The following is a 111359-nucleotide window of genomic DNA, read 5'->3' as shown; positions in this document are numbered from 1 at the left end:
TCCACCCGGCACGCAGAGGGAATCAACAAGGTCTCGACCCTGTTCTGCCGCCTCGGTACCGATATTGCCGATCCGGTCGAGCGGCTGGAGGCGCTGGCCGTCGCCAACCGCGACGCCAAGGCCGAACATGATCTGATCGGCGCCGACTTCCTCCAGGATTGGTCGAAGTATGCCCCGCCCAACACCTTTCGTCTCGCCTCCCGCGTCTATTCGTCGCTGAAGCTGGCCGAACGGCACCCGGTGGTGCACAACCTGGTGGTCTCGAATGTGCCCGGTCCGCCGATGCCGCTGTACTTCCTCGGTGTCCGGGTGGACGGCATGTACCCGTTCGGTCCGGTCTTCCATGGCGCCGGGCTCACCGTCACCGTGCTGTCGAACTGCGGTGACCTGGATTTCGGGTTCATCGCCTGCCGTGACCTGGTTCCCGATGTCGACGCGCTGGCCGATGCGGTGCCCGCCGTGATCGACGAACTGCTGACCGCGGCACGCGCTCGGGGCTGATCGCCCACTTTCGAAAGTCCGCCCTGTTCGCCATCGGCGTCGAACAGGGTCGTCGACTACAGCCGCGCGGCCACCGCCCGGCACGCGTCGGCCAGCGCCGGCACGAACCGGTCCGGCGCGACAGCACACGCCGCATGACCCGCCGCGACCGGATGAACGCTCGACCCGGGAACCGCGGCCGCGAGTTCGATCTGCCGGTACACCGGGATCGCCCGGTCCTTGGTCGTGATGACCACCGCGGTCGGCACCCGCAGCTCCGGCAGCCACGCGGTAGCGTCGAACGTCCCGATCTCGGCCAGCACGGGCGCCAGCGCCCATCCGCTCGTACTGCGGAATTCGCCTACCGCCCACCGCCGTAGCTGACCCGGCACCAGGGCGGGCGGCAGTTCCGGCAGGCCGCGCGTCAGCCGCCTGGCCCGCCGATACGGATAGTCGCCCATCGCCTCGGCGACGGTGGCGAAACCGCGATGGAACGCCCGCTCACGCCGCTTCTCCTGGAAGCGATACGGAGTCGCGCACAGCACCAGCCCGGCGACCCGGTCCGGATGCCGGTGGGCGGTGAGCAAAGAGACGATGCCGCCGAGGGAATAGCCAACGCAGACAAAGCGATCCAGGCCGAGCGCGTCGGCGACCGCGACCACATCGTCGGCACAGTCGTCGAGCCGGAACCGCGCCGATTGGATCCCGCGCCCGTGCCAGCGCTGATCGAACAGCACCACGCGATACCGCGCGCTGAGGGTCTCCAGTGCCGGAAACCAGTTCAGGGCCGCCGTGCAGGCGGTGCCGTGCAGCAGTATCAGCACGGGTGCGCCGACTGGTCCCGGGATGTCCACGACATAGGTCTGGCCACGCCCCGGAAGCTCGAGCATCCGTCCACCGGGAATCTCGTCGACGGCGGGCACGACGAAAGGCCCCGTCCGCACTGGTCGCGCAGCTCCCACGAAGACCTCCTCGGACATTTCTAGAACTCGTTCTATTTGATGATGCCATATCGGCGCGTGCGCTCCGGATACCTCACCTGGCCGATCGCCCGGCCACCTGCTCGATTGCGTGGAGCCACCCCGCGTTGTCCTCGACGACATCGGCGAATGTCCGACGGCCGAGATTCACGTCGTGGATGCGCCACCCGCCGCGCGGCGGAACCGCGTCGCGAGGCGATCGAAGGCCACCGCGAGCTCGTCTCCGTCGATCACCTCGATGTCGACGTCGAGCTGTGTCAGCCACAGCGCGAGCCGGTCCGGATCGTTGGAACCCAGCTCGACATGGCACGTGGACTCGTCGACCACCTCGATATCGACCGGGATCCGGATCTTCGCGGCGACCTCGGCGGCGGGAGCATGCACGAGTACCCGCGCGCGGTAGGTCCAGGCTGCCTTGCTGACGCGTCCGACGACATACTCGACGACATCGTCCGCAGGGATCACACGCGGCTGGAACCGCGCACCCGTCGGTGCTTGCGCAACCATGCGGTCGACACGAAAGACCCGCCAGGCGTCACGGTCGAGATCCCACGCGAGCAGGTACCAGAGCGGCCCCCAGCTAACCAGCCGTTGCGGTTCGGTGTGGCGGGCTCCTGCACTGCCCCCGGGCTTCGTGTATCCGAACCGGAGCCGTTCGTGGCCGCGGATCGCGGCAGCGACCGCGCCGAGAACCGAGAGGTCAAGCGGCGGCTCCGCCCCTGGAACGACGCTCGTCGCCTCGCGTACCGCCTCGACGCGCCGACGCAGGCGCGAGGGCAGCACTTGCTCCAGCTTCGCGAGCGCGGTCAGCGATGTCTCTTCGACTCCGAGCCTTTGGGTCGCGACCACACCCAGTCCGACCGCGACGGCGACGGCCTCGTCGTCGTCGAGCAGCAGTGGCGGCATCGCCGTCCCCGCGACCAGTCGGTACCCGCCAGCGACGCCGGGCCGCGCGTCCACGGGATAGCCGAGCGACCGCAGCTTGCCGATATCGGCGCGCACCGTCCGCGTGCTCACATCGAGCCGGCCGGCGAGCTCGGAGCTCGTCCAGTCCCGCTTGAGCTGGAGCAACGACAGCAGCTCGAGCAGGCGGGCCGAGGTCTCCAACATGTTCTCGATCATTTCAGCAATTGCGGAAGCTATCCTGCCGCATTACCCGGGAATGTGGGTGTCATGAACAACAACAACGCACTCACACCCTTCCGCATCGACATCCCGCAGGCCGACGTCGACGACCTTCGCCACCGGCTGACACACACGCGCTGGCCGATGCCAGTGCCGGGCCGAGACGATCGCACCGACTTCAGCCGGGGCATCCCGCTCGCATACCTGAAGGAGCTCGCCGAGTACTGGCGCGACGGGTTCGACTGGCGTGCGCAGGAGGCGAAACTCAACGAGTACGAACAGCTCACGACGGTCGTCGACGGCCAGACGTTCCACATCGTTCACGCGCGATCGGCGAACCCGGAGGCCACCCCGCTGATCCTCAACCACGGCTGGCCGGGCTCGTTCGTCGAGTACCAGCGTCTCATCCCGCTGCTGACCGACGAGTTCCACGTGGTCATCCCGTCGCTGCCCGGCTTCGGGTTCTCGACCCCGTTGTCGGGGACCGGCTGGGAGCTGGCACGGACGACGGAGTCCTACGCCGAGATCATGACGCGGCTGGGCTACGAGAGGTTCGCGGCCCACGGCTCCGACATCGGCTCGGGCATCACCGGGCTCCTCGCGGCGCGTTACCCGGAGCGCGTCATCGGCACGCACACCGGCGCCGACCCCAAGTGGCTCGGGTTGGTCGGCGACAAGTTCCCTTACCCTGACGGTCTGTCCGATGACGAGATCGCCCAGATCGAGGCAGTGCGCACCGAGGACGCGGCCGAGCGCGGGTATCTCGAGATGCAGAACCACCGTCCCGACACGATCGGCGCTGCGCTCACCGACTCGCCGGTCGGTCAGCTCGCGTGGATCGCCGAGAAGTTCAAGACCAGGGCGGGCGGCGACTACCGGACGCCGGACGAGTCGGTCGACCGCGACCAGCTCCTCACCAACATCAGCCTGTACTGGTTCACTCGCAGCGGCGCATCCAGCGCGCAGTTCTACTACGAGGGCGAGCACTCCGGATTCGACTGGGACATGGCCTCCAGCGTGCCGTCCGGATGGGCCGTGTTCGACACCCACCCGCTCATGCGCCGCGCGCTGGACCCGTGGAAGGCGATCGGCCACTGGAGCGAGTTCACCGAGGGCGGCCACTTCCCGGCAATGGAGGTGACGGAGCTGCTCGCGGACGACATCCGCACCTTCTTCCGCGGCATTTCCTGACCCCGCGTCAGGACCGGCCGGCCACGAAGACCCCATTCGAGGCCGGCCGGTCCGGCGCGTCCAGGATCTCGTCGAACCGCAGGGTCGAGACCGAGGTGACTGCCTCGCCGCCGGGCCGGAGCGCTCCCTTGGCCGCCGCGAGCGTCTCTGCCCGTTCGGCGTCGGTGCGGAGCACCTGCGCGACGTCGCCACCGACGTCTGAACTGGATCACACAGCGCTGACCGAAACATGTCGGCGAACCCGGCTGGACCGCAGCGCCCCGGCTCGGCCTTCAAGACAGGCGGGGACCACACCCGCACGTGAATCTTCAGCCCAGATATGGCGTGCGTCGCCCCTCCATGTAGTGAGTCAGCCTGAGTCGCTGCGTGTGGTGCATGTCGAGGCTGTCCAGTTCGGCAGGGGGCACGAACCGTAGTTCGGTGGACTCGTCGGAGATGGCGAGGTCGCCGCCGGTGACACGGGCTAGGAAGCATACGTTGAACTGGCGTCGGACCTCGCCATCGCTGTAGGCGATCACGTGGCGTGGATCGGTGTAAGTACCGACGAGCCCGGTGATCTCGATGTCGAGGCCAGTTTCTTCTTTGACCTCGCGCACCGCGCAGCCTGGGAGGCTGTCGGTCATCTCCATGCCGCCCCCGGGTAGTGCCCACAGGCCGCTGTCGGCGCGCCGCTGAAGCAGGATGCGGCCGTTGTCGTCGCACACGACGGCAGACGCCGCGACGACAAGACTGTTCGGCTCTGGTGCGGCGGGGTCGTCGTAGAACTCGGTGCGCGCCATCGGCTCAGCCTTTCACCGGTCGGCCAGTTTGCCAGACCGCGTCGAAACTGTCGGTGTAGGTGTCGAACAGGCCACCGTCGAGGGTACGGCGCAGGTGCCAGACGGGCGCACCGTAGGCGTTCACGCCCCACACGTGGGCATTGACATACATTTCGTCGTCGGCGCGGAAGATGCTGTTGTAGAGCGTCGTTTCGTGGGTCCGCAGCTCGATGCCCGGCGTTGCTTGTAATGCCCGGTAATGCATCAGGGCCAGACGGCAGCGGGATTCGATACCGTGCCCGAATTTCTCTTCCCTGCCCCGTTGTTGGACGTTGGCGCTGTCAGCGTCACCCACGGTGATCCATGAGGCTGGATCGTCGTGTCGGGTACTGAGCACGAGCCGGGCACCGTCCCGGCGGCACGGTTGGCAGTCGTCGACGCGATGCGCGATGTCGTCCGGGCCGACCGACCCCGGGTCGTCGGCTGGCTCAACAGCTGGCACCCCGTCGACGAGACCGGACACCTCGGATCCGCATTCGCTGTCGGGCCGCACCCCGGCCACGACCTGTACTCCGACATAGCGGGCGCGCTGGCCGCGGTCGCAGTACTGACGGCGCCTGGCCCGTTAGCGCTCGACGTGGTCGGAGTCGACGCGCTCTTCACGCCCGCGCTGCAGCGCCTCCTCGGGGTTGCCGAGCGCTTCGCCCGCGACAGCGGTGCGACGGCTGTCGACGTCGCTCACATCGAGATCGCGCTCGACCAGCGTCGAACGGAAGGGGACTCCTGATGGGCACCATGACCCTGACCACCGCGCTACAGATCGCCGCCGGGGAAAGTGTCCCATTCACCGCTCAGCTTGGCTTCCCTGGAGGTCGGGGTGTGTGCGAGCATTCCGCGATGGCTGGTGGAACTGATAATTGGCCGGTCGTCGACCTGGCCGACCTTCTGGAAGTGCTTGATCTCGCCGAGGTCGCGCCCGGACGATTTCGGGCGAGGAACGTGACTTCGACGTTGCCGACTACGTTGGGCAGTCAGACGCTGGCGCAGGCGGTCGTGGCGGCCGAGCGCATGGTGCCACACATGACGGTGCAGTCGCTGCACGGTGTGTTCCCGCGCGGTGGGGACGCCGATCGTGAGGTCGAGGTGGACGTCGAGGTCGTCCAGTCGGGGCGGGCGCTGGCCACCGTGCAGGTGTCGTTCCGGCAGGACGGGCGCGAGCACGCGCGGGTGCTGGCGATGCTTAGTGTCGACGAACCGGACTTCCTCGCACACCATGCCGCACTGCCGCCCGAGGTGCCGGGTCCGGAGGACTGCGCCGACCTGCCGTGTGCCCTGTTGCCGTGGGAGGTCCGGACGCCCGGTGGGGCGGACGCGCTGGCGCTCGACCTCGCGGGCCCACCATCGCTGGATGTGTGGATGCGCTGCGACAAGGCTCCCGATCTGCCTGTGGTCTCGCGGGCGCTGTTAGCCCATGGCAGTGAAGGCTTTCTGGGCCCGGTCGCCCTGCGCCCGTACCCGCAGTCCGAGATCGTGCAGCGCGGTGGTCGGGGGAAGTCGGCCATGCTCACCCAGACCGTCACCTTCCATCGGCCGTTCACCGTGCACGACTGGCTGCTGTTGCGCTGCGAGAGTCCTTTCGCGGGCGCGGGCCGCATGTATTCTCGGATTCAGATATTCACGCGCGCAGGAGAATTGGTGGCTTCGGCGGATGCGCAGGGCCTTATGCGCGCGCACGGATATCCAAGCAACGCCTTGCACTCCACGGGAGGGGCGACACACGGCTCTATTCACCCGCGCCACGGTTTCATGAACTCCTGATCACTCACCCGGACCGGTGCCAAGTTGACGGTGATGACTGCTGGGAACGTTCACGTCTGGTCCGCCGTGCGCGGCCAGTCTGATCGGATCACCCAAACACGAGTAGCCGCCTACTCGACACTGTGACTTCCGATTGAGGGACAGTCGAGAGGAGATCGGACAGCAGCAACGAGAAGTATCGCCTCCGGAACAACTGGAGCCTGCCATTTGCGGCTGGTCACGGCGGAAAGGTCGTCGCGGACATGACTGAAGACGAGCGCCATCGGTGGGCCATGGACAGGCTTCCATTCCCCTACGCCGAGGCATTGCGGCTATACGAGGCGGGAATCACCGACGAGGTCATCGCTGAGGTGCTGGGAGTCGACATCAATGCGGTGGACTCGGTGCTCGATATGGCCGCGCGGAAGCTGGCTGTGATCCGTGATCGAGATGGTGGGTGAGGTTTTGCCGGGGCCCGAACAGTTTCCGAAGCCTGCCGGGACTGACTACCCTGAAATGATGGTGGCGGGGTGGTCACTGACCGGGCGAGCCGAGGAAATCGCCAAGCTGTGGGAAGCCACCGCTCCGAACACACCCGGCTGTGTCGTGGCGGGTTCTGCCGGTGTCGGGAAGACCAGACTGGCCACCGAGATCGCGTCGCGGTGGCGTTCCGAAGGCCGACCGTGCAGGTTCTTTGTTGCTACCCGGTCAGCCCAGTCGGTGCCGCTTGGCGCGTTTGCCGAGGTCAGCGAAAACTTCGGCACCGATCCGTTGCGCCGGGTCCAGGCAATGGTCGAGGCCCTGACCACGATGACAGCGGTAGGACCCGGTCTGCTGGTCATCGATGATGCCAACCTGCTCGACGAGCAATCGGCATTGGTGGTGCACCAGATCGTTCGATCAGCAAAGGCGTCGGTGCTGCTGACGCTTCGCCATGGTGAACTCGCCCCGGACGCGTTGTCGGGGCTGTGGAAGGACCAGTTGCTGCTACGTCTGGACCTTCAGCCGCTCTCGCAGCTCGAGACCACCGATCTGCTGACCCAAGCCTTGGGCGGTCGGGTCGAGTCCTCGACTGCTGCCAGAATGTGGCGGTTTACCCGCGGAAACGTGCTCCACCTTCGGTATCTCGTCGAAGGCGAGCTGGCGAGCGGCCTGCTTACCTGCCGTCACGGGGTCTGGGTGTGGGACGGAAGGCCGTCCGTTTCGCCGCCCTTGGCCGAACTCGTCGCTGCCAGTATCGCGCGCCAACCACAGATGGTTTTGGGCGTGCTGGACGTGTTGTCCGTCGTCGATCCGATCGAGATCGACGTGCTGACCGCGGTGTGTGATCCACAGGCGGTCGAAACCGCGATCGCGGCCGGGTTGATCACCATCGACCGCGGCAGCAGCGCGGCATCGGTCAGACTGGTCCATCCGTTGCTGGGTGAAGTGCGGCGAGCAGCGAGCTTGCCGGCACGGCTGCGGGCGCTGCGGGGCAGTGTTGTGCAGGAGCTGCAAATCCGGAACGACGACTGTGGGCCAGTCGAAAAGGTCCGACGCGCGGTGCTGATGTGCGAGTCCGACCTCACTGCCGATCCAGCCGTGCTTATCGAGGCCGCCCACGCCGCGTTGCGATTGTCCGACCCGGTCACTGCCGAGCGGCTTGCCCGCCACGCCGTCGCCGCCGGTGGTGGTTTCCGCGCGGACCTTGTCCACGTCAGCGGACTGATCGAGACGCAGCAGTTCCAGGAAGCGGTCGAGGTCGCCACTGCGCTCGAACGCAGGCCGCTGCCGCCACGTGTACACGTGCCCCTTGCGCTGGCCCGCATGGTTGCCGAAGCCACCTTGGCAGGCCGACGTGAGAGCGGACAGTTCTCCGCCATCGAGCACGATGCAACCGCTGCGGGATTGACCTGCCTGTACGACGCTTCGGTTGCTTTCACCGCGGCGTTCCACACAGACCCGGTCGCGGCGCTCGAATCAGGTCGCAAAGCACTGGGCACAACAGCGCCGATGGACAAAGGATTCGAGGTCCTGGCCGCGGTCGCCGTCACCGGTGGGACTGCGATGCTGGGTGCCTACACCGAGATGACGAGGGCAGCCGAACATGCGTACGAGCTGTGCCGTACTTCGGATAAGACTGCAACCTTGCATTTCCTGAACGGCTGCTTCCACCTGATGGGACTCTGCACCGCCGGCTATCTCGCCCAGGCCGACGAGCTCGTCGCGCGACTGACGCGCGAGCCGCTGGATTTCCCGCTGGCCTATTCCTATTGGTCACTCCTGGAGTCGATGGTCGCAACCGCCCGGGGCGACCTGGCGGCCGCGGTCCGCAAAGGACAGGAAGCACTCGCGGTGAGGTTGCCTTCCGAATCCACCTGGATACCCACTGCTGCGCTACTCCAGCAGATCATCGCCGTCTCCATGCAGGGAGACGCCACCTCGGCATCGTCTCTGCTCAGTGAATATCGACCTCCGGGGCCCGCTGCCGAGGCCTTGCGCCCACGTAACCATCACCTGTTGGCACGGGCGTGGGTGGCCGCCGCAACCGGTGTCACCAGCCGTGCCATCGCACTCGCTGTCGATGCCGCGGACATGGCACGGCGGCAACAATTCCTCGCTCACGAGGTCGTCTGTCGCCAAACCGCGGTCCAGTTCGGCGACAGACACCAGACCTCACGGCTCACCGAACTCCGTGCACTCGTCGAAGGACCGCGAGTGACGGTAGCTGCCGATCACGCCGAGGCCCTCGAGCGGGGCGACTCTCAGGGCTTGAAGGAAGCTGCCCGTCGCTATGACGAGTTCGGCGATCGTATTGCTGCTGCGGATGCTGCCGCGCAGGCCTCGCAACTGTTCCGGGCGCAAGCGTTTCGAGGTGCAGCCCTGACCACTGCAGCCGCTGCTCGACGATCAGCCTCGGTGACCAGTGCGGCCACGCCCGCCCTCCGCGCGTTGCACGGTCCGGCTCCCCTCACGGCCCGGCAGCGCGAAATCATCGCTCTGGTCGCCGTCGGCATGTCCAATCAGCAAATAGCCCGAGAGCTGGTCATGTCGGTCCGCACCGTGGAGGGCCACCTCTTGCGAGCGTGTCAACGGGCCGGAGTCAACAGTCGCAACGAACTCGCCCAGTTGCTCGAGCGCCCCCGATGACGAGCGGGTAGAGAGGCGTTCATCAACTTCTTTCGGGTTGTACGCGCCTGCTTCCATGGGTAGGTACTGGTGCTGATCGAGAGAGAACCGCGACAGCGTTGGGGACAGGCAACTTGCTGGTTCGGCTGCGGTCTGAATCGCTACTCACCGGTATGTCTGGCCGATTCTGGTGGTCCCGCGGGTGTGGCAGTGTCGTCGCGATGCGTTGATGCCAATAGCTGGGTTCAGATGCGCGCCAGCGGAATTCGCTGGGGCACAAGAATCTACCGTCCATTCGGGAAGGAACACTGTCTGTGGAGGACGCCCATGTCTCCCGTCGGCCCGCGCCGCAGTCGCCGTCGTACTCCGACCGGGGTGCCGGTTGCCCGGTGCAGGGGCTCGTCTTTGCGCCCGAGTTCGCTGCCGATCCGCACGGCAACTACCGCGCCATGCGCGAAAGGTACGGGGAGATAGCGCCGATCGAGTTGTCGCCGGGCGTCCCGGCCAGCCTGGTGCTGGGGTATCGGACCGCGGTACGAATCCTGCACGACCCCGACCACTTTCCCGCGGATCCGCGGGTGTGGCAGGACAGCATCCCGGAGGACTGCCCGGTGCGGCCGATGATGCAGTGGTATCCGAACGCGCTGCGCAACTCCGGACCGGTCCACGCTCGCTATCGGCAGGCCTACGTCGCCGCGATCGGCAGCATCGACCACCATGCCCTGCATGCGACCGTGGAACAGGTCGCTGTTCCGCTGATCAATTCGTTCTGTGGCACCGGCTCCGCGGACGTGTTGACGCAGTACGCTTTTCCGCTGGTCTTCGAGACGCTCAACCGGGTGGTCGGCTGCACTCCGGAGCTGGGACGGCGGGTCGCCACCGGGATGGCGGCGCTGTTCGACACCGTCAACGCGGCCTGGGGTATGGAGTACTTGTCCGCGGCGCTGATCGAGCTGATCACCCTGCGCCGCGACGCGCCGGGCGACGATCTGACCTCGCGGCTGGCTCACCATGCCGCGGGTCTCGACGACGAAGAGATGCTGTACAACCTGATCAGTTTCTACGGCGCGGGTATCGAGCCGATGCAGAACCTCATCAGCAATGCGCTGCTGCTCATTTTGACCGATTCCCGATTCGGTGGCGGGGTGATCGCGGGCAGCCTGTCCACGCGCGACGCGCTGGACGAGGTGTTGTTCCTCGACCCGCCGATGGCGAACTTCTGTATCACCTATCCGCGGCAGCCGGTCATGATCGACGATGTGTGGCTGCCCGCCAACCAGCCGGTGGTGATCAGTCTGTCCGCGTGCAACAACGACCCGGCGATCGCCCAGGGTGACCGCAACGGCAACCGATCCCACCTCGCCTGGGGTGCCGGTCCGCACGCCTGCCCGGCTCGATCGGTGGCCTATCAGATCGCGCAGGACGCGCTCGATCAATTGCTCGACGCGCTGCCGGACCTGACCCTGGCCGTACCGGCGGAAGAGATCGGCTGGCGGCCGGGACCGTTCCACCGGGCGATGACGACGCTACCGATCAGCTTCCCGCCGTCCGCGCCCCTGTTTGTCCCCTGAGTGGTCCGGCCGCGGGGTAAGTTGCCCACCATGCGGCCGAAACCGGCTGCGGCACTATCGATCACGGGCCGCGGTCCCTGATATGGAGGAGAATGTCATGGAACCGATCGTGCTGGATTCGACCGGCGCCGACATCCAAGGTGAGTCGGCACGCATTCAGCAGCGTGGTCCGGTGGCGTTGGTCGAGCTGCCCGGCGGCGTGCCCGCCTGGTCGGTGACCGATCAGGCGGTGCTCCGGAGCCTGCTCGCCGACCCCCGGGTGTCGAAAGATCCCAGACAGCACTGGATGTCGTTCATCAACGGCGAGATCACCGAGGCGTGGCCGCTGCTGCCGTGGGTGGCGGTGGACAACATGTTCACCGCCTACGGCGCCGATCACCGTCGGCTGCGCCGACTGGTCTCCCCGGCATTCAGCCATCGTCGCAGCATGGCGCTGCGTCCGCGGATCGCCGAGATCACCGAGAGCCTGCTCGACGCGCTGGCCGCCGTCCCGGCCGGTGAGCCGGTCGATCTGCGCACCGGCTTCGCCTACCCGGTTCCGATCCGGGTCATCACCGAGCTGCTCGGTGTGCCCGACGAGCTGGGGCCTGCGTTGCACAAGTGCGTCGACGGCTTCTTCGACGGCTCGTTCACCGCCGAACAGGCACAGGCCAACTACCTCGAAATGTACCGATTGGTCAGCGAACTCGTCGACTTCCGTCGCCGGAATCCCGGCGATGACGTCACCAGCGTGCTGATCGCCACCCGCGACGAGGACCACGACTCACCGCTGTCCGAGAAGGAGCTCGTCGACACGTTGATGCTGGTCATCAACGCCGGTCACGAGACAACGGTCAATTTGCTCGACCAGGCGATCGTCGCCCTGCTCACCCATCCCGAGCAGCGTGCCGCGGTGGCCGCGGGTGATGTGGCGTGGGCGGACGTGGTGGAGGAGACGCTGCGCTTCCAGGCGCCGGTGGCGCACCTGCCCCTGCGGTACGCGGTCGAGGACATCGATATCGCCGGCGGGTATCGGATCGGCAAGGGCGAGGCCATCCTGGCCTCCTACGCCGGTGCCAGCCGTGACCCGAAAGTGCACGGCGCCGGCACCGCCGAGTTCGACCCCACCCGTGCCACCCGCGAGCAGCACCTCGCCTTCGGCCACGGTGCGCACCACTGCATCGGCGCATCGCTGGCCCGCCTCGAGGCCGCCGTTGCGCTGCCTGCGCTGTTCGACCGGTTCCCGGAATTGAGACTTGCCACGAGCCCGGACGAGTTGGCGCCGGTGCAGAGTTTCATCTCCAACGGGCACACCAGTATTCCGGTGTATCTGCACGCAAACTAGGTCGAACTCGCCGCCTCCGCGCATTCCTGCCGGAGGCGGCACCTTCGCTGTGAATACCAAACGAGTCATGGGGTAGTCGACTACGCGTGACGAACCCGCGTTCGAAGGCGCAGGCTGACGAGAGCACAACACCATCTGGAGGTGCACTCATGACATCGACCACGACGCCGGCTCCCCGCACGGAACCTCCCACGTCGCAGATCCGCTACTCACCGGGTTTCCCCGCCGAGCACCGCCGTTACGTGGAGAAATCGATCGAAAGCATGATCGAACGTTCCTCCGCGGAGACCGCGCGCATGCGCGCCGACGCCGCCGAACGGACCGCGATCTCGCAGGCGCTCTACGCCCCCCTGATACGACTGGCGCAACAGGATCCGGATACAGCGGGCATACTGCGAAAAGCGGACGAAACGCCGGTACCGTTCGACGAGGATCTGGTACACCCGCAGCGTAGCGACTCGCACGGGAACCACCCGGGAACAACGGCAACGCTCGATATCCGGGCAGGCACCGAGATCTTCGGGATCCCGTATCACTTCGACTGGGCGTGGCACGACCCGGCTGGCGGCAGACCGTTCAAACTCGTTGTCGATCGCCCCAACGGGGTCGTCGCCATCGACGGCCGCGCCGGTCCGAAGATCGACGGCGCCGAGAATTTCGTGTACACGCGTGCCGGATTCGGGGTCACGCTGCTGACCGACCGCGTGGTCTCCGTGATGGGTCGCGCGTACCGGACGACCGACGACCACTACACGGTCGGCGCCGGGTTCGGCGGCGACGCCACCGCCGAGGGTGGTACCGATCTCTCGGTCTTCGAGAACGGCAACTTCGTCACCTCCGCCACCGACAAACGCTGGCGTAAGCGGGTCAGCCAGAACGAGGTCGACGTGTACAGCAGCGGCGGATTCGGTCCCGGGGCGACCATCGACGTGTTCTGGACGATGCGCCCGGGCAACACCTATACGTTCAACGTCGGAGCGTGGGTCTACGCCCACCGGAACGACGGCCTCGGCAACACCTGGAGCCAGTCCTCCATTATCGCGAACCTCATCTTCATGAGCGTCTTTCGATAGCGGCGCGTCGCCAGGGTCGCAATGGCGAAGAGGCGGTCGAACGTCGGCCGAACGCCCTCCTCGGATCTAGAACGCGTTCTACACTCCGGCCATGGACCTTGTCGCGATCGAGGAGATCAAGCGTCTCAAGCACCGCTACTTCCGCACCCTCGACCTGAAGCGGTGGGACGAGTTCGCGGACTGCCTCGCCGAGGACGTGTCCGCGCGCTATGGCACTCAGGCCATGGCCGCGCCGCTGCATTTCGACAACCGAGCCGGCGTTGTGGCGTTCATGGAGAAGAACCTCGGACCTGGGATCGTCACGATCCACATCGCCAACCATCCTGAGATCGATGTCGATGGCGATACCGCGAAGGGTTCCTGGGCGTTCGAGGACACTGTTCTCGTGCCGGGCGCGAAAGTGCAGATCCGTGGTGGCGGATACTATTCCGACACCTATCGTCGCGACCCGGACGGGTTGTGGCGGATCTCCTCGACACGGTACGAGCGCATCTATGAGGCGTTGACCTCGCTGGAGGACCTCCCGAGCTTCACACTGCTCGCCAACCGCTGGGATCCATCGCTCGAGCACTGACCACCGGCACGCCGTGGTGGGCTCATCGACCCTTCACCGAGCGGTCGAGCTAGCGCTGTTCCGTGAACGCCCGACGTGACTCCTCGTGCAGGATCGCGAGGAGCTCCTTTTCGAGCGCGACGAATTCGGGAGTGGTGATCGTGGACAACCCGCGCGGTCGCGGCAGGTCGATGCGCAGTTCGTAGCGCACGGTGGCCGGGCGCGCCGACAGTACGAGCACGCGATCCGACAGGTACACCGCCTCACGGACATCATGGGTGATCATCAGGACCATCCAGCGGTAGCGCTGCCAGACCTCCTGTAACCACGACTGCATCTCGGTGCGGGTCAGTGAGTCGAGTGCGCCGAAGGGTTCGTCGAGCAGCAGCAGTTCGCGCTCCTGGACCACGGTCCGCAGAAGGGCGGCCCGCTGTCGCATCCCGCCCGACAGCTGGGACGGGCGAGTGTCCTCGAAACCGGACAGGCCGAATATCGGGAACAGTTCGCGGGCGCGGCGCCGGGCCTCCGATTTCGGGACACCCTGGACGCGCAAGCCGAGGATGGTGTTGTCGAGGACGGTTCGCCAGGGGAACAGCAGGTCCTTCTGCGGCATGTAGGCGCAGTGCGATGCGGTGTCCTCGCCGTCGGCCGCGCGGAAGCCGACGCTGCCGGAATCGGGGGATTCGAGTCCGGCCAGCATGTTGAACACGGTGCTCTTGCCGCAACCACTCGGCCCGATGACGGTGACGAACTCGCCCGATCGGACCGTGAACGACACCCCGCCCAGCACCTCGAGGTCCGGGCTGCGCCGACCGGGCTGCGGAAACGACTTGGTCAGATGGTCGACGACGATTCGGTCGCCCCCGGTGTCAGTCATGTCGGCTCCTGTTCTGCGCGCGCGACCACGGCGCGACGAGGCGTTCGATCGCGAACGTCGACAGGTACAGCGTGATACTCAGCAGTGCCGTGACCAGCACCGCCGCCAATACCAGGTCGGTGCGGAACGAATTCTTCTGCAGGCTCATATAGATGCCGAGTCCGGCGCTCGCGCCGACATATTCGGCGAACACCGCACCGACGACCGCGTAGGTGATCGCGATCCGTAGCGCCGTGAAGAACCGCGGCAGCGCGGACGGCAGGCGCACGTAGCGGAACTCCTGCAGCCGCGAGGCGCCCATGCTCCGCAGCAGCGCGCCCGCGTCACGGTCGGCCGCGGCGAATCCCTCGATCAGGCCGATAGCCATGGGGAAGAAGGTGACCAGCGCGACCACCAGGATCTTCGGCAGCAGACCGAACCCGAACCAGATGATCATCAACGGTGCGATCGCGACGATCGGCACGGTCTGCGACGCGACGAACAGCGGCACCAGCGCACGCCGCAGCCAGGGCGAGAAGTCCACGATCACCGCCAGCACCCACGCCAGCGTCAGCGACACCGCGAACCCGACCACCGTCACCTGCAAGGTGGCGGCCGCGTGCGAACCGATCTCGTCGCGGTGTGCCCACCCCTGCTGGACGACCCGCAGTGGCGACGGCAGCACCTGCGGACGGACGCCACTGCTCGTGACGTAGACCTGCCAGATCGCGACGAGGACCACCACCGTGACCAACGACGGCACCGCCCACCGGATCCCGGCCCAGCGAGCCGCCCCGCCGTCACCGTCGGCGGGGACCGGCGGTGACGCGGCTACGGACCGCTCACGGGGTGGCGAGGTACTCATTGGTGAAATAAGTCGACCAGTCGGGTTCGGTGGTCAGCGGCTTCCCGTCGGGGCCGGTCAGCAGGCCACCCCGGTACAGGAAGCCGGAATTCGCCGACCACTGCTCCACCGTCTGGAGGCCCACCTTGCCCGCGGCGTTCTTCATGAACTGCTCGGCCAGCATGCGCTGGCTCTCGAAGACCAGTTTTTCGTCGGTGAACGCGCCCGGATTGGCGTCGATGAGATCCTGGGCCGCCGCGTCCGGATTGTCCGCGGCGAACTGGTAGCCGCGTTGCAGCGCCTGCACGAATTTCGCGGCGCGGTCCGGGTTCTGGGCCAGCCAGCCCTCGTTGCCGTCGACCACGATCGCGTAGGCGTCCGGGAAACCGAAGTCCGTGTACCGGAAGTAGCGCATCGGGGTGCCGTGGTGTTCGGCCTCGATCCCTTCCCACGCCAGATACGAGACGGTGAAGTCGGCCTTGCCGGAGTAGACCGCTTCGTAGGCCGACGAACCCAGCATCACCGAGGTGAAATCGCCGGTGCCACCGTCGTTGCGGATGACCTGCTGGAGGGCTTCCTTCTCGCCCGGGTCGCCGAAACCGGCGTAGGTCTTGCCGTCGAGGTTCTTCGGGCTCGCGAGGTCGGCGCGATCGGCGCGCACGCCGATCCCCGTCGCCCAGTGCTGCAGCGGGGCGAGCACCGACTTGACCCGCGCACCCGACGCGCGGGCGAAGGTCGACGAGTTGTGGGTGCTGATCCCGAACTCCGCGTTGCCGGCATCGATCACCGTGTCGACGGAGGTGTTGTTGTACGGCAGGACCTGCACGTCCAGACCCGCGTCGGTGAAATAGCCGCGCTGCAACGCGACGTAGAGCCCGACGTGGTTGGTGTTCGGTGTCCAGTCCAGCGCGAACCGGATGGTGTTGTCGGAGCCGCCGCCCGAACCGCAGGCGGTGAGCAGCGACACGGCCGCGACGGTGGTGGCCAGGACCGCGATCGCGCGGCGCAGACGCCCGGTCATGCGGCGGGCCAGGGCTGCGGATGCAGGGCAGTGTCCCAGAACATCAACTCGTAGCGCACGGCGGCGACGAACGCCTTCTCCATCGCCGCGCGCTCCTGCTCGCCCGCCGCCTCGGCGGCGGCATCGACCAGCGTTCGAGCCGTGGCCGCGGACTGCTGGAACTCCGCCGCGCCGTAGGTGGTGACCCACTGGGCGTACGGGTGTGTGGGGTCGGCGGCGATCACCTTCGCGGCGCTCTCGGCCAGGTCGCGTCCCACTTCGGCATAGATCCAGAAGCAGGGCAGCGCGGCTGCCGCGGCGACGGCGTAGGACTCGGTCGCGGCGGCCGCGATCAGGTAGGAGACGTAGGCCAGGCAGGTCTGCGAATGCTCCGGCTCACCCTGCCGCGGGGGCAGCACGCCACCGGTGAGCAGCTGCTCGTGCATGGCCGACTCGACAGCGGCGGCGTTCGCGGACGAGGTCGCCCAGAAGGCCGCGGTCTGCGGGTCCGGCGACTTGGCGGCGAGAATCGCCAGTGCCTTCGAGTACCCGGTGAGATACAGCGAATCCTGCTCGATGTAGGTGCGGAACACCTCGAGCGGCAACGTGCCCTCGCCGAGGTGCCGCAGGAATTCCAGGTCGTCGATCGCACTCCGCAGGACTTTGGTCCGGTCCCAGAGGTGATCGGTGAACAGGTCGGTATTTGTGGTGTGGGCGCGCAACACCGTGACATCCCTTCGTCAGCATTACCTGAACAGGTTCAGCGGGTCTGTTCTCAGCCTCGCGGTCGCGAGGCACCCCGTGTCAGAACTCGACCGACACTAGCAGCGACCGCCGACACGCGGACTACGCCCGGTTCCGTCCAGACCCCCGGTGACGGTGGTAAGTGTTCGGCCGCGGATCGGTGCCAAGTAACTTGGCTGCCAAGGAAGCCGTCTTCCGCACCCGTCGGACCCGCCGAACAAAGAGAGCTGATCAATGTCGACCTCTACCGCGCGTGCACACATCGGTGTCACCGGCCTGGCCGTGATGGGCAGCAACATCGCCCGCAACTTCGCCAAGCACGGCTATACCGTCGCGCTGCACAACCGTTCCGTGGCCAAGACCGACGCGCTGCTCGCCGAGCACGGCGGTGACGGCGATTTCGTCCGCACCGAGACCGTCGAGGAGTTCGTCGCCGCGCTGGAGAAGCCGCGGCGGGTGCTGATCATGGTCAAGGCGGGCGAGGCAACCGACACCGTCATCGAGGAGCTGGCTGCCGTGATGGAGCCGGGCGACATCATCATCGACGGTGGCAACGCCCTCTACACCGACACCATCCGTCGCGAGGCCGCCCTGCGCGAGCGCGGCCTGAACTTCGTCGGGGCGGGCATCTCGGGCGGCGAGGAGGGCGCGCTCAACGGTCCGGCGATCATGCCGGGCGGACCGAAGGAGTCCTACGAGTCGCTGGGCCCGTTGCTGGAGTCCATCGCGGCGCAGGTCGACGGCACGCCGTGCTGCACCCACATCGGCCCCGACGGTTCCGGGCACTTCGTCAAGATGGTGCACAACGGCATCGAATACGCCGATATGCAGCTGATCGGCGAGGCCTACCACCTGTTCCGGGACGCGCTCGGTCTCGACGCCGGGCAGATCGCGGACGTGTTCACACAGTGGAACTCCGGGGACCTGGAGAGCTACCTGGTCGAGATCACCGCCGAGGTGCTCGCGCAGGTCGACGCGAAGACCGGCGAGCCGCTGGTCGACGTCATCGTCGACGCGGCCGAGCAGAAGGGCACCGGCCGCTGGACGGTCAAGTCCGCGCTCGATCTTGGTGTGCCGGTGACCGGCATCGCGGAGGCGGTCTTCGCGAGGGCGCTGTCCGGTTCCCGTGCCCAGCGCAAAGCCGCGGTGGGTCTCGCGTCGGGCACACTCGCCGACAAGCCCACCGATGTCGAGCAGTTCACCGAGGACATCCGGCAGGCGCTGTACGCGTCCAAGGTGGTCGCCTACGCACAGGGCTTCGATCAGATCGCCGCGGGCAGCGCCGAGTACGGCTGGGATCTGCGCCCGGGTGATATGGCGACGATCTGGCGCGGCGGCTGCATCATCCGCGCCCGGTTCCTGAACCGGATCAAGGAAGCCTACGAGCAGGACCCCGCCTTGCCGAGCTTGATCCTCGCGCCGTACTTCCGACAGGCGATCGAGACCGCGATCGACAGCTGGCGGCGCGTGGTGTCCACCGCCACCCTGCTCGGGATCCCGGTCCCGGCGTTCGCGTCCTCGCTGTCCTACTACGACGCGCTGCGCGCCGAACGCCTGCCCGCCGCCCTGACCCAGGGCCAGCGCGACTTCTTCGGCGCGCACACCTACGAGCGCGTCGACGCCGACGGCAAGTTCCACACCCTGTGGAGCGGTGACCGCAGCGAAGTGACCGCGGACTGATCTCCGGATACGAGTCTGGCGGGGGATAGGATCGCAAACCCCTTCGGTATCCCCAGCCGGGCACACCCCCTCTGACATGTTCGGAGGGGGTTTCTCGTATCCGGAGGTGCTCAGCGCGGCCGGGGTGGACTCGCCGCGATCCCGCCCGATCGGGGAGTGAGCTTGCCGCCGTGACTATTCCACTGCGGAGCCCTGGTCAGTGGCGCTCTTCGAGGCCGACCGATTCTCGGAGTCGGGCGGCGGCCGCGTGGAGTTCGGGGTCGGTGGAGGCTGAGGAGGTCATGAGGGTGGCCAGGGCCTCGGCGATGACATTGAGTTTCTCCTGGGCGGTCTCGCTGGCGCGGCGGCCCGCGTTTTCGAGGAGGACCACCAGCAGCAGGGTGAAGACGCTCGCGACGGTGTGGATGGCGACCTGCCAGGTTTTGAGATCCGTCCACCACGGCAAGCTGATCAGCCACGCGGCGACGATGGCGACGCAGAGGAAGAAGAACGGAGCCTGGCTCACCCGCAGCTCGGCCTGCTCGACGAACCGGTCGAAGGGCGATCGGTGATCACGTACACGACGGCTGCGCGCGGCTTCGGTGCGGCGCTCCATCACCGGATTCTAGTCTCCTCGAACTCGGGTCGCATCACTGCCGACGCCCCGGACATTCCTTTATCTGTTCACTTGGACAGATAAAGGGCGTAGTGTTCTGAGAGGTGAACGGCAGCATCGTGGCAATGCACATGAGCGACGGGATCGTCGATGCGCCGACGTCGCTGATCTTCGCGGGGATCGCGGCCGTGGGGCTCGGGTTCGCGGGCTGGCGAGCGCGGGCCGAACTCGATGAGCGCGCGGCGCCGATGGCGGGGCTGGTGGCCGCGTTCATCTTCGCGGTGCAGATGGTGAACTTCCCGATCCTGCCCGGCGTGAGCGGGCACCTGCTGGGCGGGGCGCTGGCCGCCATTCTGGTCGGGCCCTACCTCGGGGCGTTGTGCGTGGCGATCGTGCTGGTCGTCCAGGCGCTGCTGTTCGCCGACGGCGGGCTGACCGCACTCGGCACCAACATCACCAACATGGCCCTCCTCGGTGTCGGGGCGGGATATCTGGTCGCCCGCGGCGGGGTCGCGCTGCTTCGCCGGCGGACCGATACCGGCATGGGCATCGTTGCCTTCGTCGCCGCGCTCATCGGAACCCTGTGCGCCGCGATGGGTTTCGTCGTCGAGTACGCGATCGGCGGCGCCGCGGGATCCACGGTCGGTGCCGTCGCGGGGTACATGTTCGTCACCCACGCGCTGATCGGGATCGGTGAAGGCATCATCACCGCGATCACCGTGGTGGCCGTGGTGAACGCACGACCGGACCTGGTCTATGTCCTGCGTGCGGCGGAATCAAGCTCCGCCGCAGCATCTCCCGCTCGCGCACGGCTGTCGTTCACCGGTTTCCTGTGGGCGTTCGCCGCGGCCGCGGTGCTCGTCGCGGGCGTGCTGTCCTATGCCGCGAGTTCACAGCCCGACGGGCTCGACGCCACCACCCAGCGCGGGTGCATCACGGTCGAGGTGAACGGCGCCGAGGAACTGCATGGTGAGTGCATCGCCCAGAGCGCCGAGGAACACCGGTTCGCCGGTTCACCGCTGGCGGACTACACGATCGGCGGTGACAGCGATCTGGCCGGTCTGGCGGGCATCGTCGGTGTCGCGGCCGCCTTCGCCGTGCTGTTCGCGGTGGTCCGCACGATCCGGATCGGGCGAAGCGCAACGCGCCCGGCGGTCCGTGCTGGTGATGTCGCGGCGCGGTCGAACGCGGAGCCGTAGTAGGTGAGCGGCCCGGTCCACCGGCTGTATCTGGTGGGGAATTCGCCGGCGCATCGGGCGCAGGCCGAGGTGAAGATCGTCTGCGCGGTGGTCGCGGTGTTCGCGGTCGTGGCGACACCGCGGGAGTTGTTGTGGCCGTTCGGCTGCTATGCCCTTGGCTTGGTCGCGCTGTGGCGATGGTGGGGAATCCCGGTGCGCTGGATCGCGCCACGGCTGCTCATCGAGTTGCCGTTCGTCGTGCTGGCGATCCTGCTGCCCTTCGCCGCCGGGGAACCCCGCACCGAGGTCCTCGGGCTGTCGCTGTCGGTGACCGGTCTCTACGCCGCGTGGGGGATCATCGCGAAAGGCACTATCGGCGTGGGTATCTCACTGACATTGGCCGCGACGACGAGCGTGCGCGCCTTGCCCGAAGGGCTGACGCGGCTACGCGTGCCTGGCACGATCGTCATGATCGTGGTGCTGATGCTGCGCTACGTCGACGTGCTGGTGGCCGAGGCGGCGCGGATGCGGCTGGCGCGGATCTCGCGCGGCGACGACCCGCGCACACTGCGCCAAGCCGGTGCGACCGCACGCGGCGCGGGCACCCTGTTCCTGCGATCCTACGAACGGGGCGAGCGGGTCCATTTGGCGATGCTGTCGCGCGGATTCGACGGCGCCGTACCCGATGTCGGCACCCGGCCCGCCACCGGCAGGCAATGGCTGCTCGGCTGTCTGCCCGCGGCCGCCGCGATCGCTGTCTGCGCCGGTGCTTGGATGGTGCGGTGACCGAACCGACGACACCCGCGGTGCGTGTGGTCGATCTGACCTTCGCCTATCCCGACGGGACCGGCGCGCTGAACGGGGTGAACCTGCAGATCGCGCCGGGGGAGCGGGTGGCGGTCCTCGGGCCCAACGGGGCAGGCAAGTCCACGCTGATGCTGCACCTGAACGGGGCGCTCACCGCCGCCTCGGGGCAGATCCACATCGGCGATGTGCGGCTGGACCGCGACAGTGTCCGCGCCATCCGGCAACGGGTCGGGGTGGTGTTCCAGGACCCCGACGACCAGCTGTTCATGCCGACCGTGGAACAGGACGTCGCATTCGGGCCCGCCAATTTCGGCGTCCGCGGCGAGGCTCTCGCCGAACGCGTGCGCGAGGCTCTCGACGCGGTGGGGATGACGGATCGGGCCGGGCGCTCACCGGCGCACCTGTCGCTCGGGGAACGCCGGCGCGCCGCGCTGGCGACGGTGCTGTCGTGCAGGCCCGAGGTCCTCGTGCTCGACGAACCGGCCGCCAACCTCGATCCGGTGGCACGCCGCGAGCTGGCCGAGATCCTGCTGTCGCTGCCCACCACCATGCTCGTGGTGACCCATGATCTGCCCTACGCGCAACGGATCTGCGATCGGGTCGTCATCCTCGACGCGGGCGAGGTCGTCGCCAACGGACCCACCGCCGACATCCTCGGCGATGCGGACCTGCTCGCCGCACACCGTCTCAGCTGAGCGTTCGGCCATCGCGTCGGCGGGTTGCCGAGGAGTAGCCTCAGCAATGGGTTCATCCCTCGACGAGCCGAGGCTGCGATGCACGAAATGGCGATCACCCAGAGTGTCATCGACGCCGTCTGCGAACACGCGGCGGGCGCGCGGGTGCACAGCGTGCTCCTGGAAGTGGGCGTGCTGTGCGCGGTCGTTCCGGAGGCGATGCAGTTCTGCTTCGAACTCGCCGCCGAGGGAACGCTCGCCGAGGGCGCGCGCCTCGAGATCGACGCGGTACCCGGCCGTGCGGCCTGCCGAAGCTGTGGCGCCGAGTTCACCGTGCTCGAACCGATCGCCCTGTGCGAGTGCGGCAGCGCCGATGTCGAGATCAGAGCCGGGCACGAACTCCGAATCCGGTCGATGGAAGTGAGCCGAGAATGTGCGCAACCTGTGGATGTGGCGACGACAACGCCGCGGTGATCACCCTCCCGCACGAGCACGAGCACGAGCACGAGCACGAGCACGAGCACGAGCACGAGCACGAGCACGAGCCGCACCGGCACAGCCATGGTCACGACGGCGATCACGTGCACCTGCCGGTGACCGAGACCGTCACCCTCGAACAGAAAGTCCTGGCCAAGAACGACCTGTTGGCTCAGCGCAACCGTGACTGGCTCGCGGCCCGCGACATCCTGGCGCTGAACATGACCAGCTCACCCGGTGCGGGCAAGACCACCCTGCTCGAACGCACGATCCGCGAGTTCACCGAGGTGCCGATCGCGGTGATCGAGGGTGATCAGGCGACCCTGCTCGACGCCGTGCGGATCGGGGCGACGGGCTGTCGGGTCGTGCAGATCAATACCGGCGCGGGCTGTCATCTCGACGCCGAGATGACCTACCGCGCGCTCGAGTCCCTCGACCCCGCGCCCGGCACGCTGCTGTTCGTCGAGAACGTCGGCAACCTGGTGTGCCCGGCGTTGTTCGACCTCGGCGAGCGGGGCAAAGTCGTGGTTATCTCGGTGACCGAGGGTACCGACAAGCCGCTGAAGTATCCGCACATGTTCGCCGCGGCGTCCCTGGTCCTCGTCAACAAGATCGACCTGCTGCCCTATGTCGACTTCGACCTGGACAAATGCCGGGAGTACGCGACGGCGATCAACCCGCACGCGCAGATCCTGCCACTGTCGGTGACCAGCGGTTCCGGTCTGGCGCAGTGGTACGACTGGCTCCGGCTGCAGCGCTCGGCAACTATTGAGGATCACTCACCAGCGACATAGACTGACGTGATCAGGATCACGTCGCAGGCTCCCGGGCCTGCGATGCCCCGCTTCAGAAAGTGGCACAGCCCATGCCCACCCAGGAAGCAATCAAAGCAGAACAGGCCCTGATCCACGTGCTGTGGATCAACGCAGGCCTCGGTTGTGACGGTGATTCGGTCGCGCTGACAGCAGCGACACAGCCCAGTATCGAGGAGATCGCGCTCGGCGCTCTTCCTGGGCTCCCGCAGATCGCGGTGCACTGGCCGTTGATCGATTTCGAATGCGGTCCCACCGGCGGCGCCGACGATTTCCTCGAATGGTTCTTCAAAGCCGACCGCGGTGAACTCGAACCGTTCGTACTCGTCGTTGAAGGCTCCATCCCGAACGAACAGCTCCACGAGGAGGGCTACTGGTGCGGCTTCGGCAACGATCCCGCCACCGGTCAGCCGATGACGACCAGTGCGTGGCTCGATCGGCTGACCCCGAAGGCCACCGCGGTGGTCGCGGTCGGTACCTGTGCCACCTACGGCGGCATCCACGCCATGGCGGGTAACCCCACCGGCGCGATGGGCGTGCCGGACTATCTCGGCTGGGACTGGAAATCCAAGGCCGGAATCCCGATCGTGTGCGTGCCCGGTTGCCCTGCCCACCCGGACAACATGTCCGAAACACTGACCTACCTGCTCTACATGGCGACCGGACAGGCGCCCATGATCCCCCTCGACGAGGCGCTGCGCCCGAAATGGTTGTTCGGCGCCACCGTCCACGAAGGCTGTGATCGAGCCGGCTACTACGAGGAAGGCGACTTCGCCGACGAGTACGGCTCCCCGAAATGCATTGTGAAACTGGGATGTTGGGGCCCGGTCGTCAAATGCAACGTCCCCAAGCGGGGCTGGATCAACGGCGTCGGTGGCTGCCCGAATGTGGGCGGCATCTGCATCGGCTGCACCATGCCGGGATTCCCGGACAAATTCATGCCGTTCATGGACGAGCCGCCGGGCGGGAAGATCTCCTCGACGGCATCAGGGCTGTACGGGTCGGTGATCCGCAGCCTGCGCCACATCACCGGACGCACGGTGGACAAGGAGCCGCGTTGGCGGCACAAGGGCGAGAAGCTGGAATCCGGCGCCACCCGCACCTGGTAGGAGGCGATTGGAATGACTGCCATCATCCCCGAGCCGTCACACAAGAGGATCGATCCCGACAGCCTCGTCGAAATGGCCTGGGACCCGATCACCCGCATCGTCGGCAGCCTGGGAATCTATACCAAGATCGATTTCGACAACCGTGAAGTGGTCGAGTGTCACAGCACCTCGTCCATCTTCCGCGGCTACTCGATCTTCATGCGGGGCAAAGATCCCCGCGACGCGCACTTCATCACCAGCCGCATCTGCGGTATCTGCGGCGACAATCACGCCACCTGTTCGTGCTACACCCAGAACATGGCCTACGGGGTGAAACCGCCGCACCTGGGCGAGTGGATCGTCAATCTCGGTGAGGCCGCGGAATACATGTTCGACCACAACATCTTCCAGGAGAATCTGGTCGGCGTGGATTTCTGCGAGAAGATGGTCGCCGAGACCAACCCCGGTGTCCTCGCCCAGGCGGAGAAGACCCCGGCCCCGCATTCGGCCGAGCACGGCTACCGCACCGTCGCCGACATCATGCGCGCGCTCAATCCGTTCACCGGCGAGTTCTACCGGGAGGCATTGCAGGTCAGCCGCTACACCCGCGAGATGTTCTGCCTCATGGAGGGCAGGCACGTGCACCCGTCGACGCTGTATCCCGGCGGCGTGGGAACCGTCGCGACGATCCAGCTGATGACCGACTACATGACGCGCCTGATGCGCTACATCGAGTTCATGAAGAAGGTCGTGCCGATGCACGACGACCTCTTCGACTTCTTCTACGAGGCGCTCCCCGGGTACGAACAGGTCGGATTGCGGCGCACCCTGCTGGGTTGCTGGGGCTCGTTCCAGGACCCGGAGGTGTGCAATTTCGAGTACAAGGACATGGAGGAGTGGGGCAGGCGGATGTTCGTCACCCCCGGCATCGTCATCGACGGGAAACTGCTGACCACGTCCCTGGTCGACATCAATCTCGGCATCCGAATCCTGTTGGGCAGTTCGTATTACGACGACTGGACCGACCAGGAGATGTTCGTGAAGACCGACCCGCTCGGCAATCCGGTCGACCGGCGCCACCCCTGGAATCAGCACACCAACCCCAAGCCGCAGAAGCGCGACATGGACGACAAGTACAGCTGGGTGATGTCGCCGCGCTGGTTCGACGGCACCGACCATCTGGCACTCGACACCGGGGGCGGGCCGTTGGCCCGGCTGTGGTCGACGGCGCTGGCCGGGCTGGTCGATATCGGCTACGTGAAGTCGACCGGGCACAGTGTGCAGATCAACCTGCCCAAGACCGCGCTGAAAGGCCCGGTCAGCTTCGAATGGACGATCCCCGCGTTCGGCAGCAACACCATCGAACGCGATCGCGCCCGCACCTACTTCCAGGCCTACGCCGCGGCCTGTGCGCTGCACTTCGCGGAGCAGGCGCTCGAGGAGATCAGAGCGGGGCGGACCAAGACGTGGGAGCACTTCGAGGTGCCGGAGGAGGGCATCGGTTGCGGGTTCACCGAGGCGGTACGCGGAGTGCTGTCCCATCACATGGTGATCAGGGAAGGCAAGATCGCCAACTACCACCCGTATCCGCCGACGCCGTGGAATGCCAACCCCCGCGACAGTTTCGGCACGCCGGGCCCGTACGAGGACGCGGTACAGGGCCAGCCGATCTTCGAGGAGAACGACCGCGAGCACTTCAAGGGCATCGACATCATGCGCACCGTGCGCAGCTTCGATCCGTGCCTGCCGTGCGGGGTACACATGTACCTCGGCAACGGCAAGACGCTGGAGAAACTCCACTCGCCCACCCAGACACTCACCGGGGAGTAACGGTGATGCCGGATCGGCCGGGGGAGCACGACGAGGCAGCGATCGACCAAGACCGATGGCGCGGCGCAGGCGAGCGGATCGAGACCCTGCTGAACGCGAGTTCGGCGGGTGGGGTCGTCGCCCGTGAACGTGCCGAGCAACTGGTGCGCGAGGTCGCCGACCTCTACGGCGCCGGACTGGCACGGGTCCTCGCGCTCGTCGACGACGACGTGCGCGATCGGCTCGCCGCGGACGATCTCGTCGCGAGTCTGCTGCTGGTGCACGGCCTGCACCCGCACGACGTGCACACCCGCGTCCGCGCGGCGCTCGACAGTGTGCGCCCCTACCTGGGGTCCCACGGTGGTGATGTCGAACTGCTGAGCGTGACCGACGGCGTCGTGCGCCTCGAACTGTCCGGTAGCTGCCGCACCTGCCCCTCGTCCTCGGTGACCCTGGAACTGGCGGTGGAGGACGCGGTGCGTGCCGCGGCGCCGGAGATCGAGTCGATCGAAGTGGCTGCCGCGCAACCGGAGTCGACCGACGCCCTGATCTCCGCCGACTCACTGTTCGCGCGGGTACACGCCGAGGCCCGCCCGGTGGGCGAGCACCACGGGAGCTGGATCGCCGTCCCGGAGCTCGGTGAGCTCGGTGCAGGCGAGGTCGGCGGCTTCTCCATCGGCGGGCACGCGGTGCTCGCCTGCCGGGTCGGTGACGAGCTGTTCGTCTACCGCGATCACTGCCCGTCGTGTGACAACTCCCTGGCCGGTGCCGCGCTGCAGCGGCGGGACGGATTCCCGGTCGGTGACGCGGTCCTGCGCTGCCCGACGTGCCGAGCGCACTACGACGCCGTCCACGCCGGTGCCCGGGTCGACGGCGACGGCCATCTGGAACCGCTGCCGGTGCTGGTGCGCGCCGGTGAACTGTCGGTGGCCGTCCCGGTGGGGGTGGGCGGGTGAGTTCTCCGCTGGGGGTGCTGCGGCGCCTCACCGTCGACCGCAAGCCCGCCGTGCCTGCGGGCGAACGGTGTGAGATGTGCGCGGAGTCCATCGCCGCCGAGCACCAGCACGTGGTGAATATCGAAGGACGTCAGCTGCTGTGTGTATGCCGGGGCTGCTACCTGCTGTTCACCGACCAGAACGCCACCCTGCGGTATCGGGCGGTGCCCGACCGGTATCTGCGCTTCCCGGAGTTCACCATCAGCCACGGCGAGTGGGACGCGCTCGAGATCCCGGTCGGTCTGGCGTTCTTCTTCGACAATTCCGCACTGGGCCGCACCGTCGCGTTCTATCCGGGACCGATGGGGGCCACCGAATCCGAACTGCCCCTTGACCAGTGGCGCACGGTGCTCGACCGGCACCCGGAGATCGACGTGGCCCTCCCCGATGTCGAGGCGCTGATGATCCGGGTCCCCGAGCGCGGCACCGCAGAGGCCGCCTGCCTGCTCCTGCCCATCGACGCCTGCTACGAATTCGTCGGCCACATGCGGTTGCTGTGGCGCGGGTTCGACGGCGGCCAGGACGTGCACCGGTATCTCGACGAGTTCTTCGCCGCGGTGTCGGCGCGCGCCCGGCCGGGTGGTGTGTGATGTGCCCGGCCTACTCGACGACCTTCGCGGTGCTCGGCATCGCACCCGAGCCCTACGCCGTGACGCCGACCCTGACAGCGCGCGTCGGGATCGCCGCGCTCGCCGAGGAACCGGTGCACGCCATCGCCTTACGCGCGCAGGTGCGGATCGAACCGCACCGGCGCGGCTACACCGACGAGGAGAGCGCCGGCCTGCTCGACCTGTTCGGGCCACGCGAACGCTGGCGTGACACCCAGCGTTCCTTCCTCTGGATGCACTGCGCCACCATGGTTCCCGGATTCCACGGCGGTGCTCAAGTCGACCTGCCGATGCCGTGCACCTACGACTTCGAGGTGACTGGGTCCAAATATCTGCACGCCCTGCGCGAGGGGACGGTGCCCTTGATCTTCCTGTTCAGCGGCACCGTGTTCATCCGCGGCGCCACAGGTTTCGCGGTGCAGCAGATACCGTGGGACCGCGAGGACAAGTTCCAGATGCCGGTCTCGGTGTGGGGCGACCTGATGGCCGCGCACTTCCCGAACTCGGGCTGGCTGCGCCTGCGCCGCGACACCCTCGACGCGATCGCCGCCTACAAGTCCGGCCACGGGCTGCTCGGCTTCGACGACGCGGTGACCCGCCTGCTCGACACCGCCGAGGATAGCTCATGAGTACGGAGCTGACGAGATCACGGGCCAGGGCACGCGCGGTCGCCGACGCGGTGCTCTACGAGGGCTATCTGCTGTACCCGTACCGGGCGAACTCGGCCAAGAACCAGTCCCGCTGGCAGTTCGGTGTCCTCGGACCCACCGGGGCCGCCGCGACCGGCCTCGGTGAGGAAGCGGAACTGTCGGCCCAGTGTCTGATCGAGGCCGGCGAGCACGCCTCGATCACCCTGACCGTCCGGTTCCTGCACCTACAGCGCCGCACGGTCGAGGACGCCGGGGGAGACCCGGTCGCCGAGCTCGTCGTCGACGGCCGATCGTGGATCAGCTGGGACGAGGCGGTCGAATGCGAGGAGCGGATCGGTCCGCTGCGGCTGACCGATTCGACGGCACGCTTATCGATTCCGGCCGGAACCGATCTCGAGGTGATCCCCGGTCCCGACGGTTCTCCGGCCGGGCGGCTGGTCCGGAGCCGCGTGCACCTCGACGGTGAGGTCCAGGTGGCGGTGGAACCCGACGGGCGATGGACGCGTCTGAGCGTCACCCTGCGCAATATCGGTGCCCCGGCGACCGATCGGGAGGAGGCCATGGCCCGCTCACTGATCGGCGCGCACGTCATCGCCGACATCGACGACGGCTCGTTCGTCTCACTGCTCGAACCCCCGCCCGATGCCGAAGCCGCCGTGGCCCGCTGTGTCCAGCACCGCTGCTTCCCGGTCCTGGCCGGACCGCCCGGTGACCACAGCATCGTGCTGATCTCCCCGATCATCCTCTACGACCACCCCGAGATCGCCGAGCAGAGCGAAGGACCGCTGTTCGACTCCACCGAGATCGACGAGATTCTCACCCTGCGGGTGATGACCATGACCGATCAGGAGAAGGCCGAAGCCCGCGCGACCGATCAGCGAGCCGCCCAGATCATCGACCGCTGCGATGCCATGACCCCGGAGGCCCTACAGCAGTTGCATGGGGTCCTGCGGGATCCACACGCCGAAGCCGCCGCCCTGATTCCGGAGGTGCCCGACGGCGTCGACTGGTGGGATCCGTTGGCCGACAACGCTGTTCGACCCGAGTCCGACGCGGTCATGGTCGGCGCGGTGAAGGTGCGCAACGGTACCCGGGTCCGCCTGCATCCGTCGCGGCGCGCCGACGCGCACGACCTGTTCTACGACGGCAGGGTCGCCCGGGTCGTCACGGTGCACGCCGATGTCGACGGGCAGGCGCACGTCGGCGTGGTCATCGAGGACGACCCCGCCGCAGAACTGCACGAATGGTACGGCCGCTACCTGTATTTCGCCCCGGAGGAGATCGAACCACTCGACAGCCCACGAGAATGAGAGAAGAGGTCAGTCATGGCCACCATAGGAATGATCGCCGTCGGATTCGCGGCAGTGGTCGCCGCTGCCGCCGCGATCCTCGGCGTCCGCTCGATACCGGACCTACAGCGCTACATGAAGATTCGCCGGATGTGAGATGACGGCACGGGTGCTCGTCGCCGGGATCGGCAACATCTTCCTCGGCGACGACGGTTTCGGGCCCGAAGTGGTGCGACGGCTCCCGCCGCACGGTGCGACCGTGCGCGTGGTCGACTACGGCATCCGCGGCATGCACTTGGCCTACGACCTGCTCGACCCCTGGGACGCGCTGGTGCTCGTCGACGCGATTCCCGACCGCGGTACCCCCGGCGCGCTGTCGGTCTTCCACGCCGAACCCGACGCCACCGGTGCCGCGCAACTCGACGCGCACGCCATGAATCCCGATGCGGTGTTCGCGAGTGTGCGTGCTCTCGGCGGGAGCCTGCCGCCGACCGTCGTCGTCGGTTGCCAGGTCCGCTCGGTCGAGGAGGGCATCGGACTGTCCGAACCAGTTCTCGCCGCGGTCGACCCGGCGGTGGCCGCGGTCGCCGAGGTGCTCACGCGACTGGTCACCGAGCCACGCGAGCCACTCACCCCGTCGAACCGATCGGAGGGATGAACCATGTGCCTCGGCATTCCCGGACAGGTCGTGGAGATCCTCGACGGCTACCACGGGCAGCTCGCCCTGGTCACGGTCTCCGGCGAGGACCGCAAGGTGAACATCGGCCTGCTGGACGAGGATCCGGTGCACCCCGGCGACTGGGTGATCATCCACATGGGTCTGGCGGTCGAGAAGACCGACGAGGCCGGTGCCGCCACCGCCCTGGCCGGGTTGAACCTGCTCGGACGAGGCGAACAGCCATGACCGCCGACCGTCGACGCCGCCGCCTCGTGGTCCGCGGGGTGGTGCAGGGCGTCGGCTTCCGCCCCTTCGTCTACACCACCGCCGCCGAACTGTCCCTGTCCGGGTCGGTGGCCAACGACAGCTCCGGAGTGATCATCGAGATCGAAGGCACCCGAGCCGATCTGGACGAGTTCGCGCGACGACTGCGCGAGCACCCACCACCCCTGGCCGTCGTCGAATCGGTCGACCAGCGCACCATTGCGCTCCTCGGCGGCACCGGATTCCGCATCGCCGACACCACCCGCGACGGCGGCGGCCGGACTCTGGCTTCACCCGACGTCGCGATCTGCGCCGACTGCGCCGCCGAACTCACCGATCCCACCGATCGCCGCTACCGCCACCCCTTCATCAACTGCACCAACTGCGGTCCCCGGTTCACCATCATCGCCGAACTGCCCTACGACCGGCCCAGCACGTCGATGGCCGACTTCCCGATGTGCCGGCGCTGCGCCGTCGAGTACGCCGACCCGGCCGACCGACGCTTCCACGCCCAGCCCATCGGCTGCCCCGACTGCGGCCCCCGCCTGACTTACACCGGGCCGGGTGACCCGGTGGAGTCGGCACGAAACCTCTTACGCGAGGGCGGAATTCTCGCCGTGAAGGGCATCGGCGGCTACCACCTCGCCTGCGACGCCACCAACGAGGACGCCGTGGCCACCCTGCGCCGCCGGAAGCGGCGCGGCGACAAACCGTTCGCCGTCATGGTCGCCGACCTGGCCGGCGCGCGCGCGATCGCCGAGGTCGACGACAGCGCCGCCGCCTTGCTCGGCGGCCCTCAACGGCCGATCGTCCTGCTGCCTCGTGGCACCGACCCGCTTGCTCCCTCGATCGCGCCACGCAACCCCGACCTCGGTGTGCTGCTCGCCTACACGCCACTGCACCTGCTGCTGTTCGGGCTCCCCGGCGACCCGCCCGGCCCGCGAGTACTGGTGATGACTTCGGGCAATCTCGGCGGCGAACCGATCTGCTTCGACGACGCCGATGCCCGCACCCGTCTCGCGGAACTCGCCGACGGCTGGCTCTCCCACGACCGCCGCATCCTCACCCCGTGCGACGACTCGGTGGTGCGTGTCGTCGACGGCATCGAGCTGCCCCTGCGCCGCTCGCGCGGCTACGCGCCACTCCCACTGACCCTGCCCGTCCCGGTACCGCCGACGCTCGCTGTCGGCGCGGACCTGAAGAACACCTGCGCGGTCGGCGACGGCCGCTACGCGTGGCTCAGCCAGCACATCGGCGACATGGACGACCTGGCCACTCTGCGCGCCTTCGGCTTCGCCGCCGAGCACCTCGCGGAACTGACCGGGGTCCAACCCACCCAGCTCGTCGCCGACGCGCACCCGCGCTACCGATCCACCACCTGGGCGCGCACCCACGCCGAAGGCCGTCCGGTACACACCGTCCAGCATCACCACGCGCACATCGCCGCGGTCATGGGCGAACACGGACTCGGCGCCTCGGACACGGTCACCGGGATCGCGTTCGACGGCACCGGATTCGGACCCGACGGCGCCATCTGGGGCGGTGAGGTCCTGGCCGCCGGCTACAAGGGCTACCGGCGGCTCGCGCACCTGAAATACGTGCCGCTGGCGGGCGGGGACGTCAGCGTGCACCGGCCCTACCGGATGGCGCTGGCGCATCTGTGGTCCGCGGGACTGGACTGGTCGGACACGATCGCCTCGGTCGCCGCCTGCCCCGCCGATGAACGCGCGGTGCTGGCACACCAATTCGGTTCCGGCTTCGGATGTACCCCGACCTCGAGCATGGGACGGCTCTTCGACGCCGTGTCCTCGCTGGCCGGAGTCCGCCATGTCGTCGACTACGAGGCCCAGGCCGCGATCGAACTGGAGGCCGTCGCGCGGGCGGCCGACCCCGGCTCCGGCGCCTACCGGTTCGGCCTCGACCATGCCGCCGACCCGGCCGTGATCGACCCGGCCCCGGTTGTGGCCGCCGTGGTCACCGACGCCGCCCAGGGTGTCCCGGCCGCCGTGATCGCCGCTCGCTTCCATTACGCGGTGGCCGCGCTTGTCCTCGACCTCGCCCTGGATTTCGCCTCGCCCCCGACGACCGTCGCGCTCTCGGGTGGGGTGTTCCAGAACGCGCTGCTGCTCTCGGCAGCACGCACTGTGTTGCGCGACAACGGATTCCCTGTCATCACCCATCGCCGACTGCCGCCCAACGACGGTGGTCTCGCGTTCGGGCAACTACTCGCCGCCGGTGCGGGTTGAGCGAAAGGAGAGCAGCGATGTGCCTGGCAGTCCCGGGAAAGGTGCTCAGCCTGCACGAACGCGACGGCACCATGATGTCGGTCGTCGACTTCGGCGGCGTGCACAAAGACGTTTGCCTGGAATACATTCCGGACGCGGCGATCGGCGACTACGTGGTGGTCCACGTCGGCTTCGCCATTCAGCGCCTCGACGAGGAATCGGCGTTGCGCACACTGGCCGAATTCGAGCACCTCGGTGTGCTCAACGAGGAGTTCGGCGACGGGTTCGCCCTCGCCGCCAAACAATCCGGGCTCCCCGATCCCACGGCAGAACCGGCAGCGACCGACTCCGGCGCCGACGACGACACGGAGGTGACGTCATGAAGTATCTCGACGAATTCAGCAACCCCGACCTGGCGAAGAACTTGCTCGACCAGATCCGCGCGGCCACCTCCCAGCGGTGGGCCATCATGGAAGTCTGTGGCGGACAGACCCATTCGATCATCCGCCACGGCATCGACCAGCTGCTGCCGAACGAGATCGAGATGATCCACGGCCCCGGCTGCCCTGTGTGCGTCACCCCGCTCGAGGTGATCGACAAGGCGCTCGAGATCGCCGCGCAGCCCGGGGTGATCTTCTGTTCCTTCGGCGACATGCTCCGGGTCCCTGGCAGCGAACGCGATCTGTTCCGGGTCAAGAGCGAAGGCGGTGACGTGCGGGTGGTGTATTCGCCCCTGGACGCGCTGACCATCGCCCGGCAGAACCCCGACCGGCAGGTGGTGTTCTTCGGTATCGGCTTCGAGACCACCGCACCGGCCAACGCGATGACCGTCTATCAGGCCAAACGGCTGGGCATCGAGAACTTCTCGCTGCTTGTCTCCCACGTGCTCGTCCCACCCGCCATCGCCGCGATCATGGAATCGCCGAGCTGCCGGGTCCAGGGCTTCCTGGCCGCCGGGCACGTCTGCAGCGTGATGGGCACCGAGGAGTATCCGCCGCTGGCCGACAAGTACGGGGTACCGATGGTGGTCACCGGATTCGAGCCCCTCGACATCCTGGAAGGTATCCGGCGCACCGTGACCCAGCTCGAGAACGGCAGACACGAACTCGAGAACGCCTATCCCCGCGCGGTCCGCGCCGAAGGCAACCCGGCCGCGAAGACGATGCTCACCGACGTCTTCGAGGTCACCGACCGCGCCTGGCGCGGGATCGGGGTGATCCCGAACAGCGGCTGGCGTCTCTCGGAACGCTACCTCGCCTACGACGCCGAGCACCGGTTCGCGGTCACCGACCTGCACACCGCGGAGTCCTCGATCTGCCGCTCCGGCGAGGTGCTGCAGGGGCTGATCAAGCCGCACGAATGCGCCGCCTTCGGCAAGCAATGCACACCGCGAAACCCGTTGGGAGCCACCATGGTCTCCTCCGAAGGCGCCTGCGCGGCCTACTACCTGTACCGGCGCCTCGACCTGCCCGCGGAGGTGGCTCATGCGTGAGGACAACGCGGCGGTCAGGCTCGACATGGACAGCTGGGTGTGCCCCATGCCGCTGCGCGACTCACCGACCATCGTGATGGGTCACGGTGGCGGGGGAGCGATGTCGGGTGAGCTGATCGAGCACCTGTTCCTGCCCGCGTTCGGCTCCGCTGCCGAGGCGGGCATGGGTGATTCGGCGGTGCTCACCCTCGGCGGGGCGCGGTTGGCGTTCTCGACCGACTCCTTCGTCGTGAAACCCCTGGCGTTCCCCGGCGGGTCGATCGGGGACCTGGCCGTCAACGGCACCGTCAACGACCTGGCCATGGCGGGCGCGCGGCCGATGGTGCTGTCCACGGCGTTCATCCTCGAAGAAGGCACCGCGCTCGCCGAGATCGCCCGGGTCGCCGAGGCCGTCGGCACCGCTGCCCTCGCGGCGGGCGTCAAGCTGGTCACCGGCGACACCAAGGTGGTCGACTCCGGCCACGGCGACGGCATCTTCATCAACACCGCGGGCATCGGCATCGTCGACGACGGCATCGACATCCGCCCGCAGCGGGCCCGTCCCGGCGACGTCGTGCTCGTCAGCGGTGACATCGGGGTGCACGGCGTCGCGGTGATGAGTTGCCGTGAGGGCCTCGAATTCGGCACCACCGTCTGCAGCGACACCGCGCCGCTCAACGGACTGGTCACCGCGATGCTGGCCACCGGCGCCGACGTGCACGTGCTGCGCGACCCGACGCGCGGCGGGGTCGCGGCGACACTCAACGAGATCGCGGGTGTCGCGAAAGTCGGTGTGGCACTGGATGAACGGAAACTGCCCGTCCCCGACGCGGTCCGTGATGCGTGCGGCCTGCTCGGCCTCGATCCGATGTATGTCGCCAACGAGGGCAAGCTGATCGCCTTCATCGCCCCCGAGGACGCCGACCGAGTGCTCGAGGCCATGCGGGCGCACCCGCTGGGCGCCCGTGCCGAAGCCATCGGTGTCTGCGTCGAGGACCATCCGGGCATGGTGGTCGCCCGCACCGCCCTCGGCGGCACCCGGGTGGTGGATCTGCCCGCCGGAGAACAACTGCCACGGATCTGCTGACAGGAGGCGCGATCATCGACGGGACCGACATGTTCGCCCGCTACGCCTACGCGCCCAACCGGCTCGGCTACTGCGGTCCCTCCGACGCGCGGGCGCTACACAACGGCTCCGCCGAAGAAATCCGCGCCCTGGCCCGGCAGTTCTCCGGAGCCTGGCCCTACCTGCGGGCAATGGCGACACTGACCGGCATCACCGATCCGCTCGACCGCCGCCTCGTCGAGTCCTATTGGCTCGGTGGCGGGATCGGCGCCGACCTCGACGCCGACGCGTTCACCGCCGAACTGCTCGCGATCATCGCGCCGATGGCCGGGCACTACTGGTCCTACCTGAACGCCGACCTCGCCGGGGAAGCCGCCGCCAACCACGGATTCCACGTTTTCGGCGTGTATCCCTGGACCCGGCTGCTCGGCCGCGGCGCCGACGAGCACCCGATCCGCATCCTGGACAGCTGCCGCATCACCTGGGGCACCGTGATGGCCCGCGAAGACGGCGCCGCTGCTGTCCGCTGTCAGCGGCTGATCCTGGACGGTCCGCGGCTGCGGTTGTCCGCTCCAGCGCTCCAGCGCGCCGAGGTCGACGACCAGCACCTCGCTACCGAAGTGGCTGTCGGTGACCAGGTCGCCGTGCATTGGGGGCGGGTGTGTGGCCGCATCGATTCCGCTCAGACGCGGGCGCTGGCCGCCAGTACCGCACGACAACTGCGGGTGACCAATCGCCGGTTGACCGACACCGTCCGAACCGCTCGACCGTAGTCCGATCCGGGATGTCAGGGGTGGACGAGAGTGCGGTAGGTATCGAGAATGCGGCGGATGGAGGACGTCACCGGCAGTTCACCGTCGAGCGGCGCCCAGACGTACCGCGCATGGACCGTGAGGCGGATCGGATCGGTCGCCGCGACATCCACCGCGAAATGCAGGCGGCGAACCGGGCGCGCGTCGGGGGACAGGTAGTCGAAATCCCCGACGTGGTGCCGAATCCCGGTGACAACCAGGCCCGTTTCCTCGTACACGCCCCGGACGACCGCGACGGAGAGGGACTCCCGCGGCAGCACAGTGGTGCCGGGAAGCTTCAGAGTGGCCTTGATCGGGCCGGTGTCGTGGCGCGCGAGTAGCAGCACCTGTCCACCGCGATCGATGATCGCACCGACCCGTGGTGCGGTACCGTCGATCTCGGCTCGACGCGACAGTTCCTCGAACTCCAACTCGGATACCACTAGGACTCACCGGCTTTCGACTCCGACACCGATCACCACCGCCGCCGGGTTCGACGACCGTGTCGGTGATTACCGTACGTCTCCGGCACTACGGGCGTAGGCGAATCAGAACGCAAGATTGCGAAGCCGTGACCGAGCCCACGCACCCGGATCCGCCGGAATGAGATCCTGCCGATCGGCGCCGATGGTGGAACCGGCGTCAGGCTACCGGTGCGGGGCGTCCCTGCGCCGGATCCTTGCTGCGGGAGTCGGGCTTGGCGTGCGATCCGGGTTGGCGCCGGCCGTTGGTGACGTCCTGTTCTATCCGTCGACGACCGTGATCTTGGCCTGATCGGGATCGATCTGCGTGTCTGAGGGATTCGCATCGGACTTCACCGTGATGCGCGACTTGTCGATGCCGTCGGCTTCGAGCTCGGCCGCGATGTTGTCACCGCGGGCCTCGGCCAGAGATTTGGCGGTGGCGGCGTTCGAATCCTTGGCGTAGGTCGTGATCTCTATCTTGGTGTCGTTTCCCTGCAAGGCGGCCGCAACCGCGGTGAGGGTGACGGTGTCGATCGTGCCGAGGTCGGAACTGCCCGGGTCGAAGGAGATGGGGGCGGCAACCAAGATCTTGTTGATCGCATCCTGAACCGATTGCTGCACGTTTTCGCGCACGGAACTCACCGCCGCGGAGGCCGTTGCGACGATGCTGCTCTGCAGGGTGTCGACCTGGGCGGTCGGAGTGGTCGTCGGCGTGGATGTGGTGTCGTCGGAGTTACACGCCGCGGTCATCAGCACAACCGCCGCGATCGACGCTATCCCATAGACACTGCTCGCGAGCTTCACTGGAATCTCCTGGTCTGTGAATGTCGGACAGCGGGTCGTGCTCACTTCGATCTCATCTCGTCGAGATCGTCGTCGCCATTGCGCCCGCTGCGTCGATCGACAGCACCGGGCCCAGAACTGGAGTTGATCCCATAGGCGAATCGTGCACCGCCCCCGGTCCACGCGCCTCACCCGAATCGGGTGAATCCAGAGGGTCGGCGTTTCGGTCGCTTGTCGGTCCTTCCGCGGTATCACTCGACGGGTAGCACCGCGACAGTCCCGGCCTATACCCAGACCGGGGAGGTGGCCCGTTCGACTTTCCCGTTGTGCGGAGCGGCGTTTTATGTCCTCTGCGGCAGGCCAATAGCGTCGGATTCATGGAGTGGAATTTTCGATCGGCCGAAGAGCTTTCAGCTGCCCTGCGTGCCGGTGAGGTGACCTCAATGGAACTCACCGACGAGGCGATCGCCCGCATCGAGCGGGACGACAAGGTGATCAACGCGATCTGTGTGCCGGACTTCGACCGTGCGCGGGCAGCCGCACATCGTGCCGACCAGGCGCGCGCCCGCGGCGAGGACCGGCCGCTGCTCGGCATTCCGGTGACGGTCAAGGAGTCCTACAACATCGCCGGGCTACCCACGACCTGGGGCATGCCACCGCAGCGGAACTACGTACCGGCCGAGGACGCGGTACAGGTATCGCGGCTGAAGGCCGCAGGCGCGGTGGTGCTCGGCAAGACCAATGTGCCGTTGGGGCTGCAGGATATCCAGAGCTTCAACGAGATCTACGGCACCACCAACAACCCGTGGGATCACGATCGCACGCCGGGCGGATCCTCCGGCGGATCCGCGGCGGCCCTGGCGTGCGGATTCGGCGCGCTGTCCATCGGCTCCGACCTCGCCGGATCGCTGCGCACCCCCGCGCATTTCTGCGGCATCTACGCACACAAGCCGACACTCGGGCTGGCGGCGACTCGCGGTATGGTCGCGCCGCCTGCACCGGCACTGCCGACCGACCTCGACCTCGCCGTCGTCGGTCCGATGGCGCGCACCGCGCGCGACCTCACCCTCCTGCTCGACGTCATGGCCGGACCGGACCCGCTGACGCACGGCATGGCATACGACATGACGCTGCCGCCTGCGCGCCACGAGCGGCTCGCCGACTTCCGGGTCCTGGTCCTCGACGAGCATCCGCTCATCCCCACCGGGTCCGCTGTGCGGACGGGAGTGAACCGGGTGGCCGACGCGCTCGTCGACGGGGGCGCCCGCGTCGAACGGCACAGTCCGCTGCTGCCCGATCTGACCGAAGCCGCGACGCTCTACACGCGGTTGCTGTTCTCGAGCACCGTCGCACGTTTTCCCGTCGAAGCCTACGAGCAGCTGCAGACCCGCGCCGCCGCACTGAACGCAGACGACCAGAGTCTCGACGCCGCGCGGCTGCGCGGCATGGTGATCAGCCACCGCGACTGGATCGAGGCGAATACCCGTCGCGAGCTCCACCGCCACGGCTGGCGTCAGCTCTTCGTCGAGTTCGATGCCGTCGTGTGTCCGATCACGCCGACTCCCGCGTTCCCCCACGACCACAACCCCGACCTGCTGGAACGCCGGATCGACATCGACGGCGTCACGTACCCGTACTTCGATCAGCTCGTCTGGGCCGGTCTGGCGACCATGCCCGGCCTGCCTGCCACCGCCATCCCCGCCGGCCGGTCTCCCGAGGGCCTGCCGGTGGGAGTGCAGCTCATCGGACCGATGCTCGAGGACCGCACCGTACTGCGGCTGGCCGAACTACTCGAGCAGAAGATCGGCGGCTTCCAGCCGGTCTTTCCGTAGATTGCACCGCCCGACCTGGGGAAGGTCAACCACAGGGTGTGCCCGGTTGTCAGTGATCCGATTCGGGAGCGCGGCGCCGGGTATGCGCGAGGTGGTGTCGCCGTGCTCGGGTGGCATCGCTGACAGCCGTAGGAGGAGGTCGAATTGGATATCGAACGAGGCAATACCAAACATGGACCCGCCCACGACGAGGAGCTGGCCGACGAGCTGGACCGGGCCCTCAGGGGTGCGGGCGGTGGCGAGGCCTGGCGGGAGCCGGAGCCGCTTTCCGACGACGACGCCGAGATCGACGTCCGATCCGACTACGGCAAACGCGCGTTCCCCGACCCCGCTGCCTCGCAGTCTCGTCCGGGCGCGCCGGCGATGGGCGACGGCGATGATCGCAGGGCAGCACCGCTGATCGATATACGCAGGCTTACCGACCTGCCGAACGCCGTCGTCTCCGCGGCCTTTCAGACCGCGGCGCGCGTGCGCCACGCGCGGGTGTTTCATCCACGGGGAATCCGCCTCGCCGGGCGGTTCCGGCCCGCGCAGAAGTACGAGCCGTGGTTCGGTGCGGGCGATCGGGCGGTTATCGCGCGACTGTCGAAGGCACTGGGTAGTCCGGTCGGGGTGCCCGATGTCCTCGGGTTGGCCTTTCGGGTGCTCGACCGCGACGATCACCCGTGGGACTTCGCTTTGGCGACCACCGGTCGCGGCACCCTCGGCCGATTCGTCTTCACCCCTGCACTCGGCTGGGCCACCGCCTGCTTCGGCTCGCTGCTGCCGTACCGGTTCGCCGACGCGTCACCGGCGTGGCTGTTCGCCGAGCCGCTCGACGCCGAGGCGCTGCCGAACACGGCGTCGTTGCAAGCCGTCGGTGACTACCTCGACGATCGGGTGATTCGCTACACCCTGACCGCTGACGGGCTCGGCAGTCCGGCCGAGATCATCGGTGAGCTGGACCTGCGGCGAGCCGCACCGGGTGAGCACCGCACCGATTTCTTCGATCCGGTCCTCAACCATCCCGCCGGGGTGGCGCTGGTCCCGAACGTGGTCAACCGGATCCGCGAGAGCGCCTACACCGGAAGTCGGCGCGGTCGGGATGACGAGGGGTCGCAGCCGCCTGCCTGAGCGGAACGTGGCGTAGGCGACGATGCGGCCGCGGAACCACACGCCGGAATCCCCTGGACATCGGATGGGCGACGCCTACCAGCGAAGTTCGCCGGCCTCGTCCTGGAGTGTCCCGGTGGGTCCGTCCGCGCCGATCGTCGCCAGCCGCACAACGGTTCTGGCGCTTTCCTCGACAGGTCGCCCACCTCCCATGCCCAGGGCCGCCGTCATGTCGGTGTCGGTGAAGCCGGGCTCCAACGCATTGAACTTGATGCCCGGCTCGGCCTTGGCGTACTGCACCATGAGCATGGTCGCGGCTGACTTGGACGCCGCGTAGAGCGTCGCAGGCAGCCCGAACTCCGGCCTGTCGGGATTGTTCACCGCCCAGAACGATCCGGCGCTGCTGGAGATCGTGACGACGACAGGATGCTGCGATGCGCGGAGCAGCGGGAGTGCCGCCTCCGTGACCCGGACGACGCCGACAGCGTTGGTGTCGAACACACGCAGAGCCGTTGGGCCGTCGACGATCCCGCCGCCGGAGATACCCGCATTGTGAATCAGCACGTCCAGACGACCCTCGACCGAGTCGATGGTCGCCAACGCCGCGGTCACCGACGCGTCGTCGGTCACGTCGAGCTGTACGAACCGCGCACCCAACTCGGCCGCGGCTTTCTCGCCGCGCTCGACGTCGCGGGCCCCGATGTAGACGGTGTGACCGAGGTGAATCAGTTGTCTGGCGGTCTCGTAGCCGATGCCCTTGTTGGCTCCGGTGATCAGCGTGACGGTCATAGTGCTTCCCTTCCGATATCCGTTGCCCGGGTGGGCATCAAGGACGCTATGTGCGACCGCTCCCGCCAGGCAGCGCCCCTTCGGTCCCAGGGTGTGACAGGGCCCCTTTGTGCCGGCGCTCGAGCTCTACGCTGGTGGCATGACGAACCGGCCGAACACCTTGGGCGAGTACCTCCGTGCACGCCGCGGACTCGTGACGCCGCAGCAGGCCGGTATTCCCGAACTCGGTGTGCGGCGGGTGCCTGGCCTGCGACGGGAAGAGGTCGCCATGCTGGCCGGCATCAGCGCCGACTACTACCTACGTCTCGAGCGTGGCCGCGACCGCAACCCGTCGACACAGGTTCTCGAGTCGATCGCGCGAGTGCTGCATCTCGACGACGACCACATCGCGTACCTCATGACGCTGGTGGCCGACAAGCCCCGCCAGAGCCGACGACGTCCGCGCAAGGAGACCATGCCGCCCGGCATGGTGCGGCTCCTGGCATCCCTGGCGCAGCCTGCCTACATCGAGGGGCGCTACTTCGACATCCTGGCCTCCAACTCGTTGGCTGCAGCGCTCTCGCCCCGCTTCACCGTCGGCGGCAATCAGCTCAGGGACATGTTCCTCGACCCAGCCGAGCAGGCCCTGTACCCCGACTGGAAGAACGCCACGCAGTGCCTCATCGCCAACCTGCGCCAGTCCGTAGGCACCGACATCGACGACCCGCGCTTTATCGAGCTCGCCGGCGAGCTCTCACTCGCGAGCCCTCGGTTCCGCGAGCTGTGGGCCCGGCACGATGTGAAGGGACAGTATGGATCGCCCATGCGATTCGACCACCCTCAGGTCGGTGAGATGACGCTCAACCGGGAGAGGCTCAGCATCGGTGAGGCCGACGACCTCAAACTCGTCGTCTTCCACCCCGACCCCGGCACCGTGCATGCCGACAAGCTTGCCCTGCTGGCGTCCGCGGCCCTGCCCGCATCGACCACCGTCCACCACCGCGAACGATCAGGCACGTGACCGACCGGAGTCGGTCGCACAACCAAAGTGGCGGGAACCTGATTGAAGACGACTATGTACCGTCGTTGCCTTCGCGCAGGGAATGGATCATGCTCCGCAGGCTCCGGAACGCGTCCGACTGCTCGGTCTCGGTCATGCCCGCCAGCATTCTGACCTCGACGGATCGGACCGCTGCGCTCGCCTTCTCGAGGCTGCGTCGGCCACGAGGGGTGAGCCGCGTGGGAAGTGCCTTCCCGACGGGTGCCTCCGCGGGCCTGCTCACGTAGCCGTCTCGTTCCAGGGCCTGGAGCAGCACGTTCATCGTCTGCCTGGTCACGAACGCCCCCCGTGCGAGCTCGGAGTTCGACAAGCCCGGTCGTTGAGCCAGCAGCTCGAGGCAGGAGTAGTGCGTCACGCTCATCCCGAGCGGTCGCAGCACCTCCTCCATCGCGGCGCGCAAGGCGCTCGACGCCTCTTTCAACAGGTAGCCCAGTGACGTCTCCAGGTCGACGCCGATACCGTCTTGACTCATGTCAGTATTCTGACATAGATTGAAACGTGTCAGAAACCTGACACGAAGAGAAGGAGCATCATCATGCCCGCCACCGGCCCCGACTTCCTCTCGCTCCAAGCGCGCGACCTCGACGCTTCGCAGGCGTTCTACGAGCGGTACCTCGGCCTCGTCCGCTCGCAGACCGGACCTCCGCACGCCGTCGTCTTCGAAACGAAGCCGATCGCGTTCGCGCTCCGCGACATCGTTGCAGGCACCGATCTCGCATCCGCTGCTCAGCCTGGCATCGGTGCCGCGATCTGGCTGCACGCCACAGACGTCCAGGCCATTCACGATGCTCTGGTCACCGACGGTCACACCATCGTCTCCGCGCCGATCGACGGCCCCTTCGGCCGGACATTCACCTTCGCCGACCCCGACGGCTACCGGATCACTCTCCACGACCGCGCCTGACCGGCGCAGCGCCAGGTTCGACCCGGCGGGACCACTGGCTTATCCGAGTTCTTCGGCGAGCCCGATGAGCAGGCCTTCGGGGCCGCGGATGTAGCAGAGCCGATAGACGTCCTCGTACTGAACCACTTCGCTGCTGACCAGCTGCGCGCCGTGCTTGCCGAGGCGAGCGAGCGTCTCGTCGATGTCGTCCACGGTGAACATGACGCGGAGGTAGCCCAGCGTGTTCACCGGAGCGTTCCGGGAACCGGCGAGCACCTCCGGCGCGAGAAAGCGCGAGAGCTCGAGCCGGTTGTGGCCGTCCGGTGTGCGCATCATGGCGATCTCGACGCGCTGGTCGCCGAGCCCGGTCACCCGTCCGGCCCATTCGCCGTCCACCATGGCTCGACCCTCGAGTTCGAGGCCGAGTTCACCGAAGAACTCGATCGCAGCCGTGAGGTCTTCGACGACGATGCCGACGTTGTTCATCCTGACTGGCATGGGGTCATCCTAGAGGCGCTGCTGCCTCGGCGAGGACGGCGAAACGCCGGACGCGTGCGGTGGCAGCCCGGTCCTGATTCGCGATCAATCAGCCGGCGAATCCGGCAGGGCGGCAGCGACTTCGGTGGCGGCGCGCTCGCCGGACTCGATGGCGCCCTCGATGTATCCGGCGTGCTCGCGGGCGGTTTCGGTGCCTGCCCAGTGGAGGTGGCCCAGCGGTGTCGTGTCGGCAGGCAGGTAGCCGTCGTCGGTGCCGATGATCGGCAGGGCCGTGTAGCCGCCGCCGACGTGCTGGTCCCGGTGCCATGACTTCTCGTGCCAGCCGCGCGGCTCGAGGACTCGCGGGCCGAGGTGGGCGGCGAGCGGGCCGAGGATCGCCGCGCGGCGGGCATCGTTGTCGAGCCCGTCGAGGGCGCGGGCTTCGGGACCCGCGACGAGGATGCACAGGTGGCCGGGACCGCCGGGCGGTGAGGTATCGAAGCTCGCCAGGCCCGGCTCGGTGAGCGCCAGCAATTCGGCGTGGCCGCGATCGCGCCAGAACGGCCGATCGTAGACCGCGATCGCCTTGTATACCGAACCCATATAGGTGTTGTCCTGCAGCCGGATTCGCGCGGCGGGCAGTGCGGGGTGGTGCTCGATGCGCGCGGCCATCGGGGGCGGGACGGTCACGATCACCTTCGCGGCGCGGTAGCTTCCGGTAGCCGATCGGATCGTGACACCGTCGTCGTCGCGGTGGATCGCGGTGACCGCGCTGTCGAAGATCACCCGATCGCCGAGGTCGGCGGCGAGTCGTTCGGCCAGCGTCCCGGCCCCGTCGGCGACCAGCCCCTCCTGTGCGCCGCCCGCGGTGGACAGCATGGTCCGGAATCCGCCTTGGAAGCGGATCATGTCGAGAAAGGCGTACACCGAGTACCGGTCGAGGTCGGCGGTGGTGGACACCGAGGTGATGACCTCCAGCAGCCGCCGTGCCCGCCGGTTCGGTACGTGTCCCAGCCATGACCGCAGGCTCTTCGTCCGCCATGCGCGCGGTGCGCCGACCCGCGCGGCGATCTCCCACACCAGCAGGACCGCGTACGCGGCCACCGCGTCCACGCCCGAGTTCGAGACGACCGTGTCGCCGTCGACGACCGTGGCCCGGTCGGGTGTCCGCATCGCGAAGACCGTTGTGCCGAGTTCGGCGGCCAGCGCCTCGAAGCGGTGGTGCCCGTGTCCGATCCATTGGCCGCCGAGGTCGACCCGGGAACCGAGCACGGTGGTCTCGGCCAGCATCCGCCCGCCCGGCCGTGCGGCGGACTCGAGTACGAGGACGTCGATGCCCCGGCGGTGCAACGCGCGGGCCGCGATCAGTCCGGCCATGCCCGCGCCGACAACGACGACAGTCGCTGCGCGCGGTAGATCCCCGCCGTCGGGCAGGCCGGGAGATGTCTGCTGGGCCATCGTCTCACTCCAGATGTGCGTCAGGGCCGACCGCGCAGCACCCGCTCCGATGCGAGAGTGCGGAAATAAGTCGGACAGCCGTACGAATCACGATAGAACGAAGGTGACGTGCGACGCAATGGGTGACAACCCCGAGGTCATGGCGTGGTGGCGCCGAGCGGGCTCATCGCCTGGTCGTGCTCCGGGCGACCGGCTGCGGATCGGCGAACAGCATCAGCATGTCGAGGGCTTGGTTCAGGTCGCGCCGCGCGCGGTCGGCGTCAGGCTTGGACACGTACTGCAGGATCAGTCCATCGATCTGGGCCAGCGCCAGCCTGCCGAGCGTGTCGAAGCCGACCGCGCAGCGCTCACCCGCGGCCTGGGCCGCCTGTTCGCAGAACTCGGTGACGACCGAGCTGTAGCGCTCGTACTGCAGCTGGGCCAGGCTGCCGCCGGGCTCGGTGCGCAGCGAGTACGTCATGAGCTCGTACTGCATGATCTGCAATCCGATCCGGTCGGCGACCAAGAGCTCCCAGAAGCTGGTGACGCCGTGGCGCAGCGCGTGTTCGACGCCTTTGTCGAGCTCGAGCTGGGCCCGTAGCGCCCCGGAGATGTCGCCGATGACGGTGGTGATGACCGCCTGGAGCAGTTTGTCCTTGGTGGGGAATACGTAGTGCAGCGTGCCGAGCGGGACGCCCGCCTCGGCGGCGACCGCGCGCAGCGTGGTGGCGGGTACCCCGATCGCGCTGAGCACGGTGACAGCCGCCGTGACGATCTGCTCCTCGCGCTCGGACGCTTTGACGTAAACCACGGGTTCTCCTCGCTCCACGGCGGACGAATATCGCCACAACTCTTGCACACGCCATCCGGGTGACCTACATTACAGTCGGACAACCGACCGAGATTTGAGCGAAGGAACCGGCGATGACCGATATCGATGTTGTGGTGGTAGGTGCCGGTCTCGCCGGCCTGACCGCGGCCAGGGAGCTCACCGCGGCAGGCCGCACGGTGCGGGTGCTCGAGGCGCGAAACCGGGTGGCCGGGCGTAACGCAGGCGGCACCCTGTCGAACGGGGTTCCGGTCGAGATGGGCGGACAGTGGATCGGCCGGACCCAGACCGAGGTCCTGAAACTGGTCGCCGAACTCGGCCTCGAGACCTTCCCGACCTACGACGAGGGGGAGTCGGTGACCCGCTACCAGGGCACTGTCACCCGCTACGGCGACGAAACCTTCGGCCTCTCCGACGCGGCCGCCGTGGAGGTGGGCCGCCTGCAGGCCGAACTCGAGGCGATCGCCGCCACCGTCTCGCTGTCCTCGCCCTGGACCGCGCCGGACGCGGCCGAGCTGGATCGCCGAACCCTCGACGAGTGGTTGCGCGCGAACACCGACAACGAGGAGGTACTGGCGTTCTGGGCCGCGGTCGTGCCCGCGCTGTTCTCCGCCGAGTCCGCGGAGATGTCGCTGCTGCACTTCCTGTTCTACCTCAAGTCCGGGGGCATGCTCGATGTCCTCGTCGGCGTCACCGGCGGTGCGCAGGAGTTGCGGGTCGTCGGCGGCACGCACCAGATCTCCGAACGGCTCGCCTCGGCGCTCGGTGACGAGGTCGTCCTGCTCGACGCCCCGGTGTCGGCCATCGCCCACGACGAGAACGGTGTGCGGGTCACCTATTCCGGTGGGACGATCGCCGCCGGGCATGTCATCGTGGCGATTCCGCCGACCCTGGCCGGCCGCCTGCGCTACCAGCCCGCCCTGCCCGCCACACGCGACGGTCTCACCCAGCAGATCCCGATGGGGTCGGTCATCAAGGTCCAGATCGCCTACCCGACGCCGTTCTGGCGCGACGCAGGCCTGAACGGATTCGCCTTCGACCTCGACGGCGCCATCAGCGTCACCGTCGACAACTCCCCGCCGGACGGGTCGTGCGGGGTGATCGTCGCGTTCTTCGAGGGCGCGCACGCGCGCACGGCGGCGAGCTGGAGCATCGGCGAACGACGTGCCGCCGCGGTGGCCACCCTGACCGAGCTGTTCGGTCCCCGAGCCGCCGATCCGATCGACTACGTCGAATTGAACTGGATGGAAGAGGAATACACCCGCGGTTGTTACGGCGGCCGGTTGGGCGCCGGGGTGTGGACGCAGTACGGAGCGGCGCTGTCGGCGCCGATCGGGCGGATCCACTGGGCGGGCGCGGAGACGGCCGAGGTGTGGAACGGCTACATGGACGGCGCGGTCCGGTCCGGTCACCGCGCGGCGGCCGAAGTCCTCGCCCGTATCGATTCCTGACGGAGGCTCATCATGACGACATCAACCGAACGTATCGCTGTCCCGCCGCTGGACTCCGCTGTCGTGCGACTGCAGCACGGCGAGCAGACCTGGGCGGCACTGTCCCTGCGGGACCGCCTCGATCTGCTGACCGCGCTGTCGGAGGCCACGCGCGCCCACGCGCAGGAGTGGGTCGACGTCGCCTGCCGTATCAAGAAACTTCCGGCAGATTCACCGCTGGTCGGTGAGGAATGGATCAGTGGGCCGTACGCGATGCTCAGCAGCATCGGCGCGCTGTCGGCGTCGCTGACCGCGATTCTCGAGGGCCGAAGTCCCCTCGACGGCTTCGGTCAGTCCCGCGCGCCCGGCGATCGTCTCGCGGTTCGGGTGCTGCCGCACAACATCTTCGATCGACTGCTGCTCAACGGGTTCTCCGCCGAGGTGTGGACCATGCCCGGTGTGTCACCGGCCGAGTTGCGCGACACCGCGGGACTGGCCCAGCGCAGGCCCGCCGACACCGACGGTGTCGGTGTCGTTCTGGGGGCGGGCAACATCTTCTCGATCGCGCCGCTGGACACGCTCTACGAACTGTTCGCGCACAACCGGGTCGTGTTGCTCAAGCTCAACCCGATCACCGATCCGCTGCTGCCGGTGTTCGAGAAGGTCTTCGCTCGTTTCATCGAACTCGGACTCGTCGAGATCGTGACCGGCGGTGTGGATGTCGGGCACGCCGCGGTGACCCATCCAGGGATCGGGCACATCCATATCACCGGCAGTGTGAAGTCCCATGATGCCATCGTGTTCGGTTCCGGTGTGGATGGTCTGGCCCGCAGGCATCGCGGAGAAGTGTTGCTGGACAAGCCGATCACCAGCGAACTCGGTGGGGTGTCGCCGACGATCGTGGTGCCGGGGAAGTGGTCGGCGCGTGATCTCGACTATCAGGCCGAGCACATCGTCACCCAGAAGCTGCACAACAACGGCTACAACTGCGTCGCCTCCCAGGTGCTGGTGCTCAGCAGCGACTGGGCGCAGAAGGACGCGTTCCTGGCCGCACTGCGGACGGCATTCGCGAAAGCACCCGACCGCGCGCCCTACTATCCCGGGAGCGATGATCGCTGCGCGAAGGCGGTGACCGATCATCCCGGCGCCGAACGCATCGCCGACCGGGTTCTCCTGGACGGCCTCGTCGCCGACGACATCGCCTTCGACGAGGAGTATTTCGGCCCGGTTCTCGCTGTCACCTATCAGCCGGGGGAGGGCCGCGAATTCCTCGATAACGCAGTCGAATTCGCCAACCGGCGATTGTCGGGCACCCTCGGCGCGAATATCGTCATCCATCCCCGCACCGAGCGTGGGCTCGGCACCGGATTCACCGACGCGATCGCCGCACTGCGCTACGGCACCATCGCGATCAACGCCTGGACCGGTGTCGGCTATCTCACCGCCCGCGCGACCTGGGGTGCCTTCCCCGGCCACACGATCGACGACGCACAGAGCGGAATCGGGGTCGTGCACAACGGTGTCCTGCTCGACCACACCGAACGAACCGTGGTCCACGGCCCGTTCCGTCCGTTCCCGCGCTCGGTGTTGTGCGGCGAGTTCACGATGTCCCCGCGTCCGCCGTGGTTCGTCACCAACCGGACCGCCGCGACCACCGGCCGCAGGCTCGCCGCGTTCGCGGGCGCCCCTGGTTGGCGGAAGCTGCCGGGTATCTTCCTGTCGGCTCTGCGCGGATAACGGCGCGCCCGGTGCGTTCTTCGTACCGATTGCCAGCTAACTCCCAGCTGAGACCGAGCCGGCCCGGAGGAACCGGCACAACGATGGGCGGAGTCGAAAGTCGAACATCCGACGAGCAACACACGCCCGTCGACCGGATTCGAAGGAGAACTCCGTGAACGTTGTCAGGACCACAGCGGCGAAGGTGGCCATCGCCGGAGGTGTCGCCGCTGCACTGATCGGACTCGGCGCCGGAGCCGCCAGTGCACAGCCGCACGACAGCCCCGACCAGGGGCGTCCGGGCCCCGCTCAGCAGCACAACCCCGGCCCGAACCAAGGACCACAGCAGCACGGCTTCTGGTTCTTCGACCGCTGGGTGCCGGTGCCCTGGTGACCGGACCGGCCGTTCACCGACCACGGTGAACGGCCGCTCCATCGATGCCGCTTGGCTATCATCGGCGAGTGTGCAGCTACAGGTGAACGACGTCTACGGCGGAGTGGTGGGTACGGTGCTCACCAGCGTCATGCTGGCGGCCGTTCCGGCGGATCAGTCGCCGATGTATGCGGCAGCGTGGATCGTGGCGAGTGTGGCCATCGCCGCGGTCACGCGCAGCTACGGCCAGCATGTCTCCACGCACCAGGCCGGGTCGAGGTCGGGGTTCTTGGTCGATCTCGGTCGCACCATGCTCACCGGCATACCGATGGTCATCGCGTGCGTGCCGACGCTGATCGTGCTGTTGCTCGCGCATTTCGCGGGGTGGAGCGACGACGTCTTCCATTCCGACGGTTCGGTGACTCCCGGCTACACCACGATGGCGCTGGGACTCAACGCTGCGATCCTGTTCTGCTGGGGCATGGTGGCGGCACGGGTCGGCGGATACTCCCGATGGGGTGCCTGCGGGGTGGGCATCGTCAACACCACCCTCGGACTGGCGGTCGTCGTACTCAACGTCATCCTCAATTAGCCCATTCGGCGACGTCTGCTTCCCCCGTGCGGGCAATAGTGGCACCCCCGATGTGGTCGGCGCAGTATCGAGGTGCCGACGAGATCTCGGGTTGGGTCCGCTGTCAGTGCGCTGTGCTGAAATTGCTGTATGACAACAACTTCCGTCATCGAATTCGACGTCGTCGCCACTACCGGCAGTGGGTGGGTCGCGTTGTGGGATGCGGCGTCCTTCGCCCATGTGACCGATCAGGCCGGCTGGGAGATGGAGCTGATCGAACCGGACGAGGCGGGGCATCTGTCGGGTGGTCATCTCGTTCCGCTGAACATCCTGTGCGACGGTCGCTACGGAGTGCGCGTGCGATGCGGTGCGGAGTTTGCTCCGGTGTTGGACGAGCGGGAAGCCGCCTATCGGAAGTTGGAATCGGAGCCGTACCTGTTCCGGTCGACCGGGACCGTGCACGTGACGGGAGCGGAGTTCATCGGCACCTACGAGGATGAGGAGCCGCCGCAGGCGTTCATCCTGCCCGCAGGGGAGTACACCGTGACTGTGCACCTGCTGGATTGGGAACAGGAGCCCGGCATGGTCCTGCCCGACGGCGCGCCGGACGCACTGCCCGACTTCGTCGTCCTCGTCGGTCCGAAGACCGGCGAGCAGTTCCGTCGGGACGAGGTAACCTTCGACGACATCTGACCGAACGGGCGGAGCCGGACGAGGCTGCGGAGATCGACACTCCCTACCGCGGCGAGGCCGACGCACGGGAATCGGCCCTTTCCTCGAGACGGGCCAGCTCAGGTCGCTTGGCGACACGACCGTCGCCGGAGGAGCGTCCGGTCAGGCGGCGAAGCAGCCATGGTCCGAGAAAGGTTGCCAGCCAGCGTAGCTCGGTGCCGACCAATGCTGCTGGATGCGGCTGAGGCAGTGGCGTGGACAGAGGTGTGGTCCAGCTGTCGTCGGATCCGGGCAGCCGCAGTGCCTCGGCCAGTGCATCGGCGATGCGCTGGTGCCCCAATGGGCTGGCATGTAGCCGGTCCGAGGACCACAGGCGCGGATCGGTGACTACCGCGTGATCACAGGTTTCTGCCACGACCACGCCATGGCGTGCGGCGGCCTCCCGGATCACCGCGTTGAGCGCGACGGTGCGTGCGGCGACGGGCCGGGCCAGGGGCGTGATGCGGGTGATATCGGGAAAGGTCAGCGTCGCCACCGTCGCACCGTTGCCGGTCAAAGCCTCGAACATCGCCTCGAGATGCTGACCCACCGCATCGGCGTCGAAACCTGGCCGCAGCAGATCGTTCACGCCGGCGATCACGGTGGCGACGTCGGGGCGCAGCGCCACAGCGGCATCGAGCTGTTCCTGGCGAACCTGGCTGGCGAGTTTGCCGCGTACGGCCAGATTGGCGTAGAGCAGAGACGGGTTCGCTCTGGCCATCGACGTCGCGAGCCGGTCGGCCAGCCCGATCACACCGGTTCGGTCGTCGCCGTCGCCGACACCTTCACTCTGGCTGTCGCCCAACGCGACATACCGTGCGAAGACGGGCGCGCTGTGCGGGTCGCTCATGCCGAGGTCTTGCCTTCGATAGCCTCCCGCGCCTCCTGCTGGATCCGCGGGTACTCCTGGGCCATCCGGGCGGCGAGCGCCTGGGCCGCAGAAAGCGGTCGCACCATCACCGTGAACGCATCGATCTTGCCGTCGGCGTCGAAGTGCAGGAAATCGCAGCCCGACAGCTGTAACCCGTCCACGGTGGCCTCGAACACCAGTGCATGGTCGCGACCGTCGGCAGCGGCGATCTCCCGCACGTACCGGAAGTTCTCGAAGACCCGCAACACCGCCCGCAGGATTGCCGCCGTCACTGCCTTGCCCGGGTACGGCGCGAAGGCGACGGGACTGGTGAACACCACATTGTCGGCCAGCAACGCTTCCATAGCGTCCGGGTCCCGGGCCTCCACCGCGGTTCGGAAAGGATGCACCGTGCCTCCTAGGCAAATAATTGACTAATTTCCGTCGAGGCTAGCGGTGAACCACCGCGAGTGTCCAGGGGCAAACAACTACTCAACTTGAATAGTCTCGATCCTGCTAGGGTGGCCGGATGGCGTTACGACACGCGGTGCTCGCCGCTCTTCTCGAGGGGGAAGCCTCCGGCTACGACCTGGCCAAGGAGTTCGATGCCTCGGTGGCGAACTTCTGGATGTCGACCCCGCAACAGCTGTACAAAGAGCTCGAGCGCATGACGGCCGAGGGCCTGATCGATGCGCGGGTGGTCGAGCAGGAGAAGCGCCCGAACAAGCGGCTGCACTCCATCACCGATGCCGGCCGAGACGCGTTGCACGCCTTTATCGCCGATCCCACCAGGCCCACGGTTATCCGCGACGAGATGCTGGTGAAGGTGCAGGGGATGGAGTCCGGCGACGAGTCGGCCGTCGAGGCTGTCCTCATCGAGCGCCTTGGCTGGGCACAGGCCAAACTCGCTCGATATGAGCGGCTCCGCGTGCGCCTGCTCGACGGCCGAAGCGAACATGCCTATCTGAGCGAGGCCGAGCGGGTCGGCTCCTACCTGACCCTGCTGCGCGGAATCTCCTTCGAGCAGGAGAACATCCGCTGGTCCGAGTTCAGCCTGGCCGCCATCCGGCAGCGTCGAGCGTCGGCGGCGAACAGTCCGGCCGCCGACCCGCAGCCTTGACAACCTGCTCGATCGCGCTGAGCTGACCATGCCAAGTCGCTGACTTGGAACTTTGGCTGTTTCAGTCCGCAGGGATATCGCCACGTCGTAGCCTCGGTGCGTGAAATGTGCGGTGCTGGTCCGATGCGGGGTTGTCGCGCTGGTCGTGATGGCGACCGGTGGGTTGCCGAGTCCAGCTTCGGCCGATCCGGTCGCGCAGTTCCTGGAGATCGAGCGGACCGCCGTCGCCCGCGCGCAGTGTGGGGAAGGTTCCCTGCCGGAGACCGGCGTGCAGGGCGAGGTTCCGCTGGCCGACCGCAACAGTGGTCGCAGCCAGCAGGGGTATCGCTGCAATCTGACGCTGGTCGGCCGGTATCAGGGCCAGGGGGCAGGCATCGTCAGCCCGACCTACGGGCACTGCTCCTACACCGGGTCCAACTGGCCGATGGGTTTCCTCTCCGACCATCCCGGGGTCCAAGTGCTCGATGCTTCCGATCCGGCGAATCCGAGACTGTCGACCACCCTGACCGAACCGGCGATGCAGGGCGGCACGTGGGAATCGTTGAAGGTGAACCACGAACGTGGGTTGCTCGCCGCGACCGGTGTCGGAATCGGGTACGGCGCCGGCTATTTCTCCATCTACGACATCTCCGAGGATTGCGCGCACCCGCGACTGCTCAACAGCGGGCCCGGTTCGCAGCTGACGATGCCGCTGCCGATCACCACGCACGAGGGTGGATTCTCACCCGACGGCCGAACCTATTGGGCGGCAGGCACTCTGCCGCCCGGATTGCTGCACGCGATCGATGTCGGCGACCCGAGCAATCCGCGCGTGATCTGGACTGGATCGACAGGTCTGTCCAATCACGGGTTCGGCATCAGCCCCGACGGAAACCGCATGTACGTGTCGACGCTGGCCGGTATCACGGTGCTCGACATCAGTGCCGTGCAACGCCGCGACCCGAATCCTGTTGTGCCGCACATCTCCCAGCGGTTCTGGCTCGACGGACAATTCACCCAGCACACGATTCCGATCACCAAGGACGGCGAGCCGTTCATCCTGACCGTCGACGAGGCGGGCTCGGGCGGGGTCAAGATCATGGACATCGCCGACGAACGAGATATTCGCCTGGTCGACACCATCAAGCTCGAGATCAATCTGCCCGAGAACGCCGACCGGTGGGCGCAATCGGCGCAGGGGGAGGGCCTGTTCGGGTACGACGCGCACTATTGTTCGGTGGATCGGGCCGAAGATCCCACCACGCTCGCATGCGGCTGGATTCAGTCCGGCATCAGGGTTTTCGATATTCGTGACCTGCGCGATGTCCGCGAGATCGCCTACTACAACCCGCCAGGGCAGGTCGGCAAGAAGCAGCAGCTGGTCAATTCCCTGCACGCCGACACCCACCCGATCCTGATGGCGCCACCACTGACCGGAACCATCGCCGTCGGTCGTGCGCTGCTCGAAGGTGCCATCTCGGCGGGCGACCTCACCAGCGACCGAGAGAAACTCATCGGCGCCGATCTGTCGGCGGACTGGTGCTTCTCGCCACCGGAGTTCCACGGTTCACAACTGTGGGTCAGCTGCATGGACAACGGATTCATGGTGCTCGACCTGAACGAATCGGTGTACCCGCCGCGATGACACGGACAACGGTATCGGCTGTCGCCCTTGTTCTTTCGATGCTGCTCGGCGTCGGCGTCGGCGCGCTGTGGTCGCCGTGTTCGGAGAAGCCCGCGGCCACGGTACTCACGCCGACGGAGATCGGATTCGCCCAGGACATGGCCGCCCACCATGAACAGGCGATCGTGCTGTGCGACGCGGTGACCACCGGCGTCGATCCGTCCGTCACCGCGCTGTGCGGGCAGATCCGGACCACCCAACTGAACGAGATCGGTGTACTGCGCGGCTGGCTGCACCTGCTCGACCAGCCGCAGGCAGCCGCGGTACCGATGGCGTGGATGAGCGGTCACCAGCACGGGCCGAATGCGCTGATGCCGGGGATGGCGACCTGGGCCGAGGTCGACGAACTGCGCAGATTGCCGGATCCGCGCGCCGCCGAGGCTCGCCTGCTGCAGTTGATGATTCGCCATCATCGCGGCGGGATCGAAATGGCCAACTATGCCGCGCTGCACGCCTCGTCGATGTCGGTGATCCAGGTCGCCGGGCAGATGGCCAACGAGCAGAGCGGCGAGTTGTCGGCGATGTCGGTGCTGCTGGCCCGCCGCGACGGTCAGGCGCTGCCCTATCCGTGAGTGCCGGGCCCGGCCGAGATCGCGGCGAGCAGTAGCGTTCGCGCCTGCGGCCAGCCGACGACACTGGCCGAGGCGATCGGCAGCGGCGCCATGACGACCAGGCCCCGCATCGTGGCGACGCACGTCAGGATCCAGTCGGCGAAGTCGGGTCGGGTAGCCAGGTCGGGCAGCGCCTGCTCGGCCATCGCGATGGCCAGCGCGTGCGCGGTGTCGACTCCCGCGGCGATGTGCTCGCGCAATTCGGCATCGGTGCGCGCGGCGAGGAGCAATTCGGTGATGACGTGGGCGATCGGGAGATTGTGGATCTCCCACAGCATGTCGAGCGCTTCTTCGCACCGCTGCGGCCCGGCGTCGGGTAGCGCGCGCATTCTTTCCTGCGCCTGCTCGGACAACCCTACCGCGAGCTGCAACAGCGCGGCCTCCACCAGCGCGGTCTTGGTGGGGAAATGATGCTGCAGTGCCCCTTGGCTCACGCCGGCCCTGCGCGCGACCGCGCGGGCGGAAGTGCCCGCGTACCCGCATTCCTCCAGGGTCGCCACGGTCGCGTCGAGGATCGCCTCGCGCGCCACCGTGTGCTTGGCCGCGCGGGTCACCGCGGCCGCTCCGGAATGATCTCCATCCCGTGAGCATAGGTAATCCCACACAACGCGTGAGCGGCTCATTTCCGATTCGGTCTCGGCGTGATCGGCACGCTGACCTCGAAGCCGGCTGATCAGCGCGAGCACTCAGGCCCGCGCGGGTAGTTGCACCGTGACGCACAGCCCGCCGGCGGGGCGGGGGGTGAGGGTGAGGGTTCCGGCATGTGCCCGGGTGATGCTGTTGACGATCGCCAGGCCGAGCCCGACTCCGGCGTGGTGGGTGCGGATGCGTTCGGTGCCGCGCTGAAACGGCTCGACCAGGGTGGATACCAGCGCAGGGGTGAGCGGGATGCCGGTGTTCTCGACGGTGAGCGTCACAGTCCCGGGGGACGCGCTGGTCCTGACCGACACGGCGCCCCGGCTCGGCAGGTTGTGGACGATCGCGTTGTGCACGAGGTTCGTCGTCATCTGCAGCAGCAGGGCGTGGGAGCCGATGGTGGGGGCCATGTCACCGGAGGTCTCGAGGGTGATGTCGTGCTCCTCCGCGAGGGAAAGCAGCGTTTCGGTGGCTTCTTCCGCGAGGAGCGACAGGTCGACATCGTCTCGGGTGAAGGACAGTTGATCGGCGCGGCTGAGCAGGAGCAAGGCTTCGGTGAGGTCGATCGCCCGGGTGTTGACGGCGTGCAGCCGGTCGACCAGTTCGCCGGTGTCGCGGCTGCGATCGTCGCGGGCCACGTCCAGAAGTGTCTTGGTGATCGCCAGCGGGGTGCGCAGTTCATGGGAGGCGTTGGCGGCGAATCGCTGTTCTTCGGCGACGTGTGCCTCGAGCCGGGCCAGCATGGTGTCGAAGACGTCGGCGAGTTCGCGGAACTCGTCCCGGCGCCCAGGTAGCCGGATGCGGTGGGACAGTGAGCCGTTCGCGGCCATGCGGGTCGCGGCGGTGATGCGCGACAGCGGCGTGAGCATCCGTCCGGCGAGAATCCACCCTCCGGCGAGACCGAACGCCAGGAGAAATGCCAGTACCACGGTCACGAATGGTGCGAAGGCGCGCAGCAGGCTGCCCCGGTCGATCCAGAAGTCGCCGGTGGCGGTCTGGATCCAGCCGTCGGGGAGGTAGTACAGGTAGAAGACGAACACGGCGGCGATCAGCAAGGTGCCGACGAGCATGATGAAACCGGCGTAGCTGAGGGTGAGCTTGAGGCGAACGCTCAATCCAGGCCCTCTATCCACGGTTTCCTCCGTTGCGCCCGGTGCTGATGCGGTATCCGACGCCGGCGACGGTAGCGATGATCCAGGGTTCGCCGAGACGTTTGCGCAGGGCCGAGACGGTGATCCGCACGGCATTGGTGAACGGGTCCGCGTTCTCGTCCCACGCCCGTTCCAGGAGTTCTTCGGCGCTGACGACACCACCCTCGGCGGCGACGAGGACTTCGAGCACCGCGAACTGCTTGCGTGTCAACGCGACGAAGTGGCCGTCGCGGAAGACCTCGCGGCGGAACGGATCCAGCCGCAGGCCCGCGATCTCCCACACCGGTGGTCTGCTGTGGGCGCGCCTGCGGTCGAGTGCCCTGAGCCGGAGAACGAGTTCACGCAGATCGAACGGTTTGGTGAGGTAGTCGTCGGCGCCGAGCCCGAACCCGCTCGCCTTGTCGTCGAGCCGGTCGGCGGCGGTGAGCATCAGGATCGGCATGCCGCTGCCGGAGGCGACGATGTGTTCGGCGATCTCGTCACCGGAGGGGCCGGGGATGTCGCGGTCGAGGACGGCGATGTCGTAGGTGTTGATGCTCAGCAGTTCCAGGGCGGTGTCACCGTCACCGGCGGTGTCGGCGGCGATCGCGGCCAGGCGAAGGCCATCGCGGATGGCTTCGGCCAGAAGGGGTTCGTCCTCGACGATCAGTACGCGCATAGACTCTCGACTCTCCCCGACGGGCGATATCGTCGGCGTATCGAAAACTGGATACGTGCAGGCAACAGCTCGCTGCCTTGACTGAAGGTATGAACCCTAGCGGACCAGCACCAACAGCCCCTCGCCGTTTCCGGCCGACCGAGGATCCGAGGATGCGGCCGTGATCAGCACACTCGAGACGGACGTGCCCGCCGCCCCACGGGCAGGCCGGTATCCGCCGGCGCAGCTCGCGTTCCGATTCAGCGTCCTGTATTTCGGTCTGTTCTGCCTGCTCAACAGCTATATCCCCTTCGCGCTGTTCGGCATCCTCAGCCAGTGGACCCGCAGGTACACCGGGCCGTGGAACATGTCCCTGACCGACCCCGTCACCGGGTGGGTGGGCAGAACGGTCTTCGGGGTCGACGCGGTACAGCATGCGGACTCCGGAGCCGGCGACCAGGCGGCTGTCTGGGTGCTGGTGTTCTGCCTCCTGATTGTCGCGGCCGTGGGCACCGCCGTGTGGACGGCGTTCGACAGTCGCACCTCCCACCCCCGCCTGTCGGCGTGGTTCACGCTGTTTCTGCGGGTGTGCCTGGGCGGGCAGATGCTGGGGTTCGGGTTCGCCAAGCTGATCCCCACCCAGATGCCGGGCCCGACGCTGGCGCAGCTGTTGCAGCCCTATGGCGATATGAGTCCGGCCTCGGTGCTGTGGCTGCAGGTCGGCAGCTCCTATCCGTACGAGATGACGCTCGGGGCGGTGGAAGTCGTGGCCGGGCTGCTGCTGTTCGTGCCGCGGACCGCGGTGCTCGGTGCGGCAGTGAGCCTGGCGAGCACGGCGCAAATTCTGCTGCTGAACATGACGTTCGACATCCCGGAGAAGCTGCTCGCCGCGCACCTGCTGCTGATCAGCCTGGTCCTGCTCGTCCCGTACCTGCGGCGACTCGTGAATGTGTTCGTGCTGGACCGCGCGTGTGCACCGCTGACCCAGCCCCCGCTGTTCACCGACGACCGGAAGAACCGCGTCGCACTGTGGATTCAGGTGGCCCTCGGTATCTGGATCGCCGTGGGTAGTGGCTATGACCGGTGGGTGGTCTGGCAAGAACAGTACGGTGCGGCCAGCCCCAAGTCCGAGCTGTACGGAATCTGGGAAGTGCGGGACTTCACCATCGACGGACTGTCGGTGCCGCCGCTGACGACCGACGAGAATCGTTGGCAGCGACTAGTTTTCGACGACCCCGGGCAGGCGACCTACCAGCGGATGAACGGTGAGCTGGTGCCGGTGCAGGCGGCCTTCCGCCCTGCCGGACAGCTGGAACTCACCACGCTGGCCGACGGAGAAGCTGGGCGCGGAACACTTTTCGCGACGCTGACCACCGAGCAACTCACCCCAGACCGGCTGTCACTGCGCGGAACACTGCACGACCGCTCGGTCACGATCACCCTGGACCGGGTGGACCCCAGCGTGCTTACTCTGCGCAGCCGCGGATTCCACTGGGTGCAGGACTACCCGTACTTCCGGTAGCCGAATGTGGCCACATCGAGTCGAATGATCTGTGTCGATACGCGAGGTAACAAGTGAATGAGCTCGAGCCGTACGAATTATCGGTGGGGCGACGCGTGGCGTTGACGGCCGCTTCTGTGGTGATCAATCTGCTGGCGGTCGCGGCGATCTTCGCGTTCTTCGGTGGCGTCCTCGCGGTCATCATCGGCGGCGTCGCCTTGGCGCAGGAGGACTCGGACGCCCCCGAACCCACTGTTCCGATGTGTGACGGCGAACCCATGACGACGGACACGCTGTGCATCACGTTCCAGAACGGCAAGGCCTTCAAGCAGACCTACCCGGACAAGATGCGGGAGCTGCAAGAAGACGAAGATGACGGGGTCGGCACGGTCGTAGCCGGTGGCGCGTCGATCGTCGGCGGCCTCGCTGTGATCATGGTCGCCAGATACCTGAATCCGAGGATCGACCGGGCCTCGAAGTCGCCTGCTGCCGAAGTGGATCGGCCGGCGCCGACGCCCAGCAGCTCAGCGCGGCCCATGCCGGTGCCACCACCGCCCGTGGAAGCTGTGTCACATGACTACCGCGCGCTGTTGACTTTGGTGATGGGCAGTAGCAGCACAGCCGAACGACTGATCGACTACGAGCGTCGCATGTTTCCCGGCCTGGATCGTCAAACGCTGATCGCGAAAGCGATCGACCGGTTGCTCTGGGAGCGTCAGCGCCATAGCTGAATCGCCGGCAGTCTCTCGCTGGGGGCGCGGATTCGACTGCACGCCAACGCTGTACGAGCTGCGTCACACTTCGAAATTGCCAGACGGGTAGACCCGTATCGTCAGTGCGATGAACGGGTATCTGCTGGCCGCGGGCCTGACCGCGGCGGTGGTGTCGGCGATCCACATCGTCGCCGGGCACGTCGATCCGGTGCGGCCGCTGCTGGCCAGCTCGCTGGCCGATGTCCCGAAGCGAACCATGCACGCGGTGTGGCACATGGTGAGCGTGGACCTCGTCGCCACCGCGGCGACGCTGCTCGCGCTGGCGTGGTGGGAGCCGGCGGGGACCGAGCTGGTCGCGATGCTGACCGGCGCTCGATTTGCCGCCTATACGGTCGTTTTCCTGGTGATCGCGTCGCGCCTGCCAGGCCGCGCGCCGTTGTTCCGCCTTCCTCAGTGGATCCTGCTGGCGCCGGTGGCGATTCTGGCCGGGCTCGGGGGTTGGTGAACGGTCATGGCGTCGATTCGAGCTGCTGTTTGAGAGTGCGCAGGGTGCGGTGGATGTTCTTGCGCTGGAACTCCACAAAGGTGTCGCCACCGGTGGCGACCCGGTCGAAGACCTGCACCACCGCATTCGGCCACCGCCCGCGATCGTCGTGCCAGGTCTCGGTGACCCGGGTGCCGCCGTCCTCCGGCGCGAATCGGTACTCCCAGGTGGCGATCCCGCCGCGCAGCCACGGCCGCCGGACACCGATCGCCTCGACCCGGAACGCGAACCGCTGCCCAGGATCCGCCGCGATCACCACGCAGCGAGTCATCCAGCGCGCAGTGCCCCGCTTGTTGAACCCCTCGAATTCCATTCCGACATACGTGGACTCGCGCTCCTGCATGACCTTCGCGCCGCGGTTCTCCGGACTCCACCGCCCCATCAGGGTCGGATCGCTGACCTGGCGGTAGACCGACGCCGGGTCGGCGGCGATGTCGATGTTGTCGGATACCGTCATGATGCGACTCATGGACCCGAACCTACCGGCAACCTCACCTGAGCCCGGCGCGTCAGCGGGTACGCAGGGGAGCGCCGACGTGATGCAGGTGTTTCAGCGCCTCGTGGTACGAGGAGATCAGTCCGGTTTCGTGGTAGGGCACGCCGATTTCGGCGCAGTAGTCGCGGACGATCGGCTGGGCGCGGCGCAGGTTCGGTGTCGGCATGCTCGGGAACAGATGGTGTTCGATCTGGTAGTTGAGCCCGCCGAGGGCGAGGTCGATCAACCCGCCGCCCCGGACGTTGCGGGAGGTCAGGACCTGGCGGCGGAGGTAGTCGGGGCGGTCGTTGCCGGTCAAGGTCGGCATGCCCTTGTGGTTCGGGGCGAAGATGCAGCCCATGTACAGGCCGAAGAGGCCTTGGTGGACAGCGAAGAACGCGAGGGCCTTGTCGGCGGGCAGCACCGCGAACAGCGTGGCCAGGTAGACGGCGAAGTGGCCCAACAGCAGCGCGCCTTCCCATCCGCGGTGTTTGACCGACCGATTTCCGAGCGCCCGCACGCCGGCCACATGGAGGTTCAGGCCCTCCAGCAGGAGGAGGGGGAAGAACAGGAACGCCTGTGCCCTCCCGATGAGGCGAGGCAGACCGCGGCTCGACCGTGCCTGCTGCTGTGACCAGACCAGAATGTCGGGCGCGACATCGGGGTCGAGTTCCTCGTGGTTCGGGTTGGCGTGATGCCGGGTGTGCTTGTCCTGCCACCAGCCGTAGCCGAGGCCGATGCCCGCGTTGCCGACGAGTCGCCCGACGAGCTCCGTCGGCTGCCGTAGCCGGAAGACCTGGCGGTGGGCGACATCATGCATGACGAGTGCGATCTGAGCGAACGTCACGGCCATGAACCCGGCGACCAGCAGCGTCCACCACGAATCGCCGACAAGCACGAACGCCGCCCAGCCCGCCACGAACGCGACCCCGGCGAGGCTGAGCCGGACGGCGTAATAGCCGGGCCGCCGGTTCATCAGCCCCGCATCGGAAATCCGGCGCAACAGACGGGCGTAATCACCGTCGGCCCCGCGCCGCGGTGACGGTGGAGATGACTCGGGGACCAGAGCAGATGTCGTCATGACTCCGAAGCTAACGACGAGAATCTCGTTGCTCGTAATCCCTTGGTATGGCCTGGAATCACACTGTGGAGTGAGACCGGATGTCCCCTCCGGTTGTGGGTGCCCGCGTCAGCGTGCCTTGCGGACCAGGGGCGGGGTCCAGGTTCCGTCGAGAGCTTCGGCGCGCGGTGCGTACAAGCGCATGGTGATACCGACCGGGCCACTGGGCGCCGGTAGCCAGTTCGATTCGTGGTCAGGCCCCGGGTTCTTGCGGGAGACGTAGATGTCGAGCGATCCGTCCGGATTGTGCTGCAAGGAATCTCGGTCGCCGAGAGCGAATCGGTCGAGTTCGTTGGGGATCTGGAACCCCTCGGCGTCGTACATCGTGATCGACCAGAATGCCGCTGCCGGTGGCAGTTTCCCCGCGTCGAAGTGGATCACGTAGTCGGTGTCGCCGACGAGTGGCTCGCCGTCGGCGTCGGTGACCAGCAGCGGATAGATCGCGTCTTCGGGCGGGTTGGCGCCCAGACCCGCCAGCGTGATGGCGGACCGCTTGACGTAGTCGTTGCCGTAGACGCCGATGGTGCCGAGCACGCTGACCCACCCGTTGACCGGCGCGGCCAGCGTGGTCGGCGACGCGGCCACTGCGGCCCGCGCCGCCGTGACGCCTGCTTCGATCGCTTCGAGGTCCGCGGGGGAGAAGCGGGTCTCGTCGAAGTCCTGACCGGGTGTGATGCCCAGCAGTGCGATGCGCGCGAGCTGGGAGAAGTCGGTGCTGTGCGGCGGGTCGACCTTCAACGCCGCGGCGGCGCGGCCGAAGAACTCCGTCGCCGACATCGCGTTGACCTGCCGCAGCGGTTCGGTCTCGGTGACCAGGGCGGGATCCGGCTGAAACGGCGCCGGGTCGGCCAGTTCGGTGATCTGCAGACCGTCCTGGAACGTGTTGACCGCCGCGTAGTCGGCGGGCCCGTTGGTTTGGGTTCGGCCGATCATCCAGGCGTGGGGGGTGGGGGCGTGAATCACCGGGACTCCGGCAGGCAGGTCGCCGCTGTATCCGGGCCCCACGATGATGAAGTCTTGTTCGGCGGTGCCGGTCGTCCGTTTGCCCGGGTTGGCGAACACATCGGTCCATGCGTCCAGGATCGGGAGCATGAAATACCGGTCACCGCTGTCGGGAACGTGGACGCGGACGGGACCGCGAGTCAGATCAAGCCACGCCGAGGAATACAGCGTGTCGAAATTCGGCCGCACGACCGCGCGAAAGTCGGCATCCGGGAACTCGCGGATGTGGTGGAACCGGTTCGGAGGTCCGAAAGCCGGGGTGGAGCCGACCGGTGAGTTCGTCTGCTGCTGACGGGTGACATCCATCGTCACCAGCGAGTACAGGTAGACATACGCTTCGTAGCTCAGAGTTTGCAGATCGCAGGACAGTACGCTCACGACGCCTCCGCTGTGGATCGCTCCTGTCGGGATTCAGCTGCTTTCCGAAGGTATCAGGGATGTGTAACGACGCGGTGACGTGGAGTTGCTGTTCAATTCCCCAGGCGAGAATCTCCTCCGCGAGATCTGGCCGGGTCCGCCAGTCCGGCGCCGGTGACGAGGGGAAGGTCGAGCGTCGTTCGGATGCCCGGCGGGGCGGCGACGACGGCGGGGATGGCGTTGACCAGACGCATGGCGGTGCCGACGAGGCTGGCGTGGTTGTGGTCGCCGTGGTCGCTGAACATGGCCAGGTCCAGGGTGTAGTGCGGTTCGCCGGTGATCTCGACGCGATAGGACCCACCGGTGCGGGTCGGCTGCGGCCAGTCGGGGGCGAGGTCGGCACGCAGGCGGGTGACGTGCTCGAGCACGGTCACGGCCCGGTCGCCGACCATGCCCCGCACTTCGAAACGCAGGGCAGCCGCGGTGCCCGCGGCGATGGTGCCCGACTCGATGTCGAATGCCTCCGGCGCGGGCAGTCGCTCGAAACTCTGCGTGACACTGTCGAGTTCGAGGTCGAGTCCGGCCGCGAGCTGGCGCACCACGCTACCCCACGCCAGCGACAACACCCCGGGTTGCAACAGCAGGGGAGTCTCGTGCATCGGTCGGCCGAATCCCATGATGTCGAACATGACCGCCGGATTGTCGTAGGTCGAGTAGTCGACGATCTCGAGGCAGCGCACTTGCTCGACGTAACGGCAGGTTCCCAGCAATGCCAGCGGCAACAGATCATTGGCGAAACCGGGATCGATGCCGTTGACGAACAGCGATGAATTGCCCTGCGCTGCCGCTTGTTCCACCGGTTCGAGAAGATTCGCGGGAAGGACCTCCCACGGATACTGGAGGAACACCGGTGCGCTGGCCACCACATTGATACCGGCGGCGAGCAGCGTGCGCAGATCTTCCAGCGCCTCCAGCAGCCGGTTGTCGGTCATGGCGGTATAGACGACGCAGTCCGGACGCAGCGCCAGGATCTGCGCGGCATCGGTGGTGGCGTGCACGCCGGTCGGCGTGGATGTTCCGGCGAGTTCGGCAGCGTCGCGGCCGGCTTTGGCGGGCCCGGAGACGTGCACGCCGACCAGGTCGAACCGAGGATCGGACAGCACCCCCGCCAGAGCGTGCCGACCGACATTGCCTGTGCCCCAATGCACTACGCGGTGAACCATGGTGTCGTCCTCACAGATCGGGAAGGGGGATGGCGAGATTGGGCGCGATGAGCCCACCGTCGACCTCGAGCACCTTCCCGGTGAGGAAAGCACCCGCGGGGGAGGCGAGAAACAGTGCGGCCGTGGCGATATCGGTCGGCTCGCCGAGGCGCTGCAGCGGGGTCGCCCGCTCCATCTCGGCGCGCATCTGCGCATTGCCCGCGACGATGTCCAGCGCCGAGGTCAGGATCGAGCCCGGCGCGATGGCATTGACCCGGATGCGTGGGCTCAGATCCATCGCGGCGCTGCGGGTGTAATGCGCCAGGGCGGCCTTGGCGGTGGCGTACGCGGCGAACGCGCGCCCCGGCAGCCTCCCCATCGTCGAGGTGATGTTGATGATCGATCCGCTGCCCGTCGTCGCGAGCATCTTCGGCACCGCGGCCCGCACCAGGGCGTGCGCTGTCCCGACGTTGAAGGCGAAAGCCTCGGCGAGGTCGTCGGGGGAGGTGTCGAGCAACGGCCTCGGCAGCGCCCCACCCACGTTGTTGACGACGATGTCCAGGCGGCCGAACCGCTCGACCGCGGCCCCGGCCAGCGCGGTGACCGCGTCTTGATCGGCGAGGTCGGCCACCACGACGAGCGCCTGCCTGCCGGTCGCCTCCACCTGCTCGGCGACCTGCCGCAGATCGGCTTCGGTGCGCGCGGCGATCACCACGTCGGCGCCCGCCTCGGCGAAACCGAGGGCGATCGCGGCGCCGAGGCCGCGTCCCGCCCCGGTGACGACAGCTACCCGGTCGTCGAGCCGGAAGTGGTCGAGAATCATGATCACCCCTTCGTGTCGAATATTCGACTAATATGTGGCGAATAGTCGAAGCAGTGTAGGGCGGGTCGCACCCGCGGACAAGGGGGTGTCATGCCGGAATCCGCGTCGCCACCAACTCGCCGCGTCATCGAGGTGATGGAGCTGCTGGCCCGGAGCGACCGAGCGCTGACTGCCTCGGAAATCGCGGCGGGGCTCTCGCTCGCGCGCGCGACGATCACCGCCGTACTCACCGAACTCACCGGGGCGGGCTGGGTGCACCGCGATCGCGATCGCCGTTTCGGCCCCGGGCCCGCCCTCGCCGCGCTGTCCTCCGCCGGCCGCGAGATCCCGAATGCGACGGTGAGCGCCGAGCTGAAGGCACTGGCGATGGCGGCGGGGTGCGGCGTGACACTGAGTCGAATCACCGACGGCAGGCTTACCGTGGTGGCCAAGGAGTATGCGCTGGGCGCGCGCATCGTCCCCGGACTCGCTGTGGGGCAGTCCATTCCGCTGGCCTATCCGGCGGGTGCCGCGGTGATGCCGTGGCGGGGCGAGCCCGAACGCAGCGCGTGGCTGGCGACGGCGACCGGTCCGGCACGGCGGAGCGCTCCCGCGCTGCTGCGGTTCGTCACCACCCACGGCTGCGCGGTGTTCCGCCCGGACTCCGACGACGCGGGCCTGGTGGACGTGCTCGCGGAGCTGCTCGGTGCGGTCGGGGCCGAGGTGGTCCAGCCGGAACTACGCGCTCGGGTACTTCGCCAGCTGGCGCGTCTCACCGCGCGCCCCTATCGCGAAGCCGACCTCGCCGGCGAGAAGCCACTGCCCGTCAGCTACCTGTCGGCACCGGTGTTCGACAGCTCCGAGGCGCCCTACGAGGTCCAGATCGGTCCGCTGCGCTCCGCGGTCAGCCACACCGACCGTGCGCGGTATGTCGAAACGATCCGGCAGGGCGCCGAGGCAATCTCGATTGCCTACACAACGTCGAGCCGGCTTTCGGCCGATGCCAGGTAGCGCTTGGACCCGACCCCGGCCAGCATCGGATTGGCTACCTGGAGCAGCGGCACAAGGTATGGCTTGCCCGGGTGGGACTGACGGGGCCATTCATACCAGTAGCGCGATGGGTGCGGGCCGGTGCCAGGTCCTGTGGGCAGCGGTAGCCGATCGCCGGGAGTGAGGACCGTGACATGAAGATCGGCGAGGGCATCGGTGGCGGCGTCGGACAAGGTCGCCGCCCGGGTGAGCATCGCCCACCGGTGCAGCGGAACATAGGGTGGCGCGGTGGCCAGTGTCGGCACCGCCAGCGGATTGCGGTCGTAGGTGGAGGCGGCGAGTCCGGCCGGGATGAGCAACGCGGTGACCGTGTCGTCGCATACCAGTTCGACACCGGCTCCGTCGGCGGTGATTTCGGTAGGTAGTCCTCGGTGCTGGTAGGCATCCAGCCAGTCCTGGGCGGTCCGGAGCCGGGATGCCTCCGGCCACGGGTCGGCCCGGGAACCGTTCAGAACCTCCTGCGCGGCGGCGCCGAGCCGGCACTCGTGGTGGCTGTGGTCGAGCCGGTACCGGCGGGCGTCGTCGGGGGAGATCGCCAGTGGCGGAGTGTCACAATCGAACTCCTCGTTCTCGAGTCCCATCAGATCTCCCTGTCGCTCCGTCGTGTCTCCCGCCAGAACGCTACCGATGTCCGACCCGTGTCCGTAGGTTAGTGGGCGAGTTTGAGTCCGACGACGCCGGAAACGATCATGGTCAGGAACACGATCTTCAGTACCGCGACCGGCTCGTCACCGGTGGCCATGGCGTAGGCCACAGTGAGGACCGCGCCGATCCCGACCCAGACCGCGTAGGCGGTGCCGATGGGGAGTTCACGCATCGCGAAGGCCAGGCCGGCCATACTGGCCGCCAGGGCGGTGAAGAACACCACCGATGGCCCGAGCCGGGTGAAGCCTTCGGTCTTGCCCAGGGCGGTGGCCCACACGGCTTCCAGGAATCCGGAGACCACGAGCAGAATCCACGACATGACAAGCCCTCCTCGGGCCGTCTTGTCGCACTCCGGGTACGGCACCCCTCGTCCGGAAGCCCTCTTCCCGGGCTCGATTTCACTGTGGCACGCCGGCTACCGGGCGGCAAGCGATGGTGCCCGACCTCACCACCCGGTCGTCACGGCAGGTCGGCGAAGCGCACGTCGTCGGCTACGGCGGTCGCATGGAGGCCGTCGGCGCCCGGCTGGATGGCCGTCAAGCGTGCACCGAGCGGCAGCCGCTGCAGCGGCACGACGAAGGTCAGGGTCCGGCGCAGCATCGTCAGCGAGAGTGTCGGCCCGCCGACCGCGGACTGGACCGAGACCGGCGTGACCTCGATGCCCTCGTCGGTCGGCGCGACGGTGACGAAGACTGTCGCGGGCACCGACATCCCGGCCACCGGGAATGTTCCGGTGACGCGCAGCCCGTCCGGGCTGTCGGAGATCGATTCCACGCCCGAGGGCGCGAAGCCCCGCACGACGTCGTAGGGAACGACGGCCGTCGCCGTCGCGGTGGCCGCGACCAGGTTCGAGGTGCGGTTGCCGAGCACGTCGCTCAGCGGCGCGGACACGTCGGTCAGCACGACATCGAGGTGGTGGACGGAGATATTCTCCCCACTCCAGTCGCCGACCCGGATATCGATCTCCGGATAGACGCCGTCGGCGGCCTGGGTCAGAAACGGAAACCCGCGGATATCGACATCCGGCCGGTGCGGAAGGTTGTACTCGGCCGCCACCTTGCGGCCGATCTCGTTCTGCACCAACACGACTGCGACCCGATCGCCGCCGATCAGCGCGATCACCGACACGACGATCAGTATCAGCACTGCGCGCATACACTCACCCTCTCGACCATCCCACCATCATGCTGTGCCCACGGGCCCGGTATGCACAGCTCGGCCGCCTGTCACACGGAGCAGTTCGAGTTTGCCCGCGTCGGGGGATGTGGCGGCGGCGGTGTAGGTCACCATGTACAGGTCGGCGCCCGGCACCAGGAGCACGTCGCAGTCGAGCAGAAGTTCTCCGACTTCGGGGTGGATGATCGTCTTCCGATCGGTCACGTGTTGTGCTGTGGTCGCCGTCGCCCAGAGGTGAGCGAAGCCTGGCGAACCTTCTCGCAGGTCCTGGACCAGCCGGTTCAGGCGCGCGTCGGTGGGATAGCGGGTCAGCGCGTCTTTCAGGTCCGCCACGATCGACGCCGCGAACGCCTCGTCTCCGCGCTCGGAACGAATCGGCCGCATCGCCGCACACGCGGCGCCGTGGCCGAAGAGCGCGAGCGCGAGATTTCGTTCCGGTGCCGGGATCACGGCGGGATCGCCGTGCAGAGCTGTCCACATGCTGTTCCACCACACGAGGGACCAGTCGGCGGTGAACACGCCGATCGGGATGTCACCGAGGCGAGTAGTGAGTCGTTGGATGCCGGCGGGAACGTGGTCGCTGATGGTCCCGTCCTGCGGCGGTAGCTGTCCCGCACTGCGATAGAGCTGATCGCGCTCGGCGCGGGACAGTTGCAGAGCCCGGGCGAGCGCCGCGACGACCTGAGGTGAGGGATTGACCGCGCGACCCTGCTCCAGACGCAGCAGATAGTCGACCGACAGCGACGCCAACTGGGCGAGCTCCTCGCGCCGCAGCCCCGGGGCGCGACGGCTCCCGGTGACGGCGAAGCCCGCGTCGAGCGGTGACAGACGGTCGCGCCAGGTGCGCAGAAGCTCGCCGAATCCGGGACGGGCGGAAACCATGGAGCCATTCTCGCCGCTCGGCACCCGACGAGCCTGGGTACTGCCGGTCCTGGTGTCGGGCACGGCACTGGTTCGACCGATCGCGGGCGGCGAATGTCGATGACGACATGAGTAGTAATCCAGTCGAGGAGGTTTTATGCGCACCATCGTCATGACCGGCGCGAGTCGCGGCATCGGGCGGATCGCCGCCGAGCGCGTCCTGCGACGTTCGCCCGATGTGCACCTCGTTGTCGTCGCCCGAGGTTCATCGGGACCCGAGTTGTCGGCAGCGCTGCGCGCGGACGGGCATGAGGTGTCCTCCGTCTCGGCCGATCTCGGTTCGCTCGCGAGCGTCCGGACCGCGGCGATCGAGATCTGCGATCGGCTCGCCGCCGGCGATCTTCCACCGCTGTGCGGCTTCGTCGGCAACGCAGGTATTCAGTACACGAACGCGCAGACCACAGGCCCCGAAGGGCTCGAGGCGACGTTCACAGTCAACGTGTTGGCCAACCACCTTTTCGTCCGGCTGCTGGGGGAGCGCTGCACCGCGCCTGGTCGCATCGTCATCACCGTGAGCGACACCCACTTCGGCGATTTCCGGCACAACATGGGCATGGTTCCAGGCCCGGCCTGGCAATCTCCGGATGCGCTGGCCCGCATCGGCGCCTTCCGGGAGCCGCACACCACAGCCGCTGGGCGTACCGCGTATTCGACAAGCAAACTCGCCGCGATCTATCTGGTGCACGAGTACGCCCGTCGGCTGCCCGCCGGGATCGATGTCGTCGCGTACAACCCGGGATTCGTCCCCGGCACCGACCTTGCCCGCGACGCTGACCCCGCTTCCCGGTTCGCGATGCGGCACATCCTGCCGATCATGACGCTGACCCCGTTGGCCACCAGCCGCAGGGCCGCGGGGCGATACCTCGCGGACGTCGTGCTCGGTGATATCGCGGCGCCCACCGGGTCGTACGTCGACCGCGGCCAGGTGGCTCGGTCATCCGCGGAATCCTATGACCGGCAGCGCGAAGCCGAAATATGGGAGGCAGGCGAAGGTTTCCTCGCGGCATACGCCGCCTGAAGCGACAATCCCGCGATCCAGCCCGCTGGTTACCTTCGGCCAGAGTGGTTATGTCCGGTGTAACGGGCCCTCGCGGGCTCGATCGACTACGGCTCGATCGACTACAGGGACGAGAGTGACCATGCTTGTGCGAAGAACAGTCGTGACGACAGCGTTGATTGTCGCCGTGCTCGGGGGGTCTGCGGGCTGCGCCGAGGTGGAGAAGGCGGTCAACAAGGGTGGTGACACCCGGTGTAGTGAGTACACCGCCCAGGACTCGGCCAAAAAGCACACGACGGTGACCAAGTTCCTCGAAGAAGAGCGCGGCGACGACGCACCGATCGACCAGAACACCGTCGATCTGGCGGTCGCGGCCATCAACCTCATGTGCAGCGCCCAGGCGAATCCGGATACGCCGATCCGGGAAGCGGATCTGTCCGGAGTGCTGGTGCCGAAGTAGGGCGCGAACTCACCGGGGACGTGCCTGCGCCCGCCCGCTCTGGCTTTGTGCGTCGGCGTTCAGGTTGAATCCGGCGACTGGCCTGACTTCGTGTCCGGGTCGACCTTGTCGGCGCGTTCCCACTCCTTGTCCAGGTCGGCTCGCGAATCGGCCGCGTCGTTGCGATGCACGTTCGCCTGCTGGGCGAGCTGCTCGGCCTGCGCGGCTTTGGCGTCGGCTTCGGCCTCGGCCGCGCGGCTCTTGGCGGCGATCTCCTCCGCCCGCGCCTCGCGCTGACCGATTTCGACTTCCTGTTCCGCCGCCCGGTCACGGATGCTCGCTGCTTCGGCCCGGTGGTGTTCACGCTGCCTGCGCATCAACAGCCACGCGCCGACGAGCACAACGACTACCGCGACGACGATGATCACGATCACACTGGTGGTGCTCATCCTTTTTCTCCTCGCACCCCTCTCCAATCCTAACGCCGCTCGACCACCGCCGAGCTGGGCAGACAGCCACCGGCTGGGGATGCTCACCCGCACAGCGCGTGGGTGAGCATGGCGTGGATATCCACGGTCGTGGGTGTACCGGTGTAGGAGATGGTGACCGCGCGCCCGGCCGTGCCCGCACCGGAGAGGGCGGAGAAGCCGTGGACGCCGCCGACATGGCCCACAAATTTCGCGCCACACGGTAGTTGCGTGTACGCGATGCCGAGCCCGTAGGAGATGCCGTCTCCGTTGCCCATGTCGGACCCGTCGAGCATCTGCTGCAACTGGGTCAGCGGCACCGCCTGCCCGGCCAGCAGCGCGGCATAGAACCGGTTCAGGTCCGCGCCCGTACTGACCAGCGCCCCCGATGTCCACGGCAGCGACGGCTCCATGCGCGTCGCCTCGGCGACGGTGCCGTCTTCGGTGGCGTACCCGGTCAGATGCGGATCGCGCAGACCGGTTTCGCCGGTGGCAGGCAGGTAGGTGTCCGACAGACCCAGCGGAGTGAGAATGCGATCGCGCAGCTCATCGACATAACTGCGCCCGGTCACCGCCTCGATCAGCATTCCGGCGACGATGTAATTGATGTTGGTGTAGCTGAACTGGGTGCCGGGGGCGAATTGCGCGGGATAGTGCAGCGCGAGCGCGATCTCCTGCGCGGGGGTGAAGGTGCGGCCGTCCACTGCCGCGGCGTGTTCGCTCGTTTCCCGGGACGGGGTCGGGTCGGGCAGTCCGCTGCGATGACCCAGGACCTGGCGGACGGTGATGACATTCCCGTCCACGCCCACACCGGCGAGCAGACCAGGCAGATATCTCTCGATCGGCTGGTCCAGGTCGATCCGGTGTTCGGACACCAATTGCAGCGCGATCGCGGCGGTGAAGGATTTGGTGATGCTTCCGACCCGGACATGTTCGGGACGATCGGCCGGGATCGGGGTCTGCGCGGCGATATCGGCGAGACCGGCGGCCACGACGGTGCTGTCGCCGTTGTCGGTGAGCGTCGCCAGAGCCCCGACAGCGCCGGAGCGGATCAGCGCGTCGAGATCGGCGCGCACCGCGTCCGCGCGGGCGGCAGTGACCGACGACGCGGAAGCGGGCTCGGCCGTGCTGGTCGTGCAGGCAGTCAGGAACATCACCGCAGTGCAGACCGGGAGAACGAAACTTCGTAGACGCATGCTCCGACGGTAGAAACCAGTGTCCCGCAAGCACATCGGACTGCGGTACGGCAGGACACCGGACTGGGGAGCCAGACTCGGATCAGCCTGCGGTACCGACCCCCGGGGCGGCGGAGTAGGGCAGGATCTCGACGTATCCGTCCGTGCCGTTCACCCGGATGCGCTGACCGTCACGGATCAGTTCGGTGGCGTGCTCCACGCCGACGACGGCGGGCAGGCCGTATTCGCGGGCGATCACCGCACCGTGGGTCATCAGGCCGCCGACTTCGGTCACCAGGCCCGCGATCGCGACGAACAGCGGGGTCCAGCTCGGATCGGTGTAGGCGGTGACCAGGATGTCGCCTGGTTCGAGGTCGGCCTGTGCGATATCTGGCACGACGCGGGCGCGACCCTCGATGGTCCCGGCGGACACTGCCATTCCGGGGAGTGCGCCCGTGGGCAGGTCGGCGCGCCGGTATGCCCCGGACAAGGTCTCACCGTCGGAGGTGAGTACGCGCGGCGGGGTGAGCGCCTGAAACGCGCGGAACGCGTCCCTGCGTTCGTCGATGAGCTCCGGGCTCGCCCGGTGGGTGCGGGTCACCTCGCCGAGCTCGTCGAATGTCAGGTAGAAGATGTCCTCGGGCTCGCGGAGCACTCCGGCCTCGACGAGACGCGCGGCCTCGCCGAGCAGGGCTTGCTTGTAGACGAAATAGCGGCTGACCATGCTGTACTTCGGATACTCCCGATAGCCGGAGAACGTGCGGACGCGATCGATCATCCGTTCGGTCTCTGCGGCCTTCCGGTCTCCGTCCGGCAGGGCGCTGAGTCGTTGCAGGAGCTGTTGTTTCGTCTGCTCGGCGTCGCGCAGGCCGTCCTCGAAGCGCTGTCTGCCCGCGCCGGGCCCGAAGTTCTTGATATTGCCGAGGATCGTCGGCACGAGTGTGGTGGGGCTTTCGCTCCAGCGTGGCCTGGTGATGTCGATCTCGCCGACGCAGCGCATGCCGTAGGTGTCGAGGAAGTCCTCGATCGCGGCGCGTGCCCGCGGACCGCCTGTGTGTTCGGCCAGGTCGTCCAGGAAGCCGCCCCCCGTCGACCCCTCCTTTTCGACCTGCTGCAGAGAGGCGACCACCTCCGGATGCGGGCGGATCGCATCGGCGACGTCCAGCAGTGCGAAGCCCATCTCCGAGGTGACGTTCCCGGGAACCGACTGGGTGAGCGCGTCGGCCGCGTTCTTCTCGCCCAGCCATTCCCGCAGCCGATCGTTGAGCCACCACGTGGCGTCCATGGCGGCCGTGATCACCTGCAGACCGCGCGGGGTGAACAGGACCCGCCGCAGCTCCTGGATATCGGTCAGGATGAAGTCGACCAGCGCCGGTCCGGACTGGGTCCGGATGTCGCGTTTCAGGGTCGCGAGGGAGGACTCGCTGGTCGCGATCAGCTCGGCGACGAGGTCGGGATCGGCCTCGATCGGCGCAGGTGCGGCACCGGCCGAAACTGCGGTGGAATCCTCGTCCGGGACCTGACGAACGAAGTCACCGCGATCGATCACGGTCTGCAGTGCGTCCCCGATCAGCGGATCGGACTTGCCGAGCCCTTCGATCAAGCCCGCGCCCTTCGCCGGCGACGACAGCAACGCGGTGACATCGACGAACAACCGTCCACCCGCGGTCCGCATGGGTGCCCGGCTCGTCAGCTGCCACAACGAGATTCCCAACGGCTTCATCGCATCGGTCATCATCTGCTGATGGCCGACCGACACGTAGACGCGGTTCTCGTCGTCGGCGGCCACGGGAATCGGGAACAACGTGGTGATCGGCCTGCTCTGCACGATGTGAATGCCCTTGCCGTCCAGGCACCATTCGATGTCCTGGGGGCTGCCGAAATGTGCTTCGATGCGGCGGCCCAGCCGCGCGAGCTCGAGCACCTCGGCATCGGACAGCACCGGCTCGTTTCGGCGCTCCTGCGCGATCTCGCGCACCTGCGTCCCGCCCGTCGGCACCGGCTCGACGGCGAGCTTCTTGGTGGCGATCGTTGCGCTGGTGATGTCGCCGTGGCGGACCCGGTAGATATCGGCGTTCACGAGGCCGGAAACGAGAGCCTCACCGAGACCGAAGCCCGCGTCGATGGAAACAACCGTGCGATCGGAGGTGACGGGGTCGGCCGTGACCAGGATGCCCGCGGCGTGCGGGAACACCATCCGCTGCACGACTACCGACATTCGAATCAGTTTGTGGCCGAGATCATTTCGCAGGCGGTAGATGACGGCCCGCTCGGTGAACAGCGAGCCCCAGCATCGGCTGACGTGCTCGAGGATCGCCGCCGCTCCCACGACATTGAGCGAGGTGTCCTGTTGGCCGGCGAAGGACGCGGTAGGCAGATCCTCGGCCGTCGCACTGGATCGGACAGCGTATGCATCATCCGCACCGAGCCGGGCGTGTGCGCTGATGATCTCGGCCGCCACGTCATCGGGAATGACGAGCTCTTCGATCGCGCACCGGATCTCCGTGCTCAGCTCGTGGATCGCTTCCCGGTCGTCCGCCTCGAGGCGCGACAGCCTCTCGATCTTGTCGCCGATCGACGGCGCGCCCGCCATGGCCTGTACGAAGGCTTCCGTCGTCACACAGAAGCCGTCCGGTACCTCGACACCGTCGATGCGCGACAGTTCACCGAGGTTCGCGCCCTTGCCGCCGACGATCGCGACCTGCGTCCGGTCGACCTCCCCGACATCCAGCACATAGACCATCCCCGCTACTCCTGACCTGGTGGTTTCGGTTTTCGCGAGCGATTATGGACCACAATTCGGCGCCTCATGATGGCCCGGAATCGTGTATACAGTAGAAGGGGGAAGGGACGAAGCATCGCGCGATGGCGGGCTTCGGGTTTCACCGGTGAATCTCGGTACATCTCGGTACGACTCAGGATCGGACAGGGGTGATCTCGGATGCGCTGTGTCGTGTTCGGCGCCACCGGATACCTCGGTGGCCGGCTCGTTCCGGACTTGCTCGACGCCGGGCACACGGTCCGGGTCCTCGCCCGGGACCCGGGCAAACTCACCGAGGCGGTATGGCGCGACCGGGTGGAGGTGGTGCGCGGCGATGTCACCCGCGTCGAGGACGTGCGCGCCGCGCTGGACGGTCAGCAAGTGCTCTACTATCTCGTCCACTCCCTGGCCCGAGCGGATTTCGAGAACGTGGATCGCGAGGCGGCGAGCCTGGTCGCGACCGAATCCGACCGCGCGGGACTGACCAGGCTGGTGTATCTGGGCGGTATCACTCCCACCGGCCAGAAGCTGTCACGACACCTCGCCTCGCGTGCCGAGGTAGGGGAGATCCTGCTCCGCGCGCCGACCCCCGCCGTGGTGTTGCGCGCGGCGGTGATCATCGGTTCCGGATCGGCCAGTTTCGAGATGTTGCGGTACCTGACCGAGCGGCTGCCCGTCATGGTGACGCCGCGCTGGGTGCGCAGCCGGATCCAGCCCATCGCGGTGCGAGACGTGCTGCACTATCTGGTGCGCGCGGCCGACCTGCCCGGCCGGGTGAACGACGCCTTCGACATCGGTGGCCCCGACGTACTCACCTACGAGGGCATGATGCGCGGTTACGCCGTCGAGGCGGACCTGCCACGCCGGGTGATCGTGCCCGTCCCCGTGCTGACTCCGTGGCTGTCGTCCCAATGGGTCAACCTGGTCACCCCGGTACCGCGTGCCATCGCCGTACCACTGATGGAATCGCTCATCAACGATGTCGTGTGCGCGGACCACCGCATCGCCGACTACATCCCGGACCCACCGGACGGGCTCACCTCCTATTCCGGCGCGGTGCGGCTGGCGCTGCATCGCATTCGCGATCTGGACGTCCCCACCCGATGGTCGGACGCCGGCCTGCCCGACGCCCCGTCGGACCCCTTGCCCACCGATCCGGACTGGTCCGGCGGATCGCTGTACAGCGATGTGCGGGAACGGGATACGACCGCCGACCCGGCTACCCTGTGGGCGGTCCTCGAAGCCGTCGGCGGCGAACACGGGTGGTACTCCTTTCCCCTGGCCTGGGCACTGCGCGGGTGGATCGACCGGCTGCTCGGCGGTGTCGGCCTGCGCCGCGGTAGGCGCGACCCGCACCGCCTGCGGGTGGGCGAAGCGCTGGACTGGTGGCGCGTCGAACACCTCGAGCGTGGACGGCTGCTGCGGTTGCGCGCGGAGATGCGGGTGCCAGGGCGTGGCTGGCTCGAACTGTCGGTCACCCCGTCCGCCGACGGCGGCGCCCACTACCGGCAGCGCGCCCTGTTCGAACCACACGGCTTGGCCGGGCACCTCTACTGGAAAGCGCTCAGCCCCTTCCACGCGGCCATCTTCGGCGGGATGGCCCGCAACATCACCGGGGCTGCCGAGTGAACCGGGGACGAAGAGGGCGGTTCAGAGGAGGGCGGGTACCCGCTCGGCGGGCAGGGGCGGAGACGGCGGGGTGCCGTCGCCGAAGGGTCGTCCGCCGAGTTCCTCGCGGTGATGGGGGGTCAGCCAGTTCGACAGATCCGGTCCAGCGGGCACGACTCCGGTCGGGTTGATGTCGCGGTGCACCACGTAGTAGTGCTCCTTGATCTGCCCGAAGTCGATGGTGTCGCCGAAGCCGGGGGTCTGGAACAGGTCGCGGGCGTAGGCCCACAGCACCGGCATCTCGCTGAGTTTGCTGCGATTGGTCTTGAAATGGCCGTGATAGACGGGGTCGAAGCGGGCCAGCGTGGTGAACAGGCGCACGTCGGCCTCGGTGATGGTGTCGCCGACCAGGTAGCGCTGGGTGCTCAGCCGCTCGGTGAGCCGGTCGAGGGCGGCGAAGAGCCGGGTGTAGGCATCGTCGTAGGCGTCCTGCGAGCCGGCGAAACCGCAGCGGTAGACGCCGTTGTTGACCTCGCGGAAGACCTCGGCGTTGATCTCGTCGATCTGGGCGCGCAGCGGTTCGGGATACAGCCGCGGTGCGCCGGGCCGATGGTAGGCGGCCCATTCGGTGGAGAAGTCGAGGGTGATTTGGGCGTAGTCGTTGGTGACGACCTGTCCGGTCGGGATGTCGACCACCGCGGGCACGGTGATGCCGCGCGGATAGTCCGGGAATCGGGCCAGGTAGGCATCGCGCAGTTGGTGGATGCCCAGCACCGGGTCGACCTCGCCCGGGTCCAGATCGAAGGTCCAGCTGAGCTTGTCGTGGGTGGGCCCGCACAGGCCGAGCGACAGCACCGGTTCGAGCCCGAGCAACCTGCGCACGATCAGGGTGCGGTTGGCCCACGGGCAGGCCCTGGCCGCGACGAGCCGGTAGCGGCCGGGTTCGACGGGGTAGCCGTCGCGGCCGTCGGCGGTGATCCGCGTCGTGATGTAGTTGGTGTCGCGGCGGAACTCACCGGCCTCGACGTAGCTGCCCGCATCGGAATCACTCACTTCCTCAGTCTTGCAGATCCACCTGCCGGTGCGTCGTGCGCCGACCGATTCCCTCGGCGTCGCCGAGGGCCTGGCGCAGGCTGTCGGGGCCCAGGCCCCGAGACAGGCCGAGAATCAGTGCGGCGCAGCCGATTCCGGAAAGGATGAGGCTGGTGGTGAACAGGGCGGGATAGCCGGCCAGCTCGCCGACGATGCCCGCCGCCATACCCGCCACACCTTGGACGACGACGATGGCGCAGGCGAGCAGGGTGTAGTCGCTGCCCGCGTGGTCGGGCTCGGAGGCGTCCATCATGAGGGCGAACACGGCGACGGTGGCCGCGCCGCCGAAGACGTGCTCGGCCAGGCTGGCGGTGACGAGGAGTTCGAAACCACCGAGGCCGAGGGCGGCGAACAGATACAGCGCGATGCTCGCGGTCTGGGTGACACCGCCGATCAGCAGCGCACTGCGTCGGCCGTAGCGGTAGGCCAGCCAGCCGCCGAAGGCCGCGCCAGCCAGTGCGCCCGCCGAGGAGAGGACGCCCTTGATCACCGCGATCTGGCCGAGATCGAGACCGGCATCGGACAGGAACGGTCCGGTGAGCGCCGACGCCATCGAATCGCCGAACTTGAACGCGCCGATCAGCGCGATGAAGACGAGGATGCCGGGGCGGCGCAGCCGGATCCACCAGGCGCCGAGCAGGTGCGCCGGATGCGGGCGCGGCGGGCGGTCGGCGACCGGTTCGCGCAGCAGCCACACCGGCACCGTGGTCAGCACGATCAGTACTGCCATGGCGAGGAACAGCATTCGCCACCCGGACACGGCGAACATCCACAGCAGGGCGCCACCGCCGACGATCATGCCGATGCGGTAGGCGCCGACCTGGATGCCGTTGCCCAGCCCGCGCTGGCGCGGACCAAGCAGGCGCACGGCGAGACCGTCGGTGGCCACGTCCTGCGTCGCCGAGAGCAGGTTCACCACCACGATGCCGACGAACAGCCAGCGCAACGACGACGACAGATCGAGAACGGCGAGGACCATCGCGACCGCGGCCGCGGACAATTGCAGCACCAGCAGCCAGGTGCGCCGGGTGCCGTAGCGGTCGACGTAGGGCGCCCACAGGAACTTCAGCGCCCACGGCAGGAACAGCACACCCGAGGCGCTGATCGCGACCAGCGAATACCCCGATTCGCGCAGCACCACCGGCAATGCCTGAGTGAAGAAGCCGAACGGCAGGCCCTGCGCGAAGTACAGGGCCGACAGCAGAACCAGCGTGCTTGTCGTGATCACACCCGGTCGGGTGGCGGTGCTCATGGGGACATCGTCGCAGAGCGCCCCCGCCCCGCACCCTTTGTGATCCCGCTGCGCGCAACCAGTGAACGCGCAGGCCGACGGCGTCATCGTGGGTTCATGACATCCACCGAGACGAAACGCGTGGCCGATTCCGAACTGGATGACGCCTTCCGCCCGATCTTCGACCGCATCGCCTCCGGCGCCGTCGCCCGCGAAACCGACCGGAAACTCGCCTACAGCGAAATCGCCGACCTGCGCGCCGCCCGGTTCGGCGCGCTGCGCGTTCCGGTGGAGTTCGGCGGCTACGGTGCGACGGTGCGCCAGCTGTTCGGGCTGCTCATCGACCTCGCCGCCGCCGAATCGAACCTGCCGCAGGCACTGCGCGTGCACTTCTCCTTCGTCGAAGACCAGCTGCTCGCCGAACCGGGCCCGGCGCGGGAACAGTGGCTGCGGGCGGTGACCGAGGGCACCCTGGTGGGCAATGCCATCACCGAACCTGGTGTCGGCGCGGTCGACCGGTACCGCACCCGGCTCACCCGCGCCGGCGAGCACTGGCGGCTCGACGGCACCAAGTTCTACAGCACCGGCTCCCTGTACGCCGACCACATCCTCGTGGCCGCCGACAGGGACGGCGAGCGGGTGGGTGTCCTGGTCGGCGCCGGCGCCGAGGGCGTGCGGCAGCACGACGACTGGGACGGCTTCGGGCAGCGGCTCACCGCCAGCGGCACCACGGAATTCACCGCCGTGCGGGTCACCGAGGAGCAGATCCTCGGCCCCGGCTACGGCGTGCCCGGCCCCACCTACGCGACCGCGTATCTGCAGCTGGTCCAGCTGGCGGTGCTCGCGGGCATCGCCCAGCGCGCCGAAAGCGATGTGCGGGACTGGGTCTCGCGACGCACGCGCGGCTATACCCACTCCGCCGCCGACCTGCCCCGCCACGATCCGCTCGTGCAGCAGGTGATCGGCAAACTGTCGGCGGCCGCGTTCTCCGCCCGCGCGAACGTGCTCGCGGTGGCCGATCTCCTCGACGAGGTGCTCGGCGCCGGAGCGAAGGACGACACCGCGCTCACCGCGGTGGAACTCGCGGCCGCGCAAGCCCAGCTCGCGGTGATCGACACCGTGCTGCCCGCGACGAGCCTGCTGTTCGAAGTGGGCGGCGCGTCCATCGTGTCCGAAGGCCTGCGCCTGGACCGGCACTGGCGCAACGCGCGCACCATCTCCGTGCACAATCCCGCCATCCAGAAGGCAAGGGCGGTGGGCGATCACCTGCTCAACGGCACCGACCTTCCCTTCGGCTGGAGTGCGGGCGAACGGGCTCCGGCCGGAGAGCAGGCGCGATGACCCGCCGGATCCGGTTCAACGCCTTCGACATGAACTGTGTGGCCCACCAGTCGCCCGGGCTGTGGCGCCACCCCGACGACCAGTCGCACCGCTACAAGGAGCTCAGCTACTGGACCGAGCTGGCACAGTTGCTCGAACGCGGACGCTTCGACGGCATCTTCATCGCCGACGTCCTCGGCATCTACGACGCCTACGGCGGCAACGACATCGCCGCGCTGCGTCACGGTGCCCAGGTACCGGTTGCCGATCCGCTGCTGCTGGTGACGGCGATGGCCGCGGTCACCGAGCACCTCGGCTTCGGGATCACCACCGGAACCGGCTTCGAGCATCCGTTCCCGTTCGCCCGGCGCCTGTCCACCCTCGACCACCTCACCGACGGCCGGATCGGGTGGAACGTGGTGACCGGCTACCTGCCCTCGGCCGCCCGCAATCTCGGCGCCGACGACCAGCTCGACCACGACGACCGCTACGACCAGGCCGACGAATACCTCGAAGTGCTCTACAAGCTGTGGGAGGGTTCGTGGGAGGACGACGCCGTGGTGCGCGACGCCGAGCGCGGCGTCTACGTCGATCCGGCGAAGGTGCACCACATCGGCCATCGCGGTCGGCATTTCACCGTGCCCGGCATCCACCTGTCCGAACCGTCGCCACAGCGCACCCCGGTGATCTACCAGGCGGGCGCCTCCCCGCGCGGTGTCCGCTTCGCCGCCGAGAACGCCGAGGCCATCTTCGTGGCCGCGCCGTCGAAACGCGTGCTCACCCAGACCGTTTCGCGGATCAGGGCGGCGCTCGAGGAAGCGGGCCGTGACCGCTATTCGGCCAGGATCTACGCGCTGGCCACCATCGTCACCGATGCCACCGACGAGGCCGCGCGCGCCAAACACGCGGAGTACCTGTCCTACGCGAGCGTGGAGGGCGGGCTGGTGTTCATGTCCGGCTGGATGGGCATCGACCTGTCGCGCTACGACCTCGACGACCCCATCGGCGAGGTGCACAGCAACGCCATCCAGTCGGCGGTGGCCGCGTTCCAGGAATTCGACGACGACGGTCGCGAATGGACCGTGCGCGACATCGGCCGCTGGGCAGGTATCGGCGGCATGGGCCCGGTGTTCGTCGGGTCGGGGGAGACCGTCGCCGACCAGCTCCAGGAATGGGTGGACGAGACCGACCTGGACGGGTTCAACCTGGCCTACGCGATCACCCCCGGCACGTTCGACGATATTGTGCGGCACGTGGTTCCGGTGCTGACCGCGCGCGGTGTCTACGCCACCGAGTACGAGCCGGGCACGCTGCGGCACGCGCTGTTCGGGGCGGGGGACCGGCTCCCCGACGGCCATCGCGGGGCGAGTTACCGCGTGGGCGGCCGGAATTCGACCGCCCTGCCGGAATCGGAGTCCCGGCCGGGCCCGGTCGCGGCCATCGATTCCCGCTGATCACAATCCTGCTGCGGCGGCGCGGAATCGAGCATCATTCCGATATGACATCGCACAATACCGCTTCACGTTCCCCACGTTCGGCCGCGATCGTCGGCGCCGGACAGACCGGCGTCACCGCGGCGCTAGGTCTGCTCGACGCCGGCTTCGAGGTCACGCTCTACAGCGACCGCGACCAGCCTGCCCTGCGCAACGACGTCCCCGCCACCGGCACCGCCCTGGAATTCGGTGTGGCACAACAGGCCGAGCTGGCTCTCGGCCTCGACCCCTACACCGCCAGGGCACCCCGCCACACCGGGCTCAGCGTCCGCATCGCCGACCCCGACCGCAACGAACTGATCGCCTTCGACGGCGTGTTCGACGGCTACGTCGGCGTCGCGGTCGACACCAGACTCAAGGCCGACGAGCGGCTCACCACCTTCCGCGAGCGCGGTGGCCGCTTCGTCGTCGAGCAGGTCACCCCGGAAACCCTCGACGGCATTGCCGCCCAGCATGATCTGACCCTCGTCGCGACCGGTCGCGGTGGTCTGTCCGACCTGTTCCCGATCGACACCGCACGCACCGTCTACGACGCGCCGCAACGCTCGCTGCTCACCGTCACGGTGACGGGGCTGGGCCACGACCCGAGTGTGTTCGCCCACCGCAGTCCGGCGGGCGGCGCGCACAGCGGATTCTCCATCTTCGCCGATCAGGGCGAGGGCTGGTGGGGTCCCTACCTGCACAAGGACGCCGGGCCGAGCTGGGCTTTCCTCGGCTGGGCCCGGCCGGGCAGCGACTGGGAACGCCGCTTCGGCGCAGCCGATTCGGCGGCCTCGGCGCACCGTATCGTCACCGAGCTGTACCGCGACTACATCGACTGGGATCTGCCGGAAGTCCTGGCCACCCAGGTGATCGAGGACGACCCGCACTCGTGGCTGAAGGGCGCTGTCCGGCCGGTGGTGCGTGCGGGCGTCGGCACCACCGCGAGCGGTCATCCGGTGGCTTCGCTGGGCGACACCTCCGTCGCCTACGACCCGATCGCGGGGCAGGGCGCGCAGAGCGGGCTGGTCCAGGCGCAGCGGCTGGTCGCCGCGGCCGCGGTGCACGAGGGCGCCTTCGACGAGACCTGGATCGCCGCGCGCTACGCCGAATTCCTCGCCGCGCGCAGCGATGCCGCCGCGAAGGTGACCAGGCTGTTCCTCAGCGATCCGGCGTTCGCCGACATCGGCGGGCAGTTCTTCGCCGCCGCGGCGGCGGAGCCGCGGTTCGCGAGCGCGCTGGTGGGACTGCTGCATCATCCGCAGCCGTTCCTCGGCATCGAGACCGTCGAGCAGGCGGGCGCCTACATCGAGGAGGTCACCGGGCTACCCGCGGGCGAGGTACTGGCCCGGTTCCAGACCGCGGGCAGATTCGCGCGGTCGGAGTACGGGGGCGCGCTGACCCGCGCCTGAGCGGTCCGGATATCACCGCCGCGAGGGTCGTTGCCTCGCGGCGGTGAACCGGCTACTCGAGTTCGCCGATGTTGCCGATGACGCGGTTCAGCTGGGCGCGGCCGTCGGACAGGTTGTAGGTGACGCACGCGATGGCGAGTTCGCCTGCTTCGATCTTCGCGGCGATGCTGCTCGACCGCTGGGTGAGCAGCAGCGCCGTCTCCTCCACGTGCCGGGCCTCGAGCTCGTCGACGGTGCTGAGTCCCTCGCGGCGGCCGAGCAGGATCGAGGGGGTGACCCGCTCCACGATGCTGCGGATGAACCCGCCGGGCACGGCGCCGGAATCCAGGGCGTCGATCGTCGCGCGGACGGCGCCGCAGCTGTCGTGTCCGAGGACAACGATCAGCGGCACGCCCAGCACGTCGACGCCGTACTCGATCGATCCGAGCACCGAACCATCGACGACGTGACCGGCGGTGCGGACGACGAACATGTCGCCGAGGCCGCGGTCGAAGATGATCTCGGCGGCGACCCGGGAGTCACCACAACCGAACAGGATCGCCGACGGATGCTGCCCAGCGGTCAGTTCGGCACGGTCGGCTGCGCCCTGATTGGGATGCTGCAGCCTGCCTTCGACAAAGCGATCGTTTCCATCGCGGAGTGTCTTCCAAGCGGTAACGGGACTGGTATGCGGCATATGTCCAGTTTTACACGGTGCTGCCGGTTCCTCGGTCCGCCACCTCGGGCGTGGCGCCGTGCCGAGGATCCTGTGCCAGGGGGCCGCAGCGGACATCGAACCGGTCGCGCACGGTGTCCAGGGTGCGACGCAGGTGTTCGCGGTCGCGACGGTGCGTGAGCGCGAACCGCGTCATGGCCGTCATGCGGCGTGGCAAGGGATACCAGCGATCGAAGTCGAGTCCGAAATCGCGAAATACCGTGAGCGGAACGTTGTCGTAGATGATGCCGGCGTTGTACAGCGTGAGCGCGAACAGCGTATACGGGACAACGGTTCTGGACTTGCTCAGCAGTTCCGGCACGTCGAGTTCGTAGAGTGGGGTGTCGCTGATCCGGTCCAGGAACATCAGGTTGGTCAGGAAATAGCCGATCATCGAGGTCAAGTACAAGGTGGCAGACCGGGGCTGAATCGACAGGACCGCTCCGCTGCTGGAGACGTAGGGCTCGTAGGGGTGATCGCGCCGCATGACGTAACCAGTGCAGTTCACTATCCAGCTGCCCGGCGGGATGGTCGTCGTCACACCGCTGCGAAAGACCAGCCGGGTCGCCTCGTGGTCGTCGACGGCATCCACGAGGTAATCCATCACCACCCGGCGCAATCCCGAGGCGATCGTCGAATTCTCTGCTTCCGAAAGGATTCCCAGCAGGAAGCTGCCCGTCTCCGGGGTCACCCAGGTGCCGTATGTCGTGCGATGCCAGTCCCACACGTCGGCCTCGTTGGTTCCGTCGAAACGGCGGCTGGTCTCTCGGATGAGACTGCTGGAAAGTTCACCAGCCCACCACCTTCGGGCACCAGAAGGGAACAACCGCTCGCGGCTCTGGAAGAACGTCCCCACCCCGGCTACGAGATTCACCTCGCGGCCGGGGTACTCCGTGATGAGTTCGAGCGCGGTGTCCATGGCAGTCTTGCCGCCACCGATAATCCATACCGGGGCAGCACTGCCTCGTATGTCGTCGCCGTGGAGATCGCAGAAGTCGGGCGATATCGACCGCACCCGCGTGCTGGAGACATCGAACGGCGCATTCGGTGCGATGCGGAACCCATAGGCTTTGATCAGGCGCTTGGCCTCGACCACCACAGTCGCGCCGTCCGCGGACTCGCAGGTGATCCGGACGATGCCCGCGGTCTCGTCGTGCGAGACCATGGTCCATCCGAAGAGCTCGTCGACCTGGACCCGCTGTTTGATCGTGTCGAGGCAATATTCGAGGTGATCGAGCACCTCGGGTTTCGTCGCCAGGTACGAGCGTTCCCGACCGAGGGTCCATGCGATATTTCCGGCGGTGAACAAGCCGTGCGGCTGGTGCAATCGCACGTATGGGTAGGTGTCGGCCCACATCCCCCCGACCTGTTTTCTGCTGTCGACCAGGACGACCTTCTGATGACGTGCGAGATACCGGCTGGCGACCCACAAGGCATTCAGCCCGGTGATTCCCGCCCCCACAATGCACACATCGCAAGTCTTTGTCGTCATGGCCTCGGCCTTTCCTCGCAGCATGCGGAACTCGTGCAACGGATTCATCGTCCGGCGATGCTGCGGGGCGGATCAGAGTAGTCGGCTGGTTGTCATTGGCCCGCGTCGCCGCTGCAGGACGCGCTGGCATAGGGGCCGGTGGGGCCCTTGCGGCGATCCGGGAGGCTGGTGGCCAGGTTCATCCGACATGTGAGCTCCTTTGCTCGGCGACGTGCGGCTCTGCACCGTGAGGTGAGACCTGGGTCACAAGATTGATCGTACTGTGGGTCCTTTTCGGTCGGAAGAGTCGGACAGGGGCGTGATCAGCGGCGTTTCCGGGAGTTACCAGGCCCACCTCGACCTGACCGCAGTCCTCGGGTAGCCGCCCGGCGATCGTTCCATTCATCCAAGACCAGCGGGGGATGCCCGGCCTACCGTCGGATCATGACAGCGACACATTCCCCCACCGGACGATCGGTCGACGATCAACTCCTCGCCGTGCTCGACGAGTGGCAAGCCGCGATCGTCGCCAACGACGCGGACCGCATCGGCTCGTTCATGACCGACGAGTGGGTGATGGTGTCCGAGAACGGCGTCACCACCGCGGCACAGTTCCTGGCATTCGTCCGGTCGGGCGACCTCACACACTCGGCGATGGCACGCGTCGGCGACGCGCGAATCCGCTACTACGACCGGGTCGCGCTGCTGACGACCCGCGTCGTCAACACCGCCCACTACCGGGGTACCCGGTTCGACGCCGACGAATGGACCACCGACGCCTTCATCCACGACGACGGCCGATGGCGATGCCTGCTGACCCAGATCACCGCGACGAAGGTTCCTACCGATAGCCCCGTTTGATCAGGTACGCGGCCCCCGCCTCGAACCCCGCGGGGCTGAGCTGCTCGAATCCGAAGGCGTCGGCGAGCCGGTTGGTCGTGTTGAACGCGGCACAGACGGCGAGGGCGTCCCTGACCTGCTGGTGCGAAACACCGGCGGCCAGCACCTGCCGCATGTCTTCGGTGGTCACTGTCCCTTCCCTGGTCAGCGTGCCGAGCATGCGCAGCGTGGTACGCAACATGTCGTCGATCGGGGCCGATTCCAGATCATCCAGCACCGCTTGAACTTTCGCGGCGTCCTGGTAGGCCAGCGTGGCCGTCGCGGTATGTGCGCCGACACAGAATGCGGACCCGTTGACCGTCGAGACGAATGCCGCCATCAGCTCTCGGTCGGCGATCGTCCACTCGGAAGGCCCGCGCATCGCTTCGTGAGTGAACCTCTTCGCCTGCGCCCCATAGAATTCGGGTCGGTAGAACAGGAATTTTGCGGCGTCCGGTGGCGGATAGCCGGAGAATAAGCGGACGAGCGCGAACAGCAATCTGGTCCCGGGACGGTACCCGCGGTCGAGAATCTGGAGGCGCATTATGAATCGTCCTCCTCTGGAATTGCTGCGGCGAGGGCGGTGAGTCCGGCAGCATACAGACGCGCGGACTGCCCGACCGCTGCTGCTATCACCAGTTCGAAGAGCTGGTCCTCGCTGAATCCCGATTCCCGCGCCGCGGCGAAGTCCGCATCGGTGATCGCGACGGGTTTCGTGGCGACCTTGTCGACCACCGTGTGTAAAGGCGGGGCGACATCAATGTTGTCGAAAGCGCGCTGTCGTTGATCCGGAGATGTCGCACCCGCTCCGCGGAGAATACTGTCGACCAGAACACGTAGCATGGCTTGTTTGGTGTCCTCGTGTCGCATGCGGTCGCTCACCTGCCCAACGATAGGCGCACCGCACATAGCTGCGTGTTTCCCTGCTTGCGGCGTGCTGCGATCGCTATCGTGCAGGGGTTCGGGCAAGGCTCTGACGGAAGTGAGTGCGGTGAAGCAGCTGACCAGATCCGGCGAGGCGGTGCGGTTGGCGCCGCCGACATTCGGCAGTTTCCTGCGCTGGTTGCGCGATGATCGCCGGATGTCGCGCGAGCGGTTGGCGATGTCGGCGGGAGTCAGCGCCAGCTACGTGACTCACCTGGAGTGGGGCGACCGGGATCATCCGGCGCGTGCGGTCGTCGAGGCCTTGGCGGACTGCCTGGATCGGGCCCGGACGCTGCGGGTGACCGAGCGCAGGCATCTGTTCGACCTGGCGGGGATACCGATCGCGGTGATTCCCTCGATCGGCCAGCTGCGCGCGGCCATCGGCGACGATGCGCTCCGCAGTCTCGACGCGCACCGTGGCGGGATGGCGGGATACTTCGACTCCCGCGGCAATATCCTGGCGCTCAACACGGCCGCACGCACGATGCTGCCGGGATTGCGCGAGGGCGGCAACGGGCTGCACTGGTTGTTCGGTGACCAGCTGGCACGGCAGGTTGTCGTGAACTGGGACGACGTCGCGCGGAGGTCGGTGAGCGGACTGCGCGGGCGAATCGGTGCCGTCGGTCAGGCCGGATGGCCCGGGCGCCTGCTCGGCGAGCTCGGGATGTACCCGGAGTTCTGCGGGCTGTGGCGCGAAGGTGAGGTGACGTTTTCGACAGGGTTGTCGCCGATTCGACTCCGCGACCCGATGACCGGGCGCCCCATTGACGTCACCGTGCAGGTGTTCGACGTCGACGTCGTCGATCACCCGGGATGGGTGCGAATCTTCCTCGGCACGTAATGCGATCACGCTTTCGAGTCACAGGGGAACAAATGAATTCCACGCGCGGGCTCGATCCAGAGGGCGGCGACACGGCACCTGCGGTCCGGCGCAGGGGTTTCCACCTGGGCGGGGCGATCGGCGCGCTGGTACTGGTGTGGCTGTCGCTCACGCCGTCACTGCTGCCGAGGGGGCCACTGTTCCAGGGCGTCGTCACCGGCGCGGCGGCGGCCTTCGGCTACGCACTCGGCCTCGCGGTCGCCGCGCTGATGCGGTGGATGGTGCAGCGAGAGCCGGGGCCGACGCCCACGGTTGTCCGGTGGGGATTGGGAATCGTCGCGATACTCGGCACGGTGACCGTCCTGGTCTGGTACGCCGATTGGCAGAGCGATCTGCGTTCGCTCATGGGGGTGAGCGGCCTTGCCTGGTATGCCTACCCGATCATCGTGGCGATCAGCGCCGTGGTGTTCGCGGTGTTGCTCGCGGTGTCGCGATTGTGCTGGGCGCTGTCGCGCTGGGTCGGTGGGCTACTGGGGCGTGTGCTGCCCACTCGCGTCGCCGCTGTGCTGGGCGGTGTTGTCGTGGCGGTGGTGGCTGTCGCGGCGATCAACGGCGTCGTGGCCGATGTGGCGATGTCGGTGCTCAACGAGACGTTCAAGGCCGTCAATCAAGAGGATTCCCCGGATACCGAAGAACCCGTCGTTCCGGAGCGCTCCGGCGGTCCCGGATCGCTGGTGAGCTGGGACTCGCTCGGTCGGCAGGGCCGGATCTTCGTCGCCAACGGACCCACCGCACGCGACCTGACGGTCTTCAGCGGCAAACCCGCGCGGGAACCGATCCGCGTCTACACCGGACTCGATTCCGCCGAGAACATCAGGGCCGAAGCGGATCTCGCGGTGGCCGAGTTGCGGCGAGCCGGCGGGTTCGACCGCGCCGTACTCGGTGTGGCGACCACGACCGGCACCGGCTGGATCAACGAGTCGACCGCGTCGGCACTGGAGTATCTGGCCAACGGTGACAGCGCACTGGTGAGCATGCAGTACTCCTACCTGCCGAGTTGGCTGTCGTTCGTCGTCGACCAGGAACGGGCCAGGCAGGCCGGTCAGGCTTTGTTCGAGGCGGTACACGCCGAGTGGGACACCCTGCCCGCGGATCGGCGGCCGAAGCTGGTCGTCTTCGGTGAGAGCCTCGGCTCCTTCGGCGGCGAGGCCGCGTTCGCCGGTATCCAGGACATGGCCGCCCGCATCGACGGCGTCTTGTTCGTCGGTCCCACCGCGACCAACCCCGTGTGGCGCGACGCCACCGCGCGCCGCGACCCTGGCTCACCGCAATGGCTGCCGATCTACCGCGACGGGCACACCGTCCGATTCATCGCCGACGCACCGGATCTCGCCCGCCCCGACACCGCGTGGGGATCACCCAAAGTGGTCTACCTCCAGCACGCGTCCGACCCGATCACCTGGTGGACACCGCAACTGCTGTTCCAGAAACCCGATTGGCTCAGGGAGGAACGCGGTCACGACGTCCTGCCGAGTACGCGCTGGATCCCGGTGGTGACGTTCCTGCAGGTGTCGGCGGATATGGCCGTCTCGACCGATGTGCCCGACGGACACGGCCACACCTTCCACGCCGACATCGCCGACGCCTGGGCCGCGATCCTGGCACCGGCCGGCTGGACCCCGGCCGACACCGAGCGCTTGCGAGCGATCCTGAGTGGCACCGAATGAACGCCACATCCGGGAATGATCCGTCGCCCGGGTCCTGACGGAAACGTGGAGCGAAACAGCGGCGGTGAAATCCCACTTATCGGTCGAGTCGTACGCCAGAATGTCGCCATGCGGACATTTGCCGGGATGTTGCACGCGGTTATCGCCGGGGTTCTGGTTGTCGTGGCAGGGCCCGGTGTCGCGGCCGCTGTGCCCACGGGAAGTGCCGACCAGGGGCAGCTGCTGCCCTGGCCTGTTCGCGGACCGGAGGGAGTGCAGGCGGCGGGGGCGGCGCTGGCGGACGGCATCACCGGAACGGTGGTGTGGTCACGGGAGGCGCACACTCCGGTCCCGATCGCCAGCATCACGAAGGTGATGACGGCGCTGGTCGTGATCGTCGCCGGTGATCTCGAGCGGCCGGTGACCGTGCCGCAGGAAGTCGTGGGCTACTGCGGCAGGCACAACGGAAGCACCGCGGGGCTGGCGCCGGGCGAGGTTCTCACCGCACGGCAGCTCCTGTACGGGCTGATGCTGCCTTCCGGCTGCGACGCCGCCTACGCGCTTGCCGAGGCCTACGGGCCCGGCCAGGACGGCTTCATCGCCAGAATGAACGACACCGCGGGTGTCATGGGCCTGGCGGGAACACATTTCACCGACCCCAGCGGTTTGCCGAACCCGACCGACAACTCCACCTATTCCACACCGGTGGACCTCGTTGCGCTGGGTGTGCGGGCGATGGGCCTGCCGGTCTTCCGCGACATCGTCGGTTCGCGGACCTTTCACGTTCCCGCCGGAGCGGGTAACCGCGAGCACCTCTGGAATTCGACGAACCGGCTGCTGCTCGAATATCCCGGCACCCTCGGCATCAAAACAGGGAACACCGACGCCGCGGGACACTGCCTGCTGTTCGAGACGGTCCGGGCGGGAATTCCCCTGATCGGTGTGGTGCTGCACAGCTCACCCCACAGCAGCGTCACGGCGAAAGAAGACGCCGAGCGGATGCTGAACTGGGCTTACGATCCGATCCTGAACGTTCTGCAGCCCGTGCGCTGATTCGCACGTGCACCTAGCGCATCAGGTTTCGTCTCGTGGATGGCATGAGGGGTCATGCGCGGTGAACAGCCGGGTCAGCGCCGTTTCCATGGCGCGTTTGCCCGACGGGCTCAAGGCGGCGAGGAACTCGTCCTGGACCCGTTCCAGCTCGGCGAACGCCTCTTTCAGAGTGCGGAGGCCCTTCGGAGTCGGTACCACGACGTGTCTGCGCCGGTCGTCGCCACGCTCGCGGGCTGCCATGCCCGTGCGCTCCAAACGGTCGATCACAGCGACCATGGTCGTGCGGTCGAGGCCGGTGACCCGGGCGAGATCCTGCTGGGAGAACACGCCCGTACTGGCGTAGGACAGTACACGGAAGTCCTTGCCGCGCAGGCCGTAACGGTCCAGCGACCGCTCCACGGCATCGCGGGCCGCATCGCCGACCCGGAACAGCATGAAGATCGGCGCCTGGGTGATCTGCTCCACTGCCGTCGTCTCTCGCATCAGCCCATCTTAGTCACGTACGCTGATCGTCAGTACCACTGATGATTGGAGCTCGATATGCCCGATGCCAGAGTCGTCAAGGTCGCCCTCGTGGTCCTTGGCCTGATCACCATGACGCCGGTGCTGGCACTTGTCACGCCGGCTGCCCTGGAGTACTACGGACTGACTCAACTGGCCCCGATGGAGGAGGCCCTGCTGCGGCACCGCGGCATGATGCAACTGGTCCTGGGAGCCGCGCTGGTCTGGGCGGCGTTCGTCCCCGCGGTTCAGGTGCCGGTGGCGCTGGCCGCGATCACCACCAAGACGACGAATCTGGTACTGACGCTGTCGGATTCGACCACCCGGCCGGACGCCCCGTTGTTCAGCACGGTGTTCGACTCGCTGGCCGTGCTGCTGCTGATCGGCCTGATCGTGCTGCGGCTGCGCCCGACAGCGAGCCGGGTGAGGATCTGACAGGAACCCGCGTGCGCTCACCGTCCCGCGGCGGTGAGCCGGTGGTCCGCTTCGAGCAGCATCCACCCGCTCAACTGCACCGAGAGATCGCGGCTCAGGTTCACCGACGACTCGGCGGCCGAGTCCGCGAGCGGGAGAAAGGTGCCCGGATACTCCCGGACCGTGACAGCACGGGTCCAATCGGTACCGAACAGCGGTAGCCCGTCCACCTCGGCGCGGTGTTCCCAGGCTGCCCGCGCGGACGCGTGCACGATGTCCGCGGCGGTGGTGTCGCCCAGGGACAGTGCGACTTCGGCGAGATATCGCGCGAGGATACCCATGAACAGCCCGGAATCGCCCCCGGCGGTCGCTGTGATCACCCCGGCGTCGGTGAGCTCGTCCGCGACCGCGGCGACGAGCGCGGTCGCCCGGTCACGGTGGCTCGATTCGCCTGTGCGCAGCGCCAATTCGGCTTCCAGCCCGATGGTCACGCCCTGGCAGTAGGTGTGGATGGTCCGGTTCACCCTGCCGCCGGGCTCGTGGACACCGTCGAGGATCAGGCCGCTGTGCGCGTCGCGCAGACGGGTGTGCAGGAAGTCGGCAAGGTCCCCGGCGCGGGACAGCTCGCCAAGCCGAGCCCACGCGATAGCGGTCGGGCCGATCGAGGGGGTGTTGTAGTAGTCGTCGCCGAAGCGCCATGGCACCGCACCGACGGCCGGGTTCCAGCCGTCGATCAACTCCGCTCGCAGCTCCTCGACGGCGTCGCCGAACCGGATGTCGAGCAGCCGGTCGGCGCGGTCGAGGGCCAGCGCCAGCCACGCCATATCGTCGTAGTACCGGTTGGTCCAGCCCGTGATGTTGCGGGTTCGGATTCCGCGGGCGATCGCGACGACCCGGTCGATGCGTTCGGGGGTGCGGGCGCGGGACGCGGCGTCGACCGCACAGTCGAGCAACTGAGCCTGCCACCAGTAGCACCAGCGTCCGAACGACTGTTCCGCTGCCGACGCCGGCCAGACGAGCGCGCCCAGCTTCCGCTGCGTCAGCCCCCAGAGCGGGCGCACATGCCGCTTCACGATCGCTCGTTCGGCCAGGTCCGCCCGCTGTCCGGGGTCCGTGGGGCCGGTGGACAAAGCCCGCGTGATGGTGCCCGCCCGCCCCGGCTGCTCCAGCGCGGAGTACGCGATCGCGGCTCCGGCCGCGAACAGCGCACTGCGTCGGTTGATGCCCTTGTGCCGGCCAGCCATCTGCTCGAGCTCCTCTTACTGGATAACGACATCGGAGCCGAGAACCGTACCGACAGAGTCCGGTGCCGGAATGACCAACACTTGAACTACTCAGGTTTGCCGCGAAAACGTTGTCGGAACCTACTCGGTGAACTCGACCTTGGTTCCGTCGATCCAGCCCGGCAGATTGTCCGCGACGAAGTCGGACATGTCGCGACCTTCGTCGATGGTGGATTCGACGTCGGCGAGGTAGGCGGCCATCGCTCGCTTGGCCGACGGAGTGGACGCCGCGGTCAGGAACTGGGCGCGTTCGATGTGCAGGCCCTTCTCCAGCGACGTCGAACCACCGTGGTAGATGGCGTGTTTGATGCCGCGGACGGCGGTGGGGGAGCGCTTCGCCAGCCGGGCGGCGGTCGACTGCGCCTCGGCGAGCAGGTCGTCGGGAGCTACCACCCGGTGCACCAGTCCGATCTCCAACGCCCGGCTCGGACTGATCGGAGCGCCTTCGAGGCACAGCTCCATGGCGCGACCCGCGCCCAGCACCCGGGTCAGCATCTGGGTACCGCCGCCGCCGGGAATGATGCCGACCAGGATCTCGGGTTGGCCGATTTCGAACGGACCGTCGGCCATCAGACGCAGGTCGCAGGCCAGCGACAACTCGCAACCCCCACCCAGTGCGCGGCCGTTGAGCGCCGCGATGAACACGGTGCTGGACTCGCGCATCAACTGGCAGACCTCATGGTAGCGGCGGAGGTTCGCGACACCGCCTGCTCCGGCTCGAGCCAAACCCGCCTGCCCACCGGGGACATGGTCGGCCAGGGTGCTCATTCGCAGCGCGGCGCCCGCCGTCCGCGGGTTCAGTGTCACCGGGGCGGCTTCGACGCCGTCCAATATCTCCGACACCGAGTAATGGCTGACGAAGACACCGTCGACGGCGCTGGTGAGCACGACCGCACGAACGTCGTCGTCACGGTCGACGACACGAAGTAGCTCGAGCAATTCGGCCATCACGGCATCGGTGAGGAAGTTGTAGGGCGGGTTGTCCAACCAGATCGTCTGCACGGAACCGTGCCGGTCGGTGCGGAGAAACTGCATACGAGTGCCTTTCGACGGTGGGGTTGTCGTGTTACTGCAGGTAGACCCGTTCCAATTCGGCCAATGCTTCACCGCACTACGGTGCGACGCGTTGGCTATGGGGGCAGCGAGGTAGTGCACGCGGTAATGCTCGAGTCGAGGCGGTTCGCGTACGACAGGATCGTAATGTTGAGTGCCTGACCGTCGAGCGGGATAGACACGGCGCGCCACTCTTCGAGGGCCATGCCGTTGTACGAGGTCGGCGTGCATCTCGCCGAACTCGTGTTGCTGCATGTGGGCTACAGGCACCCATAGCACTGGCGGTTCCGGCTTGCTGCCGTCGAGCGCATCATGGATGGCATGGACGACGCGGACCAGAAAGCCCGCCGCGCGGCGGCGCAGGCTGTCATCGGTAGGCACGGTCGGCTGATCCGCAGCCCGCGGGACGGCAAACTGCTCAGTGCGGGAATGCTGCCGCTGTTCCGGCTTCGCGTCCCCCGTGGCTACGGCGTCCTCACCACCACCGGCCGCAAGACCGGTGTGCCGCGGCCGAAGTGTGTTCGAGTGCTGCGCGAGGGCGATCGCGCGTATCTCGTGCAGTTGATGCCACCGCAGCTCACGGTCGAGCAGCCGGGCGCCGTCAACGCATGGTTGCGCAACATCCGGGCCGATCCCCGGGTCACCCTGGAACTGCCCGACGGTACCCACAGCGGCACGGCCAGGGAGATCACCGATCCCGCGGAACTCGGCACCGCGCGTGCCCTGCTGTGCGATACCGTCGTCCCGCTCGACTTCGGCGAATGCGCCATCCATCTGCGTGGTCTGCCGTCCCGGGCGAAGATCCCCGACCTGCACGCCTACTGGTTCCGCACCGGGCGAGCCGTCGCCATCGACCTGGACGCGTGAGATCGTAGCCCGGTGGCTGTGCAACGGAGTTTCGACGAGCTGGTGGCGGAGGCCGCCGCGGCGCCGGTCGACGGCTGGGAGTTCTCCTGGCTGGACGGGCGGGCCACCGAGGAACGGCCGTCGTGGGGCTATCAGCGGCTGATCGGGGGGCGCCTCGCCCTGGCCGGAGCGGCGCTGGACATCCAGACCGGTGGTGGTGAAGTGCTGGCCGGCGTCCCGCGGCTCCCCGCGGTCACCGCCGCGACCGAGGCATGGCCGCCGAATGTCGCCAAGGCGACGGCACTGCTGCGGCCGCGCGGTGTCGTGGTCGTGGTCGACGACGGCGAACCACCACTCCCGTTCGCCGATGTGGCCTTCGACCTGGTGATCAGCCGCCATCCGGTCACGGTGCACTGGACCGAGATCGCCCGCGTGCTCGAACCGGGAGGCATCTACCTCGCCCAGCACGTCGGCCCGGCGAGCGTGTTCGAACTCTGCGAGTTCTTCCTCGGCCCGCAACCGCAGGCCGTGCGCAGCCGCCGTCACCCCGAAACCGCCCGTGCGGACGCCGAAGCAGCGGGCCTCGACGTTGTCGACATCCGAGCCGAGCGGCTGCGCATGGAATTCCGCGACATCGGCGCGGTGATCTACTTCCTGCGCAAGGTCATCTGGATCGTTCCCGGCTTCTCCGTCGAGGCCTATCGCGACCGTCTCCGTGAACTCCACGAACGGATCGTCACCGACGGCCCGTTCATCGCCCACTCGTCGCGCTTCCTCATCGAGGCCCGCAAGCCACGGGCCCGCTGAGTCCGCGGCGGCGCGACCATCGTCGACATCACGCCGCGGGCGGCATGAGCACGCTGTCGATCATGTACACGGTGGCGTTCGCGGTGCGGACACCGCCGCAGACCACGTTCGCGTCGCCGACCTTCAGCTCGTCACCGGACCCGGTGACCGTGACCTCGGCGCCCTCCACGGTCTGGTGCGTGCCTGCGATCTCCGATGGCGCGATTTGGCCGGGGACCACGTGGTAGGTGAGGATCTCGGTGAGGGCGGCCGAGTCGGTCTTCAATGTCTCGACGGTCGCCGGATCGATCTTCGCGAAGGCCGAGTCGACGGGTGCGAACACGGTGAACTGGCCGCCGTTGAGGGTGCCGACCAGGTTGACGTCGGGATTGAGCTCGCCCGAGACCGCCGACACGAGAGTGGTGAGCATCGGATTGTTGGACGCGGCGACCGCCACCGGCTCCTCGGCCATTCCGCTGATGGAGCCGGGGCCGCTCGGAACCTGGGCGGCGTATTCCGCGCACCCCGGCCCGACCAGGCCGGACGCGGCATCCGCACCGGTGGTGTTCGGCGCTGAGGTCATCGGTGCGGGGGATGTCGACGCGGTGGTGCTCGAGCCGTCGTCGGAACAGGCCGCGACGCCGAGCGTCGAGCCGAGGAGCATGGTCGCTACGAGGGTTCTGCGCAGGTATCGCATGATTCTTCCGTCACTTCCGTCGGCGTGCGGCACGATGCCGCACGGTGTGGATGCCACGGAGTCCGGCTGGCCCGGCCGCTCGGATGGCTGCACTCTGTCGCTCGAATGAATGCCGGCCTCACCACCCGACACAATCGATGATCGGCACGGGATAGGTTGCCGGATCGATGTTCTCGCGCCAGGGACGATGAATTCGCGTGCCGGGCAGGTCCGCCAGCTCTGGCAGCCACCGCCGCACGCAGGTGAACAGTGCCATGGCGATGCTCATCGCGCGCAGAGGGGTCGCACATCGTCACGTCCACCGGTCGCCGGCGAGGTGAGGTACACGCACGGGTCCTGGCCCGCTGCCCGGATCGCGTCGTCGACCTGCTGCCAGGTGGGGGCGTCCAGCGCCGGGGTGCGCGAGAGTACGAAACCGGAGAGCCTGCTCGGGGAGGTGACCAGTGCCCACGAGTAGTCCGGGCCGAGCGCGGTCACGACATAGTTGGTGGCACCCTCGCGCTCACCCTGACCGGGAACGCTGGGGAAGCTCACGTGCAGTTGTGCGTTCGTGACGGGGTCGTTCACCGTGGCGGTGCCGCGGATCTCGTCGACGCCGCCGGTCCAGGTGTGGCAGCGGTTGTGGACCCCGATGTCGCCCCGGGGGTCGAGGGTGTAGACGGCGGTGGTGTCGCGCGCGCAGTTGAGATTGAACACCTGCGGAATCGCCGCGAGCTGACGCCATTCGCCGAGATAGCGATCGAGATCGAGCCGCGGAACGGGCGCGGGCGGCGCGGCGACCGCGGCGCCGGCGAGGCTCGCGGACGCGGCGAGTAGCACGGCGGTGATCCATGAACTACGTCGAGTGCGCACGGGAACTCCTCGAGATCGATGGTGTAGCCATTCTACCAGAAAACGATGCATAATCGATTCATGAATCCGCCGGCTCGCCGAAATTCCGCGATGTCGGACCGGCCTCCCGGCAGGGCCACGCCGACGCGCGGGGACCCGGCTGTGGAGTGCGGGCCGGGGCGTTCGGGGCACAATGAGGCTGTGCCCGCCGCTCCCGCCTCCGCCGTGGCGGGCTATCCGGTGCGCGCGGTGGCCGAACAGCTCGGCATCCCGACCGCCACCCTCCGCAGCTGGAACCGCCGCTATGGGATCGGGCCTGCGCAAGACCGTCCGGGCCGCCACCGGCTCTACACCGACGCCGACATCGCCGTGCTCGAGCGCATGCTCGAACTGATCGGCGGCGGTGCGAGTCCGGCGGGCGCCGCGGCGGCGGCGCGGGGCCCCGCGCCGGTACTCGGAGACCGTGCGGCCCTGCTCGACGCGGCGTTCGCCTTGGACACCACCGCCGCCTGCGCTCATCTGGATGCACACGTTCGGGCCTACGGTGTCGTGCGGACCTGGGAAGCGCTGTGCCGCCCCGCCTTTGCCGATATCGTCGCGCGCCAGGGTGCCGGCGAGGCCTGTATCGATGCCGAGCACCTCCTGTCGTGGTCGATCGCGGCGGTCATGCAGCGGGTGACACCCGCGCCGGGTGGTGCGCCGGTGCTGCTGGCGTGCACCAGCGGCGAAACACATTCGCTGCCACTGGATGTGGCGCGTGCCGCGTTGGCGCAGGCCGGGATCGGTGCGCGCATGCTTGGCGCCGACGTTCCCACCGACGCGTTGTCCGGCGCGCTGGCCCGGCAGGCGGGCGCGTCCGCGGTGCTGCTGTGGTCGCAGCGCGAGTCGACCGCGCTGACCTCGGCGGTGCTGGCCTGCGCGGCGGCCGGAGCGCGGGTGCTCGTCGGCGGGCCGGGCTGGGATGTCGTGATGCTGCCCGACGCGGCCGAGCGGATCGGTGGTCTGGCTGACGCGGTGGAAGCCCTCAGCTGATCCTGGCGTGGAGTCATCCTGCTAGGTGTGGCCGATAAACGATGCAATAGTGATGCAATTGCGGAGTGCGCCCGCCAGCTCTGTCTGTGGTTTCAGTCGTCATCGGTGGATGGCTTGGTCCGGCCGAGGTGCCGCAGGGTCTCCTCCAGTCCAGCTGTGCGGAAGGTGTGCCCGGCGTCGGCCAGCCGTGACGGAGGCCCCGGCCAGGTGGCTCCAGTAGTCAGAATCCCTGGTCGCGGACGCTACATCCAAAGAGGTACTGCCGACTATACCTAGTGGTATGGTCGCCCATCGTGCGTGCAACGGTGCAGCACGGAAGGGCTCGACCATGGAATATCCGATCGAACGCCGCCGGTTTCTGCGGATGACCGGCGCGGGTCTGCTCGGTGCGGTGCTGATCGAGGCGCCTGCCTCCGCTGCCCCCGTCGCACCGCCCGGGATACGGAGTCCACTGCTGTTCCATTCCCCGGCGGTCGAACCGTTCGTCGACGAAATGCCCCGACTGCCCGTGGTGCGCGGTGACCGGCTCGACCTCGTCGCCTCGACCACCACCCACCGCTTCCACCGTGACCTGCCGGAATCACCGGCGCTGGGCTACAACGGGATGAGCTACCTGGGACCGACGATCGAACATCCGGTGGGATCGCCGCTGCGGGTGCGCTTCGAGAACCGGATGACCACGCACCCGCTCGCGGCCGACATGGACACGAGCCTGCACGGTGTCGCCGAGAGTTTCCGCGCCGCTCCGCCGTCCTCGCTGCATCTGCACGGTGGTGTGACACCGCCGGACAGCGACGGGCATCCCGAGCAACTCGTCCACCCGGGCGGCGGCATCGACCACGATTTCCCCATGGCCCAGGACGCCGGACACCTGTGGTACCACGACCACGCGATGGGCATCACCCGCGTGAACGTCTACGCCGGACTGGCCGGAATGCTGCTGCTGCGAGACGAATTCGACACCGGCGAACCCGGCAATCCGCTGGGTCTGCCCGCCGGGGAGTTCGAGATTCCCTTGGTGTTGCAGGAGAAGCTCTTCACCGCCGACGGGCGTCAATCGGTCCGGTCGACGCCGGTGGTGCCGGAAGGTGGCTGGGAAGGCGGGGCGGTCGGGGACATCGGACTGGTCAACGGCAAGATCTGGCCGTATCTGCCGGTCGCGCGCGGCCTCTACCGCCTCCGGGTGCTCAACGCCGCCTCGTTCAGTGTGTGGAATCTGTTCTTCGGCAACCGGATGCGGTTCTGGGTGATCGGCAACGATCACGGCCTGCTCGACGCGCCCGTCGCGGTGCACGAGCTGCGGTTGTCACCGGGCGAACGAGTCGATCTGCTGGTCGATTTCACCGAACTGGACCCGGGCGAGACGGTCGAACTGCGCAACGACGAGGCGCCGGTCTTCCAGGCCGCGATCCTCGGCGAGGTCACGATGCCGAAGTTCTGCCAGTTCCGGGTGCGGGATCGGCCGGGCTTCGCCGGTGGTGTACCGGAACGGTTGCGCGGCGGCACATTCGGGCCGCCGGTGCTGCCGGCGATCGAGACGCCGACCGTGGTGCGCACCGTCACGGTGAGTCAGCCCTACGAATTGCGGGTGCCGCCGGCGATCATGTCGCTGAACAACCTCACCTTCGCCAGCCCCGACATCGAATTGCCACGCCAGGGCACCGTCGAGCAGTGGGACATCGTCAACATCACGCCCGATCCGCACCCGATCCACCTGCACCTGGTCACTTTTCGCATTCTCGGCCGGACGCCACTGCGGACGGTCGACTATCAGCTGGCCCATCCGCAGCCGCCGGTCGGACAGAAATGGGTGCCGTCGGCGCACGGCTTCCTGGCCGGTCCGAGGCAGCCGCCGCAGCCATGGGAAGCGGGTCGCAAAGACATCGTGCGCGTCGACGGCGGGACGGTCACCAGCATCATCGTCCGGTTCCCTACCGCGGCGGAACTCGGCTTCGATCCGGACGCGACCTTCCCGCGCCGGGCCGCGACCGAACTCGCGGGGGCGGACGGCCATGGTGGGCACCGCGTCGCCGACCATGCGGGCCATCACCCCGACGACCTGCAGGGCTACGTCTGGCACTGTCACCTGCTCGACCACGAGGACCACGACATGATGCTGAAGTACCGCATCGTGCCGTAGGAGCGACAGCATTCCATACTTTCGGGTACGGACATATGTGCTTAGTAGTATGGTCGGTGCAACGCGACGCCGATCGCAGTCGATGAGCGAAGTGAACGTCAGGAGGCCGACAGTGGCCGAAATCGTCGAAGATCACGTCCAGCCGCCGGTGAAATGCCCCACGGCTTTTCGCTATTGGGAGGCGCGCGGCACGCCGGCGGTTCGCCGGATCGAACGCATCTTCGCGGCCGTGACCAGGCAACCGCTGTTCCCCAGCGACGAGCAGGCTGCTGCCCTGTGTGCGGACCTGTTCACCGGCGACCCGGTGGCCGAGCGGTTCGTCGCCGAGGTGATGTACGGCGAGATCGGATCGAAAGCCGGTCGCCGGATGCTGGACACGGCCCTCGCCGAGGGTATCGATGCGGTGCCCGACGCACCGGAATCCATGCGCGCGCTGTTCGCCGAGTTCGAGACGGTACCCGACTGGGTGGTGCCCGAACTGGTGGAACAGGGCGCGGCCATCTGGCGGCGCTGGGGCACCATGCTGTTCAGCTTCGCCGGTGCCGAAACCCTCGAGATGTACACCGAAGCCGCGGTCGCGACCCCGCTGTCGCTGGCGGGCGGGTACGCCGGGGACAGCGCGCTGCGCCGGTTCCTGGAGACCACCCGCTTCTGGATGGACGTCTCCGCCCGCGACGCGCTGCTCACCCCCGGCTCGGCAGGCCGGGCCACCGCACTGAAGGTGCGGGTCATGCACGTGTCGGTGCGGGCCAAGGTCGCCGACCATCCGGAGTGGGACATCGAACGCTGGGGTCTGCCGATCAGCCAGACCTACCAGATGCTGACCCTGCTCGGCGGCAGCGTGACGCCCGGCCTCGGTTTGTGGGCGCTGGGATATCAGACGACACCGTCGGAAATCCGCGCGCTGCTGCACTTTCAGAAGTACATGGGCCATCTGCTCGGCGTGCGGCTGCGCTGGTATCCGGAGACGGTCCTCGACGCGCTGCGGGTGCTGGCCATGACGATCGCGTCGCGGTCCTACGACGCCGGGCAGCACGGAACGGAACTGATCGAGTCCTATCCGGCGGCGTTCGCGCCTCGTGACGGCCACCGTGGCCTGACCCGGTGGCGCGAGATGTACAACTACCGGATCAACTCCGTCTACTCCGCGATGTACATGGCGCCCGGCACCCGCCGCCGCTACACCATGCCGCCCGCGTTTCCGTGGATCGCCATTCCGATCCTGCGCTTCCCACTGATCACCGCGATGGAGATCGTGCGCCGAGCCTGTCCGCCGTTCGCGCGGGTGCACGAGAAGCTCATGCTCGCGCATCGCGAGAACTGGTACCGGGCCCAGATGCAAGGTCGCGAAGCGGCCTTCGACGCCAGCGGCGCGCTGCGCCGATGAACCCACCGAAAGCAGCCATGAGTACCGCAGACATCGTCGAAGTATGGAACGGGCCAGGACGCCAGGACGGTGCGCTGACACCGGTGCAGCCCCGGCACAACGGATTACATCCGTCGCCGAGCAAACTGGCCTTCGAACACTGGTATTTCGACGCGCACCTCGACACCGGCCACGTGGTGATCGGCTTCCTGACCAAACGCCGCCCCGAGGATCTTCCCCTCGCGCGGCCCTGGGTGGAGATGATGGTCTACGCGCCCGACGGAACCCGTCGTCAGGTGTCGCAGCGCTATCCGCGCTCGGCCACCTCGTTCGCCACCGATGGCTGCGACGTGCGCGTCGGCCACAACACCGCGCGCACCGAATTCCGGGCCTACGGACTCCCGACCCACCACCTGCACATGGCCGAGGACGGCATCGTCTTCGACCTGCGGTTCCACAACGAAGTGCCCAGCTGGATGCCGGGCAAGGGCGAAACCCGCTTCGGCGCCAAGGATTCCTTCGGCTGGATGGTCGGCGCCCCGCGGGCACGAGTGACCGGCGCGATCGAACTCGACGGTGTGCGGCACGAGGTCACCGGGCGTGGATACCACGACCACAACTGGGGCGTCGGCGACATGAAGAAGATCATCGAGCGCTGGCATTGGGGACGGCTGTACGTCGAGGACTACTCCCTGCTGTTCGCCTCGGTACTGACCCAGCAGCGCCGCGGCGGGCACGAGATCAGCCCGCTGATGCTCGCGCACCACGACGAGATCGTGCTGTCCACCGGCGAGACCAGGCTCACCGAAGGACCGGCGCGCTTCGACACCACCGCGGGACGGACCTACCCCGAGTGGGTCGAGTTGCACGTGCCGGACCGGCTCGAGCTGCGCCTGGACGTGGTGCGGGTCATCCATGCCCACGACCTGCTCGACGATCTTCCCGTGGTGCGGTCGGGCCTGATCAAGCCGCTGGTGCACCGGCTGGTCGGGCATCCGGGCTACTTCCGGTTCGAGTCCACCTTCGATCTGACGGTGCGCACCGAGGCGGGAACCCGGCGACGGACCGGTTCGACCCTGCACGAACTGGTCGCGCTGACGTGAACCGGTGGGTCAGTGGGGCGTTTCCTTGCTGGTGATGAACCGGAAGAACTCGCGACGCTGATCCTCGGTCGGCACGGGGAGGTTCTGGTTCCCGTGGACGAAGCCGATCCCGGCGAAGCACATCAGGCCTGCCCGCATCTCCGCTTGTTCCGCGGAGAACCCCATGTCGACGAGGGTGTCGGACAGCGCGTGGAAAATCCGCTGATCCAGTGCCTTCACGGCCTCGGCGACCTTGGCGTTCGTGCGGGCCCAGTCCCGGACCGCGAGTTCGACCTGCCACACCCGCTCCGCGGTGAGCAACTCGCCCATGCGGGCCAGGCGCTGCTGCGGGGGGAGCTCCTCGAGGCCGTGGAAGCCGCGCGCCGCGTCGTTCTGATCGGCGCACCAGAACTGCGCCGTGGTTTCCAGGAGTTGATCGATGCCGTCGAAATGCCAGTAGAAGCTGCCTTTGGTCACCCCGAGTTCGTCGCACAGCTTGGCGATGGTGATCGCGGCGACGCCGTCGCGCAGGAGCACGGTCAGTGCCGCGGTGGTCCAGTCCTCGACGCCGAGCCTGCGGGCAGCGCGTCCGGCTGCCGCTGCCTTGCGCTTGGACACCGGCGCTGGCGGTCGCGGGTTGCTGGCACCTTCGGTCATGGTCGCCTTCCGTGTCGGCACCGCGCCAGCCTATCGCCCGGCAATGCTGTGACCGGGGAGCGGGCAGTTGGCCGTACACCATAGTACGGCCAGACCTACCTGAAGGTATGGATTGGTCGTTTGTTACGCGCCGAGGAGGCCGATATCGGTGTCGAGCACCGCCGCCTGTTCGACGAGGACGCGTGTCTCCGGCGCGTCGCCGACGCGGTCGACGAGGTCGGCGCGCGAGATGACGAGCAGACCGCCGTCGTCGTCCCCGGCACCGGATCGGATACCGACGTGGCCTTCCGAGAGCACCAGGCGTGCGTCGGGTGCGTCGTCGTCGAGCAATCGGCGCAGGGTGGCTTCGGTGACGTGGCCGCCCGCCCCGGGGGCGCCGGTGTCTTCCATGGCCTCCGCGAGTTCGCGGCGCAATCGTTGAACCGTTTCTTGGTCGCCGACGTCGCCGGCGGTGGTGATGTCCTGTCGCAGTTGAGCGACGATGTCCCGAGATACCACGGCGTTCTCCTTTGCTACCGGCATGACCATCGATGGTGGCCGTCGGAGATCGGCCACATGGTGGCGGTACCGCAGAATCCAGGTCCTAAACAGACCCGGTGCCGGTTCGGCGCCTCAGGTCGTCACCCGGGTCGCGATGACCATGGCGGCCGCGAGGCCGAGACTACCGGCGGCGCCGAGCAGGAGGGATTCGGTGAGGACGGACAGGCCGAAAAGGAAGAACACGCAGGTGGCCAGCACAATGGCGATGCTGGGCAGATCCATGCTCGTCGTACTCGGATTCCGACTACGTGAGTTGGTCATAGCTATGGCATGCCCGGATGACCAGTGGGCAAACGTCATTCGTACGGACAGTTGCTTTGCCGTTTGATTGCGAACAGTCCTGCGCGGTGAAAGCCATGGGGGCTCAACCGGATCGGCTATCCTGGGGGCGATTCAGGAAGGCTTCTCATGCCCATCAGATTTCGTCAGCGCAAGTCCTTCGGCCCGCTGAAGCTCAATTTCACCCAGTCCGGACTGTCCTCGTGGAGTATCAAGATCGGTCCGTGGACCTGGAACTCCCGCACGAGGAAGAACAGTGTCGACCTTCCCGGTCCGCTGAGCTGGCGTCAACGCTGAGTACTCACCGCTCGTAGTCGGTCAATTGCTCTGCACGGCCTTGACCCGGCGCCGCAACAGGCAGAACTCGTTGCCCTCCGGGTCGGCCAGCACGTGCCACGATTCGGCGCCCGTCTGCCCGATGTCGATCTTGCGCGCACCCGCGTCGAGCAGCCGCTGCAACTCCGCGTCCTGATCGCGGTCGGTGGGACTCACATCCAGGTGCAGCCGCAGCTTCTCCCGCTTCGGCTCAGTGGTGGGACCGAACACCAGAGTGGGTTGCGGTCCGCCCGATCCTGTCCCGGGCGGGCCGATCTCCACATAGCCGTCCTCTTCGTCGATTTCGACGTAGCCGAGGACTTCACACCAGAAGTCCGCCAGCAGTCGCGGGTCGGCGCAATCGATGACGAATTCGGTGATCCGGCAGGCCATGCCTGCGACAGTACGCGCGCACGCCGTTCGACACGGCGAATCTCCCCGTCATCGCCGGGACGAACGCGCGTCCGTGACGGAATGCGGGTAGTCGACTACTCGTGAGGTTGTCGATCGGGGCGGTGACGATGGTGTGCACGCTCGGTGAGCGCGCAGACAGCATCCCGTCACTGCGGAAAGGGCTGACGATGACTGCCGACATGAATACCAGCCGGATCGGTGACTTCGTCGCGGTCGACGAAGTGGTGTCGACCGGGTACGACAGTGGCTTCCTCGGGCCCGGTATCGGGGTTCCGGAGCTCGATGCCGCGGTGCGCGGGGACGCGGTGCGCCTCGACGGTTCCGAAGTCATCAGGTACACGCACTTCTCGTTGGCACTGAGTGCCGCGCGGCGCTTTGCGTTCTGGGTGGGCTGGAATATCGATGGCGCCGCGATGAAACGGATCGGCAGGCGCGGTATCGACTTCGTCAAAGACTCGCGGATCCCGGCCGACGTGCAGGTGGGTAATGAGCTCTACCAGGGTAATCGGCTCGATCGTGGGCACCTGGCGCGGCGGGCTGACCTGCTGTGGGGCAGTGAGAGCGAAGCGGAGAAGGCCAATATCGACTCGTTCTTCTACACCAACATCACCCCGCAGATGGACGACTTCAATCAGAGCAGCCGCCGCGGAGTGTGGGGGCAGCTCGAAGACGCGGTGTTCGCCGATGTCGACGTCGACGACCTGAAGGTGACGGTGTTCGGGGGACCTGTCTTCGGCGCCGATGACCGCGTCCACCGCGGGGTGGCGTTGCCGAAGGAGTACTGGAAGGTGATCTGCTTCGTCGAGGCGGGCAGGCTCACCTGCCGCGTGTTTCTGCTGACTCAGCAACTCGACCTGCGCGAAGCGCTCGAACTCGACGAGTTCCGGGTGTTTCAGGTCGCGCTGACCGAGATCGAGGAGCGGACGCGGCTCCGCTTCCCGGCCGCCCTGCACGATGCTGACACCCTCGCGACCACCGAGCTGACAGGGGTGCGCGAACCGCTGGAGTCCACCGCCGATATCCGGTGGTAGCCGGTGGCGGAGTGGAGGTGGCGGTTGCCGGCCCGGTAGGGGCAGCGCCCGGTGGGCGCGCTGGTGCGCGGCAACCGCCTGCCTACCGGTCCAGGAGAACGGCCATCCCGTCCCCGGCGGCGGTCTGTGGGTGATCCAGATCGGCGATACCCTGCCGTGCTGACTCCAAACAGGGGCGGCTCGTGACTGGCTGGCAAAGCCCGGTTACGGCTCGGCCCCGATGACAGTCAGGTCGGCAGGGCCTCGCGCATTGGCGAGTGAACTGACCGTCGCTGTGCCGAACACACCCTTGCGGTCGTACACCGCCGCCGTGCCGATCACGATGCCGTCCTGCGCGATCCGATCGAGGCCGATCAGCCCGGCCTCGCCGCCCTCCGGTAGCCGGGTCAGGGTGAGCGTCGCGTCGGCATTGATGTATTCGAGGCCGTTGCTGCCGAGATTGGCGATCACGTTGGTCACGTCGGCCAGGCCCGCGACGAACTGGAACGGCGTCGGTTGCTCACCGGCCACGACCGTGACCGGGTGGTGCCAGATTCCGGTGCGCCCGGTGTTGTGGTGGGTGCGCGGATCCGGTCCCCAGCCCGTGTCCTCGCTGAAGTACACCCGATCCTGGCCGGGTGCGGGAAGCCGATCGGTCGGCGGGGGATCGGCGGTCGTGTCGGGTGACCAGCAGAGGCCGTCCGGCGCGGGCCCGGGGCGCAGGTACAGCGCACCGGCGCGGGCGACCGGTCTGTCGTCCTGGATCAAGACGACGTCGAAGAGCGCCAGCCGTCGCCCGTCGCGAACCACGGTGAGACGAGTCCTGCAGGGGCGCATGAACACCGGACGGAACAGGTCGAGCGTCCACCGGACCGGGCGCAGATCGGTGCGGCCCCTGGCCGTGACCTCGCGTTCGACCGCACGTGCCAGGGCGGCGCCGACAGCCATACCCCGCAACTGGCCGCCGTCCCAGCCGCTGCCCGCGTGCGGCTCCGGGATCAGCACCTCGGCATGTGTGTGCGAATCGGATATCGCGCGAAAGAATGCGTGGCTCACCGGCGGACTCCTTTGTGGTATCAGCAGTCTCGCCTGACACGCGGCGTCGATGGCGCGCGACTCACTGGAGGCCCCCGTAGTGGTGAGTCGGCGAATACTTCATCTTGCGCCCGATCTGCGCGGTTCGCTACCCGGGCGACCGGAATCATCGGTGCCGGTCGGTTCGGTGGGACACAATCAGGTCCGAGCTCGCTGGAACGATCAGCGAGCCGGACGAAAGCCATGGTGGAGTTGTGTCGTTGCTGGAAACCCTTGTTCGTGGCGCCGCCGGGAAGGTGTTGTCCGCGCCCGGCGCGGTCTTCGACCTGCTGCCGATTCACCGTCCCGTCGTCGACGGGCAACGGCTCAGCGGCAGGATGCAGATGTTCTCCGCCATCGGCAAGCGCGACCTGCTGGCGCTCACGCCGCCTACCGCTGCGCGGCGGCGACGGCTGGACTGGTTCATGAGCCTGGCGACCGCCGTGCCGACCGGTCCGGTCGAGACCTCCGAGATCGCCGTCCCCGGTGCCCTCCGCGCGCGGATCTACACGCCACACAGCGCGGACGGCGCGCTGCTGGTGTTCATCCACGGTGGTGGCTGGCATGTGGGCAGCATCGACGGCTACGACGGGCTGGCCCGATTCCTGGCCGACCGGTCCGGTGTCACGGTGCTCACGGCCGATTACCGGCTCGCCCCGGAACACCCGTTCCCGGCCGCCTACGACGATGTCGCCGCGGTGTTCCGCTACGTGGTCGACAATGCCGAAACACTCGGTGTCGACCCCGCCCGGATCGGCATCGGCGGCGACAGCGCGGGTGGGAATCTGGCCGCCGCGGTGGCGTTGCATCTGCCTGCCCGGTATCGCCCCGCGCATCTTTCGCTGCTGTATCCGGTCCTGGACGGTGACCTCGACCGTCACGTATCCAGTGACCTGTTCACCACCCCGCTCGACAAGGGCTGCGTCGAACGGGCCATCACCTGGTACGCCGGCACCGAGCAGCATCGGGTGGATCCGCGCTTCTCCGTGCTGTCCGCCGACGATGTCAGCGCGCTCCCGCCGACCCATGTGGCCACCGCCGGGATGGATGTCCTGCGTGACCAGGGGACCGCACTGGCGGAGCGGCTCCGCGCCGCAGGCGTCGCGGTCCGGCTGCGCCAGTTCGACAACCTCCCGCACGGCTTCGCCAGCACGCTCGTCGATCCGCAAGCACGCTCGGCGGCAACGGAATTCGCCGAGGTTGTCCGCGCCGGGCTCGGGCCGAGCGAGGCATAGACCGCGCTGCGCGCCGGAACGGTTCAGTCGTCGGCGGGTGCTTTCGCCGGCCGTTTCCGGCGCGCTGTCGTCTGGTCGATGCGCGGATCCTCGGTCACCGCATAGTGTTTCACGTATTCCGACAGGAACGCCTGAACCGTCGCCGTGGCCGGGATGGCCAGCAGCGCGCCGACCGCGCCGAGCAGCGCGCCGCCCGCCAGCACCGCCAGCAGCGCGATCGCGGCATTGACGTCGACGGTGCGCGCGGTGATTCGCGGCTGGAGCAGGTAGTCCTGGACCCACTGGTACACCACCGCGAACGCGATGACCCAGACCGCGTCGAGCGGGTCGACCGACAGCGCGACGAACACCGGCAGGATCGCGGCGATGTAGGTGCCGATGGTCGGGATGAACGCGGAGATCACGCCGAACCACACGCCCAGCGCGATGGGGTTGGGCAGACCGAGGATCGCCAGGAACGCACCGTGCGCGATCGCGGAGACGATGGCGAGCAGCAGCCGCGAGTACAGGTAGCCGCCGGTCTTGTCGATGGCGAGATCTCATGCGTGCAGGAAGGTCTGCTGATGGGCGGGTGGCAGCATCGAGCAGACGGTGCGCCGCACCTTGGGGCCGCCCGCGGTGAGATAGACGCTGAACAACGCGATCGTCAGGACCTGCGCCAGCCCGCCCAGCACGGTCGTCGACACGCCCCAGACATTGTCGGCGGCGGTGCGGGCGTAACCCTCGATCAGGTCGGACTCGCGCAGCAGCCGCTGACTCAGATCGTGCATCGTGAAGTGCTGGCCGAAGGCGCGATTGACCCAGTCGATGCCCTCGTCGACCAATCGCGGCGTCTCGTGGGCCAGGTTCGTCGTCGTCTCCACCAGCAACGTCACCAGTGCGGCGAGGAAAGCCAGCACACAGGCGAAGGTGCCGAGGAACACCAGACCGGTGGCGAGTCCGCGTGGCACGCCGCGCCGCACCAGCACCGCGACGGCGGGCTCCATCGCCAGGGAGATGAAGAAGGCGACCAGCAGGATGATCAGGAGGCCGAGCAGCCGGTGGAACGCCCAGTCGGCGAGCAGGAACAGCCCGAAGAAGACCAGGGCCAGCGCCATCGCCCGAGGAAGCCACGGCGGCATCCCGGTGCGCGTGCGCGGCGGCGGTTTCTCCGGGGAATCGTTGTCCACGGCTCCCAGTGTCGCCCCGGACCGGCCGCGTCCCCGGCACCGACGCGGCCCTGGACGCATTTCTAGAACACGTTATAGTTTTCCCAGGCGGCGACCATGTCGACGGCGCGTCCGCCCGGAAGGTGGTACAGGTGCGGACCTGGGATTTGTCAGCCGACGTCGTTGTCGTCGGATACGGCGGCGCGGGTGTGGTGGCGGCGCTGGCCGCGCGGGAAGCGGGCGCCGACGTCCTCGCGATCGACCGCTATCTGGGCGGCGGTGCGACGGCGCTGTCCGGTGGCATCGTGTACGCGGGTGGCGGCACCTGGGTGCAGCGCGCCGCGGGCATCGACGACGACGTCGAGAACATGCTCGCCTATCTGCAGGCCGAGGTCGGTGACGCGGTGAGCGCGCCGACACTGCGCCGATTCTGCGAGGAGTCCCCGGCGTCGATCGACTGGTTGTCCGCGCACGGCGTGCCGTTCCAGCCGTCGGTGTGCCCGTACAAGACGTCGTACCCGACCGACGACTACTACCTCTACTTCTCGGGCAGCGAGAACTCCGGCGGCTACCGGGAACTGGCGAAGCCGCGCCAGCGCGGTCATCGCGCGCACGGCCCCGGTGTGTCCGGCAAGGCGCTGTTCGGACCGCTGGCCGAGTCGGCGGCCGCGCGTGGTGTCCGCGTCCGAACCGGGTCGAGGGCAACCCGCCTCGTTGTCGAGGACGGGCGGGTGACGGGCCTCGAGGCCGTCACAATCGACGGTGCGCCCGCGGCGGTGCGGCGCCGGTTCGCCGTGCTGGCCCGCATCTCGGCGAAACCCGGTGTGTACCACCCTGGTCTGCGCCGGGTAGTGGAGTCGCTACTGGCCCGGATCGAGCGCAAGCACGGACGGCGGGTGCGGATCCAGGCGAGATCCGGTGTCGTGCTCACGACGGGTGGGTTCATCGCCAACCAGGCGATGGTGGCCCGGCATGCGCCCGCGTACCCGTGGTCGCAGGGGCTGCCGCTCGGCACCGCCGGTGACGACGGCAGCGGCATCACCATGGCGCGGGACATCGGCGCGGCGAGCGGCAAGATGGACGCGCTGTCGACGTGGCGCTTCATCGCGCCGCCCAGTGCGCTGTTCGGCTCGATCGCCGTGAATCGCCTGGGGCAGCGCATGATCGACGAATCCCGCTACGGCGCCGCCCTGGGCGCCGCCGTCGCGACCAGTCCCGGCCATCGGGCGTGGCTGCTGATCGATGCCGAGCTGGAAGCGGAAGCTCGCACCCAGATCGGTCCGCAGTCGGTGTGGTTCCAGCGTATGCAGACCGAGCGGCTGTGGCGGATCGGGCGAGTCTCCGGCCGCACCGTCGAGGAGGTCGCCACCCGCGCCGGTATCGACCCGGTCACCCTGCGCGACACCGTGGACGCGCACAACCAGGCGATCGAGCACAACCGGCCCGATCCGCTGGGCAAGCCCGACGATATCCGGCGCCCGATTCGCACCGGACCCTTCGCCCTGCTGGACATCTCGTTCACCGCACGGCTCACCTACCCGATGCCCATGCTCACCCTCGGTGGTCTGCTGGTCGACGAGGACACCGGCGCCGTCCGCGCCGAATCCGGCGACATCATCCCCGGCCTCTTCGCGGCGGGGCGCGCCGCGGTCGGTATCTGCTCGAACTCCTACGTCAGCGGCCTGTCGCTGGCCGACTGCGTCTTCTCCGGCCGCCGCGCGGGCGCACACAGCGTCCAGCCTGCCCCGCGCAGCTGAGGGGAAACCGCGAAACAGCCGGCGGGCTCGTGATGGCGCGGGCGAGGACCTCGTCCAGCACCTGCGCGGTGCCCGGAACGTCCAACTGCGAGTTGTCGATGATCGGCAGCCCCGACCCGTACCAACCCGCCATCCGCCCGTGGATCCGCGCGACCTCCTCGTCGGAGAGGCGGCGGTTGCCGTGACGGGCGGCGTTGCGCTCCAGGACGATCTCCAGGCCGGGCAGCAGGACGAC

118 protein-coding genes, 3 pseudogenes and 2 riboswitches (1 of these 123 running past the window's edge) are annotated in these 111359 nt (G+C 67.7%); of the genes and pseudogenes, 68 read left to right on the top strand and 53 right to left on the bottom strand.

From position 1 onward, the window contains the following. Positions 1-501, top strand: partial view of a wax ester/triacylglycerol synthase family O-acyltransferase gene (locus ACFWF2_RS00605; RefSeq protein ID WP_379303104.1) — the 3' end only. Its footprint begins 888 nt before the window's first position; only the last 501 of its 1389 coding nucleotides appear in the window; the start codon falls outside the window, past its left edge; it ends in the stop codon at positions 499-501. A gap of 56 nt (positions 502-557) precedes the next feature. Here ACFWF2_RS00605 and ACFWF2_RS00600 read toward each other — a convergent pair whose 3' ends face one another. Together ACFWF2_RS00600 and ACFWF2_RS00595 are read right to left on the bottom strand one after the other, a co-directional pair. Further along, positions 558-1442, bottom strand: a complete 885-nt coding sequence (locus ACFWF2_RS00600; protein ID WP_379303102.1) for an alpha/beta fold hydrolase — start codon at positions 1440-1442, stop codon at positions 558-560. Positions 1443-1607: 165 nt separating this feature from the next. After that, complete coding sequence (locus ACFWF2_RS00595) at positions 1608-2570, bottom strand: helix-turn-helix transcriptional regulator (RefSeq protein ID WP_379303315.1); 963 nt, start codon at positions 2568-2570, stop codon at positions 1608-1610. Between the two features lie 63 nt (positions 2571-2633). Between ACFWF2_RS00595 and ACFWF2_RS00590 the strand changes: the two genes are divergently transcribed. Next, positions 2634-3776 carry an epoxide hydrolase family protein gene (locus ACFWF2_RS00590; protein WP_379303100.1) on the top strand — a complete coding sequence of 381 codons (1143 nt, stop codon included), beginning with the start codon at positions 2634-2636 and terminating at the stop codon, positions 3774-3776. A gap of 7 nt (positions 3777-3783) precedes the next feature. On the opposite strand, the gene ACFWF2_RS00585 is transcribed toward ACFWF2_RS00590, so the two are convergent. The 3 genes from ACFWF2_RS00585 to ACFWF2_RS00575 form a co-directional block, all read right to left on the bottom strand. Then, positions 3784-3951 (bottom strand): hypothetical protein, encoded by a 168-nt coding sequence (locus ACFWF2_RS00585; RefSeq protein ID WP_379303098.1) that lies wholly within the window; start codon positions 3949-3951, stop codon positions 3784-3786. Between the two features lie 133 nt (positions 3952-4084). Continuing rightward, positions 4085-4555 carry an NUDIX hydrolase gene (locus ACFWF2_RS00580; RefSeq protein ID WP_379303096.1) on the bottom strand — a complete coding sequence of 157 codons (471 nt, stop codon included), beginning with the start codon at positions 4553-4555 and terminating at the stop codon, positions 4085-4087. A 4-nt stretch (positions 4556-4559) separates the two neighbouring features. Beyond that, complete coding sequence (locus ACFWF2_RS00575) at positions 4560-4889, bottom strand: hypothetical protein (RefSeq protein WP_379303094.1); 330 nt, start codon at positions 4887-4889, stop codon at positions 4560-4562. A gap of 24 nt (positions 4890-4913) precedes the next feature. Between ACFWF2_RS00575 and ACFWF2_RS00570 the strand changes: the two genes are divergently transcribed. The 8 genes from ACFWF2_RS00570 (at position 4914) to ACFWF2_RS00535 (ending at position 13981) form a co-directional block, all read left to right on the top strand. After that, positions 4914-5321, top strand: a complete 408-nt coding sequence (locus ACFWF2_RS00570) for a hypothetical protein (RefSeq protein ID WP_379303092.1) — start codon at positions 4914-4916, stop codon at positions 5319-5321. Continuing rightward, entirely contained in the window at positions 5321-6352 is a 1032-nt protein-coding gene (locus ACFWF2_RS00565) for an acyl-CoA thioesterase (RefSeq protein WP_379303090.1), read from the top strand. Before ACFWF2_RS00570 ends, ACFWF2_RS00565 begins: the two co-directional genes overlap by 1 nt. 242 nt (positions 6353-6594) lie before the next feature. Next, the gene (locus ACFWF2_RS00560; RefSeq protein WP_379303088.1) at positions 6595-6792 is read left to right on the top strand and encodes a hypothetical protein; all 198 of its coding nucleotides are present in this window, start codon (positions 6595-6597) and stop codon (positions 6790-6792) included. Further along, complete coding sequence (locus ACFWF2_RS00555; protein WP_379303313.1) at positions 6782-9460, top strand: LuxR C-terminal-related transcriptional regulator; 2679 nt, start codon at positions 6782-6784, stop codon at positions 9458-9460. The genes ACFWF2_RS00560 and ACFWF2_RS00555 overlap by 11 nt, the downstream gene beginning before the upstream one ends. Before the next feature lie 368 nt (positions 9461-9828). Then, positions 9829-11010 (top strand): cytochrome P450, encoded by a 1182-nt coding sequence (locus ACFWF2_RS00550; protein WP_379303311.1) that lies wholly within the window; start codon positions 9829-9831, stop codon positions 11008-11010. Between the two features lie 97 nt (positions 11011-11107). After that, positions 11108-12334 (top strand): cytochrome P450, encoded by a 1227-nt coding sequence (locus ACFWF2_RS00545; RefSeq protein WP_379303086.1) that lies wholly within the window; start codon positions 11108-11110, stop codon positions 12332-12334. A 149-nt stretch (positions 12335-12483) separates the two neighbouring features. Further along, positions 12484-13407, top strand: a complete 924-nt coding sequence (locus tag ACFWF2_RS00540) for a hypothetical protein (protein ID WP_379303084.1) — start codon at positions 12484-12486, stop codon at positions 13405-13407. Positions 13408-13498: 91 nt separating this feature from the next. Then, complete coding sequence (locus ACFWF2_RS00535) at positions 13499-13981, top strand: nuclear transport factor 2 family protein (RefSeq protein WP_379303082.1); 483 nt, start codon at positions 13499-13501, stop codon at positions 13979-13981. Between the two features lie 49 nt (positions 13982-14030). Here ACFWF2_RS00535 and ACFWF2_RS00530 read toward each other — a convergent pair whose 3' ends face one another. The 4 genes from ACFWF2_RS00530 to ACFWF2_RS00515 all read right to left on the bottom strand — a co-directional run bounded on the left by ACFWF2_RS00530 (position 14031) and on the right by ACFWF2_RS00515 (position 17385). Beyond that, positions 14031-14837, bottom strand: coding sequence for an ABC transporter ATP-binding protein (locus ACFWF2_RS00530; RefSeq protein ID WP_379303080.1), 807 nt, complete (start codon positions 14835-14837; stop codon positions 14031-14033). Next, positions 14830-15681, bottom strand: coding sequence for an ABC transporter permease (locus tag ACFWF2_RS00525; protein ID WP_379303078.1), 852 nt, complete (start codon positions 15679-15681; stop codon positions 14830-14832). The genes ACFWF2_RS00530 and ACFWF2_RS00525 overlap by 8 nt, the downstream gene beginning before the upstream one ends. Beyond that, entirely contained in the window at positions 15659-16681 is a 1023-nt protein-coding gene (locus ACFWF2_RS00520; protein WP_379303076.1) for an ABC transporter substrate-binding protein, read from the bottom strand. Before ACFWF2_RS00520 ends, ACFWF2_RS00525 begins: the two co-directional genes overlap by 23 nt. Further along, positions 16678-17385 carry a TenA family protein gene (locus ACFWF2_RS00515; protein ID WP_379303074.1) on the bottom strand — a complete coding sequence of 236 codons (708 nt, stop codon included), beginning with the start codon at positions 17383-17385 and terminating at the stop codon, positions 16678-16680. The genes ACFWF2_RS00520 and ACFWF2_RS00515 overlap by 4 nt, the downstream gene beginning before the upstream one ends. Further along, positions 17376-17472: riboswitch (TPP riboswitch) on the bottom strand. Its footprint overlaps the gene before it by 10 nt. A 166-nt stretch (positions 17473-17638) precedes the next feature. Between ACFWF2_RS00515 and gndA the strand changes: the two genes are divergently transcribed. Beyond that, on the top strand, positions 17639-19084 hold the full coding sequence (gene gndA / locus ACFWF2_RS00510; RefSeq protein WP_379303072.1) for an NADP-dependent phosphogluconate dehydrogenase: 1446 nt from the start codon (positions 17639-17641) through the stop codon (positions 19082-19084). A 196-nt stretch (positions 19085-19280) separates the two neighbouring features. Here gndA and ACFWF2_RS00505 read toward each other — a convergent pair whose 3' ends face one another. After that, on the bottom strand, positions 19281-19679 hold the full coding sequence (locus ACFWF2_RS00505; RefSeq protein ID WP_379303070.1) for a low affinity iron permease family protein: 399 nt from the start codon (positions 19677-19679) through the stop codon (positions 19281-19283). A gap of 104 nt (positions 19680-19783) precedes the next feature. Between ACFWF2_RS00505 and ACFWF2_RS00500 the strand changes: the two are divergent. From ACFWF2_RS00500 to ACFWF2_RS00405, 20 genes and pseudogenes are all read left to right on the top strand, one after another. Next, positions 19784-20470 (top strand): annotated as a pseudogene (locus tag ACFWF2_RS00500) (energy-coupling factor ABC transporter permease); the annotation flags it as partial. Positions 20471-20491: 21 nt separating this feature from the next. Beyond that, the gene (locus tag ACFWF2_RS00495; RefSeq protein ID WP_379303309.1) at positions 20492-20878 is read left to right on the top strand and encodes a PDGLE domain-containing protein; all 387 of its coding nucleotides are present in this window, start codon (positions 20492-20494) and stop codon (positions 20876-20878) included. Between the two features lie 3 nt (positions 20879-20881). Further along, on the top strand, positions 20882-21643 hold the full coding sequence (cbiQ, locus tag ACFWF2_RS00490; RefSeq protein ID WP_379303068.1) for a cobalt ECF transporter T component CbiQ: 762 nt from the start codon (positions 20882-20884) through the stop codon (positions 21641-21643). Then, positions 21640-22359, top strand: a complete 720-nt coding sequence (locus ACFWF2_RS00485) for an energy-coupling factor ABC transporter ATP-binding protein (RefSeq protein ID WP_379303066.1) — start codon at positions 21640-21642, stop codon at positions 22357-22359. The genes cbiQ and ACFWF2_RS00485 overlap by 4 nt, the downstream gene beginning before the upstream one ends. Positions 22360-22437: 78 nt before the next feature. After that, the gene (locus ACFWF2_RS00480; protein ID WP_379303064.1) at positions 22438-22812 is read left to right on the top strand and encodes a hydrogenase maturation nickel metallochaperone HypA; all 375 of its coding nucleotides are present in this window, start codon (positions 22438-22440) and stop codon (positions 22810-22812) included. Next, positions 22770-23609 carry a hydrogenase nickel incorporation protein HypB gene (hypB, locus tag ACFWF2_RS00475; RefSeq protein ID WP_379303062.1) on the top strand — a complete coding sequence of 280 codons (840 nt, stop codon included), beginning with the start codon at positions 22770-22772 and terminating at the stop codon, positions 23607-23609. Before ACFWF2_RS00480 ends, hypB begins: the two co-directional genes overlap by 43 nt. A 71-nt stretch (positions 23610-23680) precedes the next feature. Further along, positions 23681-24736, top strand: a complete 1056-nt coding sequence (locus ACFWF2_RS00470) for a hydrogenase expression protein HypE (RefSeq protein WP_379303060.1) — start codon at positions 23681-23683, stop codon at positions 24734-24736. Positions 24737-24748: 12 nt separating this feature from the next. Next, complete coding sequence (locus ACFWF2_RS00465; protein WP_379303058.1) at positions 24749-26545, top strand: nickel-dependent hydrogenase large subunit; 1797 nt, start codon at positions 24749-24751, stop codon at positions 26543-26545. 5 nt (positions 26546-26550) lie between these two features. After that, positions 26551-27480 carry a NifU family protein gene (locus tag ACFWF2_RS00460; protein WP_379303056.1) on the top strand — a complete coding sequence of 310 codons (930 nt, stop codon included), beginning with the start codon at positions 26551-26553 and terminating at the stop codon, positions 27478-27480. Then, complete coding sequence (locus ACFWF2_RS00455) at positions 27477-28109, top strand: DUF5947 family protein (RefSeq protein ID WP_379303054.1); 633 nt, start codon at positions 27477-27479, stop codon at positions 28107-28109. Before ACFWF2_RS00460 ends, ACFWF2_RS00455 begins: the two co-directional genes overlap by 4 nt. Continuing rightward, the gene (locus ACFWF2_RS00450; RefSeq protein WP_379303052.1) at positions 28109-28756 is read left to right on the top strand and encodes a DUF6084 family protein; all 648 of its coding nucleotides are present in this window, start codon (positions 28109-28111) and stop codon (positions 28754-28756) included. The genes ACFWF2_RS00455 and ACFWF2_RS00450 overlap by 1 nt, the downstream gene beginning before the upstream one ends. Then, positions 28753-30087 (top strand): hypothetical protein, encoded by a 1335-nt coding sequence (locus tag ACFWF2_RS00445; RefSeq protein ID WP_379303050.1) that lies wholly within the window; start codon positions 28753-28755, stop codon positions 30085-30087. The genes ACFWF2_RS00450 and ACFWF2_RS00445 overlap by 4 nt, the downstream gene beginning before the upstream one ends. Before the next feature lie 15 nt (positions 30088-30102). Beyond that, positions 30103-30222: a DUF6893 family small protein gene (locus ACFWF2_RS00440; protein ID WP_379303048.1), complete on the top strand. Its 120-nt coding sequence runs from the start codon at positions 30103-30105 to the stop codon at positions 30220-30222. 1 nt (position 30223) lies between these two features. Beyond that, positions 30224-30724 (top strand): hydrogenase maturation protease, encoded by a 501-nt coding sequence (locus tag ACFWF2_RS00435; RefSeq protein WP_379303046.1) that lies wholly within the window; start codon positions 30224-30226, stop codon positions 30722-30724. Positions 30725-30727: 3 nt separating this feature from the next. After that, entirely contained in the window at positions 30728-30970 is a 243-nt protein-coding gene (locus ACFWF2_RS00430; RefSeq protein WP_355272704.1) for a HypC/HybG/HupF family hydrogenase formation chaperone, read from the top strand. After that, entirely contained in the window at positions 30967-33234 is a 2268-nt protein-coding gene (hypF, locus tag ACFWF2_RS00425; RefSeq protein WP_379303044.1) for a carbamoyltransferase HypF, read from the top strand. The genes ACFWF2_RS00430 and hypF overlap by 4 nt, the downstream gene beginning before the upstream one ends. A gap of 17 nt (positions 33235-33251) precedes the next feature. After that, positions 33252-33596, top strand: coding sequence for a HypC/HybG/HupF family hydrogenase formation chaperone (locus tag ACFWF2_RS00420; protein ID WP_379303042.1), 345 nt, complete (start codon positions 33252-33254; stop codon positions 33594-33596). Then, on the top strand, positions 33593-34705 hold the full coding sequence (gene hypD / locus ACFWF2_RS00415) for a hydrogenase formation protein HypD (protein WP_379303040.1): 1113 nt from the start codon (positions 33593-33595) through the stop codon (positions 34703-34705). Before ACFWF2_RS00420 ends, hypD begins: the two co-directional genes overlap by 4 nt. After that, entirely contained in the window at positions 34698-35771 is a 1074-nt protein-coding gene (gene hypE, locus ACFWF2_RS00410) for a hydrogenase expression/formation protein HypE (protein WP_379303038.1), read from the top strand. Before hypD ends, hypE begins: the two co-directional genes overlap by 8 nt. A 29-nt stretch (positions 35772-35800) precedes the next feature. Further along, on the top strand, positions 35801-36523 hold the full coding sequence (locus ACFWF2_RS00405) for a DUF6390 family protein (RefSeq protein WP_379303036.1): 723 nt from the start codon (positions 35801-35803) through the stop codon (positions 36521-36523). A gap of 14 nt (positions 36524-36537) precedes the next feature. Here the strand turns inward: ACFWF2_RS00405 and ACFWF2_RS00400 are convergent, their stop codons facing one another. After that, the gene (locus tag ACFWF2_RS00400; RefSeq protein ID WP_379303034.1) at positions 36538-36984 is read right to left on the bottom strand and encodes an NUDIX hydrolase; all 447 of its coding nucleotides are present in this window, start codon (positions 36982-36984) and stop codon (positions 36538-36540) included. Between the two features lie 300 nt (positions 36985-37284). Further along, positions 37285-37809: an OmpA family protein gene (locus ACFWF2_RS00395; protein WP_379303032.1), complete on the bottom strand. Its 525-nt coding sequence runs from the start codon at positions 37807-37809 to the stop codon at positions 37285-37287. 356 nt (positions 37810-38165) lie between these two features. Here ACFWF2_RS00395 and ACFWF2_RS00390 point away from each other — a divergent pair, with 356 nt between their 5' ends. Together ACFWF2_RS00390 and ACFWF2_RS00385 are read left to right on the top strand one after the other, a co-directional pair. Then, positions 38166-39620, top strand: coding sequence for an amidase (locus ACFWF2_RS00390; protein WP_379303030.1), 1455 nt, complete (start codon positions 38166-38168; stop codon positions 39618-39620). A gap of 144 nt (positions 39621-39764) precedes the next feature. After that, on the top strand, positions 39765-40733 hold the full coding sequence (locus tag ACFWF2_RS00385; protein ID WP_379303028.1) for a hypothetical protein: 969 nt from the start codon (positions 39765-39767) through the stop codon (positions 40731-40733). Positions 40734-40808: 75 nt separating this feature from the next. On the opposite strand, the gene ACFWF2_RS00380 is transcribed toward ACFWF2_RS00385, so the two are convergent. Further along, positions 40809-41501 (bottom strand): SDR family NAD(P)-dependent oxidoreductase, encoded by a 693-nt coding sequence (locus tag ACFWF2_RS00380; protein WP_379303026.1) that lies wholly within the window; start codon positions 41499-41501, stop codon positions 40809-40811. Between the two features lie 139 nt (positions 41502-41640). On the opposite strand from ACFWF2_RS00380, the gene ACFWF2_RS00375 reads away from it, so the two are divergent. Continuing rightward, positions 41641-42501, top strand: a complete 861-nt coding sequence (locus ACFWF2_RS00375; protein ID WP_379303024.1) for a helix-turn-helix domain-containing protein — start codon at positions 41641-41643, stop codon at positions 42499-42501. A 52-nt stretch (positions 42502-42553) separates the two neighbouring features. Here the strand turns inward: ACFWF2_RS00375 and ACFWF2_RS00370 are convergent, their stop codons facing one another. Then, entirely contained in the window at positions 42554-43012 is a 459-nt protein-coding gene (locus ACFWF2_RS00370) for a MarR family winged helix-turn-helix transcriptional regulator (RefSeq protein ID WP_379303022.1), read from the bottom strand. 63 nt (positions 43013-43075) lie between these two features. On the opposite strand from ACFWF2_RS00370, the gene ACFWF2_RS00365 reads away from it, so the two are divergent. Continuing rightward, complete coding sequence (locus tag ACFWF2_RS00365) at positions 43076-43444, top strand: VOC family protein (protein WP_379303020.1); 369 nt, start codon at positions 43076-43078, stop codon at positions 43442-43444. A 39-nt stretch (positions 43445-43483) separates the two neighbouring features. Here ACFWF2_RS00365 and ACFWF2_RS00360 read toward each other — a convergent pair whose 3' ends face one another. From ACFWF2_RS00360 to ACFWF2_RS00350, 3 genes are all read right to left on the bottom strand, one after another. Then, positions 43484-43921 (bottom strand): VOC family protein, encoded by a 438-nt coding sequence (locus ACFWF2_RS00360; protein WP_379303019.1) that lies wholly within the window; start codon positions 43919-43921, stop codon positions 43484-43486. A gap of 84 nt (positions 43922-44005) precedes the next feature. Then, on the bottom strand, positions 44006-45358 hold the full coding sequence (locus ACFWF2_RS00355; RefSeq protein WP_379303017.1) for a flavin monoamine oxidase family protein: 1353 nt from the start codon (positions 45356-45358) through the stop codon (positions 44006-44008). 163 nt (positions 45359-45521) lie between these two features. After that, the gene (locus ACFWF2_RS00350; RefSeq protein ID WP_379303015.1) at positions 45522-46148 is read right to left on the bottom strand and encodes a TetR/AcrR family transcriptional regulator; all 627 of its coding nucleotides are present in this window, start codon (positions 46146-46148) and stop codon (positions 45522-45524) included. A gap of 113 nt (positions 46149-46261) precedes the next feature. Here ACFWF2_RS00350 and ACFWF2_RS00345 point away from each other — a divergent pair, with 113 nt between their 5' ends. The 5 genes from ACFWF2_RS00345 to ACFWF2_RS00325 all read left to right on the top strand — a co-directional run bounded on the left by ACFWF2_RS00345 (position 46262) and on the right by ACFWF2_RS00325 (position 50949). Next, positions 46262-47617, top strand: coding sequence for a flavin monoamine oxidase family protein (locus ACFWF2_RS00345; RefSeq protein WP_379303013.1), 1356 nt, complete (start codon positions 46262-46264; stop codon positions 47615-47617). 12 nt (positions 47618-47629) lie between these two features. Then, positions 47630-49333, top strand: coding sequence for an aldehyde dehydrogenase family protein (locus ACFWF2_RS00340; protein WP_379303011.1), 1704 nt, complete (start codon positions 47630-47632; stop codon positions 49331-49333). 154 nt (positions 49334-49487) lie between these two features. Further along, positions 49488-49706 carry a hypothetical protein gene (locus ACFWF2_RS00335; RefSeq protein WP_379303009.1) on the top strand — a complete coding sequence of 73 codons (219 nt, stop codon included), beginning with the start codon at positions 49488-49490 and terminating at the stop codon, positions 49704-49706. A 70-nt stretch (positions 49707-49776) separates the two neighbouring features. After that, complete coding sequence (locus ACFWF2_RS00330) at positions 49777-50277, top strand: hypothetical protein (RefSeq protein WP_379303007.1); 501 nt, start codon at positions 49777-49779, stop codon at positions 50275-50277. 129 nt (positions 50278-50406) lie between these two features. Continuing rightward, positions 50407-50949: a hypothetical protein gene (locus tag ACFWF2_RS00325; RefSeq protein WP_379303005.1), complete on the top strand. Its 543-nt coding sequence runs from the start codon at positions 50407-50409 to the stop codon at positions 50947-50949. Positions 50950-50992: 43 nt separating this feature from the next. Here ACFWF2_RS00325 and ACFWF2_RS00320 read toward each other — a convergent pair whose 3' ends face one another. Together ACFWF2_RS00320 and ACFWF2_RS00315 are read right to left on the bottom strand one after the other, a co-directional pair. Next, entirely contained in the window at positions 50993-51817 is an 825-nt protein-coding gene (locus ACFWF2_RS00320) for an SGNH/GDSL hydrolase family protein (RefSeq protein ID WP_379303003.1), read from the bottom strand. Then, entirely contained in the window at positions 51814-52227 is a 414-nt protein-coding gene (locus ACFWF2_RS00315; protein WP_379303001.1) for a nuclear transport factor 2 family protein, read from the bottom strand. Before ACFWF2_RS00315 ends, ACFWF2_RS00320 begins: the two co-directional genes overlap by 4 nt. A gap of 119 nt (positions 52228-52346) precedes the next feature. Here ACFWF2_RS00315 and ACFWF2_RS00310 point away from each other — a divergent pair, with 119 nt between their 5' ends. The 3 genes from ACFWF2_RS00310 (at position 52347) to ACFWF2_RS00300 (ending at position 55172) form a co-directional block, all read left to right on the top strand. Then, complete coding sequence (locus ACFWF2_RS00310) at positions 52347-52937, top strand: PadR family transcriptional regulator (RefSeq protein WP_379302999.1); 591 nt, start codon at positions 52347-52349, stop codon at positions 52935-52937. Between the two features lie 148 nt (positions 52938-53085). After that, positions 53086-54561 (top strand): LVIVD repeat-containing protein, encoded by a 1476-nt coding sequence (locus ACFWF2_RS00305; protein WP_379303307.1) that lies wholly within the window; start codon positions 53086-53088, stop codon positions 54559-54561. Then, a complete protein-coding gene (locus tag ACFWF2_RS00300; RefSeq protein ID WP_379302997.1) occupies positions 54558-55172 on the top strand; it encodes a DUF305 domain-containing protein in 615 nt (204 codons plus the stop codon). Before ACFWF2_RS00305 ends, ACFWF2_RS00300 begins: the two co-directional genes overlap by 4 nt. Here ACFWF2_RS00300 and ACFWF2_RS00295 read toward each other — a convergent pair. The 3 genes from ACFWF2_RS00295 to ACFWF2_RS00285 all read right to left on the bottom strand — a co-directional run bounded on the left by ACFWF2_RS00295 (position 55163) and on the right by ACFWF2_RS00285 (position 57656). Then, positions 55163-55765 carry a TetR/AcrR family transcriptional regulator gene (locus tag ACFWF2_RS00295; protein ID WP_379302995.1) on the bottom strand — a complete coding sequence of 201 codons (603 nt, stop codon included), beginning with the start codon at positions 55763-55765 and terminating at the stop codon, positions 55163-55165. The genes ACFWF2_RS00300 and ACFWF2_RS00295 overlap by 10 nt on opposite strands. Positions 55766-55897: 132 nt before the next feature. Further along, positions 55898-56962 carry a sensor histidine kinase gene (locus tag ACFWF2_RS00290; RefSeq protein ID WP_379302993.1) on the bottom strand — a complete coding sequence of 355 codons (1065 nt, stop codon included), beginning with the start codon at positions 56960-56962 and terminating at the stop codon, positions 55898-55900. A gap of 10 nt (positions 56963-56972) precedes the next feature. Further along, entirely contained in the window at positions 56973-57656 is a 684-nt protein-coding gene (locus tag ACFWF2_RS00285) for a response regulator transcription factor (protein WP_379302991.1), read from the bottom strand. 163 nt (positions 57657-57819) lie between these two features. Between ACFWF2_RS00285 and ACFWF2_RS00280 the strand changes: the two genes are divergently transcribed. The 3 genes from ACFWF2_RS00280 to ACFWF2_RS00270 all read left to right on the top strand — a co-directional run bounded on the left by ACFWF2_RS00280 (position 57820) and on the right by ACFWF2_RS00270 (position 60354). Beyond that, the gene (locus ACFWF2_RS00280; protein ID WP_379303305.1) at positions 57820-59157 is read left to right on the top strand and encodes a DoxX family protein; all 1338 of its coding nucleotides are present in this window, start codon (positions 57820-57822) and stop codon (positions 59155-59157) included. 53 nt (positions 59158-59210) lie between these two features. Next, positions 59211-59867 carry a hypothetical protein gene (locus ACFWF2_RS00275; RefSeq protein WP_379302989.1) on the top strand — a complete coding sequence of 219 codons (657 nt, stop codon included), beginning with the start codon at positions 59211-59213 and terminating at the stop codon, positions 59865-59867. 109 nt (positions 59868-59976) lie between these two features. Beyond that, positions 59977-60354, top strand: coding sequence for a hypothetical protein (locus ACFWF2_RS00270; protein ID WP_379302987.1), 378 nt, complete (start codon positions 59977-59979; stop codon positions 60352-60354). A gap of 4 nt (positions 60355-60358) precedes the next feature. Here ACFWF2_RS00270 and ACFWF2_RS00265 read toward each other — a convergent pair whose 3' ends face one another. From ACFWF2_RS00265 to ACFWF2_RS00245, 5 genes are all read right to left on the bottom strand, one after another. Next, positions 60359-60862, bottom strand: a complete 504-nt coding sequence (locus ACFWF2_RS00265) for an SRPBCC family protein (protein WP_379302985.1) — start codon at positions 60860-60862, stop codon at positions 60359-60361. A 40-nt stretch (positions 60863-60902) separates the two neighbouring features. After that, positions 60903-61949: a fatty acid desaturase family protein gene (locus ACFWF2_RS00260; RefSeq protein ID WP_379302983.1), complete on the bottom strand. Its 1047-nt coding sequence runs from the start codon at positions 61947-61949 to the stop codon at positions 60903-60905. A 108-nt stretch (positions 61950-62057) separates the two neighbouring features. Next, positions 62058-63368 (bottom strand): DUF1254 domain-containing protein, encoded by a 1311-nt coding sequence (locus ACFWF2_RS00255; RefSeq protein ID WP_379302981.1) that lies wholly within the window; start codon positions 63366-63368, stop codon positions 62058-62060. Between the two features lie 92 nt (positions 63369-63460). Beyond that, positions 63461-64570 carry a diacylglycerol kinase gene (locus ACFWF2_RS00250; RefSeq protein WP_379302979.1) on the bottom strand — a complete coding sequence of 370 codons (1110 nt, stop codon included), beginning with the start codon at positions 64568-64570 and terminating at the stop codon, positions 63461-63463. A 10-nt stretch (positions 64571-64580) separates the two neighbouring features. Further along, complete coding sequence (locus tag ACFWF2_RS00245; RefSeq protein ID WP_379302977.1) at positions 64581-65372, bottom strand: SDR family oxidoreductase; 792 nt, start codon at positions 65370-65372, stop codon at positions 64581-64583. A 90-nt stretch (positions 65373-65462) separates the two neighbouring features. Here ACFWF2_RS00245 and ACFWF2_RS00240 point away from each other — a divergent pair, with 90 nt between their 5' ends. After that, positions 65463-66362: a helix-turn-helix domain-containing protein gene (locus tag ACFWF2_RS00240; RefSeq protein ID WP_379302975.1), complete on the top strand. Its 900-nt coding sequence runs from the start codon at positions 65463-65465 to the stop codon at positions 66360-66362. On the opposite strand, the gene ACFWF2_RS00235 is transcribed toward ACFWF2_RS00240, so the two are convergent. The 4 genes from ACFWF2_RS00235 to ACFWF2_RS00220 form a co-directional block, all read right to left on the bottom strand. After that, a complete protein-coding gene (locus tag ACFWF2_RS00235; RefSeq protein ID WP_379302973.1) occupies positions 66323-66982 on the bottom strand; it encodes a hypothetical protein in 660 nt (219 codons plus the stop codon). The two genes, ACFWF2_RS00240 and ACFWF2_RS00235, sit on opposite strands and share 40 nt — an antisense overlap. A 68-nt stretch (positions 66983-67050) precedes the next feature. Further along, positions 67051-67365: a DMT family transporter gene (locus ACFWF2_RS00230; RefSeq protein WP_379302971.1), complete on the bottom strand. Its 315-nt coding sequence runs from the start codon at positions 67363-67365 to the stop codon at positions 67051-67053. Positions 67366-67376: 11 nt separating this feature from the next. After that, positions 67377-67443: riboswitch (guanidine-III (ykkC-III) riboswitch) on the bottom strand. Between the two features lie 62 nt (positions 67444-67505). Then, positions 67506-68201, bottom strand: a complete 696-nt coding sequence (locus ACFWF2_RS00225) for a DUF2993 domain-containing protein (protein ID WP_379302969.1) — start codon at positions 68199-68201, stop codon at positions 67506-67508. Positions 68202-68228: 27 nt separating this feature from the next. Beyond that, positions 68229-69104, bottom strand: a complete 876-nt coding sequence (locus ACFWF2_RS00220) for a helix-turn-helix transcriptional regulator (protein WP_379302967.1) — start codon at positions 69102-69104, stop codon at positions 68229-68231. Between the two features lie 136 nt (positions 69105-69240). Between ACFWF2_RS00220 and ACFWF2_RS00215 the strand changes: the two genes are divergently transcribed. Both ACFWF2_RS00215 and ACFWF2_RS00210 read left to right on the top strand, forming a co-directional pair. After that, positions 69241-70161: an SDR family NAD(P)-dependent oxidoreductase gene (locus ACFWF2_RS00215; RefSeq protein ID WP_379302965.1), complete on the top strand. Its 921-nt coding sequence runs from the start codon at positions 69241-69243 to the stop codon at positions 70159-70161. 142 nt (positions 70162-70303) lie between these two features. After that, positions 70304-70600: a hypothetical protein gene (locus ACFWF2_RS00210; protein ID WP_379302963.1), complete on the top strand. Its 297-nt coding sequence runs from the start codon at positions 70304-70306 to the stop codon at positions 70598-70600. A gap of 59 nt (positions 70601-70659) precedes the next feature. Here ACFWF2_RS00210 and ACFWF2_RS00205 read toward each other — a convergent pair whose 3' ends face one another. The 3 genes from ACFWF2_RS00205 to rph all read right to left on the bottom strand — a co-directional run bounded on the left by ACFWF2_RS00205 (position 70660) and on the right by rph (position 74964). Continuing rightward, positions 70660-71028, bottom strand: coding sequence for a hypothetical protein (locus ACFWF2_RS00205; RefSeq protein ID WP_379302961.1), 369 nt, complete (start codon positions 71026-71028; stop codon positions 70660-70662). Positions 71029-71111: 83 nt separating this feature from the next. Beyond that, positions 71112-72242, bottom strand: a complete 1131-nt coding sequence (locus ACFWF2_RS00200; RefSeq protein ID WP_379302959.1) for a serine hydrolase domain-containing protein — start codon at positions 72240-72242, stop codon at positions 71112-71114. Between the two features lie 82 nt (positions 72243-72324). Next, positions 72325-74964 (bottom strand): rifamycin-inactivating phosphotransferase, encoded by a 2640-nt coding sequence (rph, locus tag ACFWF2_RS00195; protein ID WP_379302957.1) that lies wholly within the window; start codon positions 74962-74964, stop codon positions 72325-72327. A gap of 198 nt (positions 74965-75162) precedes the next feature. On the opposite strand from rph, the gene ACFWF2_RS00190 reads away from it, so the two are divergent. Beyond that, on the top strand, positions 75163-76611 hold the full coding sequence (locus ACFWF2_RS00190; protein WP_379302955.1) for an SDR family oxidoreductase: 1449 nt from the start codon (positions 75163-75165) through the stop codon (positions 76609-76611). 21 nt (positions 76612-76632) lie between these two features. Here the strand turns inward: ACFWF2_RS00190 and ACFWF2_RS00185 are convergent, their stop codons facing one another. After that, positions 76633-77643, bottom strand: a complete 1011-nt coding sequence (locus tag ACFWF2_RS00185) for a glutathione S-transferase family protein (RefSeq protein ID WP_379302953.1) — start codon at positions 77641-77643, stop codon at positions 76633-76635. A 4-nt stretch (positions 77644-77647) separates the two neighbouring features. Next, positions 77648-78934 (bottom strand): MFS transporter, encoded by a 1287-nt coding sequence (locus ACFWF2_RS00180; RefSeq protein WP_379302951.1) that lies wholly within the window; start codon positions 78932-78934, stop codon positions 77648-77650. Between the two features lie 96 nt (positions 78935-79030). Here ACFWF2_RS00180 and ACFWF2_RS00175 point away from each other — a divergent pair, with 96 nt between their 5' ends. Genes ACFWF2_RS00175 through ACFWF2_RS00165 form a run of 3 tightly spaced genes read left to right on the top strand, consistent with a single transcriptional unit; the run spans position 79031 to position 83117 of the window. Beyond that, positions 79031-80254 (top strand): acyl-CoA dehydrogenase family protein, encoded by a 1224-nt coding sequence (locus tag ACFWF2_RS00175; RefSeq protein WP_379302949.1) that lies wholly within the window; start codon positions 79031-79033, stop codon positions 80252-80254. Then, entirely contained in the window at positions 80251-81687 is a 1437-nt protein-coding gene (locus ACFWF2_RS00170; protein WP_379302947.1) for an LLM class flavin-dependent oxidoreductase, read from the top strand. The genes ACFWF2_RS00175 and ACFWF2_RS00170 overlap by 4 nt, the downstream gene beginning before the upstream one ends. A gap of 44 nt (positions 81688-81731) precedes the next feature. Then, complete coding sequence (locus tag ACFWF2_RS00165; RefSeq protein WP_379302945.1) at positions 81732-83117, top strand: styrene monooxygenase/indole monooxygenase family protein; 1386 nt, start codon at positions 81732-81734, stop codon at positions 83115-83117. A 52-nt stretch (positions 83118-83169) separates the two neighbouring features. Here the strand turns inward: ACFWF2_RS00165 and ACFWF2_RS00160 are convergent, their stop codons facing one another. Further along, positions 83170-83793 carry a carbonic anhydrase gene (locus ACFWF2_RS00160; protein ID WP_379302943.1) on the bottom strand — a complete coding sequence of 208 codons (624 nt, stop codon included), beginning with the start codon at positions 83791-83793 and terminating at the stop codon, positions 83170-83172. Between the two features lie 10 nt (positions 83794-83803). Continuing rightward, a complete protein-coding gene (locus ACFWF2_RS00155) occupies positions 83804-85327 on the bottom strand; it encodes an FAD-dependent oxidoreductase (RefSeq protein ID WP_379303303.1) in 1524 nt (507 codons plus the stop codon). A gap of 399 nt (positions 85328-85726) precedes the next feature. Between ACFWF2_RS00155 and ACFWF2_RS00150 the strand changes: the two genes are divergently transcribed. Then, complete coding sequence (locus ACFWF2_RS00150) at positions 85727-86143, top strand: nuclear transport factor 2 family protein (protein WP_379302941.1); 417 nt, start codon at positions 85727-85729, stop codon at positions 86141-86143. Here the strand turns inward: ACFWF2_RS00150 and ACFWF2_RS00145 are convergent. Both ACFWF2_RS00145 and ACFWF2_RS00140 read right to left on the bottom strand, forming a co-directional pair. Next, positions 86124-86705 carry a carboxymuconolactone decarboxylase family protein gene (locus tag ACFWF2_RS00145; protein WP_379302939.1) on the bottom strand — a complete coding sequence of 194 codons (582 nt, stop codon included), beginning with the start codon at positions 86703-86705 and terminating at the stop codon, positions 86124-86126. The two genes, ACFWF2_RS00150 and ACFWF2_RS00145, sit on opposite strands and share 20 nt — an antisense overlap. After that, positions 86705-87043 carry a hypothetical protein gene (locus ACFWF2_RS00140; RefSeq protein ID WP_379302937.1) on the bottom strand — a complete coding sequence of 113 codons (339 nt, stop codon included), beginning with the start codon at positions 87041-87043 and terminating at the stop codon, positions 86705-86707. The genes ACFWF2_RS00145 and ACFWF2_RS00140 overlap by 1 nt, the downstream gene beginning before the upstream one ends. A 100-nt stretch (positions 87044-87143) precedes the next feature. Between ACFWF2_RS00140 and ACFWF2_RS00135 the strand changes: the two genes are divergently transcribed. The 3 genes from ACFWF2_RS00135 to ACFWF2_RS00125 all read left to right on the top strand — a co-directional run bounded on the left by ACFWF2_RS00135 (position 87144) and on the right by ACFWF2_RS00125 (position 90664). After that, positions 87144-87926 (top strand): helix-turn-helix domain-containing protein, encoded by a 783-nt coding sequence (locus tag ACFWF2_RS00135; protein ID WP_379302935.1) that lies wholly within the window; start codon positions 87144-87146, stop codon positions 87924-87926. 32 nt (positions 87927-87958) lie between these two features. Then, positions 87959-89632, top strand: coding sequence for an alpha/beta hydrolase (locus ACFWF2_RS00130; protein WP_379302933.1), 1674 nt, complete (start codon positions 87959-87961; stop codon positions 89630-89632). Between the two features lie 108 nt (positions 89633-89740). Next, on the top strand, positions 89741-90664 hold the full coding sequence (locus ACFWF2_RS00125) for a D-alanyl-D-alanine carboxypeptidase family protein (protein WP_379302931.1): 924 nt from the start codon (positions 89741-89743) through the stop codon (positions 90662-90664). 21 nt (positions 90665-90685) lie between these two features. On the opposite strand, the gene ACFWF2_RS00120 is transcribed toward ACFWF2_RS00125, so the two are convergent. Continuing rightward, on the bottom strand, positions 90686-91147 hold the full coding sequence (locus tag ACFWF2_RS00120; protein WP_379302929.1) for a MarR family winged helix-turn-helix transcriptional regulator: 462 nt from the start codon (positions 91145-91147) through the stop codon (positions 90686-90688). Between the two features lie 57 nt (positions 91148-91204). Here ACFWF2_RS00120 and ACFWF2_RS00115 point away from each other — a divergent pair, with 57 nt between their 5' ends. Beyond that, on the top strand, positions 91205-91600 hold the full coding sequence (locus ACFWF2_RS00115; protein ID WP_379302927.1) for a hypothetical protein: 396 nt from the start codon (positions 91205-91207) through the stop codon (positions 91598-91600). 17 nt (positions 91601-91617) lie between these two features. Here ACFWF2_RS00115 and ACFWF2_RS00110 read toward each other — a convergent pair whose 3' ends face one another. From ACFWF2_RS00110 to ACFWF2_RS00100, 3 genes and pseudogenes are all read right to left on the bottom strand, one after another. Further along, positions 91618-92823 carry a glycoside hydrolase family 76 protein gene (locus ACFWF2_RS00110; protein WP_379302925.1) on the bottom strand — a complete coding sequence of 402 codons (1206 nt, stop codon included), beginning with the start codon at positions 92821-92823 and terminating at the stop codon, positions 91618-91620. Between the two features lie 120 nt (positions 92824-92943). Then, on the bottom strand, positions 92944-93897 hold the full coding sequence (locus ACFWF2_RS00105) for an enoyl-CoA hydratase/isomerase family protein (protein ID WP_379302923.1): 954 nt from the start codon (positions 93895-93897) through the stop codon (positions 92944-92946). Between the two features lie 95 nt (positions 93898-93992). Further along, a pseudogene (locus ACFWF2_RS00100) lies at positions 93993-94127 on the bottom strand (WS/DGAT domain-containing protein); the annotation flags it as partial. A 109-nt stretch (positions 94128-94236) separates the two neighbouring features. Between ACFWF2_RS00100 and ACFWF2_RS00095 the strand changes: the two are divergent. Then, positions 94237-94782: a nitroreductase/quinone reductase family protein gene (locus tag ACFWF2_RS00095; RefSeq protein WP_379302921.1), complete on the top strand. Its 546-nt coding sequence runs from the start codon at positions 94237-94239 to the stop codon at positions 94780-94782. 18 nt (positions 94783-94800) lie between these two features. Continuing rightward, a complete protein-coding gene (locus tag ACFWF2_RS00090; protein WP_379303301.1) occupies positions 94801-95568 on the top strand; it encodes a methyltransferase domain-containing protein in 768 nt (255 codons plus the stop codon). A gap of 28 nt (positions 95569-95596) precedes the next feature. On the opposite strand, the gene ACFWF2_RS00085 is transcribed toward ACFWF2_RS00090, so the two are convergent. The 3 genes from ACFWF2_RS00085 to ACFWF2_RS00075 form a co-directional block, all read right to left on the bottom strand. Then, the gene (locus tag ACFWF2_RS00085) at positions 95597-96244 is read right to left on the bottom strand and encodes a fasciclin domain-containing protein (RefSeq protein WP_379302919.1); all 648 of its coding nucleotides are present in this window, start codon (positions 96242-96244) and stop codon (positions 95597-95599) included. A 118-nt stretch (positions 96245-96362) separates the two neighbouring features. Continuing rightward, complete coding sequence (locus tag ACFWF2_RS00080) at positions 96363-96512, bottom strand: FAD-binding domain-containing protein (RefSeq protein ID WP_379302917.1); 150 nt, start codon at positions 96510-96512, stop codon at positions 96363-96365. Continuing rightward, entirely contained in the window at positions 96509-97096 is a 588-nt protein-coding gene (locus ACFWF2_RS00075; protein ID WP_379302915.1) for a lipocalin family protein, read from the bottom strand. Before ACFWF2_RS00075 ends, ACFWF2_RS00080 begins: the two co-directional genes overlap by 4 nt. A gap of 180 nt (positions 97097-97276) precedes the next feature. On the opposite strand from ACFWF2_RS00075, the gene ACFWF2_RS00070 reads away from it, so the two are divergent. From ACFWF2_RS00070 to ACFWF2_RS00055, 4 genes are all read left to right on the top strand, one after another. Further along, on the top strand, positions 97277-98107 hold the full coding sequence (locus ACFWF2_RS00070; protein ID WP_379302913.1) for a MerR family transcriptional regulator: 831 nt from the start codon (positions 97277-97279) through the stop codon (positions 98105-98107). 328 nt (positions 98108-98435) lie between these two features. Next, positions 98436-100247, top strand: a complete 1812-nt coding sequence (locus ACFWF2_RS00065) for a multicopper oxidase family protein (protein WP_379302911.1) — start codon at positions 98436-98438, stop codon at positions 100245-100247. A gap of 148 nt (positions 100248-100395) precedes the next feature. Further along, entirely contained in the window at positions 100396-101634 is a 1239-nt protein-coding gene (locus tag ACFWF2_RS00060) for an oxygenase MpaB family protein (RefSeq protein ID WP_379303299.1), read from the top strand. Between the two features lie 17 nt (positions 101635-101651). Further along, complete coding sequence (locus ACFWF2_RS00055; protein WP_379302909.1) at positions 101652-102716, top strand: lipocalin-like domain-containing protein; 1065 nt, start codon at positions 101652-101654, stop codon at positions 102714-102716. Positions 102717-102725: 9 nt separating this feature from the next. Here the strand turns inward: ACFWF2_RS00055 and ACFWF2_RS00050 are convergent, their stop codons facing one another. The 3 genes from ACFWF2_RS00050 to ACFWF2_RS00040 form a co-directional block, all read right to left on the bottom strand. After that, the gene (locus ACFWF2_RS00050) at positions 102726-103373 is read right to left on the bottom strand and encodes a TetR/AcrR family transcriptional regulator (protein ID WP_379302908.1); all 648 of its coding nucleotides are present in this window, start codon (positions 103371-103373) and stop codon (positions 102726-102728) included. 102 nt (positions 103374-103475) lie between these two features. Then, a complete protein-coding gene (locus ACFWF2_RS00045; RefSeq protein ID WP_379302906.1) occupies positions 103476-103850 on the bottom strand; it encodes a hypothetical protein in 375 nt (124 codons plus the stop codon). A gap of 114 nt (positions 103851-103964) precedes the next feature. Next, positions 103965-104114: a hypothetical protein gene (locus tag ACFWF2_RS00040; RefSeq protein ID WP_379302904.1), complete on the bottom strand. Its 150-nt coding sequence runs from the start codon at positions 104112-104114 to the stop codon at positions 103965-103967. Between the two features lie 186 nt (positions 104115-104300). Here ACFWF2_RS00040 and ACFWF2_RS00035 point away from each other — a divergent pair, with 186 nt between their 5' ends. Next, the gene (locus ACFWF2_RS00035; protein ID WP_189029076.1) at positions 104301-104468 is read left to right on the top strand and encodes a DUF4236 domain-containing protein; all 168 of its coding nucleotides are present in this window, start codon (positions 104301-104303) and stop codon (positions 104466-104468) included. A 21-nt stretch (positions 104469-104489) separates the two neighbouring features. Here the strand turns inward: ACFWF2_RS00035 and ACFWF2_RS00030 are convergent, their stop codons facing one another. Next, positions 104490-104879, bottom strand: coding sequence for a VOC family protein (locus ACFWF2_RS00030; protein WP_379302902.1), 390 nt, complete (start codon positions 104877-104879; stop codon positions 104490-104492). Between the two features lie 188 nt (positions 104880-105067). Here ACFWF2_RS00030 and ACFWF2_RS00025 point away from each other — a divergent pair, with 188 nt between their 5' ends. Continuing rightward, positions 105068-105931: a DNA/RNA non-specific endonuclease gene (locus ACFWF2_RS00025; RefSeq protein WP_379302900.1), complete on the top strand. Its 864-nt coding sequence runs from the start codon at positions 105068-105070 to the stop codon at positions 105929-105931. A gap of 204 nt (positions 105932-106135) precedes the next feature. On the opposite strand, the gene ACFWF2_RS00020 is transcribed toward ACFWF2_RS00025, so the two are convergent. After that, entirely contained in the window at positions 106136-106966 is an 831-nt protein-coding gene (locus ACFWF2_RS00020) for an acyl-CoA thioesterase domain-containing protein (RefSeq protein WP_379302898.1), read from the bottom strand. Between the two features lie 233 nt (positions 106967-107199). Here ACFWF2_RS00020 and ACFWF2_RS00015 point away from each other — a divergent pair, with 233 nt between their 5' ends. Next, positions 107200-108219 carry an alpha/beta hydrolase fold domain-containing protein gene (locus ACFWF2_RS00015; RefSeq protein WP_379302896.1) on the top strand — a complete coding sequence of 340 codons (1020 nt, stop codon included), beginning with the start codon at positions 107200-107202 and terminating at the stop codon, positions 108217-108219. Positions 108220-108242: 23 nt separating this feature from the next. Here the strand turns inward: ACFWF2_RS00015 and ACFWF2_RS00010 are convergent. Next, positions 108243-109316, bottom strand: a pseudogene (locus tag ACFWF2_RS00010) (AI-2E family transporter). A gap of 203 nt (positions 109317-109519) precedes the next feature. Between ACFWF2_RS00010 and ACFWF2_RS00005 the strand changes: the two are divergent. Next, on the top strand, positions 109520-111124 hold the full coding sequence (locus tag ACFWF2_RS00005; protein ID WP_379302894.1) for an FAD-binding protein: 1605 nt from the start codon (positions 109520-109522) through the stop codon (positions 111122-111124). Positions 111125-111359: the final 235 nt, after the last annotated feature.

The organism is Nocardia sp. NPDC060259 (assembly GCF_042728775.1).
Classification (GTDB): Bacteria; Actinomycetota; Actinomycetes; order Mycobacteriales; family Mycobacteriaceae; genus Nocardia.
This window is presented reverse-complemented; position numbering and strand designations above follow the sequence as displayed.

Coding starts and splice junctions, on each gene's coding strand:
- ACFWF2_RS00165 (WP_379302945.1), top strand. CDS start 81,732: ATGACATCGCACAATACCGCTTCACGTTCCCCACGTTCGGCCGCGATC.
- ACFWF2_RS00320 (WP_379303003.1), bottom strand. CDS start 51,817: ATGAGCGACCCGCACAGCGCGCCCGTCTTCGCACGGTATGTCGCGTTG.
- ACFWF2_RS00130 (WP_379302933.1), top strand. CDS start 87,959: ATGAATTCCACGCGCGGGCTCGATCCAGAGGGCGGCGACACGGCACCT.
- ACFWF2_RS00095 (WP_379302921.1), top strand. CDS start 94,237: ATGGACGACGCGGACCAGAAAGCCCGCCGCGCGGCGGCGCAGGCTGTC.
- ACFWF2_RS00055 (WP_379302909.1), top strand. CDS start 101,652: ATGAGTACCGCAGACATCGTCGAAGTATGGAACGGGCCAGGACGCCAG.
- gndA (WP_379303072.1), top strand. CDS start 17,639: ATGTCGACCTCTACCGCGCGTGCACACATCGGTGTCACCGGCCTGGCC.
- ACFWF2_RS00175 (WP_379302949.1), top strand. CDS start 79,031: ATGACATCCACCGAGACGAAACGCGTGGCCGATTCCGAACTGGATGAC.
- ACFWF2_RS00085 (WP_379302919.1), bottom strand. CDS start 96,244: ATGCGATACCTGCGCAGAACCCTCGTAGCGACCATGCTCCTCGGCTCG.
- ACFWF2_RS00540 (WP_379303084.1), top strand. CDS start 12,484: ATGACATCGACCACGACGCCGGCTCCCCGCACGGAACCTCCCACGTCG.
- ACFWF2_RS00235 (WP_379302973.1), bottom strand. CDS start 66,982: ATGGGACTCGAGAACGAGGAGTTCGATTGTGACACTCCGCCACTGGCG.
- ACFWF2_RS00150 (WP_379302941.1), top strand. CDS start 85,727: ATGACAGCGACACATTCCCCCACCGGACGATCGGTCGACGATCAACTC.
- ACFWF2_RS00480 (WP_379303064.1), top strand. CDS start 22,438: ATGCACGAAATGGCGATCACCCAGAGTGTCATCGACGCCGTCTGCGAA.
- ACFWF2_RS00505 (WP_379303070.1), bottom strand. CDS start 19,679: ATGGAGCGCCGCACCGAAGCCGCGCGCAGCCGTCGTGTACGTGATCAC.
- ACFWF2_RS00265 (WP_379302985.1), bottom strand. CDS start 60,862: ATGAGTCGCATCATGACGGTATCCGACAACATCGACATCGCCGCCGAC.
- ACFWF2_RS00420 (WP_379303042.1), top strand. CDS start 33,252: ATGTGCCTGGCAGTCCCGGGAAAGGTGCTCAGCCTGCACGAACGCGAC.
- ACFWF2_RS00105 (WP_379302923.1), bottom strand. CDS start 93,897: ATGCAGTTTCTCCGCACCGACCGGCACGGTTCCGTGCAGACGATCTGG.
- ACFWF2_RS00470 (WP_379303060.1), top strand. CDS start 23,681: ATGCCCACCCAGGAAGCAATCAAAGCAGAACAGGCCCTGATCCACGTG.
- ACFWF2_RS00160 (WP_379302943.1), bottom strand. CDS start 83,793: ATGCCGCATACCAGTCCCGTTACCGCTTGGAAGACACTCCGCGATGGA.
- ACFWF2_RS00565 (WP_379303090.1), top strand. CDS start 5,321: ATGGGCACCATGACCCTGACCACCGCGCTACAGATCGCCGCCGGGGAA.
- ACFWF2_RS00340 (WP_379303011.1), top strand. CDS start 47,630: ATGACGACATCAACCGAACGTATCGCTGTCCCGCCGCTGGACTCCGCT.
- ACFWF2_RS00120 (WP_379302929.1), bottom strand. CDS start 91,147: ATGCGAGAGACGACGGCAGTGGAGCAGATCACCCAGGCGCCGATCTTC.
- ACFWF2_RS00355 (WP_379303017.1), bottom strand. CDS start 45,358: ATGGCCCAGCAGACATCTCCCGGCCTGCCCGACGGCGGGGATCTACCG.
- ACFWF2_RS00465 (WP_379303058.1), top strand. CDS start 24,749: ATGACTGCCATCATCCCCGAGCCGTCACACAAGAGGATCGATCCCGAC.
- ACFWF2_RS00405 (WP_379303036.1), top strand. CDS start 35,801: ATGTTCGCCCGCTACGCCTACGCGCCCAACCGGCTCGGCTACTGCGGT.
- ACFWF2_RS00360 (WP_379303019.1), bottom strand. CDS start 43,921: ATGCCAGTCAGGATGAACAACGTCGGCATCGTCGTCGAAGACCTCACG.
- ACFWF2_RS00260 (WP_379302983.1), bottom strand. CDS start 61,949: ATGACGACATCTGCTCTGGTCCCCGAGTCATCTCCACCGTCACCGCGG.
- ACFWF2_RS00230 (WP_379302971.1), bottom strand. CDS start 67,365: ATGTCGTGGATTCTGCTCGTGGTCTCCGGATTCCTGGAAGCCGTGTGG.
- ACFWF2_RS00525 (WP_379303078.1), bottom strand. CDS start 15,681: ATGAGTACCTCGCCACCCCGTGAGCGGTCCGTAGCCGCGTCACCGCCG.
- ACFWF2_RS00115 (WP_379302927.1), top strand. CDS start 91,205: ATGCCCGATGCCAGAGTCGTCAAGGTCGCCCTCGTGGTCCTTGGCCTG.
- ACFWF2_RS00125 (WP_379302931.1), top strand. CDS start 89,741: ATGCGGACATTTGCCGGGATGTTGCACGCGGTTATCGCCGGGGTTCTG.
- ACFWF2_RS00030 (WP_379302902.1), bottom strand. CDS start 104,879: ATGGCCTGCCGGATCACCGAATTCGTCATCGATTGCGCCGACCCGCGA.
- ACFWF2_RS00520 (WP_379303076.1), bottom strand. CDS start 16,681: ATGACCGGGCGTCTGCGCCGCGCGATCGCGGTCCTGGCCACCACCGTC.
- ACFWF2_RS00225 (WP_379302969.1), bottom strand. CDS start 68,201: ATGCGCGCAGTGCTGATACTGATCGTCGTGTCGGTGATCGCGCTGATC.
- ACFWF2_RS00590 (WP_379303100.1), top strand. CDS start 2,634: ATGAACAACAACAACGCACTCACACCCTTCCGCATCGACATCCCGCAG.
- ACFWF2_RS00145 (WP_379302939.1), bottom strand. CDS start 86,705: ATGCGCCTCCAGATTCTCGACCGCGGGTACCGTCCCGGGACCAGATTG.
- ACFWF2_RS00035 (WP_189029076.1), top strand. CDS start 104,301: ATGCCCATCAGATTTCGTCAGCGCAAGTCCTTCGGCCCGCTGAAGCTC.
- ACFWF2_RS00205 (WP_379302961.1), bottom strand. CDS start 71,028: ATGAGCACCACCAGTGTGATCGTGATCATCGTCGTCGCGGTAGTCGTT.
- ACFWF2_RS00310 (WP_379302999.1), top strand. CDS start 52,347: ATGGCGTTACGACACGCGGTGCTCGCCGCTCTTCTCGAGGGGGAAGCC.
- ACFWF2_RS00445 (WP_379303050.1), top strand. CDS start 28,753: ATGAGTACGGAGCTGACGAGATCACGGGCCAGGGCACGCGCGGTCGCC.
- ACFWF2_RS00180 (WP_379302951.1), bottom strand. CDS start 78,934: ATGAGCACCGCCACCCGACCGGGTGTGATCACGACAAGCACGCTGGTT.
- ACFWF2_RS00530 (WP_379303080.1), bottom strand. CDS start 14,837: ATGACTGACACCGGGGGCGACCGAATCGTCGTCGACCATCTGACCAAG.
- ACFWF2_RS00380 (WP_379303026.1), bottom strand. CDS start 41,501: ATGACCGTCACGCTGATCACCGGAGCCAACAAGGGCATCGGCTACGAG.
- ACFWF2_RS00300 (WP_379302997.1), top strand. CDS start 54,558: ATGACACGGACAACGGTATCGGCTGTCGCCCTTGTTCTTTCGATGCTG.
- ACFWF2_RS00155 (WP_379303303.1), bottom strand. CDS start 85,327: ATGCTGCGAGGAAAGGCCGAGGCCATGACGACAAAGACTTGCGATGTG.
- ACFWF2_RS00430 (WP_355272704.1), top strand. CDS start 30,728: ATGTGCCTCGGCATTCCCGGACAGGTCGTGGAGATCCTCGACGGCTAC.
- ACFWF2_RS00170 (WP_379302947.1), top strand. CDS start 80,251: ATGACCCGCCGGATCCGGTTCAACGCCTTCGACATGAACTGTGTGGCC.
- ACFWF2_RS00440 (WP_379303048.1), top strand. CDS start 30,103: ATGGCCACCATAGGAATGATCGCCGTCGGATTCGCGGCAGTGGTCGCC.
- ACFWF2_RS00215 (WP_379302965.1), top strand. CDS start 69,241: ATGCGCACCATCGTCATGACCGGCGCGAGTCGCGGCATCGGGCGGATC.
- ACFWF2_RS00435 (WP_379303046.1), top strand. CDS start 30,224: ATGACGGCACGGGTGCTCGTCGCCGGGATCGGCAACATCTTCCTCGGC.
- ACFWF2_RS00240 (WP_379302975.1), top strand. CDS start 65,463: ATGCCGGAATCCGCGTCGCCACCAACTCGCCGCGTCATCGAGGTGATG.
- ACFWF2_RS00450 (WP_379303052.1), top strand. CDS start 28,109: ATGTGCCCGGCCTACTCGACGACCTTCGCGGTGCTCGGCATCGCACCC.
- hypE (WP_379303038.1), top strand. CDS start 34,698: ATGCGTGAGGACAACGCGGCGGTCAGGCTCGACATGGACAGCTGGGTG.
- ACFWF2_RS00270 (WP_379302987.1), top strand. CDS start 59,977: ATGAACGGGTATCTGCTGGCCGCGGGCCTGACCGCGGCGGTGGTGTCG.
- ACFWF2_RS00325 (WP_379303005.1), top strand. CDS start 50,407: ATGACAACAACTTCCGTCATCGAATTCGACGTCGTCGCCACTACCGGC.
- ACFWF2_RS00370 (WP_379303022.1), bottom strand. CDS start 43,012: ATGAGTCAAGACGGTATCGGCGTCGACCTGGAGACGTCACTGGGCTAC.
- ACFWF2_RS00305 (WP_379303307.1), top strand. CDS start 53,086: ATGGCGACCGGTGGGTTGCCGAGTCCAGCTTCGGCCGATCCGGTCGCG.
- hypB (WP_379303062.1), top strand. CDS start 22,770: ATGTGCGCAACCTGTGGATGTGGCGACGACAACGCCGCGGTGATCACC.
- ACFWF2_RS00285 (WP_379302991.1), bottom strand. CDS start 57,656: ATGCGCGTACTGATCGTCGAGGACGAACCCCTTCTGGCCGAAGCCATC.
- ACFWF2_RS00345 (WP_379303013.1), top strand. CDS start 46,262: ATGACCGATATCGATGTTGTGGTGGTAGGTGCCGGTCTCGCCGGCCTG.
- ACFWF2_RS00200 (WP_379302959.1), bottom strand. CDS start 72,242: ATGCGTCTACGAAGTTTCGTTCTCCCGGTCTGCACTGCGGTGATGTTC.
- ACFWF2_RS00250 (WP_379302979.1), bottom strand. CDS start 64,570: ATGGTTCACCGCGTAGTGCATTGGGGCACAGGCAATGTCGGTCGGCAC.
- ACFWF2_RS00375 (WP_379303024.1), top strand. CDS start 41,641: ATGACGAACCGGCCGAACACCTTGGGCGAGTACCTCCGTGCACGCCGC.
- ACFWF2_RS00220 (WP_379302967.1), bottom strand. CDS start 69,104: ATGGTTTCCGCCCGTCCCGGATTCGGCGAGCTTCTGCGCACCTGGCGC.
- ACFWF2_RS00110 (WP_379302925.1), bottom strand. CDS start 92,823: ATGGCTGGCCGGCACAAGGGCATCAACCGACGCAGTGCGCTGTTCGCG.
- rph (WP_379302957.1), bottom strand. CDS start 74,964: ATGGTCTATGTGCTGGATGTCGGGGAGGTCGACCGGACGCAGGTCGCG.
- ACFWF2_RS00040 (WP_379302904.1), bottom strand. CDS start 104,114: ATGGATCTGCCCAGCATCGCCATTGTGCTGGCCACCTGCGTGTTCTTC.
- ACFWF2_RS00560 (WP_379303088.1), top strand. CDS start 6,595: ATGACTGAAGACGAGCGCCATCGGTGGGCCATGGACAGGCTTCCATTC.
- ACFWF2_RS00580 (WP_379303096.1), bottom strand. CDS start 4,555: ATGGCGCGCACCGAGTTCTACGACGACCCCGCCGCACCAGAGCCGAAC.
- ACFWF2_RS00535 (WP_379303082.1), top strand. CDS start 13,499: ATGGACCTTGTCGCGATCGAGGAGATCAAGCGTCTCAAGCACCGCTAC.
- ACFWF2_RS00555 (WP_379303313.1), top strand. CDS start 6,782: ATGGTGGGTGAGGTTTTGCCGGGGCCCGAACAGTTTCCGAAGCCTGCC.
- ACFWF2_RS00595 (WP_379303315.1), bottom strand. CDS start 2,570: ATGTTGGAGACCTCGGCCCGCCTGCTCGAGCTGCTGTCGTTGCTCCAG.
- hypF (WP_379303044.1), top strand. CDS start 30,967: ATGACCGCCGACCGTCGACGCCGCCGCCTCGTGGTCCGCGGGGTGGTG.
- ACFWF2_RS00025 (WP_379302900.1), top strand. CDS start 105,068: ATGACTGCCGACATGAATACCAGCCGGATCGGTGACTTCGTCGCGGTC.
- ACFWF2_RS00080 (WP_379302917.1), bottom strand. CDS start 96,512: ATGAGCATCGCCATGGCACTGTTCACCTGCGTGCGGCGGTGGCTGCCA.
- hypD (WP_379303040.1), top strand. CDS start 33,593: ATGAAGTATCTCGACGAATTCAGCAACCCCGACCTGGCGAAGAACTTG.
- ACFWF2_RS00065 (WP_379302911.1), top strand. CDS start 98,436: ATGGAATATCCGATCGAACGCCGCCGGTTTCTGCGGATGACCGGCGCG.
- ACFWF2_RS00460 (WP_379303056.1), top strand. CDS start 26,551: ATGCCGGATCGGCCGGGGGAGCACGACGAGGCAGCGATCGACCAAGAC.
- ACFWF2_RS00245 (WP_379302977.1), bottom strand. CDS start 65,372: ATGATTCTCGACCACTTCCGGCTCGACGACCGGGTAGCTGTCGTCACC.
- ACFWF2_RS00190 (WP_379302955.1), top strand. CDS start 75,163: ATGCGCTGTGTCGTGTTCGGCGCCACCGGATACCTCGGTGGCCGGCTC.
- ACFWF2_RS00390 (WP_379303030.1), top strand. CDS start 38,166: ATGGAGTGGAATTTTCGATCGGCCGAAGAGCTTTCAGCTGCCCTGCGT.
- ACFWF2_RS00545 (WP_379303086.1), top strand. CDS start 11,108: ATGGAACCGATCGTGCTGGATTCGACCGGCGCCGACATCCAAGGTGAG.
- ACFWF2_RS00365 (WP_379303020.1), top strand. CDS start 43,076: ATGCCCGCCACCGGCCCCGACTTCCTCTCGCTCCAAGCGCGCGACCTC.